This window comes from Nonomuraea fuscirosea (genome assembly GCF_003001935.1).
GTDB lineage: Bacteria > Actinomycetota > Actinomycetes > Streptosporangiales > Streptosporangiaceae > Nonomuraea > Nonomuraea fuscirosea.
The window spans coordinates 286,284-400,226 of the sequence record NZ_PVNG01000003.1; the positions used below are offsets into that span (position 1 = coordinate 286,284).

A 113,943-nucleotide genomic window follows, 5' to 3' on the forward strand; every position below is an offset into this window, starting at 1 on the left:
GATCAGCACCAGCCGGGGCATCCCGGGCCCCTCGTAGTCGTCGATGTCCTTGGCGCCGGCCGACAGCAGCAGCCGCTCCCTGCGCCGCAGCTCGGCCGCCAGCGAGTCGAGGGCCCGCTGCGTCAGGTGCCCGTCCAGGTCGCTCACCATGCCGACCGTGTGCGGCAGGCGTACGCACTCCTTGAAGGCCGCGCCGCCCTTGTAGTCGATCAGCACGAACGTGAGCTGGTCGGGCCGGTTGGCCACCGCCAGCGAGCAGATCAGCGTCTGCAGCAGCTCCGACTTGCCCGCGCCGGTGGTGCCGGCGATCAGCCCGTGCGGGCCGTCGAGCTTGAGGTCCACGGTGAAGGGCCCGTCGGGGCCGACCCCGATCAGCGCCTCGGTGCTGCCGTGCTTGCGCCACTGGGCGGCCAGCTCCTCGCCGGACGGGACGGGCATGCCCATGAGGTCGAGCAGGCGGGCCGCGTCGGGCAGGTTACCGCCGGGGTCGTCGCGGCTCACGTCGCGGATCGGGGCCAGCGCCCTGGCCAGGCGGTCGCACCAGGTGACGGAGACGAGATCGGCGAGCAGCGGGCCGATCACGTCGAGGCCGCCGCCGCGCAGCCGGACGAGGCCGTCGGCGCCGCACGCGGCCACCGTCTGGCACTCCTCGGGCAGCAGGCGCTGGTCGTCGTCGATGGCGAGGGTGTAGACGCCCGAGCGCGGGCCCTGCCGCAGCACCTGCGGCATGCTGGGCAGCCCGCGCAGCACCTGGGCGCCGTCGAGGACCACCAGCACGTCGTACGGGCGCACGTCGTAGGAGGAGAACGTGGGCTTCTCAGGACCGCCGAGGTCGTCCCAGCCGGTGGGGATCTTGCCCAGCTCGGGGATGGCGGTGTTCTGGCGCTCGTCGATGAGCGCGGCCAGCTCGGCCACCCGGCGCGCGGCCGACTCCGGGTCGGCGCCCACGAGCACCACGCACTCCTCGCCCGCGCGCGGCGCGCAGTGCGGCAGCCAGCGCAGCCAGCCCCAGCGGCGTTCGGCGTCGGGGTGCGCGGAGACCACCACGATGGCCAGGTCGCGCGGGCTGTGCAGGGTCGCGGCCTGGGCGATGAGCCAGCTCGCCAGGCTGGTCGCGGCGGAGCGCGGCCCGGTCACGCCGGCCACCCCCAGCCGCCGCATGGGCAGCGCGACGGGCACCGACCGGCAGATCGGCGGGTCGATGGGCCCGCCCTGCTCCTCCGACAGCTGCAGGTCGGCCGGCAGGTCGGCCAGCCCGACCCGCAGCCTGAGCGCGTCGGGGTCGTGGATCCTGCGCTCCCACAGCCGCCGGCGCGGCCCGGTGGCGGTCAGCAGCACCTGGGCGGGGTCGGGCGCGTCGGCCCTGCGGGTGGCCTCGTCGGCCACCCTGGCCCGCTCGACCGCCGCGTCGTACGCCTCGACCTGCTCCTGCCACTCCTTGACGGCCTTCTTGTGCTGCTTCTTGCCGTGACGGCGGTCGCTCCACCACTGGCCGATCATGATCACGGGCGTCATGAGGGCGACGAGCAGGTAGTACCACTGCTTGAGCGCGAACGCCAGGGTCAGCCCGAGCACGGCCGGCAGGCACGCCGCCAGCAGTTGCAGGCGCATGCCCTCGTTCCTCGACGGCTCCTTGGGCCGGACGAACGCGCGCTCGGGCTCGGGCCTGCGCAGCCGGGGCGGGCGGTTGTAGGCGACGCCGCCCTCGTCGCGCGGGGCCAGGTGCGCGTCCTTCGGCTCGATCGAGGTCAGCACGAACACCGAGGAGCCGCAGGTCAGCACGGCCTGGTCGGGCCACTCGACCGGCTCGGTGAGCGGGCGGCCGTCGAGCTCGGGCGTCTCTCCGTAGCCGGCCGCGAACTCGGCCGCCGCGCGTTCGGCCGTCCGCGCGGTGAGCTCGGCGACCTCGTCGGCCCAGCGTCCCTTGAGCTTGAGCCTGGGGGCCTCGCCCGGCGGCAGCCAGGCCCGCTCGACGGTGATCGCGTCGGGCGTCACCCGTACGGTGACCGCCTCGGGGGCCAGCGCCGGGTCACCGGCGGCGATGGCGCACATCGGGTCGGAGCCGATCACGTGCACGCCGAGCCCGAGCCGGTGCACGGCCCCGGCGGCGGGCCCGCCGACGACCCGTACCTCGGCCACCCCGCCGGGCTCCGCGACGAGGGTCGCGCGGGCGAGGTGAGGGTCGAGCGTGACCTTGTCGCCGTCGCGCAGCACGGCGGCGACCGGCGCTCCCGGGTCGAGCGGGCGGCCGTCGCGCCACAGGGCGGGCGGCCCCATGTCGGAGCGCTCGGGCCGGCGCGGCTGGGGCACGTAGGCCCCGCCCTGCGCCATCCCGTACGGCGCCCGGTTCTTGGGCAGGCGGACCACCGTCGCCAGCGGTGCCTGATCGCCCAGCGCCGCGCTGAGCTCCGCCACCGTGGCGCCGTCGTCGCCGTCGATGACGACGTCACGGTCGCCCTGCCCGCCGATGACGGTGAGCATGATCCGCATGGGGCCGTCTCCTCGGTCGACTTCGGGCGCCAAATTAGCGTCCGGAACGTGGTCTGGCGCGCCGGTTGACGGCAATGGCATGGGGAATCGCCGCCGGAGCGGATTTATCGCTCGATGTCGGCACTTGAGGCGAAATTTGTGTGAACGGAGTGACCTATGTGATTGATGGGGTGGCTAACCGGATAAAGCGGTATTCGTCAACTCGATAGAAACAATAGGCATCGATGAATTCGGCTTGACATCATGTCACCTGCGAAACGAGCATGGGTCCGCGAATTCCGCCTACGCCGCCGTGGTGATCCCCACATAATGGCGTGAATTCCGCAATTCACCCCGGGAGCCCCCCACCCATGAGGACCAGTGAAAAGCCTGCCGCCAACGCGGCGGGGTTGTCCGGCCCGGCCTCGCGCAAGCTCCCCGTTCCACCCAGGGAACGCAAGCCGGCGCTGGCCGCGCTGGCCGTCCTGCTCATCCTCGGCGGCGCGCTGGCCACGACCCTGCTCGTCCTGCGCAGCGGCGACCGCGTCTCCGCCATCCGCGTCACGCAGCAGATCGGCGCCGGCCAGAAGTTCACCCCGCAGGCGATCGAGGAAGTGAAGATCGCCGACACGGGCGTCGCCTTCGTCTCGTGGACGCAGCGCGACAAGGTGCTCGACAGCTTCGCGGCCGTCACCCTCCTGCCCGGCACCCTGCTGACCAACCAGATGGGCGTGCGCGCCAGCAGCGAACTCGGACAGGGAAAAGCCACCGTCGGGCTGGCCCTGAAACCCGGGCAAATGCCGGCCGGAGTGCAGGCGGGCGACCGCGTACAGGTGATATTCGTACCGGCTCGGTCGAGTCAGGGAGAAAGCCGCGTGCTCGCCGCGAGCGCACTCGTCTTCAGCGTCGGCGACAGGTCGAGAACGGGAAATTCCGGCCAGATCACCGTGGTCGTGGAAGCGCCCGCCGCGCCCGAGATCGTGGCCGCCGCCTCCGCCGGTGAGGTCGCCGTTGCCGAGCTTCCGGGGGCACGCTGACGTGGCGCTGATCGTACTGGCGGCCGACAAGGGCGCGCCGGGGGTGACCACCGCCGCCGCGGCCCTGGCGGCGGTGTGGCCGCGGCCCGTGCTGCTGGCCGAATGCGACCCCGCCGGCGGCGACCTGGCCTACCGGCTGCCCGCCGCCGACGGAGGCGTGCTCAACCCCGGAAAGGGGCTGCTCACGCTGGGCGCGACCGCCCGCCGCGGGCTTGAGGCGGCGCAGATCCACCAGCACACGCAGAAGATCATCGGCGGCCTCGACGTGCTCGTCGGGCTCACCCACGGCGAGCAGGCGGCCGGGCTCGCCTGGATGTGGGGCGCGCTCGGCCGGGCGCTGGCTGCCGTCCCCGACGCCGACGTGATCGCCGACTGCGGCCGGCTCGGCGCGCATCCGCAGCTCGGCGACCTGATGGCCGAGTCCGAGCAGGTCGTGCTGCTCACCCGGGCCACCCTCGACCACGTGGCCCACCTGCGCGAGCGGCTGCAGGTCAGCAAGGCGCACGGCGTCGTCGTGATCGCCGACCCGCGCAACTACCGGGGCTCGATCGAGGACGTCCGCAGGATCGTCGGCCACAGCGTGCAGTTCGTGCACGGCCTGGCCTACGACCCCAAGGGCGCCGAGCTGCTGCGCGGCCAGTGGGGCGGCCGCCTGGACCGCTCGCTGCTCATCCGTACGGCACGAGACCTGGCGGGCAGGCTGGTGAGCCACCGGTGATCGACCACTCCCTCGTCAAGCGCTTCCGCCAGGAGGTCGGCGACCGGCTGGCCCACCAGCGCCGCCTCGACCAGGCCAACGGCCTGCCCCCGATGAGCGGCGAGGACGAGCGCCAGTTCGCCCGCGCGCTGATCTCCCAGGTGCTGGAGGAGCACGCCCGCGGCGAGATCGGCCTCGGCCGCACCCCGCCCACCGTCGAGGAGGAGGAGGCGCTCGCGGCCGGCATCCACGCGGCGCTGTTCGGCGTGGGACGGCTGCAGCCGCTGCTCGACGACACCCAGGTCGAGAACATCGACATCAACGGCTGCGACAAGGTGTTCGTCAGCTACGCCGACGGCCAGGAGCTGACCCACGACCCGGTCGCCGACTCCGACGACGAGCTGATCGAGCTGATCCAGATCCTGGCGGCCTACTCCGGGCTGTCGAGCAGGCCGTTCGACACCGCCAACCCCCAGCTCGACCTGCGCCTGCCCGACGGCTCCCGGCTGAGCGCGGTCATGGACGTCACGGTCAGGCCGGCCGTGTCGATCCGGCGGGCCCGGCTGGGCAAGGTCTTCATGTCCGATCTGGTGGGCAACGGCACGATCGGCCCCGACGTGGGGCGCTTCCTGTCGGCCGCCGTCGCCGCCCGCAAGAACCTCATGATCGCCGGGTCCACCAACGCCGGCAAGACCACCCTGCTGCGCGCCCTGGCCAACGAGATCCAGCCCGGCGAGCGCCTCATCACCGTCGAACGCGCCCTCGAACTGGGCCTCGACCAGTTCCCCGAGCTCCATCCCAACGTGGTCGCCTTCGAGCAGCGCCTGCCCAACTCCGAGGGTCAGGGCGAGATCTCCATGGCCGAGCTCGTCCGGCGCTCGCTGCGGATGAACCCCAGCCGGGTCATCGTCGGCGAGGTGCTCGGCGACGAGATCGTCACCATGCTCAACGCGATGACCCAGGGCAACGACGGCTCCCTGTCGACCATCCACGCCAACTCCAGCATGGAGGTCTTCAACCGCATCTCCACCTACGCGCTGCAGGCCCGCGAGCGGCTGCCCATCGACGCCACCCACATGCTCATCGCCGGCGCCATCGACTTCGTCGTCTTCATCGAGAAGCGCAACGACTACCACCTCGGCGGCAAGCTGCGCCGCTACGTCTCCAGCATCCGCGAGGTCAACGGCTGCGACGGCCGCGTGCTGTCCAGCGAGGTCTTCGCGCCGGGCCCCGACGGCTGCGCCGTCCCGCACGCCCCGCTCTCCTGCCTGGAAGAGCTCGCCGCCCACGGCTACAACCCCGGGGGCTGGTGAGCCATGTCCACCGCCACGGGCCTTCCTGCTGGAGGTCGATGACGTATGCCGTTCACGTTCGACCCGCTCGCGCTGCTGGCGGGGGCGGCCGCCGGCGGCGGCCTGTTCCTGTTCTGCCTCGCCCTGTACGGCCTGCGCCCCCGCCCGTCCAAACCCAGGCGCCACCTGGTCAAGGTGCTGACCACCCGCGCCGCCGTGGCGGCGGTGGCCGCCACCCTGGTCCTGGTCGTCACCGGCTGGCCGGTCGTCGCGGTGGGCACGGTGCTGCTCGTGTTCGCCTGGCGCGGCCTGGCCGGCGGCGCGGCGGAGGAGCGTATCGCCATGCAGCGCCTGGAGGGCCTGGCCGCCTGGACGGAGTCGCTGCGCGACACCATCGCCGGCGCGGCCGGCCTCGAACAGGCCATCCCGTCGTCCATCAGGGCCGCCGCCCCCACACTGCGGCCCCACCTGCGCGCCATGATCGACCGGCTGCACACCAGGATGGCGCTGCCCGAGGCGCTCGGCCGCTTCGCCGACGAGCTCGACGACCCCTCGGCCGACCTCGTGGTGGCCGCGCTCATCCTCAACTCCAGGCTGCGCGGCCCCGGCCTGCGCGACGTGCTGGGCGCGCTGGCCGTCTCGGCCCGCGAGGAGCTCGACATGCGCCGCCGTGTCGAGGCCGAGCGCCGCGCCACCCGGCGCAGCGTGCAGATCGTGGTGATCACCGCCCTGGCCTTCGCCGGGATCCTCGTCGTGTTCAACCCCTCCTACGTCGCCGAGTACGAGGGCGTGCTGGGCCAGGCGGTCCTGGTCGTCGTGGCCGGGCTGTTCGGCGCGGGGTTCGCCTGGATGCGGCGGCTGGCCAGGTTCGACAAGCCCACGCGGCTGCTCATGGGAGGAGGCGGTGGCGATGGTTGAGGGCGCGCTGGCCGGAGCGGTGGCCGGGCTCGGCCTGTTCGTGCTGCTCCGGGCGCTCTTCCCGGCCCGTCCCGGGCTGGTGGCGCGGCTGCTCGCGCTGGACGCCGTACGCGAGGACTCGGGCGCGCCGCGCATCCAGCTCGTGCTGCCCGACGAGGAGGTCAGCGCGTTCCGCCGCGGCCTCGGCACCCGCCTGGCCCGCCTGTACGGCGCCCGCGGCTGGGAGGTCAGGTCGGCCAAGGCGGACCTGGCCCTGCTCGGCCGCTCGTTCGAGGCGTTCCTGGCGACCAAGGTGCTGCTGGCGGCCGGCGGCCTGCTCGTCTTCCCGCTGCTGCTCGCCTGGCTGCTGCTCATGGAGTGGGGCGCCTCCCCGACCATCCCGTTCTGGGCCGCGATCGTGGCCGCGGCCGTCTTCTTCTTCCTGCCCGACCTGCAGATCAAGCGGGACGCGGCGGCGAGGCGGCGCGACTTCCGCCACGTCGTCGGGGCCTTCCTCGACCTCGTCTCCATGAACCTGGCCGGCGGGCGCGGCGTCCCCGAGGCGCTGATGATGGCCGTCTCGGTCAGCGGCGAGCAGCCCAACTGGGCGATGGGCCGCATCCGTGACGCGCTCGGGGGCGCCAGGATCGTCGGCATCACCCCGTGGCAGGCGCTCGGCCAGCTCGGCGAGGAGATCAACGTCGACGAGCTGCGCGACCTGTCCGCCGCGCTCGGCCTGGTCGCGGACGACGGCGCGAAGGTACGCGCCTCGCTGACCGCCAGGGCCGCCACGCTGCGCCGGCGCGAGCTGGCGGAGATCGAGGGCCGGGCCGGCGAGCGTTCCCAGTCGATGCTCGTCGCCCAGCTCCTGCTGTGCGCCGGCTTCGTGATCTTTCTCAGTTATCCCGCCGCTATGAAGATGTTGGGGGTCTGATGAACCATCCCTGGATCGTGTATTTCACCGCGTTCATGGGCGACCGTCTCCACCGCGCCAGGACCGCGCCCACCCGGGGCGCCTCCGCCGTCGAATGGGTGATCATCACCGCGATCATCGCCGGGGTCGCGCTCGGCCTGGCCACGTTGATCGCCAACCTGGTCAAGGATCAGCAGGCGCAGATCCAGGAGAACTTCGGCGAAGGCGGTGGCGGCGGCGGTGGCGGCGAGCCGTGATCGTCCGGCCTCGGGACGGGCGCGGCGTGCGGGCCCGGCCGGCACGGGACGAGCCCGGTGCGACCGTCCGGCCGGCACGGGACGAGCGCGGCGTGACGGTGATCGAGCTGGCCCTGCTCATGCCGGTCATCCTCGCGACCGCGCTGCTCATCGTGCAGGTCGCGCTCTGGTTCCACGCCCGCGAGGTCGCCGAGGCGGCGGCCCAGGAGGGCGCCAGGGTGGCCAGGTCGGCCCCGTTCGACTCCGGCGCGTGGGAGGGCGCGGCCACCGGGAAGGCCACCGAGATCGTCCGGGCGATCGGTCCCCGGCTGCTGCGCGACGCCACGGCGACGACCTCGGAGAAGGAGCCGGACGAGCGCTTCGTCACGGTGACCGGCAGCGCCGTCCAGGTGATCCCGCTGCTGCCCGACCTCGCGTTCACGATCACCGCCACCGCGGGCGGCCCCGTCGAGTGCTTCCGGCCCGACGACGGCGGACAGGACTGCGGATGAACGAGCGCGGCTCGATGGCGGTGGAGACGGTCATGCTGGCCCCGGTCTTCCTGCTCTTCCTCATGTTCCTGGCCGGCGCCGGCGTGGTGGTGGAGTCGCAGGGCCGGGTCAACGGCGCCGCCCGCGACGCCGCCCGCGCCGCCTCCGTGCAGCGCACCCAGGACGAGGCCGAGGGCGCCGCCGAGACCATCACCACCGACGTGCTCAAGGGCCGCTGCCAGTCCTCGGACGTCTCTCTCGACGAGTCCGAGTGGGAGCAGGGCGGCCAGGTGCACGCCGAGGTGACGTGCGAGCTGGACCTGGGCTTCCTCGGCTTCGGCGGCACCCAGCGGCTGACGGGGACGGCCGTGGTGCCGCTGGAGCAGTTCAGGAGGATCGAGTGAGGTCCGGCGAACGCGGTTCCATGTCGGTGTTCACCGTGCTGTTCTCCGTCGTGGTGTTCCTGCTGGCCGGGCTGCTGGTGGACGGCGGCTCGGCGATCAACGCCCGGCTGCGCGCCGCCGACGTGGCCGAGCAGGCCGCGCGGGCCGGCGCCGACGAGCTCGACGTCGACCACCTCCGGCAGACCGGGCAGACCCGGCTGCTCGGCGAGGACCAGGTGTGCGCCAGGGCCGACGAGATCGTCGCGGCCGTCGGCGGCGACGACGTGAGCCAGGGCGAGTGCTCCGTCGGCCAGGGCCAGGCGCAGGTGACGGTCACCGTCAAGGTCCGGTGGGAGGCGTTCTTCCTCAGTGCCGTCGGCCTGTCCGGCTCCGAGATGACCGGCGAGGCCACGGCCGCGCCGGAAGCGAGATAGACCGAATCCCGCCACTCGATGGATGCGGGACACATGAGCCACGACGCTTGACCGGAGAAGGGAGAGGCGATGCCGACGCGAGAGCCCGCGCGTTCCCACGGACGTCACGTCCCCGTGCGCGTCCCGGTCCGGCGCCGTGCCGGTGACGTGCTCGCCGGCCTCGGGGCGCTGGTCGTGCTGGTGGCGCTCGTGGGCGGCGTCCCGTACGCGCTGCTGACCTTCGTCGGGCCGCCGATCGCGCCCGAACTGCTCGACATCGACGTGCTGAGCAGCAACGTCGGCCCGAGCACGATCATCGCCGTCCTGGTGCTGCTGGTGTGGCTGGCCTGGTTCCAGCTGTTCGTGTGCGTGCTGGTCGAGGTGTACGCGGGCGTCCGCCGGGTCGGCATGCCCGCCCGCGTGCCGCTGTCGGGCGGCACGCAGTTCCTCGCCAACAAGCTCGTGTCGGCCGTGCTGCTGCTGTTCACGGCGGGGGCGATGGTGGTGCCGCTGGCCAAGCTGGCGCCCACGCCCGCGGCTCCGCCGGTGACGGCGGTCGCGTACTCGGCGCCGCTGGTCGAGCAGACGCTGGAGACGCACAAGACCAAGAAGGTGTACGTGGTGCAGCCGCCGCACGGCCGGCACCACGAGAGCCTGTGGGAGATCGCGGAGAAGTGCCTGGGAGACGGCCGCCGCTATCCCGAGATCTACCGGCTCAATCAGGCGAAGGAGCAGCCGGACGGGAGCCGCCTGCGCATGGCGGACCTGATCAGGCCCGGCTGGGTGCTCGACATGCCGGACGACGCGAGAAACGTGCACATCGTCCCCTCCGGACAGCCGCGCGACCAGACCCTGCGCGAGCACCCCGGTAAGGCGCAGGCCGAGTCCAGGCCCGACACGACCGAGCGCGGGACCCAGGACCGGGCCGAGGGCAGGCACCGCCAGCAGGACCAGCGGGAGGACCGCAAGGAGACCGGCCGCCAGGGGAGCACGCAGACCGAGCGCCAGGACGATCACGGCCCGCAGACCGTCATGAGGGAGAGCCAGAACGGCGACCTGACCGACTACCTGGCCGCCGCCTCGCTGGCCGCCGCCGGGCTGCTGCTCGTGCTGGCCAGGCGGCGGCGCGAGCAGCTCTGGCGGCGCGTGTTCGGCCGCAGGATCGTCCGCCCGCGCGACGACGCCGCGCAGGCCGAGGTCGCGCTGCGGCTCGGCGGTGACGCGCCGGGTGCCCGCGTCCTCGACGTCGGGCTGCGCGTGCTCGGCGCCGAGCTGGCCGCCCAGCGCCGCACCCCGCCCACCGTGTACGGGGCCCACCTGTCGGCCCGCACGCTCGACCTGTGGATCCATCCGGCCGACGACGACCCGCCGGCTCCGTGGACGGCGGCCGACGGCGGCCAGGTCTGGCGGCTGCCCGCGCACGAGGGCCGCCTGCTGCCGGAGGGCAGGCCGGGACAGGGCGGCGCGCCGTACCCCGGGCTGGTCTCCATCGGCACCGACGACGGCGGCCGGGTGCTGATCGACCTGGAGGCCGCGCAGGGCCTGATCAACGTGCGCGGCGCGCACACCACCGCGGCGCTGGCCGCACTCGCCGTCGAGCTGGCCACCAACCGCTGGTCCGACCGCATGCGCATCACGCTCGTCGGCTTCGGCGAAGAGCTGACCGCCATCGCGCCCGGCCGGATCAGGGCCGTCGGCAGCCTGGCCGAGGTGCTGCCCGAGCTGGAGGCGAGCGCCGCCCCGCGGATGGAGGTGCTGACCGGCCGCATCACCGGCAGCCCGCGTGGCGCCCACTACCTGCTGTCCGCGGTCGCCCCCACCCATGAGGAGGCCCGCCGCCTGGCGCTGCTGGCCCGCAGGGACACCGCCGGCTACGTGCTGGCGGGCGAGGTCCCGCACGCCACCTGGACCCTGGAGATCGACGAGGACGGCAAGGCCAGGCTGGCCGAGCTGGGCTTCGAGGTGGAGGCCCAGCTCCTGCCCCGCCGCCACTACCGCGCGCTGATCGACCTGTTCCGCACGGCCGACCGCCTCGACGGCGAGGTCATGCCCGAGCCGGAGCCGCTGGAAGGGCTGCACCCGCCCGCCGTCGAGATCAGGATCCTCGGCCCCGTCGAGATCACCGGCCTGCCGCCGCTGGAGGAGGGCCGGATGGCGCTGGCGACCGAGCTGCTGGTGTACCTGGCGACCCACGTCGGCGGCGTGCATCCCGTGGTGCTCGGCGGCGTGCTGTGGCCGCGCGGCGTCCAGGACATGGTCAGGGACGCCACCATCGCCAGGGTCGCCCAGTGGCTGGGCCCGGAACACCTGCTCACCGACGAGGCGGGCCGGCTGCGGCTGGGGCCCGACGTACGGACGGACTGGATGTTGTTCCGCGAGCTCGTCCGCCGCTCCCACGGCGACCCCACGGCCAGGGCCGTGCTGCTGGAGAAGGCGCTCGGCCTCGTCCGCGGCCCGCTGCTGGCCGGTCGCAGGTCCGGCGGATACACCTGGCTGGCGGCCGACGACCTGGAGTACGACGTGAGCGCCGCCGTGGCCGACGCCGCGCACCAGCTCTGCGAGATCCGGATCGCGGGCGGCCAGCCGGACGCCGCGGTCGCGGCCGTGCGCGCGGCGCTGCTGCTGGCGGCCGACGACGAGGGCCTCTGGCGCGACCTGCTGCGGGCCACCCACGCCACCGAGGACGTCGTCCGGCTGCGGGCCGTCGTCGAGGGGCTGACCAGGCGGGCGGCCTCGCATCCCTACGGGGGCGGGATGGCCCCCGAGACCGAGGCGTTGATCGAGGAACTGCTGCCTTCGTGGCGCATCCATGTGGTGAGGGAGTCGTCGGCATGAGACGTACGGCGATCGTGCCGGTCCTGGCACTGACCCTGCTGCTGGTGGCCGGCTGCGGGCCGGCCGAGCGGCCGTACCAGCCGGGGGAGGGCGCCGTGCCCCCAACCGCGCCCGCGTCCGCGTCCGCCACCGGCGCGCCTGAAGGCACGCAGGAACCCGCGGCGAGCGGGACCCCGGGAGCGGGCACGGTCTCGATCGGCGGCGGCAAGCTCAAGGTCACCATCGACTGGCCCGCCAAGCGCGATCCGCTGATCCAGCTCATGGCCGACTACCACCTCGCCACCAGGAAGGCGATCGTCTCCGGAAGCGATCGATACCTACAGGATCTGGATCTCGAACTCACCGGGGCCCGCGAGGCGTACGACTGGGTGACTCAGTACACCGAACAGGACAAGAGCATGAAAGGCACATCCCGCCTCTACAACCTGCGTGTCGCCGTGAAGCTGGACAAGGGCGCACAGGTCAACGCCTGTGTGGACGATCGGGGCGCGCGCGTGATCCACACGCGTACCGGCAAGGCGGTCGTGCCCCAGCCCGACTGGATCCGCCGGCCCCACCTCCATGCCATCCTCGTCCACCGCGGCGACGACGGTGTCTGGCGGATCAGGACATTTCGCTACAGCTATAAGGGGTGCCCCGTATGAAGGTCCTGATCGCGATGGTCGCCGCGGGCACGATGATGCTCAGCGCGCCCCCGGAACAGCCGAGCGGTGAGACCTTCATCGACAAGGACAAGACGAAGGGGATCGTGCTCGTCCACTCCAAGGTCATCGTCTCCGGCAACGGGGCGCGGGGCGGCAAAAGCGACGGTTACGTGCTCAAGCGCCCCTGCTGGTACGAGCCCGGCGCGGACGCGAGCGACATGCTCAAGACGCAGGAGAGCCTGCGGGCGTACTGGTTCCGGTTCACCAAGAACCCGACCGAGGAGAAGTTCCAGGCGTTCCTCAAGCAGTTCCAGGACAAGATCGGCAAGGAGGGGCGCTGGTGGGGGCCGGCGTACGACGCCTCCGACCCCAAGGGTCAGGCCTGTTTCTCCGCCCTCGACCCCTTCGTCTTCGTGCCGCCCGGCACCACGCCGCCGTCCGGCATCACCCTCCAGGAACTGGCCGAGATCGCCAGGGCCGCGCTGACCGTCCCCGAGCCCACCGTCAAGCTCAACCCCGACGCCAAGAGCTACGTGAACCTGCCGACCTGGGTATGGCTCGACGGGATCGGCGAGACCCGCCGGTCGGTGACCGCGGCCATCCCCGGCATCATGAGCGTGACAGTGACGGCCACGCTGGAGGACGTCAAGATTGACCCCGGCACCACGAAGGACCGGGCCGAGGTGCACGAGGAGGGCTGCGGGGCGGCGGGCAAGCCGTACGTCAAGGGCGGCACGTTCGCGTGCGGGGTGCGTTACCTGCGCTCCTCCATCGACCAGCCGCGCGAGCAGTACACGCTGACCGTCACGACGGTGTGGCCGGTGACGGTCGAGGGCAACGTGGTCCCGTTCCAGTTCGCCCCGGTGCAACTGGACACGACCCGGGACGTCCCGGTAGGCGAAATCCAGAGCAACGTCACACCCCCGGCAGGCTAGGTGAGGACGGAGGCGAGCGGGGCCAGCTCCGGCTGCTCCGCCGCCTCGGCCAGCACCTCTTTCAGCACGGCGTCGTGCGTCGGCCCGGCCAGCGCCAGCAGCTCCCGCCCGGCCGGCGTGACCTCCGAGTAGATCCCCCGCCGATCGTCCCGGCACAGGTAACGGCGCAGCAGCCCCCGGTTCTCCAGCCGCGTCACCAGCCGCGTGGTGGCGCTCTGGCTCAGCACCACGGCCCGGGCGAGCTGCTGCATGCGCATGTGCCACCCGTCCTGCCGGGCCAGCACGTCGAGCACGGTGTACTCGCTCACGCTCAGCTCGTGCTCCCGCTGCAGCGCCTTCTCCAGCCGCTCCTCGATCTTCCCGTGCAGCGCCGCGAGAGTGCGCCAGCCCTGGGCGCGCGCTTCGACGGCATCATCGGCAATGGCCATGTCGCAGACTCCGTCCCCTCGTGGTCCCGCCCTCGCCTAGTGAGCGTCCGCAAATAATGCCCACGCCCACTAACGTCGTCTGCCGACCAGTCTATGCCTCCCACCCGGCCCGCCCCCGCGCCCATCGACCTCGGCATGGGCAGGACTCTCGTGCACCCATGACAAGGCCGGCACGACAGAACGTCGCCCCGGCCGTCTTTGGCGGAGAGGTCAGCCGAGCACTTCGTCGATGCTGGTGGCGGTGAGTGCCCTGGCGAGCCAGGTGTCCAAAGTGGTCGTGTCGGTGCAGGCGAGGATGCGTTCGCGGGCTTCGTCGGTGACGGGGATGCCGCGCTGGTTCAGGACCTTGAGGATCGACTTCGCCTCTCCCTCCGCTTCTCCCTGCGCCTGGCCGCGCTCCACCCACTCGCGGACGAACGGGAGGTGCATGAGGTCGTCGGCGGTTACGGCCATTTTCAGCTCCTTGCATAGGTTTATGGCAACTGACCTGGGGAGCAGCAGGAGTACAAGCTCAGAATAGCTTGGCCGCCCGTTCGGCTGCTGAACGATGGCCTCGACGAATGTCCGGAGGACCTTGACCTGCTCCGGAGAGTCGTCGCTGCCGTGCACGATGGCCGACAAGGCCGTGAGTTCAGGTTCGGCGATGGCTTGCGTGATGTCGGTGACGGCGGGCACATCGCCGGGCCCGATGACGAGCGGCGTGAGTACCCAGCCCGGATGTCCCAGGTCGATCGGCTTCGCGCACGTGCGCGCGGTGTTCGCACTCGGGCTGAACACCAGAAGCAGCACCGGGCACTTCTCCCGTGCTCGAAGCGTCGCCAGGTAGACCGGCCAGGACCAGCTCTTGTCCGGGTCGGGCTTTCGCTGGACCTCGAGGACGACCGCCCGCACCGCCTTTCCGCTCTTCCTCAGGGTGACGACCGAGTCGCTTTGGTATTCGGTGGGCACGCATTGGGTGAAGTCGGTGTTGCCCAGCAGTGCCTCGTCGAAGGGCGGAACGCTGACATTGAGTTCGGTCAGTAAGGTTGTGATGAAGGACGGCTGGTGGCGAACGAGTTCGATGAGGTACTCGTGTTCGAGCTTTGGTGACATGCCGAACACATTACCGAACGCTGTCGTGCGATTACTTTGGGTTGGCGATTGCTCCGGATTCGTGGGCAAGGAGCCACTCTTTTACCGGTACGCCGTAGTAATAGCCGCCGTAACCCCCGCTGCTCGGCAGGACCCGGTGACAGGGGACGAACGGGGCGATCAGGTTCTGGGAGCAGGCTGAGCCCGCCGCTCTGGCGGCCGTCCTCGGCAGGCCCGCCAGGACGGCCAGCTCGCCGTACGAGACCGTCGTGCCCGGCTTGACCTCGCGCAACGCCGCGTGGAGCCGCCGGCGGGTCGGGGTGCCGGGCTGGGAGAGCGGGACGGCGTCCAGGGCGGTCAGGTCTCCGGCCAGGTACGCGCGGACGGCCTCCGAGGCGGGCCCGAGGTCGTCCACGACCTCCAGCCCCTCCGCCCGGAGGTCCGGGGTGAGGCGGATGAACAGCTGCGAGGGGTCGGCGGTGAAACCCGCCGCGACCAGCACACCCTCGCGGGACAGCAGCACCAGCGGCCCCACCGGCGTCGGTACGAGCTGGGCGTCGATCATGAGGAGCTCCAGAGGTGCAGGGCGGCGTACGCCCGCCACGGGCGCCACCGTTCGATGTGGTCGTGCGGGATGCCCAGGGCGGCCATGCGCTTGATCAGCACCAGGTCGCCCGTGGGCCACGCGTCGGGGTCGCGCAGCGCGCGGAGCGCGATGTAGCCGGCCGTCCACGGGCCGATGCCGTGGACCTCCAGCAGCCCGGCCACCGTCTCCGCCGGGTCCTGGCCGCCGTCGAGGTCGATCCGGCCCTCGGTCAGGTGGGTGGCCAGCTCCTTGAGCGTGGCGATCCTGCGGTTGGTCAGGCCGAGCCCGGACAGGTCGGTCTCCGCGAGGTGGGCGGGGGCGGGGAAGAGCCCGCCGGGCGCGGCGGCGCGGGCGACGATGCGGCCGAGCAGCGTACGGGCTCCGGCCACCGAGATCTGCTGGCCGACGACAGCGCGCACGGCCAGCTCGAACCCGTCGAACGCCCCCGGCACCCGCAGCCCCGGCCGCGCCGCGACCAGCGGGGCGAGCGAGGTCTGGCCGAGCACCTCCGAGATCGCCTCGGGGTCGGCGTCCAGGTCGAGCAGCCGGCGGCAGCGGGCCACGACGCGGGCGAGCTGCCTGGTGTCCTCGACGGCCACGTCCAGGGCGATGTGGTCCGGTCGGGGGCTGAGGGTGATCGTCCCGCCTGGTACGGCTCTGGTGTACGACGTCGGCTCCGCCACCTCCAGTCCGGGAATCGCCCGGGAGGCGAGGAATCCGAACACCCCGTCCACGTCGTACGGTTCCCGCCGGTTCAGCCGCAGCCGGAGGGTGACGGGCGACCCCGCCGGCAGGGCTTGATCCGGGGTGTCGAGCTGCCTGGTGGCGGCTCCGGGCAGGCCCTCGGAGGTGCGGGTGGGCGAGGGAAGGCGCTCACCCGCCGCGGCGTTGACGCGTGGTGCGGGGATGCTTCTGGTCGAGCGGGGGCCGGCCGTGGCGCGCAGTTCGCTGGGCGTGAAGCCGTACGTCTCCCGCATCGTCGCGTTGAACTGCCGTACGCTGCCGAATCCCGCCGCGAACGCCACCTCCGTCACCGGCAGCGCCGTCTCGGTCAGGAGCTGCTTGGCCAGCAGCAGCCGCTTCGTGCGCGCCACCGCCAGCGGCCCGACGCCCAGCTCGGCCACGAACAGCCGGTGCAGGTGGCGTTCGGTGATGTGCAGCCGCCTGGCCAGCCCGGCGATGCCCTGCTCGTCGGCGTCGCCGTCGTCGATGAGGCGCAGCGCCCGCCCGATGAGGTCGCCGCGCAGGTCCCAGCCGGGGTCGCCGGGCGACAGCTCGGGGCGGCAGCGCTTGCACGGGCGGAACCCGGCCGCCTCGGCGGAGGCCGCGTGCCGGTAGAAGCGCACGTTACGGGAGGCCGGCGTACGGGCGGGGCAGATCGGGCGGCAGTAGATGCGGGTCGTCGTCACCGCGGTGTAGAAACGACCGTCGAACCGGGAGTCCCTGGCGGAGACGGCCCGGTAACAGGAGTCGAAGTCGAGCTCTGTGGGCGGCATGTCTCCGACAGTATGCGCTTCCCGGAGGGACCGACTGGCGGAAATCGGACGTCACCGCCCAGGGCTTCCAGGCCCCCTGAACGACAGCCGGCTCAGGGCCGGTCGGGCCCTGGCCGTGCGTCGCGGGTCACGACTGTGGTCCGTGCGTCGCGGGTCAGGACCCGGGTCGTACGCCGCGGATCACTTCGACGAGACCCCGACCCCCAGGTCGAACTCCCGGTAGACCCGCGCCCAGAACCCGTCCCGCAGCCACACCCGAGCCTCAGGATAGGGCCGCAGCGAATGCCCCAGCTCCTTCTCGGCCTCGATCAGCAGCTCGGTGTCGATGACGGTCGGCAGGATCGGGCCGGGCAGCAGGTCGCGGATGTTGTCGCGGCCGCGGGTGAGGATCCACTTCTGCGCCACGTGCTCGCCCACGTCTTCGACACGGGGACGGCTGGGCCCGAGCTTGGCGACCTGGCCGGGCTTGGCGTGCGGTTTGACGGGCGTGCGGCCGGCGAAGACCTGCGCGGGCGACGGGGCGGCGGCGGGTGGAGTGACGGGGACGGGTTGCGGAGCACGGCTGAAAAAGGGCCTTAGGAAATCAGCGGTGATCACTTCGACGGTGTCGGACTCCCACACGAGGCGTTCCGCCTGGTTCGTGCCGTAAGGAGGTTCGACGCCCCAAAGGTGGATGCGCACACCGTACGCCTGCGCCGCCTCGACCGCCGGGACCATGTCCTCATCACCCGCCAGCAGGATCGTGTCGGTCACCGCGTGGTGCCTGGCCAGCGCCTCCAGGTCGCTCCGGATCTGCGCGTCCACGCCTTTCTGCTGGCCGCGGGCGTTCAGGTTGCCGAGGCGCACCTTGACCCAGGGAAGCTGGGCGATCACCCGCTGGTCGACGGTCGGCACACGGTCACGGGCGGCGTCATACCAATAGATCCGCAGAAGTTCGCCAGATATACGTTCCTCTGCATGTTTCTGTAGACTCTGGATGAGCTCATCGGCGGCCACCCGATATTCCTTGCGTTCCTTCGCACCGAGCAGCACTTCACCCGCCGCCGCGTAGAGATAACCGACATCCACTAGGACGGCGTACTTGGCTGCCACAGGATGCGGCATGAGGTCTGGGATGGCCATGTCGTCCTCCAGGCCGCGGTGTTAGTTGATCGGCTGACTATATACGCCTACTTTCTCTAGATAGTCCCAACTCCCGGGGAACTTGACACCCGATTCGCAGGATCTATCTAGGGTAGAGCGCTCATCCGCCATGCCGACTTCCCTGGCACGACAGGCTTACGCATACCTCTAGCCGGGTTTCGCCACGTATGTCTTCGGGGGGCGGGAGGGGGTTCGGGCGCGGCGGGTCTCGTCGCCAGCACGGCGGTCAGCGCGGCGATCTCCTCGGGCGTGGCGTCGCCGCGGACAATACGCAGATGTGCCGTCACAGCGGGATGTTCCCATGCTTCTTGGGGGGCAGCGTGGCCCGCTTGTTCCGCAGCGCGCGCAGCGCCCTGACCACCTGGGGCCGGGTCTCGGACGGCCGGATCACCGCGTCCACGTAGCCGCGCTCCGCCGCGATGTACGGATTCGCCAGCGTGTCCTCGTACTCGGTGACGAGCCTGGCCCGCTCCGCGTCGGGTTCCTCGGAGGCGGCCAGTTCGCGCCGGTAGAGGATGTTGACCGCGCCCTGCGCGCCCATGACCGCGATCTGCGCGGTGGGCCAGGCCAGGTTGACGTCCGCGCCGAGGTGCTTGGAGCCCATGACGTCGTACGCGCCCCCGTACGCCTTACGGGTGATCACGGTGATCAACGGGACGGTGGCCTCGGCGTACGCGTAAAGGATCTTGGCCCCGCGGCGGATGATTCCGTTCCATTCCTGATCGGTGCCCGGCAGGAAACCCGGAACATCGACAAAAGTCAGGATCGGAATATTAAACGCATCACATGTTCGAATAAATCTGGCAGCCTTCTCGGATGCGTTGATATCCAGACATCCGGCGAAATGCATGGGCTGGTTGGCCACGACCCCCACCGGCTGGCCGTCCACCCGGCCGTACCCGACCACGATGTTCGGCGCGAACAGGGCGTGGACCTCCAGGAACTCCCCGTCGTCCAGCACGTGCTCGATCACCTGGTGCATGTCGTACGGCTGGTTGGCCGAGTCGGGGATCACCTCGTCGAGCTCGGGATCCGGCTCCAGGTCGGCGGCGGCCTCGAAGACCGGCGCCTCGTCCAGGTTGTTCGACGGCAGGTACGACAGCAGCGCCTTGACGTACTCCAGCGCGTCCGACTCGTCGGAAGCCTGGTAGTGGGCCACGCCCGACTTGGTGTTGTGCGCGTGCGCGCCGCCGAGCTCCTCGAACGTGACCTCCTCCCCGGTCACCGTCTTGATCACGTCGGGCCCCGTGATGAACATGTGGGACGTCTGGTCCACCATCACCACGAAGTCGGTCAGTGCGGGGGAGTAGACGTGGCCGCCGGCCGCGGCGCCCATGATGAGCGAGATCTGCGGGATGACGCCCGAGGCGTGCACGTTGCGCTTGAAGATCTCCGCGTACAGGCCGAGCGCGACCACGCCCTCCTGGATGCGGGCGCCGCCGCCCTCGTTGATGCCGATGATCGGGCAGCCGGTCTTGATCGCCAGGTCGAGCACTTTGACGATCTTCTCGCCGTACACCTCGCCGAGCGAGCCGCCGAACACCGTGACGTCCTGGGAGAAGACGCACACCTGCCGGCCGTCGATCGTGCCGTGCCCGGTGATGACGCCGTCGCCGTACGGCCGCCGCCGTTCGAGCCCGAACATCGTCGATCGGTGCCTGGCGAACGCGTCGAACTCCACGAACGAGCCTTCGTCCAGCAGCGCCAGCACCCGTTCCCTGGCCGTCATCTTGCCCCGGGCGTGCTGCTTGTCCACCGCGGCCGCCGAGCCCGCGTGCACGGCCTCGTCGACTCTCCGTTCGAGGTCGGCGATCTTCCCCGCGGTGGTGTGGATATCCGGTTCTTCTGGCATCGCCTCGGCAGCGCTCATGCGCGCAAGGCTAGTCCCTCCTCCTAGAGTGGATCCATGACGGATGCCGTTCGCACCCATGGGCTGTTCAAGCGATACGGGCAGCAGATCGCCGTCGCGGAGGTGGACCTCGTCGTCCCCGCGGGAAGTTTCGCCGGTCTGGTCGGCCCCAACGGCGCGGGGAAGACGACCACGCTCAGCATGATCACCGGCCTGCTCCGGCCCGACGGAGGCACGGCCGAGGTCGACGGCCTGCACGTGTGGCGCGACCAGGTCGAGGTCAAGGCGCGCATCGGCGTACTGCCCGAGGGGCTGCGGCTGTTCGAGCGGCTGTCGGGCCGCGAGTTACTGCTCTACAACGGCAGGCTGCGCGGCATCCCCAAGGCCGAGGTCGAGCAGCGCGCGGGCGAACTGCTGGCCGTGATGGACCTGACCGCCGCCGCCGACAAGCTCGTCATCGACTACTCCACCGGCATGCGCAAGAAGATCGGCCTGGCCGCCGCGCTGCTGCACAACCCGTCCGTGCTCTTCCTCGACGAGCCGTTCGAGGGCGTCGACCCCGTCAGCGCCAACACGCTGACGGAGGTGCTGCGGCGCTTCACCGCCTCCGGCTCCACCGTCATCTTCTCCAGCCACGTCATGGACCTGGTCGAGCGGCTGTGCGACTGGGTGTCGGTGATGAGCGCCGGACAGATCGTGGCGCAGGGCCCGTTAGCGGACGTACGCGGCGGGCGCAGCCTCAACCAGGCGTTCCTTGAGCTGGTCGGCGGCTCGCCCCAGGACGGCGAGACGGGCCTGACCTGGCTCGGCGCCAAGCCGCGGGCATGAGCGGCCGGCGAAGGGAGGCGGTCCGATGAACACGGTGACGCTCTTCGCGCGGCTCAAGCTGCGCCTGCTGGCCGGCAACCTGCGCGGAGACCTCCAGCGCAAGCTCGGCTTCATCTTCACCCTCGTGGCCGCGACCGGCCTGGCCGCGGTCGGCTTCTTCCTCATGAGCCTGCTGCGCTTCGCACCGCCCGACGTCGCCTCCGAACTGGCCGTCCTCGCCTTCTCCGTCTTCCTCTTCGGCTGGATGACCGTGCCGCTGCTGGTGTTCGGCCTGGACGACACGCTCGACCCGGCGAAGCTGGCGCTGTTCCCGCTGCGTACGGGCCGGCTGGCCGTCGGCATGTTCACCGCGTCCGTCACCGGCGTGTGGCCGGCGGCCATGCTGATCGTCACGTTCGGCGCCCTGGTCGGGCTGGCGTCGAGCGCCGGGGGATGGCTGCTCGGGGTGCCGGCCGTGCTCGTGCAGTTCGCGCTCTGCGTGGTGGCTTCGCGGCTGATCACCACGTCGCTGTCCAGCGCGCTGCGCACCCGGCGCGGCCGTGACGTGCTGGCCGTGGCCGCGCTGCTCGTCGTGGTGCTCACCCAGCTGCCCAACCTGGTGCTGAACTCCGGCTTCGGCGATCCGGCGGCCCTGTTGCACCGGATGACGGACGTGCTGCGGTGGACCCCGCCGGGCATGCTGGCCCACGCCATCGCCGACGGCGGCCCGGCGGGGCTGGCCGAGATCGTGTTCGTGGCGCTGCTCGTGGCCGTGCTCGCCTGGCTGTGGATCAAGGCGCTGAACCGGGCGCTGGTCACGCCCGACGTCTCGACCCAGGCCGCCTCCGTGCGCAGGGAGCGGGGCCTGGCCGACCGGTTCCTGCCGGACGGGCCGCTGGCGGCGGTGGTGACCAAGGAGCTGAAGTACATCAGGCGCGAACCCCGTTCCCGCGTGGGCTGGTTCAGCGCCGCCGTGGTCACGCTCGTGCTGGCCTTTTCGATGCGGAACCTGGGCGTCGGAGCCGGCCTGCCCATCCTGCTGACGTCCGCGGGTGCGCTCATGATCGCGTTGCAGTCGGGCAACGCGTTCGGCATCGACGGCCGCTCCCTGTGGATGAACGCCGTCGCCTTCGGCAGCGAGCGCGGCCTGATCATCGACCTGGCCGGGCGTCACCTGGCCAACGCGATGATCGCCGTGCCGCTGCTGACCGTGGTCGGCGTGGCGGCCGGGCTGCTCACCGGCAGTCCCGGCTCGATCCTGCCGGCCGTGCTGGCCGGATGGGGCGCGCTCGGGATCGGGCTCGGGGTCGGCTCCGTGACGAGCGTGGTGCTCCCGTACACCGTGCCCGAGCGGATGAACGCCTTCACCGGCGCCGCGCCCGGTCAGGGCGGCGTGGCCGCCGCCTCCTCGCTGGGCGCCACGGCGGGCATCGCGCTGCTGATCCTGCCGTTCGTGGTGCCGCTGCTGTTCGGGTTGTACTGGGTGTGCGTGGCGGCGCCGTTCTACGGTCTGCTGGTCGAGACGCTGGGCCGCCGCCTGGCCGCCAAGATCGGCTTCCCCCGTACGCCCGAGCTGCTCATGGCCATCTCCAAGCCCACCTGACCAGTGGTCTAGTCCAATACCTGAGACCGGTCTACGGCGTCCCGAACCGACTGGATACCCTTCGAAACATGATTGACCAGGGGCTCGAGCGTCGCAGTGTCGCCGTAACCGAGATGCCGGACGAGCTACGCCACGATGTGCGGCTGCTCGGCAAACTGCTCGGCCAGGTGCTGGCCGAGCAGGGCGGCGACGACCTGCTGGCCGACGTCGAACGACTGCGCAAGGCCGTCATCGCCGCGCGCAGGGGTGAGATCTCGGCCGACGTGATCACCGAAATGGTCGCCGGATGGGAGATCGAGCGGGCCGTGGCCGTGGCCCGCGCGTTCACGTGCTACTTCCACCTGGCCAACCTCGCCGAGGAGCACTACCGCATCCGCACTCTGCGCGAGCGGGACGCCGAGGGCAGGGTGCAGCGCGAGTCGCTCGCGCACGCCGTGCACGAGCTGGGGCACGAGCGCGTCGGCGAGCTGCTGGCGGGCCTGGAGCTGCATCCGGTGCTCACGGCGCATCCCACGGAGGCGCGCAGGCGCGCCGTCGTCACCGCCATCCAGCGGATCAGCGGCCAGCTGACCGAGTACAACACCCCCGGCCGCGGGGCCTCCGAACGCGCCGAGAACAAGCGGCGCATGCTGGAGGAGATCGACCTGCTGTGGCGCACGGCCCAGCTCCGCTCGACCAAGCTGGACCCGCTCGACGAGGTCCGCACGGCGATGGCCGCCTTCGACGAGACGCTGTTCCGCATGGTGCCGCAGGTCTACCGCGCGCTGGACGCCGCACTCGACGAGGGCACCGGCACCCGGCCGCCGCTGGCCAGGCCCTTCATCCGCTACGGGAGCTGGATCGGCGGCGACCGCGACGGCAACCCCAACGTCACCTCCAAGGTCACCCGCGAGACGATCCAGATCCAGTCCGAGCACGTGCTGACCGCCCTGGAGACGGCCTGCACCCGCATCGCCCGCACGCTCACCGCCTCCGCCCAGTTCGCGCCCTGCTCGCCCGAGCTGACCGCGGCGCTGGCGGCGGCCGTCGACGCCCATCCCGACGTGGTCTCCGAGCTGGCCACCCGCTCGCCGCGCGAGCCGCACCGGCAGTGGCTGCTGTTCGTGGCCGCGCGCATCGCCGCCACCCGCCGCCGCGATCTCGACCTGGCCTACCGCTCGCCGGCCGAGCTGCTGGCCGAGCTGCGGCTGGCCCAGGAGTCGCTGTCCGCGTCCGCGCCGCGGCAGGCGTACGGGGAGCTGCAGCACCTCATGTGGCAGGTGGAGACGTTCGGCTTCCACCTGGCCGAGCTGGAGGTGCGCCAGCACTCCCAGGTGCACGCGGCCGCCCTGGAGGAGCTGCGGGCCGGCGGCGAGCTGTCCGAGCGCACCGAGGAGGTCCTGGCCACGATCCGGGTGATCGGCTGGATCCAGGAGCGCTTCGGCGTCACGGCCTGCTCCCGTTACGTGGTCTCCTTCACCCGCTCCGCCGACGACATCGCGGCCGTCTACGAGCTGGCCCGCCGCGCCCTCGGCGAGCGGGCCCCGACGCTCGACGTGGTGCCGCTCTTCGAGTCGGGTCAGGACCTGGCCAATTCGCCGGACGTGCTGACCGGCATGCTCGACATCCCGGAGATCCAGCGGCGCCTGGCCGACACCGACCGGCGCATGGAGATCATGCTCGGCTACTCCGACTCGGCCAAGGAACTCGGCCCGGCGGCGGCCACGCTGCGGCTGTACGAGGCGCAGGAGGCGCTGACCGCCTGGGCCGCCGAGCACGACGTCAAGCTGCGCATGTTCCACGGCAGGGGCGGCGCCCTGGGGCGGGGCGGCGGTCCGGCCAACCGCGCGGTGCTGGCCCAGGCCCCCGGCTCGGTCGCCGGCCGGTTCAAGGTCACCGAGCAGGGCGAGGTCATCTTCGCCCGCTACGGTCACATCGCCATCGCCCGCAGGCATCTGGAGCAGGTGGCCAACGCCGTCCTGCTGGCCTCCTCGCCCACGGTCGGCGCCCGCACCGCGACGGCGGCGGAGCGCTTCCGCGGCCTGGCCGAGCGGGTGGCCGGGGCCTCGGAGGAGGCGTACCGGGCGCTGACCGAGGCGCCGGGCTTCCCCGAGTGGTTCGGTCTGGTCAGCCCGCTGGAGGAGATCGGCACCCTGCGGCTCGGCTCCCGCCCGGCCCGGCGCGGCCTGGGCGCGCCCCGCTCCCTCGACGACCTGCGGGCCATCCCCTGGGTCTTCGCCTGGGCCCAGACCCGGGTCAACCTGCCCGGCTGGTACGGCCTCGGCACCGGCCTGGCCTCGGTCGGCTCGCTGGAGGAGCTGCGGGCGGCGTACGCGGAGTGGCCGCTGTTCAACGTGATGCTGGACAACGCGGAGATGTCGCTGGCCAAGACCGACCGCTCGATCGCCAAGCGCTATCTGGCCCTCGGGGGCAGGGAGGACTTCGCCCGCCAGGTGCTGGAGGAGTACGACCGCACCCGTGACCTGGTGCTCAGGGTCACCGGCCACACGCGGCTGCTGGAGAACCGCAAGGTCCTGTCGCGGGCCGTCCAGCTCCGCGACCCGTACGTGGACGCGCTCTCCCACCTCCAGCTGCGGGCCCTGCGCGCGCTGCGTACCGAGGACCTGTCGGAGCGGGAGCGCGACCGCATGTCCACGCTCCTGCTCCTGTCGGTCAACGGGGTGGCGGCGGGGCTGCAGAACACCGGCTGACCCCGCTGATCGCGGCCCATGGCGCCCGCCGCCATGGGCCGCGATCAGCGCACACCGGCGAAGAAGGCGATGACGTCGGAGGTCAGCGCCTCGGTGGCGGTGTGGGCGGTGTAGTGGCCGTGGGCCGGGGCAGGCAGGGTCGTCCAGGAGACGATGTTCGCGTGGTCGCGCTCGGCGAAGCGGCGGATCGACCGGAAGTCGCCCTCGCCCATGGCCAGCGCGGTCGGCACCGTCGTGGGCTCCTTCGGCTGCTCGGCCCTGGCGTTCTCCCAGTACAGCCGCAGCGCCGAGCCGGCCGTGCCGGTGAACCAGTGGATGGCCGCGTTGAGCAGCACGAAGTCGTCGTCGAGGTCCTCGTCGAACAGCTGGGCCAGCCAGCCCACGAGCCCGGAGGGCGAGTCGGCGATGGCGTGCGCGAGCGTCTGCGGCTGCTGCGACTGCAGCACGTTGAAGGCGCCCTTCTCCTTCCAGAACCAGTCGAGCACGGCCAGCCCGGCCTGGTCCTCCTCGCTCAGGTCCGCGAACTCGGCGGGGTCGCCCGACGGGAACGAGAACAGCTGGGTGACGTGCACGCCGACGACGTGCTCCGCGTCGATCCTGCCCAGCTCGGGGGAGATCATCGAGCCGGCGTCGTTGCCGGCCGCGCCGTAGCGCTCGTAGCCGAGCCGCGCCATCAGCTCGGCCCACGCCCTGGCGATGCGCTGGTTGTTCCAGCCCAGCTCCCGCGTCGGCCCGGAGAAGCCGTAGCCGGGCAGCGACGGGATGACCAGGTGGAAGTGGCGGGACAGCGGCTCGACGGCGTCGAGGTATTCGGCGATCGAGCCGGGCCAGCCGTGGGTGAGGATCAGCGGGAGCGCGTCGGGGTTGTCGGAGCGGACGTGGATGAAGTGGATGTTCTGCCCGTCGATCTCGGTGGTGAACTGCGGGAAGGCGTTGAGCCTGGCCTCCTGCGCCCGCCAGTCGAACCCGTCGCGCCAGTGGCCGACCAGGCGCCTGACCCGCTCGACGGCCACGCCCTGGTCGGCGCCGGGGATCTCGTCGGTGAAGCGGGTGAGCGCGAGGCGGGCCTGGAGGTCGTCCAGCTCGGACTGCGGGATGTCGACGCGGAAGGGAGTGATGGCGCTCATGCGGTGCCTCCGGAAGTTGCGGATCGGAACGCTTTGTTCTGTTTCCAGAGTAGCAGAACGGAATGCTTCATTCCACACTTTTCTCAGACGGAGACGCGCTCGGCGCCCGCGTACACGTTGCAGCGCTCGCCGCGCAGGAAGCCCACCAGCGTGACCCCGAACTCCCTGGCCAGCTCCACCGCCAGCGACGACGGCGCCGACACCGCGCACACCACCGGCAGCCCCGCCGCCAGCGCCTTCTGCATGATCTCGTAGCTGGTCCGGCCGCTCACCATGAGCACGTGCTCGGCCAGCGGCAACCGCCCGTCCAGCGCCGCCCAGCCGGCCAGCTTGTCGACCGCGTTGTGCCGGCCCACGTCCTCGCGCACCGCCACCAGCGTCCCCGAGGGGGAGAACAGCCCCGCCGCGTGCAGCCCGCCCGTCTTGCCGAACACCCCCTGGGCCGCGCGCAACGCCGGCGGCAGCCCGTACAGCAGGCCGGGGGAGAGCGTGAGCAGCCCTCTCGGCACGGGCGCGCACCGCTCGCGCAGCGCGTCGAGGCTCGCCGAGCCGCAGACGCCGCACGCGCTGGAAGTGAGGAAGTGGCGGTCGAGCGCGGGCAGGTCGGGCACGGGCACGTGCAGGCGTACCGTCACCACGTTGTAGCGCGACTCCGGCGGCGGATCCGCGTCGGCGCAGTAGCCGATCGCGGCGATGTCGCCGGCCCGCACCAGGCCCTCGCCGTGCAGGAACCCCGCCGCCAGCTCGAAGTCGTGCCCCGGCGTGCGCATGGTGATCGCCACGGTCCTGCCCGCGCCGCCGGGCCCGGTCAGCCGGATCTCCAGCGGCTCCTCCGTGGCCAGGTCGTCGCGGCGGTCCCGGGCGGACAGGCCGGACAGCTGTCTCACCCGGACCCGGCTGGTCGGCCCCGGCCGCGCCGCCGCCCCGCCCCCGGGGACGTCACGCTCGCTCATCCGTCCATCTTGCCTGGTCGGCGTCGTCATGAGGGGTCACGCCATCCGCGAAGATGGGAGGATGCCCGACTCGCGATACTCCGACCTCGACCGCCCGCCGCTCTCACAGGCGTCGCTCAACCGGGCCCTGGTCCGTCCCGGCTCGCTGTGGACCGGCGTCACCGTGGTCGAGAGCACCGGCTCCACCAACGCCGACCTGGCAGAGGCCGCCAGGAGCGGAGCGCCCGCCGGCACGGTGCTGGTGGCGGAGGCGCAGCGGTCGGGCCGGGGCCGCCTGGGCCGCGCCTGGTCGGCGCCGCCCCGCTCGGGCCTGACCTTCTCCGTGCTGCTCAGACCGCAGGTGCCGGTCGCCGCGCAGGGCTGGCTCTCCCTCCTGTACGGCGTCTCCGCGGCCTCGGCGATCCGCCGCCTGGCCGAGGTGGACGTCGGCCTCAAGTGGCCCAACGACCTGCTGATCGGCGAGCGCAAGCTGGCCGGCATCCTGGCCGAGCGGGCCGACGACGCCGTCGTCATCGGCATGGGGCTCAACGTGACGCTCAAGACGAGTGAGCTCCCGGTCGCGACCGCCACGTCACTGGGCATCGAGCAGGCGGCCTGCCTCGACCGCGACCCGCTGCTGCGGGCGGTGCTGAGGGAGCTGGAGAGCCACTACCGCGAGTGGACGGAGGCCGGCGGCGACGCGGACGCGTCCGGGCTCCGCCCCGCCTACCTGGCCTCCAGCGCCACGATCGGGCGGCTGGTCAGGGTGGAGCTGCCGGGGGACCGGTCGCTGACCGGGCTCGCGACCGGGATCGACGGCTCCGGGCACCTCCAGGTCGAGGCGGACGGCGAGCGCCACACGCTGAGCGCCGGCGACGTGGTCCACGTCCGTCCGGCCGACCTGTAGCCGTCCACGCCGACGACCTGTAGCCGTCCACGCCGACGACCTGTAGTCGTCCGCGCCGAACGCCGGGAGTCGTCCGGTTGTGTCGTCGGCATAGCAGGCGGGCCGGGTTGGTGGCACGATTTGGGCCATGACCATTCCCGACCACCATCTGACGCAGGGTGAGCGGCGCGTCCGATCCTTCCACCCCCACTGGAAGCGACTGATCGTCCCCTTCATCGCGCTGGTCCTCATCGCCCTCGCCTCCGGTGCGGCGCTCTACTTCATCCCCGGCGACTTCGAGTACGCCTTCTACGCCAGGATCGCCGTCGTCGTCGTCGGGCTCATCCTGCTAACGATCTGGTCGTTCGTCCCCTACCTGAGGTGGAAGAACACCGGCTACGTGCTCACCACCCACCGCTTCACGATCAGCACGGGCGTGCTCAACAAGTCGACCGACGAGATTCCGATCACCAAGGTCAACACGGTGAGCTCGGACCAGACCTTCGCCGAGCGGCTGCTGGGCTGCGGCACGCTGACCGTCGAGTCGGCCGGCGACAGGGGCGAGATCGTGCTGCGCGACATCCCGCGCATCCAGGACGTCAGGACCGACCTGTTCCGGCTCGTGGAGGACGCCTCGGACGGCGAGCTCGATGGACGCTGACCTGACCGGCGGCAGGTGCTCGACGGGCACCGACTCCTCGGGCCGTAGGTGCTCGACGGGCACCGACTCGTCCGGCCGCAGGTGCTCGACGGGCACCGACTCGTCCGGCCGCAGGTGAACGAAGCGCGTCCCGGCCGTCCGAGCGCCGAGGAGATCGAGCGGCTGCTGCTCGGCCTGCCGCCGCGCTACACGCGGGCGGAGGTGGCCGCGGCGAGCGGCGTGCCGCAGCCGCTGGCCGAGCGCATCTGGCGCGCCCTCGGCTTCGCGCAGCGGGCGGACGACGCGGTCGCGTTCACCGAGGGCGACGCCGACGCGCTGCGCCGGGTGCGCGGCATGCTCGACGCCGGCCTGCTCGACGAGCCGACGCTCATCCGGATGGCCCGCGCGCTCGGCCAGACCACGGCCAGGCTGGCACAGTGGCAGGCCGAGATCATGATGGGCACGCTGGCGCCCGAGCCGGAGCCGCAGCCCGGGCCGGAGCCGGAGGCTGAGCCGCACCCCGAGCCGAAGCCGGAGGTTGAGCCGCCCGCGGACGCCGACCTGGACCGGGTGCTCGACACCGCGCGGAAACTGATGCCCGACTTCGAGCATGTGCTCGTGCACGTCTGGCGGGCCCAGCTGGCCGCCGCCGGCACCCGGCTGCTGGCCATCGCCGACGTGAGCGACGAGCCGGCCCCGGCCAGGGTGCCGATGGCGGTGGGCTTCGCCGACCTGGTGTCGTTCACCAGGCGCAGCCGCGAGCTGGACGAGAAGGCGCTGGCCGAGCTGGTCGAGGGGTTCGAGTCGCGGGCCTCCGACGTGGTGGCCACGCACGGCGCCAGGCTGGTCAAGACGCTGGGCGACGAGGTGCTGTTCACCGCACCGACTGCGGCGCACGCGGCGGCCGTCGCGCTCGACCTGGCCGTCACCGACGACCTGCGCATCGGCCTGGCCTACGGCCCGGTGGTGCCGCTGATGGGCGACGTCTTCGGCACGACCGTCAACCTGGCGGCCAGGCTCACCGCCATCGCCAGGCCGGGCACCATCCTGGTGGACGCGGCCCTGGCCGAGGCCCTGACCGGCCACGGCGGTTACGAGCTGCGCAAGATCCGGCACCGTCCGGCCAGAGGACTCGGCGTGGTCCAGCCGTATGTCTTGCGGAGATCATCCCTCTGACACAAGATGGCTGGCATGCCGTACGAAGTGCAGGGCGTGGTCGCCCGGGGCAAGGGCCAGGAAGTTTCGCTCGAGACGGTCATCGTGCCGGATCCGGGTCCGGGCGAGGCGGTGGTCGACGTGCAGGCCTGCGGGGTCTGCCACACCGACCTCCACTACCGCGAGGGCGGGATCAGCGACGACTATCCGTTCCTGCTGGGCCATGAGGCGGCGGGCGTGGTCGAGGCGGTCGGCCCCGGCGTCACCGAGGTCGAGCCCGGCGACTTCGTCATCCTCAACTGGCGCGCGGTGTGCGGCCAGTGCCGGGCCTGCCTGCGCGGCCGTCCGTGGTACTGCTTCGCCACCCACAACGCCAAGCAGAAGATGACCCTCAAGGACGGCACCGAGCTGTCGCCCGCGCTCGGCATCGGCGCGTTCCTGGACAAGACGATCGTGGCGGCCGGCCAGTGCACGAAGGTCTCGGCCGAGGCGCCGGCCCAGGTGGCGGGGCTGCTCGGCTGCGGCGTGATGGCGGGTCTCGGCGCGGCGATCAACACCGGCGGGGTGACCCGCGGCGACAGCGTGGCGGTCATCGGCTGCGGCGGCGTCGGCGACGCGGCCATCCTCGGCTCCTCGCTGGCCGGCGCGGCCCGGATCATCGCGGTCGACGTCGACGATCGCAAGCTGGAGTGGGCCAAGGAGTTCGGCGCCACCCACACGGTCAACTCGCGCGAGAACGACCCGGTCGAGGCCATCCGCGACCTGACCGGCGGCAACGGCGCCGACGTGGTCGTCGAGGCGGTGGGCCGGCCGGAGACGTACGAGCAGGCGTTCTACGCCCGTGACCTGGCCGGGACGGTCGTGCTGGTCGGCGTGCCGACCCCGGAGATGCGCATCGACCTGCCGCTGCTCGACGTGTTCGGCCGCGGCGGCGCGCTCAAGTCGTCCTGGTACGGCGACTGCCTGCCCAGCCGCGACTTCCCCATGCTCATCGACCTGTTCCTGCAGAACCGGCTGCCGCTGGACAAGTTCGTCTCCGAGACGATCGCGCTCGACGGGGTCGAGGAGGCGTTCGCCAAGATGCACCGCGGCGAGGTGCTGCGCTCGGTGGTGGTCTTCTGATGATCGACCGGGTCATCACCAAGGGCACGTTCTCGCTCGACGGCGGCACGTGGGAGGTCGACAACAACGTCTGGGTGGTCGGCGACGCGCGTGAGGTGGTCGTCATCGACGCCGCCCACGACGCCGCCCCGATCGCCGAGCGGGTGGGCGGCCGCGCGGTCAGGGCCATCCTGTGCACCCACGCCCACAACGACCACGTCAACGCCGCCGCCGACCTGGCCCGGCTGACCGGGGCGCCGATCCGGCTGCACCCGGACGACCAGGTGCTGTGGGAGCAGGTGTACGGCCCTGAGGTTTCGTACGAGCCGCTGGCCGACGGCGAGAAACTGGTGGCCGGCGGGAACGTGCTGGAGATCCTGCACACGCCGGGCCACTCGCCGGGCGCGGTCTGCGTGTCCGCGCCCGAGCTCGGGGTCCTGTTCAGCGGTGACACGCTGTTCAAGGGCGGGCCGGGGGCGACCGGGCGTTCCTACAGCTCGTTCGAGACCATCATCGACTCGATCAGGAAGCGGCTGCTGACCCTGCCGGCCGAGACGGTCGTGCACACCGGTCACGGCGACTCGACCTCGATCGGCGCCGAGGCTCCTCACCTGGAGGAATGGATCGCCAGAGGGCACTGACAGCCGGGGAAGGCGACTGTGACACAGTCAACATAGGCAAGCCTAACCAAAGTGGGGTACCTTAGGCGTGCCTAACCTAACGGCACCTTCCCCTGCTTGAAAGGCCTGTCCCCGGATGTACGTCTGCGTTTGTCGTGCTGTGACCGAGAATGAGGTGCACGACTGCATCGCCTCCGGGGCGACGAGCGCGAAGCAGATTCGCGACACTACAGGTGCTGGTGGTGACTGTGCCCGTTGTGTACGGAAGATCTGTGCGATCCTGAAACGGTCGGAAGAACTGACGACCGCATAGCCGGATAGCGATGAGGAGCCCGTTTCCATGCAGGGCGACAAGCAGATCATCGAATTGCTCAACGAGCAGCTGACCGCGGAGCTCACCGCGATCAACCAATATTTCCTGCACGCCAAGATGCAGGAGAACTGGGGCTACACCAAGCTGGCCGAGCACACCCGCGACGAGTCCATCGAGGAGATGCGGCACGCGGAACGCCTCACCGACCGCATCCTCTTCCTGGAGGGCCTGCCCAACTACCAGCGGCTGGGCACGCTGCACATCGGCCAGACCGTCGAGGAGCAGTTGCGGGCCGACCTCGAAGTGGAGATGTCGGTGGTCGAGCGGCTGCGGCCGGCGATCCAGCTGATGCGCGAGAAGGGTGACATCACCTCCGCGAACATCTTCGAGGACATCCTGCGGGACGAGGAAGAGCACATCGACTACCTGGAGACGGAGCTGGGGCTGATCCGCAGCCTCGGCGAGCAGCTCTACCTGGCCCGCTACGCCGAGCCTCGCTCCAGCGGCGACTGACACCCGCTCCCGCCCCGGCCGCCGCCGGCCACCGTCTCGTCGGCCCTGGCGGCAGGTCGTTCCGGCTGGCGTGCCTCGGCCTCAGGCCAGGGCGGCGGCCAGGTCGCGGACGCTGAGCTGCGCGCCGTGCCGGCGGAAGCCGAGCGCCGCGGCGACCCGGCGCGACGCGGCCGGCCGGGCGCGCCACTGCGGCAGCAGCCCGTCCGCCAGCGCGTCCGCCACCGCCGCCGAGGCCACCGCGCGGGCCAGCCCGCGCCCCCGGTGCGGGTCCGCCGTCAGGACGCAGAGGTGCGCCGCCGTCTCCACCCACGTCCGGTACGCCGACGCGGCCACGACCCGCGACCCGTCGCGGAGCACGTACACCGGCGACTCGGTCCGCTCCAGCCCGGACTCCGCCGCGTCCGCCTCGGGGACCGACGCCAGCAGCGCTTCGACGTCGCCGTGCCCGGACGGCAGGCGCTCCACCTCCACGCCGGCCGGTCGGAAGTCCGGCTCGTCCAGGTAGGCGAGCTCCGCGGGGCCCAGCACCTCACCCACCGCCAGCCGGGAGAGCCCGGCCCCGTCCCCGTCGCCGAGCAGGGCGAGCAGCCGTTCGCGTACCCCGTCCACCAGATCGGGGCGCGGCACGACGGCCAGGATCGCGCCGTCGAGCTCGACCATCCCGCTCCAGCCCGGCGGGCACAGCGACGACTCGGGCGAGACCACCACGCCGGCGTCGCCGGGCCCGGGGAAGCCGGCCGGTGAGCCGGCGAGGCGGGACCACATCTCACGCGCGCGATCGGCGGCGGGCAGGGACATTTCCCCATGATCGCACCATGCCGCGACGGCGACGCGCCGAGGGGGTGGATTGAGTCATTTCATCGGTGGGCATGATCACCCGATGAATTCCGCCCCCAAAGCAGCGGTGCTTTAATCACGACCTACTGTATTTTAGCTGTGTTTGCCCAGGTCAATGGATAGGTCAACGACGAGTCAAACCGCGCGCTGCGCCCGGGAAACGATCGCCTAAGGTCCTACGATCGCTTTATGACCTGCGTACTTCTCGCCGAGGATGACACCTCGATATCCGAGCCACTCGCGCGTGCGCTGCGCCGCGAGGGCTATCAGGTTGAGGTGAGTCCCGACGGCCCGCAGGCCCTGGAAAGGGCACTGTCGGGCGGCATCGACCTCATCGTTCTCGACCTAGGCCTGCCGGAGATGGACGGGCTGGAGGTCGCGCGCCGGATCCGCGCCGAAGGGCACGGCACTCCGGTGCTCATCCTCACCGCCCGCGTCGACGAGGTGGACACCGTCGTCGGCCTCGACGCCGGCGCCGACGACTACGTGACCAAACCGTTCCGGCTGGCCGAACTGCTCGCCCGGGTACGCGCGCTGCTGCGCCGCGGCACGTCCGAGACCCCGGTCGTTCAGGGAGTGCGCATCGACGCGGACTCCCGGCGCGCCTGGATGGGGGAGAAGGAGTTGCACCTGACCACCAAGGAGTTCGACCTGCTGCGCGTCCTCGTCCGCGACGCGGGCAAGGTCGTCACCCGCGAGCAGATCATGCGCGAGGTGTGGGACACCAACTGGTGGGGTTCCACCAAGACCCTCGACATGCACATCTCCTGGCTACGCCGCAAGCTCGGCGACGACGCGGCCAAGCCGCGCTACATCACGACCGTCCGGGGGGTCGGCTTCCGGTTCGAGCGCGAGTAGATGCGCCGCCGACTGCTCTCCTCCACCCTGGTCGTCGCGGTCATCGCGGTCCTGCTGCTGGGGGTCCCCCTGGGCGTCGTCGTCAGCCGCCTGATCGTCGATGAGGCGGCTCAGGAGCTCGGGGCGGAAGCCAAGCGTCTCGTGGGAGAGGTGGAGTACGCCCGCGTCCAGGAGACGCCGCTCGATCCCCAGCAACTGGAGCAGAAGTACCCGGGCAGATTCATCCAGATCTGGGAACGCGGAACCCCCCTGAGGGTGACCGTCGTCGGCGACCCCCCGCCGTCCGGTCACCTGATGACCGAGGACGCCCAGACCAACACCGGGGTCTACGTACGGATCAGCCGCGACCAGGATCAGGTCGAGCAGGACGTACGGGCCCGGCTGCTGCTCATCGTGGCCCTGGCCGTCGCCGCCCTGGCGGTGGCCGTGAGCCTGGCCGTCGTGCAGTCACGCCGGCTGACCCTTCCCCTCCAGGACCTGGCCAAGATCGCCGACCGGCTGGGCTCCGGGGACGCGCGGCCGAGCAAACACCGCTACGGCATCCCCGAGCTGGACCGCGTGGCCCAGGTGCTCGACCGCAGCGCCACCCGCATCTCCGACCTGCTCACGCGTGAGAGGGAGTTCGCCACCGACGCCTCCCACCAGCTCCGTACCCCCTTGACCGGGCTCACCATGCGGCTGGAGGAGATCGTCGCCGCCTCCGACGAACCCGAGGTCGTACGCGAGGAGGGCGAGGCGGCGATCGTCCAGGCGGAACGGCTGACCGCCGTGATCGACGAGCTGCTGGCCGCGGCCCGCCGCCAGCGCCACGCCCAGGCCGAACCGGTCGCCATCGACGAGGTGCTCGACCAGCAGATCACCGAATGGGCGCCGGTCTTCCGCGACGCGGGCCGCGGGCTCCACCTCGAAGGCGCCCGCGACCTGAAGGCGATGGCCACCACGGGCGGCTTCGGCCAGGTGATCGCCTCGCTGCTGGAGAACTCCCTGCGGCACGGCGGTGGCGACGTCACCGTCACGAGCAGCTGCGGCGACAACTACGTGGTGATCGAGGTGGCGGACCAGGGGCCCGGCATCTCCGACGAGATCGCCCCGAAGATCTTCGAGCGCAACGTGAGCGGTGGCGGAGGCACCGGACTGGGGCTGACGCTGGCCCGCGCGCTGGCCGCCGCCGACGGGGGCCGGCTGGAGCTCGTACGCCGCCGCCCGGCGACGTTCGCCATCTTCCTGCGACCGGCGGAGGACGACAACAGGAACCGGGTGGTCAGCGGCCCGGCGTGAGGGGGGTCAGCGTTCCTGCTTGACGCCGTCCTCGGGCAGCTCGACCGGGATCGGCTCGGTGGCCTCCAGGAACACCCACTTCTTGTACGACCAGTAGCGGAAGAGAGTGCCGAGGCCCACGCCGACGATGTTGGCGATGTTGAAGCTGAGCGTGTCGTGCAGGCCGAGGGTGTAGGTGGTGAAGCCGATCGTCAGCATGCCGAACAGCAGTGCGATGCCGTTCAGCAGGAAGAAGAGGAAGTATTCGCGGCCGAGCCCGCTCTGCTCGCGGTGGCGGAACGTCCAGAAGCGGTTGCCCAGGTAGGCGAAGGTGGTGGAGATCGTCGTCGCCACGACCTTCGAGGTCAGGGGCCCGAGGTCGAGCACGCTGTTGCACAGGTTGAGCAGGCTCAGGTCGATGACGAACGCCACCGCCCCGATGCTGCCGAACTTGGCCAGCTCGTGCACGAGGGACGAGAACCGCTGGTAGAGCCGTCTGGCGAAATCCACGTCTCTGCTCGGTCCCTTCCTCGTCGCGCCTGTTCGCCCCAGCGTACCGGCCGGGATGTCGCGCGAGTGTCAGACCGCCGAACATACCGCGCAAAGAACATCTAGCGAAATATCGGCTTATGAAGGGCATAACGGCGGGAGGAGGATTACGCTGCGGGACAGTTCGAGGGCACGCGAACGCTGGGCGGCCGTGCCTTTGCGGCCGGCTGGACGGCCGTACCTGTGAGACGGCTGGACGGCCGTGCCTTCAAGGCGACCCGGAACGGCCGCCCAGCCCCGGCCCGTCACGGAATGCTCCGGGCGGGTCGGGGAAAGCCCATCCGTCCAGGTAAGCTCACCTGGCGTGAGTTCATACAGCCCCATCGGGCCGGTCGTCGGCGTCATCGGCGCGGGCCAGCTGGCCAGAATGTCACAGCCGCCCGCGATCGCGCTCGGCGTCGAGCTGCGGGTGCTGGCCAACAACTCCGAGGAGAGCGCGGCCAGGGTCGTCGTCGACACGCGCATCGGAGACTACCGTGATCTTGGTGATCTGCGCGAGTTCGCCAAGGGCTGCGATGTGATCACGTTCGACCACGAGCACGTGCCCACCGAGCACATCAGGGCCCTGACCGCCAACGGCTATGTCGTGCATCCGGGCGCGGACGCGCTCGTGCACGCCCAGGACAAGGCCGTCATGCGCGAGCGGCTGACCGCGATCGGCGCGCCCTGCCCCGCCTGGGCGCGGGTCCGGTCCGTCGACGACGTCACCGCCTTCGCCGGCGAGCACGGCTGGCCCGTGGTGCTCAAGGCGGTGCGCGGCGGCTACGACGGCCGCGGCGTGTGGGTGTGCCGGTCCCCGGCCGACGTCGTGGAGGCGTTCGCGTCCGGGATCGAGCTCATGGCCGAGGCGTTCGTGCCGTTCGAACGGGAGCTGGCCGTGCTGGTCGCCCGCTCGCCGCACGGTCAGGGCGTGAGTTATCCGGTCGTCGAGACCGTGCAGCAGGACGGCATCTGCGTCGAGGTCATCGCGCCCGCCCCCGGCCTCGACCAGGAGCAGTCGGCCCAGGCCCAGCGCATCGCCCTGACGATCGCCGAGCAGCTCGGGGTGACCGGGCTGCTGGCGGTCGAGATGTTCCAGACCTCCGGCGGGCTGCTGGTCAACGAGCTGGCCATGCGCCCCCACAACAGCGGCCACTGGACCATCGAGGGCTCGACGACGTCGCAGTTCGAGCAGCACCTGCGGGCCGTGCTGGACCTGCCGCTCGGCACGCCCAAGATGACCGCCCAGCACGTCGTCATGGCCAACCTGCTCGGCGGCGACGACCCTGACGTGTTCAAGCGTTACGAGCACGTGCTTGCCCACGATCCGGGCATCAAGCTGCACTTCTACGGCAAGAAGGTGCGTCCGGGCCGCAAGATCGGCCACGTGACCGCCCTCGGCTCCAACCTGGACGAAGTACGCGCCCGCGCCCGCCACGCAGCCGTCCACCTGATGACGGGGGAGTACGTGTGAGCGAGCGCGGCAGCTCAGTAGCAGGGCACGGTGCCGCGAGGGTCGCGGGGCCGGTGAAGGAGGCAGCGTGATCGGCATCGTCATGGGCAGCGACTCCGACTGGCCGGTGATGAAGGCGGCGGCCGAGGCGGTGGCCGAGTTCGGGGTGCCGTTCGAGGCCGACGTGGTCTCGGCCCACCGCATGCCCGAAGAGATGATCGACTACGGCCGGCAGGCCGCATCCCGGGGCGTCCAGGTCATCATCGCGGGCGCGGGCGGTGCCGCCCACCTGCCCGGCATGCTGGCCTCGGTCACGCCGCTGCCGGTCATCGGGGTGCCGGTGCCGCTGAAATACCTGGACGGCATGGACTCCCTGCTGTCGATCGTCCAGATGCCGGCCGGGGTCCCGGTCGCCACCGTGGCGGTCGGCGGAGCCCGTAACGCCGGCCTGCTCGCCGTACGCATCCTGGCGGCCTCCGACGAGGGGCTGCGGGCGCGGATGGAGGAGTTCCAGGAGCGGCTGAAGGAGCAGGCGTACGCCAAGGGCGAGAAAGTGCGCGCGGAGGCCGCCGGCCTCTGAGCGCTTGAGCGCCGACCTCCGAGGCGTCCAGCGCGCAAGCGCCTCTTTATTCCCGGCCTCCGAGGCGGTTAGGGTGCCGGGATGGACGACCTGATCAAGGACCACGCGGCTCGCGTACGCGCTGTGGACCCGCTCGTCGCCGGCCAGGACGAGCTCCACGGCAAGGGCGAGTGGCTGGAAGTACGCGACGCCGTCGGGCTCGCCTCGACGGACCGGCTCGACCCCGACAGCCTGCAGGCCACCTGGTCCCCGCTGGTCGTCCACCGTCTCCAGGCCCGCGTCGCCGGCCCCGACCCCGAGACCGCGCTCGGAGCCGTGCTCGACCGCTGGCTCGCCCGCCGCCGCCCCGACGGCCCTGAGCAGGCGCTGAGCGTGTCATGGCCCAGCCGCGACACCGCCCCCGTCAAGGCACTGGCCCTGCGCGGCTTCATGCCCGTCGCCGCCGTGGCGGCCCGCCGCATCCTGCCGCACACGCCGGCCGCTCCCGTGCCCGATGTCGCCGTACGCCGGGCGAACCAGGACGACCTGGACGTCGTGACCGGCATGTACCGGCGGCTGATCGACTACGACGCCCAGTTCGGCTGGGTCACGGCGCGGGCGTCCACCACGGAGCGGCTGCGGGAGTCGGTGGCCAAGGAGGTGCTGCCGCTGGAGTGGTGCCGGCTCGCCGAGGTGGCCGGCCGGGTGGCGGGCTGCGTCATCGTCCAGCCGCCCACCAGGACCCGCTGGATCTCCTCATCGGTGAACGCCGCGCCGGTGGCGTACCTGGGCACCATGTACGTCGAACCGGCGGCCCGCGGGCACGGCGTGGGGGTGGCGCTCACCGACGCCGCCCACGATCACGCGGCGGCCGAGGGCGTGACGTCCATGGTGCTGCACCACGCGCTGCCGAATCCGCTCTCGACGCCGTTCTGGGCGCGTCGCGGCTATCGTCCCCTCTTCACCCAGTGGATCCGGCACCTGCCGTAGCCACGGAAGCCGGAGGGGTCAGGGACGGCCGAGGGCGCGATAGTGCCAGCCCGCCGACCGCCACATCTCGGAGTTGAGCGCGTTGCGCCCGTCGACGATGCGCCGGGTCGCGACCACGGCCCCCAGTTCCACCGGATCGAGCTGGACGAACTCCTGCCACTCCGTGAGCAGCAGCACCACATGCGCCCCGCGAACCGCCTCCACGGCCGATTCGCCGTAGTTGAGCTCGGGATGCGCCTTACGAGCGTTGTCGAGGGCGATCGGGTCGTACACGGTGACCTGTCCGCCCTGATGCCCGATCGTCACGGCGACGTCGAGGGCGGGCGAGTCGCGGATGTCGTCGGAGTTCGGCTTGAACGCCGCGCCCAGCACGCCCACCGTGCACCCGTGGAAGGAGCCGCCGGCCAGCTCTCTGGCCAGGTCCACCATGCGGGCCCGGCGCCGCATGTTGATGGCGTCCACCTCGCGCAGGAACGTCAGCGCCTGGTCCGCGCCCAGCTCGCCGGCGCGGGCCATGAAGGCCCTGATGTCCTTGGGCAGGCAGCCGCCGCCGAAGCCGAGGCCGGCGTTGAGGTAGCGGCCGCCGATGCGGTCGTCGTACGACAGCGCCTCCGACAGCAGCTCGACGTCGGCGTGCGCGGCCTCGCAGACCTCGGCCATGGCGTTGATGAAGGAGATCTTGGTGGCCAGGAACGCGTTGGCGGCCGTCTTGACCAGCTCGGCCGTGGCGAAGTCGGTGACCACGATCGGCACCTCGCCCAGCGGCTCGTAGATCTCGCGCAACATCTTCTCGGCCCGCTCGCTGCGTACGCCGAACACGATGCGGTCGGGGTGGAGCGTGTCCTGGACGGCGAAGCCCTCGCGCAGGAACTCGGGGTTCCAGGCCAGCTCGGCCTGCCCGCCCGCCGGGGCGAGCCGGGTCAGCTTGTCGGCCATCCGCTCGGCCGTACCCACGGGAACGGTGGACTTGCCGACCACCAGGCACTCGCGATCGAGGAACGGGGCGAGAGACTCGATGGCGTTGTCCATGTAAGTCACGTCTGCGGCATACTCGCCGCGTTTCTGCGGTGTGCCCACGCAGACGAAGTGCACGTCGCCGAAGGCGGCGACCTCCTCGTAGGAGGTGGTGAAGCGGAGCCGGCCCGATTCGAGGCCACGGCGCAGGACGGATTCGAGGCCCGGTTCGTGGATGGGAAGCTCGCCCGCGTTAAGACGGCGGATCTTGTCGGCGTCGATATCGAGGCCCAGGACGTCGAATCCGAGATCAGCCATGCACGCCGCATGAGTGATGCCCAGGTATCCGGTCCCGATCACCGTGAGGCGATATGGCACGAGGAGGCTCCTTTCGATCGCGCAGGCATGTTACCGGCTACCGGCCCTCGCTATCTGCTACGTGCCACCTGCAATTCTCCGCAAACCGTACCCGCTGGTAACGAAATGCTCGGACGTCCTAGTATCTGTGCCATGAGCTTCCCTCTCTATGCGCCCGCCGAAGAGCACGACATGCTCAGGGAGATCGTGCGCGCCCTGGCCGACGAGAAGATCGCGCCGCACGCCGCCGAGATCGACGAGACCGAGGAGTTCTCCTGGGACGTCTACAAGGCGCTCGTGGCGGCGGACATGCACGCCGTACACGTGCCCGAGCAGTACGGGGGCGCCGGGGCGGACGCGCTGGCCACGGTCATCGTCATCGAGGAGGTGGCCCGCGCCTGCGCGTCGTCCTCCCTCATCCCCGCCGTGAACAAACTCGGCACGGTCCCCCTCCTGCTCTCGGCGTCGGAGGAGCTCAAGTCCCGCTACCTCGCGCCGGTGGCACGCGGGGAGGCGATGTTCTCGTACGCGCTGTCGGAGCCGGAGGCGGGCTCGGACGCCGCCGCCATGAAGACGAGAGCGGTGGCCGACGGCGACCACTACGTCCTCAACGGCGTGAAGATGTGGATCACGAACGCGGGCGTCTCCGAGTACTACACCCTGATGGCGGTGACGGACCCGGAGGCCGGCGCGCGCGGCATCTCCGCGTTCGTGGTGGAGAAGTCCGACGAAGGCGTCTCGTTCGGCCCCAAGGAGAAGAAGCTCGGCATCAAGGGCTCACCCACCCGCCAGGTCATCCTCGACAACGTCCGCATCCCGGCCGACCGCATGATCGGCGCGCCCGGCAGCGGCTTCAAGACGGCCCTCGCCACCCTCGACCACACCCGCATCACGATCGCCGCCCAGGCCCTCGGCATCGCCCAGGGCGCCCTCGACTTCGCGATCGGCTACGTCAAGGAACGCAAGCAGTTCGGCCGCCCGGTAGCCGACTTCCAGGGCCTCCAGTTCATGATCGCCGACATGTCCATGAAGCTCGAAGCCGCCCGCCAGCTCACGTACCACGCGGCGGCGAAGTCGGACCGCGCCATGCACGGAGAGCCCCAGAAGGACCTGACCTTCCTGTCCAGCGCCGCGAAGTGCGCCGCTTCGGACGCCGCCATGGAAATCACCACGGACGCGGTGCAGTTGCTGGGCGGGTACGGCTACACCAAGGACTTCCCGGTGGAACGCATGATGCGCGACGCCAAAATCACCCAGATCTACGAGGGCACCAACCAGATCCAGCGCATGGTCATGGCCAGACAACTCCTCAAGTAGCCGCTGACCAGCGACACCCAGGACCGGCCGGGGGGCCGGGGGCTGAAGGCATGGTCATCGCGAGGGGCGCTTCGCGCACAGGGCTCAGGCCGTGTCCATTGGGGGGCACGGCCCCCAAACCCCCAGCTCAAACCACCGCGTCGACCTTAGCCGGGATGCCATCCTTCTAGTCGCCGGAGACAAGGTCAAGGCGAGCCCGCGCGACCCTGCCCGCTGGTAGGAGGAGGCCATGCCGCATGGAGCAGCTGCACGAGACTTACCTGCAAGGACGTGTAGAAGGGGAGGGCCGGCGCTGATGACGACGTTCAAGAAGTGGAATCGCGCCAAGCACGTTGAGCAGGCCGGAGGCGAAGAAGCTCTCGCCGAGACCCGGCACTTGGTCGACGAATCCATTGACGCTCGGCAGCTTGCCCAACGCCGCGAGAGCGCGGCTCTGACGCAGAACGAGTCGCTGTCCTGACGGGTGCGACGAAGGGGAGTGCCTCGCAGATCGTGTGCGGCAAAGTCTGATCCGTTGATGTGGTGGCCACCGCGCTCGCTGCGTCGTTTGACTACCTGAACAGGTCCTGCACCAACGCCCTAGCGGTCACCTGGATGTCCTAACGCTTCAAGCTCGCCGAGCGATTTCCCTGTGTCCCTTCTGCTGCTGCGGCGGAGGTCGGTGAACGTGCCTGGAGGGTGACGGCGGTGGGCGATCAGCTGGTTCTGCTCGGGCTCGGCTTCGTGCTGACGACTGTGCTGGGTGGGATGCTCGGTTACCTCTTCCAGCGGCGTGCCTGGGCGCACCAGTACAAGACCCAGCAGCATGAACGGGAACGCGAGCAGGCGAGCAAGATCTTCGAGGAGGTCAGCAGTCTGCTCGACAGGCGGCTCTACCGGATGCGGCTGGTGTTCTGGGCGGCCAAGCGGCGGGCGGTGGGTGGCGCGGGCGATGGGCTGGCCGAGGCGCGTGAACGTTATCGGGAAGTGTTGCTGATCTGGAACGACAATTTGAATCGCAGTTCGGCGCTCACGCAGGCGTACTTCGGTTCTGGCGCGCGGCAGCGACTTGAAGAGCTTTATGAGGATTACGCGGCCATCGGGCGGGCGCTGGATCAGTTCATGCGTGACCTCGGTGGTGAAGCGGCGCAAGAGAAGGACGCGGCCGTACGGGAATCAAGCGCGGGGTCCCGGCGTGCTGTGCGGATTCCGCCGATCGGACAGCGGCTTGATCAGCTCAGCCATCAGGTTTATCTCCTGAATCTTCACATGCTGCGGCTCTTGCAGAGCGGGCAGCTGGGTCAGGCGGCCCCTGCCGAGCCGATCTCCTCGCCCCGGCGGCGGCTGCTGCAGTTCGGGGATCAGGGGGCGGCCGTGCGACGGCTGCAGTCGGCTCTCGGCCGGAGCGGCGAATCGCCGATCGCCGTCGATGGGCTTTTCGGACGTGCGACCGAACGTGCGTTGCGTGCTTTCCAGGAAGCCCATGGGCTGGTGGCCGATGGCCGGTATGGATTCGCGACCCGTAAGGCGCTGCCCATCGGAGCGGATCTGCCTCTGCTACGCGAGGGCGCGGAAGGCGACATTGTCGGCCGTCTGCAAACCGTGCTGACGGAGTATGCGCCGAACCGCTGGGAGAGCACGCCGGGGAGTGCGGACGGCATCTTCGGCCCCGCCACGGCCAGGGCGGTCGAGGCTTTTCAGGAATGGCGGGGCCTGCTGATCGACGGCGTCGTGGGGCCCAACACTTGGGTTGCTCGCCTGAGCGATGACGGCCCTACCCTGGAGTCGGCCGTGGGCACATCACGCGTCAGTGGTCAGGCGACCCGTACCGAATGAGGCGCATCGATGGCGGCCTTTCGCTGTGGGGCGGCTATTTCGGTGCGCTTACGCCCTGGTCTCACGCCGGTCGCGTCCTGGGCTCATCGCTTGTCCCCCTCGCCTGTTGGTTCTGGAGTCTGTCGGTCAGACGAAACCCTCGGCGACTAGATGATTGCTTCCAAGGGATTGGCTATGGGGCAGGACGTGCGTGGTCTTGGTCGGACGGCTACGAACTGGGCTCCTGTGCCGGCAGCCCGCGCAGCAGTACGTCAAGGAAGAGGTCGAAGCGGGGTGCGTCCGGGCCGATGTCGTGCCCTATCTGCTGGGCTCCGAGCCACTGCACGACGCCCAACCCGAAGATGTGCCAACTCTGCTTGGCCATGTCGTCGGAGACGCCGGCGAGTTCGAACGCCGAGACGACGCGGTCGCGGAGTCGGCCGAAGGCGTGCGGGTTGTGGCGATGCGGCATCGCCACGTGGGCTGCGTAGCCGGGTACGGCGAGGAACTGATCGTGCATCCTCCAGGCGAGGTCAGACAGCCACTCCCGCCAGGTGTCGGCGGTGGGCTCGGCCGTCGGGAGGATGCGTTCGACGACGACCTCGCTGACGAGGTCGAGGAGCTCGTCACGATTGCCCACCCAGCGGTAAAGGGCCGAGTGGGAGACGCCGAGTCGCTCTGCGATGTCGCGCATGGTCACGGTCCGCAGGTCGCAGCCGAGCGCGGCCTCCACGATCTGCTCACGGCTCAGTCGCGCGGGGCGGCCGAGCCTGGGTGTCTTCGCCTTCACGAACCCAGTCTACGAATCCGCCCGGGCCAACTTAGTGACCAATGGTCATAAATAAGTTAGGCTGCCCTTATCTATCTTCGAGGGGAGCAGAAGTGAGTCGAACCACCGACACCGCGCTCACACAATGGCCGTTGGTAGTCGTTGAGGTATCAGCCCTCGATCCCGCAGTCGGCGCCCGCCGCATAGGCGACGTCCTGACGGCCGCCCTGGAGCGTCGCGAACCCTTCGCGGCCGTGCTCACGATGCCCGAGGGCAGGCCGCGCAAGCTCGCTGGCGCTGGCGAGCGGGTGCGGCTGATCAGGACCCTGCAGCCGGGCCTGCGCGACCGGTGCGCCGGTCTCGCCTTCGTCGTCTCGGCCGAGGCACAACAGGCCCACGCCAAGGTGATCAGAGCCGGTGCGAAGCTGTGGGGTTGCCCGACGACCGCCACACACGACCCGGCCGCCGCGCTCGCGTGGGCCCGTCAGCAGCTGGCCGCGCCAGCGCCTCGTACCGAGGAGGAACGCTGATGTGGGTGGTGGCCGGCTTGACCGCCGCGGTCATGTTCGTCGTACGCAAGCTCCGGCGAGGCGGCGCGCGTCGGCCCGCCGGAGGCGGGACGCCGGTGTTGCTGCTCGCGGCTTGCGGCGTGGCGATCGCGCAGACGATCGTGCTCGCCGCACTGACGGTGTTCGCCCGCGAACTCGACGTCTCCGCGACGGGTGCTACCTGGCTTTTGACCGCCTTCATGCTCGCCTCCGCGGTGGCGACGCCGGTGGCGGGGCGGCTCGGTGACCAGTTCGGCCATCGGTGTCTCCTCGTCACCGGTCTCGCCCTACTGCTGGCCGGCTCGGTGGTGGCCGCGGTGAGCACCCCGCTCGGCTCGTACCCCGGAGTCGTGACAGGCCGGGTGCTGCAGGGGCTCTCCGGCGGTGTCTTCCCCTGCGCCTTCGGGCTGGCCCGCCAGACGGTTCCCGCCGAGCGGCTGGGAGGCGTCGTCGCGGCGCTCAGCGCGATGTTCGGCTTCGGTGGGGCGCTCGGCATGGTCGCCGCCGGTCCGCTCGTCGATGTCGCCGGTCCCGCGGTGCTCTTCTGGTTCGTTGCCGTGCTGGCCCTGCTTGCCCTGGCCGGGATGGTCCGCGTGCCCTCACCGTCCACGTCCGCTTCTCCCGCCGGCCAGGTCGACCTGACGGGAGCAGCCCTGCTCGCGGGCACGCTGGTCGCCCTCCTGCTCGCCATCAGCCAGGGCCGCGCATGGGGTTGGTCATCGCCGGGCATCGTCATGCTGTTCGTCGCCGCGGTCGCGCTCGCCGCCGCATTCGGGCTCGTCGAGCGGCGCGTTGCGGCACCGCTGGTCGACCTGCGGCTCCTGATCGGGCCCCGGCTGCTCACCACGAACATCGCCACCCTGGTCGTGGCCGTGGGGATGTTCGCAGCGGTCACCCTCCTTCCGCTGTTCGTCCAGACGCCCACCGCCCTCGGGTACGGCTTCGGCTACTCCCCGGCCCGGACCGGGTTCCTGATGGTCCCGATGGCCGTCTGCATGCTCGTCGCAGCGCCGCTGGCAGCGCGGATCACCCGCTCCCTGGGCGCGAAGGCCGCTTTCCAGGCGGGCGCGGTCCTCGCGGCCATCGCGCTGGGGGGCCTCGCCCTGTTGCACGAGCACATCGCGGAGCTGCTCGTCTGGTGCGCTCTTCTGGGGCTGGCCTACGGCCTTGCCTTCGCCTCGCTCGGCGGCCTGGTCGTCGGGGCCATCGGCCAGGCGGCGACCGGCGCGGCCACGGGGATCAACACCATCCTGCGCACCATCGGCGGCGCTGTCGGCTCTGTGCTCGCCGCCGTCATCGTGTCAGCGGCGACCGGCCCGGGACGACCGCCGGCGGAATCGGGATACACCACCGCGTTCGTCGTCGCCAGCGCGATCGCACTCTGCGCAGCTGCCGTGACCGCCACCCGTGGCGCTGTCAACCCGCAGCCTGGGCGCCAAGTCAACGTGGAGCTCCGCGACAGCCGTTGACTGAACGGCAGGAACAGCCTCTGCTCATCCGCAACTCTTGACATTTGCCCCTGCGCCGCCCTGCGCACAACCTGGCGGCGCAGTGCACCGCTTCGCGCCAGATGTATCCGATTCCGCCAGAGTATTCGGGGGTTGTTCATTGGAGGCGGAAGCACTGGTGCAGCCTGATCTCGACTGCTTGGCCACCGCACTCTACGTGAGAGATCCGACGATCTGCTGCTGGAATCGGCAGAGCTGGCGCCGTGGTGTCCGGCGGTGGGCATCGCGCCGAACGGACGCGGAAGTGATCACGCTGGCGGTGATACAGGCCCTGCTCGGGTTCACCTCCGAGCGGCGGTTCATCCGCCACGCCAGCACCCACCTGCGGCATCTGTTCCCATACCTGCCCAAGGCGCCGGGCTACAACAAGCGGCTGCGCAAGGCCGCCGGGATGATCCAGCAGGTCATCCGGCTGCTCGCGGCGGACACTACGCTGTGGGGCGACAGCGTGTGGGTGGTGGATTCCACCCCGGTGGAGTGTGGCCGCTCCCGCGAGACGGTCAAACGCTCCGACCTGGCCGGCTGGGCCGAGTACGGCTACTGCGCTAGCCACTCCCGATTCTTCTGGGGGCTGCGGCTGCACTTGGTCTGTACCCTGCACGGGCTGCCGGTCGCCTTCGCGCTGACCGGCGCCAAGGCCGACGAGCGCGAGACCCTGCTGGCGATGTTCGAGGTCGAACCCGGCTTGCTCTCCGGACGGGCGGGGCAGACGCTGATCTGCGACAAGAACTACTACGGCCGCGACTTCGAGCGGCACCTGGATGAGCTGGGTCTGCGCCTGCTGCGACCGGCCCGCAAGGGCGAGAACGAACGGCCGGGCACCCAGCTGTTCAAGCTACTGCGGCAGGTCGTCGAATCGATCAACGAGACCTTCAAGGACCAGCTCGACCTGGAACGCCACCGCGGGCGCACGCCCAGCGGCGTGATTGCCCGCGTCCTACAGCGCGTCCTGGCACTGACCGCCGCAATCTGGCACAACGATCACACCGCCCAGCCCGTCAAGCGTGCCCTGACCGCCTATGACCACTGAACTCTTGGAAGCAATCATCTAGCCGTGCGCCGTGTTCGTCGATGACGTGACGCCAGCCTGATCCGCCAGCGATGCGGCTCCAGCTTTCCACGGTCAGTTCGGCCCCGGTCAGCCGATAACTGAAACCGCCGTACATGCCGGGGACGGCGAACCAGCAGGCCGGGTTCGGTTGCTCGGTGAGCGTCTCCAGTTCGGGAAGGCGCAACTGCTGATCGGTGATGAGATCGGCGGCACGTTCGTGAATCAGCGTGTGAAAGTGGCGTTGAATCGAGCTGAGAGTCGCTGCCGGCAGGTGGTGGTGGACCACCGGCGTCAGCGGTGCCAGGAGATGACGGTGTCCTCGGCGGTCGGCGATGTCGATCGCCCGCTCTCCTTGGGCCGTGCGCAGCGTGCGCCAGGCGCCGTACGCGACCAGCCGGTGAGCGATGTCGGCGTCGGCACCGTGCCAGGCGACCTGGTGCAGCGGCGCGTACCCGCTGCCGCCGCCGACTCTGCCGCTGTTGATCCAGGCAGGGTGCGCTTCGAGGAGATCCAGGACCATGGACCAGTCACCGTCACGCGCCGCGTCGGCCAGTTTGTCGCGTCCCTCGATCACCTTGTCGCTGTAAGTCGACCGCAGCGTGACGCCGTCCCATGTGGAAACCTCGTCTTGCCCCATGTGACAGCATTCTGCTCGGTCTCCGGATGTCCATCGAGTTCTGGGGGCCGGACAGTGGGCTGCGGGGGAACTGGTCGGTCAGGGTTGTCGCAGGCTGCGGCGGACACGCTCCAGGTCGGCTTTCGCGGTCTTGGTCAGCGTCTGCTCTGGGCCCATGACGGCCTCGAAGCGTGCGGCCACTCGTTCGTATCCGGTGAGGGCGTCGCCGGAGCGTCCCGCGGCCTCGTACGCGGCGGCCAGGCCGTGCAGCGTGATCAGCGTGTCGGGGTGGTCGGCGCCGATCACCCGTTCCTGGGCGGCCGCGACCACTTCGTACAGGCGGGCGGCCTCGTCGGCGTGGCCGGCTGCCGCGTGTGCCCAGGCCACCCGGCCGCGGATGACCAGAGTGTCAGGACTGTCGGCGCCGAAGAGCCGCTCGTGATCGGCCGCCAGTTGCTCGAACAGGGCGACCGCCCGGTCCGGCTGCCCGGCGTCGACATTCACGTATGCCTGGGAGAAGCGGGCCTGCAGGAGGGTCGGATGGCCGGGGGCGAGCACGCGGGTCTGGTCGGCGACGACCTGGTCCAGGAGCGCCAGCGCCTCGGCGGGCCGGCCGGCCGTGTTGTGGGTGAACGCCAGCCAGGAGCGGGACAGCAGGGTGTCCGGGTGGTCATCGCCCAGGACCCGCGCACGTTCGGACGCGACGTGCTGGAAGAGCTCACATGCCTGCGGTGCCTGATCCGCCGTGTGCGACCGTGCCAGGATGAAGAGGGCGGTGAGTGTGTCCGGATGGTCGGCTCGCAGGAACTTCTCGCGCCCTGAGACGAGACTTTGAGCGATGGGAAAGGCTCGGATGTCGTCATTGAGGTAGATGAGGTGGTAGGCCGCCACCTCCCGTACGCGGAGCACGATCTCGGCAGCCGGCCGGATGTGCGCGGACTCGTCGCCGCCGAACTGCTCCACGGCTTCCCACAGGGCCGTCGCGTGGTCGGCGACGGCCATGATCGTGGGCCATTTCCGCCAGGTGTCCTTCTCGGTGATCTCCTCGACGGCCGCGCGCATCCGCTCAGCGGCCGTCTCGATCAACCGGGCCAGAGTGCGGTCACGCGTGGCCTGTTCGCGTACGGCGCGCCGGATCAGACGGTGGACGGACACGGTGGTGTCGTCGCGGCTGAAGGTCACCAGCGACCGAGCGGCCAACTCGCCCAGTGCCGTCTGTGCCTCCATGCCGAGGAGGTCCAGGCCGACGCCGGAGGTCGACAGCACCGACAGTTCGCCGAGCAGGTGCGCGGACGCCGGATCGATCTCGCCCACCGACCGCATGATCGCCTGCGCGACTCCTCTGGGGTACGGCTCGCCACGAGGCCGCGCCAGGAGCGTCTCGACCGGGGTGGTGCGCAGCCGTACAAGATAGGACGCACAGGACAGGCGGGGAGGGCCGACCAGCGCGGCGGCGGCGATGGCCAGGGCGAGCGGCAGACGATCCAGCTCCTGGGCGAGCGGCAGGAACGCGTCGTGCTCGCTGCCGCCCACCCGCCTGCTGAGGTAGCCGACCGCCTCCTCCTCGGAGAACTGCTCCACCGTGATCAGCGTGGCGAGCCGTTCGAAGGACTGGTCGTTGGTGGTGATCAGTACGCGTGCCCGGCCGTGGGACGGGAGCAGCGACGCGAGCAGGTCGGGGTCCGTCGCGTTGTCGATCACCACGAGGTACGGTTCGCGCCGCTCCTGGAGCCAGGCTCTGACCTTGCGCGTCACGGTCGCCGCATCGTCGCCGTCGCCGCGGATCCGGAGTTCGGCGGCCAGCCGATCCACGGACCCCTGCAGTTGCCCGACGGTTTCCGCGTGCAGCCATGCCACCGGAATGCCCTGGTCGATGCAGGAGCGGGCGTAGGTCGCGGCCAGGTGTGTCTTGCCGACCCCGCGTCCGCCGGCCAGCGCGCACACCGCTGCCGCATGACGCGCGGAGAACACCTCGTCGATGCGCTCGCTCAGGTCCGGACGCGGCTGGAAGGCCTTCGGCTCGCGGGGAACCTCGCCGATCACCGCAGGGGCTGAGCGCCGGTCGTCATCGGGGACGGGCGCCGGGCCGGTGCCCGGCTTCGACTGCCCGGCCCAGATGGCGAGCGGAGTTCCCGGGAGAAGGACGACCAGCCCCACGACGATGCTCGTGGTGTCCAAGGCGAGCCCGCGCGCCACGCAGATCCACCAGGCCAGCACTCCCGCCGTGGACGGGACCACCGCGGCGATCGCGACTCTGAGCCAATGCGGCATCTCCGCCCTTCCTGCACGCGAACGGTTTCGGGTGGTGAGTCGGAACGCCGTACTCGATGAGTGTGGCATGCGGTCGGTGATCTTTACATGGTGGTTTTCAGCGGCGCATCGGCGCTTCTCTGTTCAGCGGGTTGAGGTGTAGGAGGAGACGATCAGCCATAAGGCGCCGGCCGCGATCAGTAAGGCGATGAGCGCGTTTCTTGTTCGGGTGGGGATCACGTTTTCGAGCTGTCCGCGCAGCAGGCTTCTGGTCACATGGACGGTGCCGGTCCAGGAGAAACGTGGACGTGGATGCCAGGCGGCCGATGCGACCAGTGCGGCGGCGAGGAGCAGGCGCCAGGGCGCTGACTGCGTGAGGAGCAGTTCGAGGACGTCCGTGTCGCGGCCGGCGTACGACGCGATGCCGACGAGGACGAACAGGAGAAGGGCCGCGGCGGACAGCGGGTAGCAGGTGATCAAAAGCCAGGGCGGGGTGACGGCATGCGGGCGGCTGGTCCACGGGTCGGGGCCCGGTGAGAGGAAGGCGACGACGAGCCCGTACGCGAGCAGCGTCGCGATGGTGGCGACGGCTGTGAGGGTGGCTCGGCGGGAGCCGTTCATGACCAGGCCGGCCACGATGATCGGCAGCAGGAGAACGCCCCAGAACAGGAGTTCGGTCGGCAGGTCGTCCGGCGCGTACAAACCGAGCCCGTAGGGGCTGGCCAGCGAGTACGGATCCTCGGACTCTTCCGCCGGGTAGAGGTCTTCCACTAAGAGCAGGGGAGCGCAGAACCAGGCGAAGGTCTGCCTGCCGATTCCGAAAGCGGTCAGGATCACCGGCCCGGACGCCGTCAAAACGGCGCTGAAACGCAGCAGCGCCGCTTTCGGGGGTGACGTCTGGGCTTCGGGCTTCTGCTCCTGGGTCATGCCACCTTCTCCTGGAGAAGATCCATCGGAGAAGTGTAGTGATGATGATCTTTGGTGGCTGCCCCCGGCGGCGAAGCGCCGACGGGGGCCATTGTCGGGATCAGAAGTTCAGAAGTTCAGAAGTACGGTGTCCAGCCCGGGTCGAGTGCCTTCCGGCTTTCGAACCTGTTGCCGCCCTTGCCGTTCCAGAGGTGCATCGTGTCGTTGGAGACGGCGGCGATGTCGGTGTGGCCGTCCCGGTTGACGTCGCCGAGTGACATCAGCGTGTTCGCGTACGGAAGCCAGCCGGGCCCCGTCTTCAGCCGGGTGGCGAATTCGTTGCCGCCTTCGCCGTTCCAGATGCAGAGGTCACCGGTGGCCTTTTCCACAGCGGCCAGATCTTCGATGCCGTCGCCGTTGAAGTCGCCGCCGATGGGCCGGGTGTAATTCTTCCAGCCGGGGCCGATCGTGGCCCTCGCGCCGAAAGTGTTGCCGCCCTTGCCGTTCCAGGCATAGAGCGTGTTGCCGGAGACGGCGGCGATGTCGGTGTGGCCGTCGCCGTTGATGTCGCCCACGGACGTCAGCGTGTCCCCGTAGGGGAGCCAGCCGGACCCGGCCCGCACCGGATCGGTGAACGTGTTGCCGCCCTGGCCGTTCCAGACGTACAGCAGGCCTGTGGTTTTGTCGGTGGCGAGCAGGTCGGTGCGCCCGTCGCCGTCGAAGTCGCCGGCGACCGGCCGGTTGTAGGCGGTCCAGTCGCCTCCTACGTGGGTTCTGCCCCAGAAGTCGTTGGCGCCTTTGCCGGTCCAGACGTTCAGCGATCCGGTTTTCGTGGAGAAGATGTCACCCACGCCGTCGGCGTTGAAGTCCGGTGTGTTCGCCGCCGTCATCGCGGCATAGTGGGTCGCGAGTTCCTTGCCCGTGAGCGCGCGGTTGTAGAGGGCGAACTTTCCGACGGCGCCCTTGAACCAGGACTCCTTGCTGCGGGTCCCGACGCGGACGGGTGCCGGTCCCGGTCTGGGTTTGACGATGACCTCGTCCGGTTTGCCAGGGCGGTAGACCAGCTGGGAACTGCTTTTGAGTACGCCGTCGCGGTAGATCCGCACCATGCCGTATTCGCCTTCCGAGGTGTCGAAGGTGAAGGCGACGTGGATCCATTCGTTCACCCGCACGCTCTCCTGGAAACCCGCGCCGGCGCCGTAACCGCCGTCCAGGTTCCAGGCGTATCCGGAAATGCGGTTGGGCCGGTTGTCGTCGGTGACCTTGGAGTACATCCGGCCGGCCCATTCCTGATCGCCGCCCTTCTTCGACTTCGTGCCCTTACCCAGGAAGTAGACATAGCCGGTCTGCTCCTCGTTCGGGAACTGGAGGGTGTGCGGCCTGATCCAGGCTTCCACGGTGAACTTGCCGGTCGTGGAGATGTGGAACTTACCGGAGTCCGGCACCTCGAAGTAGCCGGAAGAGCCGTTGAAGGCCGCGGCGCCGTCCCGGTTGGGCAACTGGACCGAACTGGAGACATTGTGGAAGGTGCCCTTGTAGGCGTTGCCGCTCCAGTCGGTCTCCGTACCGTGGGACGGGTGCGACAGCCGCCAGTAGGCGACGGGTTTGTGTGACAGGACCAGCTTGTCGTAGGCGCTCAGACCTCCGGGCTGGGCGGCCACGGCCTGCCGGGCGTCCGCGACCGCCGGCGCGGGTCCGTGGACGGCCGCGCTCACCGTCACCAGTGCGGTGCTCATCCCCACCGCGAGGGTACGCAGGTGCGCCATGCCGAGCCGTCTCCCCATGACGTGAGTGCCTCGCCTTCTTCGTCCTGTGCCAGGACGGCTCAAGGTAGGAGACCTCGGTATATCGGCGGTATGTGGCTTCAGGGCTGATGGTGCGCGCCCCAGTCCCAGAGTGCTTGCAGAACAGGGCCGAGGCGGCGTCCGTGCGGGGTGAGCGTGTAGTGGACCCGGGGCGGCCAACCGGGGCAACGGCGGCGATCGAGTACGCCGGCGCGCGTCAGGTGCGCCAGCCGTTCGGACAGGACCTTGTCCGACAGCGCAGGCAGGGCATGGCGGAGTTCGGTGAACGTGTGGTCGCCGCGCAGGAATTCGCGGATCACCAGGGTCGTCCAGCGGCCGTGCAGGGCGGCCAGGGTGATCTCCACCGGGCAGGAGGGGGTGGGTTCGGTGACCTTCGCGCGAGGGTCGTCGGGCACTCCCGGCCGGGGAGGGTGACCAACTGTTTGGTGAGTCACGAGGGCGCCTCCTAGCGTTGCCGCGTCTGAGTGATTTCTACCTGCTGGAAAGGTGTGCGGTGATGATGCGGCAACTTGCCGAACGTCCCGAGGACGTGCCCGCGGTGTTCGCCGAGCGGTTCAACAGCGGTGACGCGGAGGCGGTGGCGGAGGTTTATGAGAGCGGTGCGGTGTTCGTCCCGGAACCGGGCACTGGGCTGACGGGACAGGACGCCCGTGCCGCCAACGAGCGATTCCTGGGTCTCGGGCTGCCGATCGACGTCCGGCCGCGACACGTCTACGCCACGGGCGACATCGCCCTGCTGATCGTCGACTGGACGATCGATGGCACGGATGGTGACGGCCACCCCGTGCACATCGAGGGCACCGCCACGGATGTCGCCCGGCGCGGGGAAGATGGGCGCTGGCGCTACGCCGTTGACAACCCGTTCGGCGTGAAACCGCAAGTCGGCGGCCGGCCGGAGTAGTCGTTCGGCCGGGCCGGTGCCGCGCCTAGGCTTCCCGCAGGAGCCGGGTCAGGCGGTCCCAGGCCGGGGAGGAGGCTTCGGGCTGGGACTGCTGGGCGAGCCGGGCGACGGCCGGGTTCTGCACGGGGCGGGTCTCGGAGCGGCTGTGGTGGCGGGCGAACCACTCGCGGGTACGGTCCGCGAGCCCCGGGAGCCGGGGGTCGTCCGGGGACCAGTGGTAGGCGGCGTCGTGGTCGAGGTAGAGCGCGCGGAACTCGGGATCGGCGATGAGCTCGTGCTTCTCGGCGAGCCACACCGCGGCGTCCTCGGGGGAGGCCGTCTGCATGAGGATCCAGCCGTCGCGTTCGAGCTGGATCTGGCGCTCGCTGACGCCGAGGTCGCGCAGGGCGTCGAGGTGGTCGGCGACCTCGGGGGAGACGTAGAGCCGGTCGCCGCCCTGGAGCTGGGCGAGCTGGTCGCGCAGGCGCTCCAGTTGGGCGATGCGGTCCTGGAGGGTCAGGTCGATCTCGGTGACGGCCGCGGCGAGCTCGTCCGGGTCGGCGTCGAGGAGGTTCTTGATGCGGGCCAGCGGTACACCCGCGTGGGCCAGGGTTCTGATCTTGACGAGGTCGATGGCCTCCTTGGCGGTGTAGCGCCGGTAGCCGGAGGAGTCGCGGCCGGGCTCGGTGAGCAGGCCGCGCTCGTGATAGTGACGGATGGCCTTGGTGGTCACCCCGGCGTAGTTCGCCAACTGGCCGATCGTGAACATGCCGGGCATCCTTCCATTCATCAGGCGGTTTTCTGAACGGGTCGGGTGCGGTGGGTCAGGTGCGGCGGGTGAGGCGGCCGCCGGCGTTGCGGAAGCGGGCCCGGCCGTCGCTGACGTCGTGGTACGAGACGAGCAGCAGCCTCAGGTAGCCGTCGAACACCTCCATCGGGTACCCCTCCGGTGCGAACAGGCCGGGACGGATCGGGACGTAGCGCTGCGGCGGTGCGGAGGTCGTGCCGCCGGCGAACGCGGTGAAGATCCGCTCCTGCGACTCGTCCGCCGGTTCGTAGGTCGTCCGCTCCTCCAACCGGCCGTCCACGATGCTGACGTCGATGCGGAGCTGGTCGGAGCGGTACGTGCCCACGTACGGAGTCAGGTCGACGTCCTCGCGCACGCCGGTGATCAGCGTGGGCAGCGCGACGCCGAGGTGGTCGGTCAGCAGCCAGCGCAGCAGCCGGTCCTGCACCATGAGCGCTCCCGGGGTGTTGCCGAAGGCGGTGAAGACGAGGTCGTGCTCGGGCACGACGCACAGGAGGGACACCCCGCCGGGTGACGCGCCGGACATGGCCAGCACCGTCGTGTCGCCGAAGGGATAGAGCACCCAGCCCATTCCTATCGGCGGCACGTTCGGGCTGTCCATGTCGTACGAGACCCGCTGCATCAGCGCGGCCGACTCGGCGGACAGGACGCGCGCACCCGATGGGGAGACGCCGCCCGCGAGGTGGGTGCGGCCGAAGGCGAGCAGGTCGGCGACGGTGCCGATCGGGGTGCCGCCGGCCGGCCCCCAGGTCTCGGGCAGCGTGAACATGGTCGTCGGCCGCAGCAGCATGGTCTCGGGGTCGGGGAAGTGGCCGACGGCCGTGCTGCGCAGGATGGCCTGCTCGGCCGACGTGCTGGAGTCCGTCATGCCGACGGGCGCGTAGACGTCACGTGCGAGCAGTTCGGCGAAGGGCAGGCCGGTCACCACCTCCAGCAGGCGGCCGGCGAGGATCATGCCGCCGTTGGAGTAGCTGAGCTGCTCGCCCGGCTCGAACAGGATGCCGCACCCGCCGGCCAGGCCGTCCACGTACGTCTTCAGCGCGTCGCGGCCCTTGGCGTCGGGGAAGTACAGGTCCGCGTCGATGCCGTTGGTGTGCGAGAGCAGGTGCCGGACCAGGATCTTGTCCGCCGCGCCCGGCACGGTCAGGGCGAACTCGGGCAGATAGGCGACCACCGGCGTGTCGAGGTTCAGCCGCCCGCGCTCGACCTGCTGCAGGACCAGTGTGGTGGTGAGGACCTTGGTGACCGAGCCGAAGAGGAAGCCGGTGTGCTCCAGCATGGGCGCGCCGGTGGTGAGGTTGGCGGTGCCGTGGGCGACGATGATCTGTTCGCCGGCGTGGTGGACGCCGGACACGAAGCCGGGCACCTCGCCGGACTCGCAGGCGGTGGCGATCTGCTCGCGGAAGTGGGTCTCGACGGTGTGGAGCGCGTTGGTGTTCATGTGGAGCATCGTCGAGGCTTGCCCCAGGGGCAAGGTCAAGGGTCCGATCGGGAACGGATCCGCCGTCGTCCCCGGTGCCGTCGCCGGGTCCCCGATACGGTGGGATTCGTGTCATGGACCCTCGAAACGCCCGACGGCAGGTCGCTGAGGGTCAACGCCTGGAACTGGCGGCCGACCCTGGAGCTGCTGGAACAGGCCCGCGTACTGGACGAGGAGACGCTGGAACTGCTCGGCTACAACATCCTGGTGGAGCTGAGCGGGGCGGACGCCCGGCGGATCGCCGTCTTCCTCGACGGTTACCTGCCGGCCGTGCCCGGTGAGGGACGGGTGCTGCTCGACGGGACGGTCACCACGGAACCCGACACCTTCGAATTCCACCGCGACGACCTCGGCCGCAACTACTCGGCCACGGCCCAATGGCTGACCCGGTTCAGGGATTTCTGCCGGGACGCGCCGGACGGCTTCTCCTGCTCCTGACCAGCCCTCGCGCCCTTTCACGCTGGCGAAGCGGGTGGTCCGGATCAGAGCCGGGGCGCACCCGCGACGACGTCCAGCACGTTGCGCGGGTTGGTGCCTGAGGGTGCCGAGCAGGCGCATGCCGTCGTTCACCCGGCGCCAGCGGTAGGTCCGCGTCACCCCTCGGGGTGCTTCTCATCGCGCAGGTGGGCGATCGTGACGCCGTCCATGGCGACGCAGCTGTTGACGGCGTACCGGACGAAACCTTCTTCGCGGACGCGGACGCGGACACGGACGCTCTTGGAGGCAGGGGCCGCTACGCGGTGAAACGCGCGGCGTGTTCGGCGGCCCACTGGGCGAACGTGCGGGCCGGCCGGCCGGTCACCCGTTCGACGGTGTCCACGACGGTCTTGGACTCCTCGCTGGCGGCGGCGTGCCAGCCGATCACGTACTCGGCGTCCGCCCGCGACACGCCGCCGGCCACCAGCCGGTTCACCGCCCGCTCGGGCGTGATGGGCACGAACGCCAGGTCGCGGCCGATCGCCCGCCCCAGGATCGCGACCCGTTCGCTCGTGCTCAACGCCTCGGGGCCGGTGAGGTTGTAGGCGCGGCCCGCGTGGCCGTCGTCGAGCAGCGCGACGGCCGCCACCGCGCCGATGTCGGCCTCGTGGACGAGCGCGCCGGGATGGTCGTACGGCTCGCGGACGACCCCCTCGGCGCGGATCGAGTCGGCCCAGGTCAGGGCGTTCGACATGAACTCCTGTGGTTCGAGGCGGGTCCATCGCACGCCCGACTCGGCCACGGCCTGCTCGGCGGGGCCCACGTAACCGCCCCACACCACGGTGATCCGGTCCACGCCCGCGTCGACCGCCCGCCGGACCAGCTCGGGCGCGGCCTCGGCGAGGCCCGCCGTCACCGTGACGTGCAACCGGCTGACGCCGTCGAGGGCGGCGCCCAGCTCCGCCGGCGCGGTGTGCGTGCCGGCGACGACCTCCACCCCGTCGGGGAAGCTCGCCCTGGCCGGATCGCGGGTCAGCGCCCGTACATGCTCTCCCCGGCGGACCAGCTCCGCCACGACGTGCCTGCCGGTGTTCCCCGTGGCACCCGTCACCAGTGTCGTCATCGTCCTGCTCCTTTCGTCACCAGCGACGTTAGGAACTCAACTGAACTTGAGGTCAAGCGCGGCGGGTTCCCAGGGCGCGGGACAATCGGGGCATGACCGGAGAGACCGCTGTCGGTGCGCTGCACCATGTCGAGATCTGGGTGCCCGACCTGCCCCGGGCCGTCGCCGCCTGGGGGTGGCTGCTGGAGGAGCTCGGCTATGAGCCGTACCAGGAGTGGGCGGCCGGTCGCAGCTGGCGGCTCGGGGCGACGTACCTGGTGTTCGAGCAGTCGCCCGCGCTCAGCGCCGGGCGGCACGACCGCCTCCGCCCCGGGCTGAACCATCTCGCCTTCCACGCCGGCGACCGCGCCCGGGTGGACGCGCTGGCGGAGCGCGCGACGGCGTACGGCTGGACGTTGCTGTTCCCCGACCGCCACCCGCACGCCGGCGGGACGGAACACTATGCCGCCTACCTGGAGAACACGGACGGCTTCGAGATGGAGCTGGTCGCGGGAGCGGTCACGACGTGAAGTGAGCGTGGGCGGCCGTCAGCAGGGCCGGGCAGGGCGGCGGAAAAGCACGCGCTTGTTCGATGGCCGAGGACCATAATGAGGCAGTTATGCGGCCCGATCACCTTTCCCCGGACGAACTGCTCAACGAGGTCGAACCCCTGTCCCACGGACAGCGGTGCCACCGCCTGGCCGAGCGCGGCAAGGAGCTGGCGGGCCGGCCGGACGCGCTCCAGGCCCTGATCACGGCCCTGGCGGAGCGCGGCCCGTACGAACGGCTGCTCGCGGCGCAGCTGGCCGTCATGACCGGGCACCTTCCGCACCTCACCCGCGCCACCGCCGACCCGGATGCTGACATATCCCGGTACGCGATCGGCCACGCCGTCAGGCTGGGCATCCCCGACGACGCCGTCATGGAGATCGTCCGCGACGCCCCCGCCGTCCATCGCGCGGCCGCCTACCGGGCCGTCCGGCGCGACCGCAGGAGCGACCTGGCCGAGCGGCTGGTCGACGAGGTACGCGGGCGCTGGGGCGACCGCGAGGCCGCGGGCCTGCTGGTGGTCTGCTCCGCCGAGGCGGTCGCGGCCAGGCTCGGCGACCTGGCGCACGCGGTGCCCAACTGGGGCGCCCTGGCCAGGCGGCATCCGCACGCGGTGCTCGACCACGCCGAGTCGGTGCTGGCCGAGCTGCCCCGCCCCCTGCGCGAGGCGTGGTGGACGGCGACGGCCGCGGGCATCGAGGTGGCCGCCACGCACGCACCCGAGCGGGTGATCGACCTGCTGGAGCGCTACCCGGCCAACCGGAGCTGGCACTGCGCGGGCCGGCTGCTGGACGCCGACCCCGTCCGTACGCTGGCCCTCTACCTAGGCGCCGGGCAGCGCCACCAGCTCACCCGGCTGCTGCGGCGCAGGGCGGTACGCCGGCGGCTGGCCTCGCTTCCCGACGACCGGCTGGCCGGGGTGGGGCGGGCGGTGCGCGACGTCGAGGAGTCGCTGATCGACCTGCTGCGTTCGGTGCCGCCCGCGCGCAGGGACGCGCTGTTCACCGAGGTGATGGCGGACGTCGACCAGTCGCAGGCGACCTACTCGCCGTACCTGCTGAGCGTCCTGCCGCTGCGCCGCCGGGTCGCGGAGGCGCGACGCATGCTGGCGCTGCGCTCCGTCGCCGAGGACCCGCGGCAGACCCGGTGGATCACCGCCTTCCTCCCGTACGACGAGGCCGAGCCCGTGCTGCGGGCCGTCACCCGCCGCTCCGACGCGCTCGACCGCGCCGACGGCTACCGGAGCCTGATCGCCTGCGCGGGGCGCGCCCGCGACCCCGAAGTCGTCAGCCGGATGCTGGCCGCGCTCGGACGGCTGCGCAACGAGCAGGACCCGGTACGCCAGGCCGCCGTCCAGGCGCTGACCGGCATCCCGCCGCGGCTGTGGACGGCCGGGCACGTGCCCGTGCTGGACCGGTTCGTGGAGGACGCGGTCAACGCCCGCGACTGCTCCTACCAGACCCGGCGCGACCTCTCCCGCCTGGCGGCCGCGATCTTCGAGGAGGGCGCGCGGCAGGACGAGCCCGCCCTGCTGGAGTACGGGCTGCGGGTCCTCGAACGGCTGGCCGGCTCCGTGGGCACGGTCTCGGTGCACCGGCTGTCGCGGGTGCTCAGGCGGGGCCAGGAGGCCGAGCTGGTACGCCGGCTCGCCCCCTACCTGGAGGCGGAGGCCCGCCACGACCGGCACCAGCTGGCCTTCCTGCTCGCCGAGGCCCTCGACCGGCGCGGCCACGACCTGCCCGAGCTGCAGCGGGCGCTGGAACGCGCGCTGACGGCCACCGGCGAGTCCGACGCGATCAGGGCCGTCGACTTCTGGCTGGCGCCGCCGCGCACCAGGGGTGAGCGGGTCGAGGCGCTGCTGGCGGCCGATCCCTCCGTGGTGATGCTCGGCTCCGTGTTCAACGAGCTGGCGGCGCGGCGTACGGACCTGCTGGAGTACTTCCTGGGCCGGCGGGCCCGCAAGGGGCGCTTCGCCCAGAGCGGGGTGCGGCGGGTCCGGTACGTTTCGCGCCAGCTCGTCCGGCGGTGGACGGGGCGGCAGCGGGAGGCGTACGCGGAACTGCTGGAACGCGTCGTGTGGAACACGTCGCTGCCCCTGCACGAACGGGCGCAGGCGGTGCGGATGCTGGGCGAGGTCCCGGCGATCGAGGCCGGCCGGCTGCGGCACCTGGAGTCGGAGGTGCTGCTGCGGCGGGCGATGCTGACGACGCTGCCCTGGACGGCGCGCCCGCAGGAGGTGCTGGCCGAGCTGCTGTCGTACGCGGGCTCGGACGACGCCCATGTGGCCGTGTCGGCGGCGGCGCGGGCGGCGCGGTTCGTCCGGCCGGCCGAGCTGCCGGCGGCGCTGGAGCCGGTCCTGGCCGAGGGCAAGATCACCGCCCGCAAGGAGGCGGTACGGCTGCTGGCCGGGCACCACGCGCCCGGGGCGATGGCGCGGTTGCGGGGCCTGTGGGAGGCCGAGGGGCAGCACAAGGACGTGCGGGTGGCGATCGTCTCGGCGGTCCTCGGCCTGCTCGACGAACCGGGCGCATGGGACCTCCTCACGGAGGCGGTCGCCATGGCGCGGGGCGATGGGGCCGGGGATGCGGTGGCCGACCTGGTGGCTCCCGTGCTCGGTGCGCAGCCGCTGGACGTGCCGAGCCGGTGGCGGGCCGCGTTCGGGGAGCTGATCATCGCCGCCACGCTCGCGGAGGAGCGGACGGTCCGGCTGACCGCCGTCGCGGCGCTGCCGCGCTGGATCGCCCACGCGCCGGGGGCCATGGAGCGGCTGGCCGAGGTCGCCCGCGATCTCGACGACGCCGCGAGCTGGCGGGCCGCCGTACGCGGGCTGGTCACGGGCGCGTGCTCGGGGTACGAGCCCGAGGTGCTGCGGCGGACGGTACGCGCGCTCGCCGCCGCCGCGGCCGAACCCGACGCGGGGGCCGCCCGCGACCGTCCGGCCGCCCAGCGGCTGGCGGACGTCGTCGAGGTCCTGCGCCGATGGCACCGGGCGGAGGGTGAGCCGATCGTGCCCGACCTGCCCGACGACCTCCCGCCGGACCTGGCGGCCGAGCTCCTGGCCGGCACCCTCGACTGGGACGCTCCGCGACCGGCGCTGGAGCGGCTGGTGGCGACGGTTCCCGGGGTGCTGTCCGCCGTCGAGACCGGCGAATTCCTGGCCGAGTCGGCCGAGGACGTGCCGATGGAGCGGGTGCTGCCGCAGGCGGAGTGGCTGGCCGGGCAGGGGGAGAAGGGCGCGCTGCTGGCCACGGCGCTGGCCGCGTCGTGCGGGCCCCGTTCGGGCTGGGCGGCGCCGTGGCGGGAGCTGGTGCGACGGGTACGCGCGTCCAGCCACCCCGAAGCCGCCCACCAGGCCCTCCGCGTCACGACGGCCGACGAGTGATCGCCCTGCTGTCCTTCACGCCCCGCTCGTCAGGGTGACCGCCCGCAGAGGGGCCGGTCAGACGTCGGTGTGGGCGTAGTCGCACTCGTCGAACTGCGGCGTCCGCACGACCGTGGAGTCCGTCTCCGTGCCGCCGCCCACCTGCTCGGCCTGGGCGGCCGGCGCGGAGGTCAGGACGAGGGTGGCCAGGATGACCGCGGTGGACGCGGCCACGCGGCGGACAGGGCCGCGCTGGTGAGCCTTCATGGGTCCTCCATGAGGAACGCTCGACTGGCCCCATCGTGGGCGCTGCGGCGACGGATGTCCAGGCCGAACCTCGTTCCCGTCGCCGGACGCGGCCTGGGCGGCGCGGAGCGGGTCGGCGAGGGGTTGACGATGGCTGTTAGGGTCGGTCCTCATCACTGACCGAGTCAAGAATTCGTCATGGGAGGGTCATGAGGACCTTTAAAAAAATCGCGATCATCACCTCCGTGCTCGCCGGAGCGGCGGCGACCGCCGGGACGGCGGCGCCGGCCGCCGTCGCGCAGGCCGCGCCCGCCTGGGCCGCCTACCACGGGCTCAGCGCCGGTCAGAGCGTGAGCCGGGTGACGCAGCTCAAGAACCAGGGCTACCGGCCGATCACGGTAAACGTTTCGGACGGGGAGCGGTACGCCGCCGTCTGGCTCAAGGGCGGGGCGCCCAACGACTGGGGCATCTGGCAGGGCATGTCGGCCAGTGGGTTCAAGAAGCGCTTCGCCGCCGCGGTCAAGGAGGGTGCGCAGCCGACCAGCGTCTCCGCCACCGGGCCCGCCGACTCGCCGGTGTTCGCCGCCATCTTCGAGCGGAAGAAGGGCGCGTTCGTCTCCAAGTTCGGGCTGACGCCCGCCCAGTTCGGCGCCGAGAACAAGCGGGCCGCCGCCAACGGCCTGGCGCTCAGCTCGGTGGACGCCTACGGCACCCCCGGCGACATCCGCTACGTCGGAGTCTGGAGCGCCGACTCGGGCGGCGCCTGGTACTACACGTACGGCAAGAGCAGGCAGCAGCACCAGGCCGAGTACAACGCCAAGCGGCAGAAGGGCTTTCGGCCGGTCAAGGTGGCCGTGGCGCCCGACGGCACCTACAGCGCGGTGTGGCGCAAGGACGGGCTGAGGTCCTGGGCCCACTTCGTGGACATGAACGCCGCCGGCTACCAGAAGCGGGTCGACGACCTCAAGGCCAAGGGCCTTCACCCCGTGCAGGTCAACGCCGAGAACGGCAAGTACACCGCCGTCTGGCAATGACGCGCTCCCCAGCCTGGGCGCTGGGGATTCAGCCTGTGCCGCGTGTGCGGCACTTCTGATGGCTTCCTGTTTCTCTGGGTCCTGCCCTCCGCTAGGCGGCGGGTCTCACGGTTTTTCCGCAGGCGTTCAGCCTCTCCGCCCGTCCGGCGGCGAGGCTGTTGATCGCCGCGTTGACGTCTCTGTCGTGGACCGCCCCGCATGGGCAGGTCCACGACCGGATGTTCAACGGCATCTCGTCTTGCAAGGCTCCGCACGTCGAGCACAGCTTGCTCGACGGGAACCAGCGGTCGATCCTGGCGAAGGTGCGGCCGTACCGCTTCGCCTTGTACTCCAGCATGTTCACGAACCGGGACCAGCCCGCATCGTGCACCGACTTGGCCAGCTTCGTGCGCGCCATACCCTTCACGGCAAGGTCCTCCACATACACCGCTTGGTTGTCGCGGATGATCTGGGTGGAGAGCTTGTGCGCGAAGTCCCGGCGCGTGTCGGCCACCTGGGCGTGAGCCTTGGCGACCTTGGCCTTGGCCTTGGCCCGGTTCACAGAGCCCTTCTCTTTTCTGCTCAGCGCTTGCTGCGCCTTGCGAAGCTTCTTCGCCGCGCGCCGCAGGATGCGCGGGTTGGCGATCTTGCGGCCGTCCGACAAGACCGCGAAACGCGTGAGACCCAGGTCGATGCCCACCTCGGGCGCCACTTCGGGCAGCGACCTGTCGGCCGTCTCCACCACGAATGAGGCGAAGTACCGCCCGGCCGCGTCCTTGATCACCGTCACTGATGACGGCTCGGCGGGCAGGTCCCGGGACCAGCGAACCGGCACGTCGCCGATCTTCGGCAGGCGCAGCTTTCCGCCAGGGGTGATCGCGAACCGGGCATTCTTGGTGAACCGGACCGCTTGCCGGTTGTCCTTGCGCGACCGGAACCGGGGCGGCGCGATCTTCGGGCCCTTCCGCTTCCGGGTGATCGAGGCGAAGAAGTGGCGATAGGCGAGGTTCAGGTCGGCGAGCGCCTGCTGCAGCACCACGGCGGACACCTCGCCCAGCCATGCCCGTTCCGGCGTCTTCTTCGCCTGCGTGATCACCTGCTTGGACAGGTCCCCGTCCGAGATGTACGGCTGCCCGTTCTCGCGGGCCTCCCGCCGCATGCGCAGCCCGTCGTTGAACACCGTCCGCGCACACCCGAACGCCCTGGCCAGCGCTTGACGCTGACCAGCGGTCGGGTAGAGGCGAACGTTGTATCGGAGCTGCACCATCCGATCTTACCGCCGATGACACTACAGTGGTGTCATGATCCGGATTACCCTCAGACTCCCCGACGACGTACACGCCCAGCTGCTCACCCAGGCCGAAACCGATCGCCGATCCCTCAACTCCGAGATCGTGCACCTGATCGAGGTGGCACTCAACGCCGAAAGCGGAGACGACGAATCGCCTTGACGGCGATTCGTCTACCCCTGCTCCGCTGCGCGGGAGAGTCGGCTCCACCCCCGCACTGAAGGGCGGAGCACTGCCGACGCCTTGGTAGCGGGCCGGAGGACGCGCGGCCGCCGGGGTCAGTTCTGCAGGATCCGGACGTCGCCCGACGAGCTGCGCGCCACGATCTTGCCGTCGCTCTTGCCGTCGTGCTTCACCTCGGAACGTTCGCTGCCCTCCTTGCTGTCCGCCGTGACCGCGTAGGCCCCCGAGGGCACTCTCGCCGTCACCCTCCCGTCCGTGGACTCCAGGTCGAGCGTGGCGGGCCGGACGGTGAACGCCACGTCGATGGCTCCGTCGAAGGTACGGGCCCGTACATAGGTGGACTTGAGGCCCTCGGCCGTGAGCGGGCCCTCGCTGCGCAGCCGCAGCCGCCCGGAGGCGCCCGTCACCTGGATGCGGTCCCTGCTGACCACGTCCACGTCCTGGGTGAGGTCCTTCAGGATGACGCCGTCCGCGGCGTCCACCGACAGCTTCACGCCGGGCGGGACCTTGACGTGATAGCGGGCGCCGCAGTCGCCGAAGACCATGTTGCAGTCCGCGCTCAGGCGCAGGTCGCCGTCGCGCAGGGACCAGGCGGGGTCGGCCGTGGCCGCCTTGCCGCGCAGCCAGCGCTCCACCTGGACGGTGCCGCTCGTGCCCGGGAGCACGCGTACCCCGCCGAGGGAAGCGTCGATCTTCAGGTCGGTTCCGGTGAACGGGAACGACTGGGTGGCGTGGACCTCGTCCGCTTCGAGTTCCACGCCGCAAGCGCCGGTCGCCGCGACGAGTAACGCCGCGCACGCCGCAAATGCCGCGATCTGCCTCATGGTCACGATCGTGGCCGAGCGCCGCTCGCGCCCCATCGGCCATCCGGCCGAACCGGCCCCGGCTCCCTCGTCCGTTCGGCCGGTCGAAAGAAGGCCCCGGCTCCCTCGTCCGTGTTCGGCCGGTCCGAATAGGGCCCGGCCGGTGGCCGCCGGCCGGGCCCGGCCTCTCAGCCGCCTACAGGGCGGCCAGGATGGTTCGCACCTGGCCGAGAGGGTCGGCGCCGACCGGGCGGAGGACCACCGTGTCGGCCCCGGCCGCCCCCAGGCTCTTGACCCACTCCGCGGCCTCCTCCGGCGCCCCGGAGGCCATCGCCACGTCCTCGGGCGCCACCCCCAGGAACCCCGCCTGCCCGTCGAGCAGGGACCGCGCGGCCTCGTCCAGCTCGGCGGTCCCGCGCAGGTAGGCGAACACGACCAGTTCGTGCTCCTCGGTCGCGCCGATCCGGTCGAGGACCCCGGGCAGCTGGTCGGGGCCGACGCCCTCGGGCAGGATCGTGCCCTGGGCCACCCGGCCGGACAGCGCCAGCGAGCGCGGCCCCTTGACCCCGGCCAGCACGGGCGGCGGCACGGCGGGCGGGTGCACCAGCGTGACACCGTCCAGATGGACCGACTTCCCGTCGAGGGTGACGCGCTCGCCGCGCAGGAGCGCGCGTACGGACGTGATCGTCTCCTCCAGGAGGGCCAGCGGCGACGGGACGGCGGCGCCCACCTGCTCCATCCAGGCGCCCACGCCGTGCCCGATGCCGGCGGCCAGCCGGCCGGGGTGCAGGCGGGCCAGGTTGGCCAGCTCCATCGCCAGCAGCATGGGGTTGCGCAGCGGCGCGGGGGTGATGCCGATGCCCACCCGCAGCCGGGAGGTGACGGCGAGCGCCGTCGCGGCGGACGAGACGCCGCCGGTCCAGCCCAGGTCCTCGACCACCCAGAGATCGTTCACGGACGTCTCGTCGAGCGTCTTGGCGAACGGAACGAGCTGCTCGGGCGGCAGGTCGCGGTCGAACATGACTCCGAGTCTCACGGTGCCCTCCAGTGGTAGCGGTAGAGACGGCCGGTCTCCGAGTATCCGGCACACAGGAAGGCGTCGGCAGCCGGGACGTTGCCGGGCCTCGCCCGGGTGGCGGTCCCGAGCCGGGACGTTGACGGGGCCTCGCCCAGGTGGTGGTCCCGAGCTGGGAGCGCGCGGGCTCGGGGGACGACGTGACGGCTCCGGGCCGCGGCGGCCGGCGTCAGGCCGCGGTGCCGAGCGCCGTTCGGGCCTCGTCGAGCGATCCGCTGGTCGCGAAATGCCGGTCGAGGTTCGTGATCGTCAGGAGATGCCGGATCATGCCCGGCCCGACCACCAGCACCATTCGTCCCCGCATGTGCTGCACCTGGTTGAGCGTCTCCACGAGCACGCCCAGCCCGACCGAGTCGCAGAACGGCACCTCGGTCAGATCCACGATCAGATTGACCGGAGCGGCGAGCGCCTGTTCCAGCTCGGCCCGGAGCCGGGGCGCACCCGCGACGTCCAGGTCGCCCACGACACGGACCACCGTGCAGGGGCCCTCCCGCCAACACCTGACCACCATGGGCCTCACCTGCCCCGAGCCCAGAAAGATATGCCTATTTCTTACATATGTTCTGCATTGCCGTTTTGGTGGTTGGTGTAACACCGGGTTTCGCGGTTGGGGTGGCATTCGCCTTCGGTTGCTTGACCTTGAGCTGGTCGCTGCCCAGGATCACTTCAATGCCGGCGGTGTCGGTCTTGCGCAGCTCGGCCCCCGGGATGGCGGCCGCCACGACCTTCGCCGCGGCCTCCTGGCCCTCGCCGTGGCGGACGACGGTCTTCTTGTAGTCCTTCTTGGTGGTGTTGCCCGGATCGCCGGGGACCTTGAACCCGTACGCGACCAGCGCCGTCTTGGCCCGAGCCGCCAGGCCCGTGATGAGCGTGCCGTTCTTGACCTTGAGCGTGATCTCGCCGGGCGGGACCGCGGACGGCTTGACCGACGGCGTCGCGGCGGCGCTCGGCGTGGGCTCGGCCGGGTCCCGGTCGGCGTCGATCGCGGCGAACATGTCGCGGGCCGCCTGCTTGTCCCACAGCACCGCCGACTCGCCGGTGGGCGTCTTGAAGTCGACGTCGGACAGCGGCACCTCGGCGAACTTCACGTCGTCGAGCGAGACGTCGCGCATCTGCGTGGCCAGCCCGAGCAGCCCGTCGTCCGGGTCGACCCGGACCGTGCTGAGCGTCGAGTTGACGAACGAGGCCAGCTTGGCCGGGTTGGCCAGCGTGTCGGCGCTGAGCGCCCGGTTGAGCAGGGCCGAGATGACCTGCTGCTGCCGGTCGATGCGGTCGAGGTCGGAGCGGGCGGTGGCGCGGGTGCGCGCGTAGCCGAGCGCCCGCACCCCGTCGAGCTGGTGGGTGCCGGCCGGCAGGTTGAGCGCGATCTTGGTGTCGTCGATCGGCACGGGCGTGCAGACGGTGACCCCGCCGAGCGAGTCGACCACGTCGATGAAGCCCAGGATGTTGACCTCGATGTAGCGGTTGATCTGCAGCCCGGTGACCGCCTCGACGGTCTGCTTGGCCAGCTTGGGCCCGCCGAACTGGTACGCCGAGTTGATCTTGTGATCACCCTTGCCGGGAACCGTGGTCCAGGTGTCGCGCGGCAGGCTGACCACGGTCACCTTCTTGTGGTCCTCCGACAGGTGGATGACCATCATGGTGTCGGTGCGCTGGCCGGACTCGCGGCCCAGCTTGAGCCGGTTCTGCTGCTGGCGGGTGAGGTCGTCGCGCTTGTCGACGCCGACCATCAGGATGTTCTCGGCGCCCGAGGACGAGGGCGCGGTCACCCCGGCGTCCACCGTGCCGATCTGGCGCGGTGTCGCCCACACCACACCCGTGGTGACCAGCACGCCCGTGGACAGCAGCCCGGCCAGCACGACGTTGCGGCGGCGGGCCTTCGCGCTCCTGCGCGGCCTCCGGGTGCGGACGGGTGTCAGCTTGACGCCTCCGTAGGCGTCGCCGCCCACGAGCACACCGCCGTCCTCCTCGCCCGGGTCGCGCATGCCGTCCCCCTTTTGTCACCCCGGTGGATCGGGGCCTTCGATTGCCCTCCTCCCCTGGTCGTACAGTAGCGTGAGCCCCGCCATGAAGCAGTTCCCCGACTCGCCGCACGCGCCCGCGGAGACGCGCGGCTGGCCCCCCATCTCCGTCATCATGCCGGTCCTCAACGAGGAGCGGCACCTCCGCGAGGCCGTCGGCCAGGTCCTCGCCCAGCAATACCCAGGCGAGATCGAGCTCGTCCTCGCCGTGGGTCCGTCCCAGGACCGCACCCAGGAGGTCGCCGACGCCATCGCGGCGGCCGACCGCCGGGTGACGGTGGTGCCCAACCCGACGGGCCGCACCCCCAACGCCCTCAACGCGGCCATCGCCGCCTCGCGTAACGACATCGTCGCCAGGGTCGACGGGCACGCCATGCTGCCCTCCGACTACCTGCGCGTCGCCGTCGAGACGCTGGCGGAGACCGGCGCCGACAACGTCGGCGGCGTCATGGCGGCGGAGGGGATCACCCCCTTCGAGCAGGCCGTCGCCTGCGCCATGACGTCCAAGATCGGCGTGGGCGCCGCCGCCTTCCACGTGGGCGGCACGGCGGGCCCCGCCGACACCGTCTACCTCGGCGTCTTCCGCCGCTCGGCCCTGGCCAGGGTCGGCGGCTACGACGAGCACTTCCAGCGGGCCCAGGACTGGGAGATGAACCACCGCATCCGCCAGACCGGCGGCCTGGTGTGGTTCCAGCCGCGCATGCGGGTCTCCTACCGGCCACGGCCCAACGTGAAGGCGCTGGCCAAGCAGTACTTCCACTACGGCCGCTGGCGCCGCGTGGTCTCGCGCACGCACGAGGGCACGATCAACCTGCGCTACCTGGCGCCGCCGGTCGCGGTGCTGGCGATGCTGCTCGGGCTGCTCGTCTCGCCGTTCTTCCCGCTCGCGCTGATCGTCCCCGGCGGCTACGCGCTGGCCATCGCGGCCGGCTCGGCGGTGACCGGCAGCGGGCTGCCCACGGCGGCGAAGCTGCGGCTGCCGCTCGTGTACGCGACCATGCACTGCTCCTGGGGCTGGGGCTTCCTGACCAGCCCGAGAAAGCTGGCCCGCCCGCCGGGACAGACAGTGAGGAGAGAGGAGCCCGCGCCGCGCTTCGGCGAGTAGCGAGCCCGCACCGGGCCCTCGGCGAGTGCGCTCAGGAGCCGGCGAAGACCCGCTCGACGGCGGCGTTGAAGCGGGCCAGCGCGTCCGGGTACTCCGGGCCGAAGAGCTGGCTCCTGAGCTTGACCCTGGCTCCGGCCAGGGTGTCATCCCCGTCCAAGAACTCGGCGAGGTTCGACAGGTCCTCGCCGAGCAACACCCCCGCCTCGGCGCTGGGGTAACGCTCGTGGAAGGCGGCCTCGGGCAGCCCGGCCACGTTCGTCACCGCGTACGGCTTCTCGCTGGCCAGGAAGTCGGCCACGACGCTGGAGATGTCGCTGATCAGCAGGTCGCACTCGTTGAAGCAGTCGTACAGGTGCGGCTCGGGACCGTCGACGATCAGGTGCCTGATCCGCTGCGCCTCCTCCCCGGCCCCGTGCGAGGGATGCCTGGCCTTCGACTTGGCCAGCTCGGCCGCCTCGATCATGGCCACGATCTTCCGGTGCGCCCGGGTGGCGCTCTTGTCGCGGTGGCCGGTCAGCGGGTGGGGCTTGTAGATCACCCGCAGCGGCGGCCGGTGGTCGAGCAGCGCCCGCACGAGACGCGGGCCCATGGTGATCAGCGAGGTGTGGAACAGGTCGTCGTTCCAGCCCTCCCAGGTGGGCGCGTACAGGACGGTCCGGTACGGCAGCCCGGGCCCCTCCGTCGAGATGCCCTCCAGCTGCGGCCGGCCGACCTCGTGGATGTTCTCGTCCCTGACGCCCACCTTGGCCCGGCGGTAACGGTCGCGGCCCGCGGGCCCGGCCACCCACACCTCGTCGTACACCCGGGAGAACGGGTTGAACGAGGCCTCCTTGTCGCTGTCGCCGTGGTTGAGGAACGCGCTGCGCAGGGTCGGGATGCGCAGCATGTGCACGTTCCTGCCGACGTTGGCGACGTACAGGCAGAGGCGGGCCCCGGCCAGCGCGCGGAAACTCATCAGGTCGGCCGACGACGGGATGCACACCATCGGCAGGCTGGTGCCTTCGAGGTGCGCGGCCATGCCGCGCTCGCGCAGCACGACGATGGCGCGCCGGTCGATGCGCTCCAGCGTGGGCAGCCACATCCTGGCCTGGTAGGCGGCGGCGGTGGCGCCGGAGAAGTACAGGATGATCTCGGGGGCGTACCGCTCGACCTGCTCGCCGACCACCCGCAGCACGTTGGCGCGGTCGGTGAGGGGCAGGGCGCGGCGCACGTACGGGATGAGCGCGAGCGCCGCCGCGAGCCCGGCCACGAGCGCCACCCCGGCCCCCAGAGTGGCGAGCACGGCCCCGTGGACCGCGCCCAGCACCGGAAGGGCGTCCAGATAGAGGAACGGCACGCTGCGCGCGTCACGCAGCCGCCTGGGCGGCATCTTGGGGATGCGCAGCGCGGAGACGTCGAGGTTGCGGGTGGTCACCGGCATGTGGCTGAGCGTCTGACGCAACCGCATCGCGAGGCCCGTGTGCAGCGCCCGTACGGCGTGCAGGGCGAGCACGCCGGCCGCGAGCGCCACGAACCACGGCGACTCGGCCCCGGCCGTCCGCGCCACCAGCAGCAGGGCCAGCGTCTCGCGCACCAGGAAGCGCAGCGTGATCCCGAGGTGCACCTTGCCGAGCAGGTCGGGCAGCGGGCGGGCGGCGCGCGGGGCGACGAGCTCGACGGCGTAGGAGGCCACGGCGACCGCTCCGAACAGCAGCGGCGCCGGCCACAGTGCCGAGACCAGCAGCGCGGGGTAGCAGCCGAGCAGTGCCGCGATCACGATGAGTCTCCTCATGTGATCGCACGGTAACAATGCTCAGGTCAAGCGCCGTCCACGAGCACGTCTATGACTTGCCCTGATAGGTCGGAGATGAGGATGTCCAGCGAGGTCTGCGAGACGAGGAGGGGAGACGCGCCGGTATTGACGCAGTTGACCCCGATGCCGTCGGCGGCCCACTCGCGGGCCAGCGCCCTGGTCAGCGCGGCCACCGCGGCGGCCCCCGAGGCGTGCAGGGCGCCGGAGCCCGGCGGCACCTGCAGCAGCAGGCTCCCGCGCCGGCCGGCCTGGCGCGACCGTCCCGCCGCCGCCCGCAGGTGGGGGTGGGCGGCGCGGGCCACGTTGAGCGCGCCGAGCTGGCCGGCCCCGACCACGTCCGCGACGCCGTCGCCGGTGGCCGCGAGCAGGTCGCCGGAGGAGCCCGCGCCGGCCGCCAGCACCACGTGATCGGCCCGGCCCACGTCGTCGAGCGCCTTGGCCACCGTGTCGAAGTCCTCGGGCCGCACGCCGTCCGCCCTGGTCAGCACGCGTACGTCGGCGCCACGGGCGGGCCCGGCCGGCGCGGACTCGCCCACCACGACCACGACCTGCCCCGCCAGCGCGTCGGGGGCGCCGGCCGGCACGGCGGCGGGCAGCCCGAAGAGCAGCTCCGCGATGCGCAGGTCGGCCGGATGCGTCACCTTGATGTTGTGCTCGCTGCCCGGCACCAGGTGGATCGGCACCTCGGGCAGGTAACGCAGCACCACGCCGCAGTCGTCGGTGGCGGGCAGGTCGCCGAAGCCGGGATCGGCCATCGCCCGCTCGTAGGCTTCGCGGATCACCGAGAGCCGGAAGCACTGCGGGGTCTGGCTGCGCCGCAGCCGCGCCCGGTCCAGCACCTCGCCGATCACCTCGCCGCCCGGCCCAGGGACCGCGGTGAAGACGGTGTCCGAGCTCGGGATCGCCACGTTGACGGCCTCGTGGGTCTCCAGCGCCCTGACACACTCCGTGATGATCCGGGGCTCCAGGAGCGGGCGTACGGCGTCGTGCAGCAGCACGTTGCACTCCCGCTCGCCCAGCGCGGCCAGCGCCCGCCACGTGCTCTCCGTGCGGCTCGCGCCGCCGTCCACGACCTTGCCGACCTTGCGGTATCCGCCCGCGGCGACGATCTCCCGCACCCGGCCCGCGTATCCGGGCGTCATCAGCACCACGACCTCGTCGATCTCCGGCGCGCCCTCGAATACGGCCAGCGAATGCTCGATGATCGTCCGGCCCGCGACCTCGATGAGCTGCTTGGGCGTGCTGAGCCCCACCCGCTGCCCCACGCCGCCCGCGAGGAGCACTCCAACCGACCGCAGCGGTGAATCCATACCCGGCAGCGTAGTGCCGCCGGTCCGTGATATTGCGGTGACCTGTCGCTACGCTGTGTCTACGCACCCCCAGTGACCGCACTCCACCCCGGCCGGGAGGAGACCTGCGCTTTGCCCGACTCACCGATCCGCGGGGGCACGACCACGTCGGCCGTGCTGCTCGCCACGACGCCCGCGTGCAGGCTCTCCAGCGGTGACGGCACCCTGCTCGACCGCCTCCACGACCAGCTCTCCGTGCTGCCCGTCCGCGACGTCCTGGTGGTCAGCGCGGGCGGCGGCCTCGGGGCCGACCTGCGCGGCGTCGCCAAGATCGCGCGGACCACCACCGGCACGGTGGCCGTGCTCCCCGCCGACCTGGTGGCCCACACCGAGGCGCTGGCGCTGCTGCTCGAACACCCCGCCCACGACACCGCCGCGCTCATCGCCCACGACGCGGCCACCTCGCCGCTGCGGCCTCCCGTACGCGTCGAGGGCGGCAAGGTCGTCGCGGCGGGCAGCTCGTTCCACCTCGTGCCGGAGGCCAACGCCACGTTCAGGGGCGTGCTGCAGACCGGCGAGTCCGACCTGCCCGCGCTCGCCGACATCGCCGAGGAGCTGGCCGAGCTGTCCGAGGCGGGCAAGCTCGGCCCCGTCACCGCGGTCGAGGCCGTCGACCTGCTGCTGGTCGGCCTGGTCAGGTCCGGCGTGAGCGTGCGCGCCGCGGCGATCGGGCCGCTGCACGCCGACCGGGTGAGCGGCCAGAACGCCGCCGACGCCGCCGTCGTCAGGCTGTCGGAGGTGGACGAGGAGCAGGTCAGGCTCGACACCTCCGTCAAGGACGACGACGGCTTCCTGGCCACGTTCCTCGTCTCGTCCTGGACCCGCCACCTGATCAGACCGGCCGTGCTGCTCAAGCTCGCGCCCAACACCGTCACCGGCTTCTCGGCCGGGCTGGCCCTGCTCGCCGCCGTCTGGTTCTCCGCCGGCACGCAAGGAGGACGGCTGGCCGGCGCGGTGCTGCTCTACCTGTCGTTCGCGCTCGACTGCCTCGACGGGCAGCTCGCCCGCTACACCCGCACGTTCTCCCCGCTCGGCGCGTGGGCCGACGGCATGTCCGACCGGTTCAAGGAATACGTCGTCTACGTCGGCCTGGCCTTCGGCTTCGCCGGGCCCGGCATCTGGCCGCTGGCCGTGGGCGCCATGATCCTCCAGGTCGTCAGGCACGCCATCGACGCCACGTACGCGGGAGCCGTCGCCGACGCGGCCAAGGTCGGCGCCATGTGGGGCCGGCCCGCGCGCTCCCTGATGGAGTCGCACGACGCCCGGCGCGACCACGCGGGCGTGCTGAGGATCGCCCAGAGACTCGAACGCGGCACGGTCGCGCGCTGGCTGAAGAAGATCGTCGTCCTGCCCATCGGGGAGCGCATGGCGCTGATCGCCGTCACCGCGGCCGGCTGGAACGCCCGCGTCACGTTCCTGTCCCTGCTCTGCTGGGGCGGCGTCGCGGCCCTCTATCAGCTCGCCGGACGGATCGCGAGGTCGGCACGATGACGTCGGTGCACATGACTCCCGTACCCAACAGCACCGTCGTCGCCTACCGCGACGACGGGCCGCTCTCGCGCGCCATGGGCCTGCTCGTGGCCGGGCAGCTCCCGCCGCTGCCCCCGGTGCTCGCCGGCACGTTCGTCACGGGCGTGCTGCTGCTGATCGGCGTGGCCGGCGCCGACGGGCTGGCGGTCTTCGCGCCCGCCGTCACGCTGCTGCTGGCCGGGCCGGGCAGCACCCACCCGCACGACGGCCGGTTCGACTGGCTCGTGCCGCCGATCCTGCGCCTCATCGAGTACGCCTTCATCGCCGCGGTCGGCTTCGCCCACCGGCTGAACCCCGTACTGATCTTCCTCGTGCTCGGCGCGCTGGCCTTCCACCATTACGATCTGGTCTACCGGCTGCGCCAGCGCGTCTACCCGCCGCCGTGGCTGGCCACCTTCGGGCTCGGCTGGGACGGGCGGATGATGGTGGTCGCGCTGACCGCCCTGTCAGGGTGGCTGACCGGCGGCTATGTCGTGCTCGCGGTCTATCTGTGGGCCCTGTTCAGCTGGGAGAGCCTGACCTGCTGGCTCGCCGCCCCGCTGTCCGGGGCCGAAACGGCCGATACGGGAACGCAAGACTAACGCCGGATTACCCGCACGGGGTCCAAAGACGAATACTCTTTGGGCCTATGGTGGGACGCGCCCTGCGGACGCCCCCGCGTACTCGAAGAGACCTGCTCGACTGAGGAGTGCACGTTGCTGGGAATGGTTCTGGCCGCTGGAGCCGGACGACGTCTGCGGCCGTACACCGACACGCTGCCCAAGGCGCTCGTGCCGGTCGACGGCGAAACCACGATCATGGACATCTCGCTGCGCAATCTCGCCGAGGTGGGCCTGCGGGAGGTCGTGGTCGTCGTCGGTTACGCGGCCCAGGCCGTACACGAGCGCAAGGAGGCCCTGGAGGAGCGGCACGGCGTCAAGCTCACCCTCGTGCACAACGACAAGGCCGAGGAGTGGAACAACGCCTACTCCCTGTGGTGCGCCCGCGACTACTTCGCCCAGGGCGTGCTCCTGGTCAACGGCGACACCGTGCACCCCGTCTCGATCGAGAAGACGCTGCTGTCGGCCCCCGAGACCAGCGACGTGCTGCTCGCCGTCGACGACGTCAAGAAGCTGGCCGACGAGGAGATGAAGGTGACGCTCTCGCCCGAGGGCTCGCTGCGCCGCATCACCAAGCTGATGGACCCGGCCGAGGCCTACGGCGAGTACATCGGGGCCACCCTCATCAGGCCCGGCGCCGCCGACCGGCTGGCCGACGCGCTGAAGACCACGTTCGAGCGCGACCCCCAGCTCTACTACGAGGACGGCTACCAGGAGATGGTCGACCGCGGCGAGATCATCAACGCCGCGCCCATCGGCGAGGTCGACTGGGTCGAGGTGGACAACCACGACGACCTGGCCAAGGCCCGCACCATAGCCGTCCGCTACTGAGGGAGCGCGCATGCCGCTTCTCGCGAGGATGTTGCCGGCGCCCCTGACCATGGACGTCAGGCGGGGCGCGGTGGCTGAGCTCGGCGCGCTGCTGGCCGACAGCCGCGTGGCCACCTCCGGCCGGGTGGCCGTGGCCGTCGGCCGCGGCCAGGGCGACCACATCGAGAGCCTGATCGCGCCCACGCTGGGCGAGGCCGAGGTGTTCCGGGTGGCCGACGGGTCGGTCGACGCGGCCGTCTCGCTCGGCGCCGACCTGCGCAAGGGCGCCTACGAGGTGGTGGTGGGCGTCGGCGGTGGCAAGACGATCGACGCCACCAAATACGCCGCGTCGCTGGCCGGCATCCCGATGGTCGCCGTGGCCACCAACCTGTCCCACGACGGCATCTGCTCGCCCACCGCCTCCCTGATCTACGAGGGCGGCAAGGGCACGTTCGGCGTGCCGATGCCGCTGGCCATCCTGGTCGACCTCGACTTCGTGCACAACGCGCCCCAGGCGCTGGTGCGCGCGGGTGTGGGCGACGTGGTCAGCAACCTGTCGGCCATCGAGGACTGGCAGCTGGGCAACGTCGAGCGCGGCGAGCCCATCGACGGGCTGGCCTGCTCGATGTCCCGCACCGCCGCCGAGGCGCTCATCGGGCGCACGGACTCCATCGAGTCCGACGCGTTCCTGACCGTTCTGGCCGAATCGCTGATTCTGTCGGGCATGTCGATGGTCGTGGCCGGCTCGTCCCGGCCCGCGAGTGGCGGAGACCATGAGATCCTTCATGCCGTGGATCAGCTCTTTCCCGGCACCTCCAACCACGGCGAGCTCGCCGGGATCGGTGCCGCCTTCTGCTTCTTCCTCAGGGAGGACGACGCCCGCGTCAAGCAGGTCGTCGAATGCCTGCGCCGGCACGAGCTGCCCGTCGTCCCCGGCGACATCGGGCTGAGCGCCGAGCAGTTCGCCGAGGTCGTGGCGCTGGCCCCGGCCACCCGTCCCGGCCGTTACACGATCCTGGAGCACCTGCGCATGCAGGACTCCGAGATCCGCGATCGGGTGGGGGACTATGTCCGGGCCTTCGGTAGCTGAGCTCCGCCAGGTGGCCCAGCCTCCGGGCCACCTGGAGCGCAGGAACGGCGAGCACTGGGCGGGCGTCCTCTACATGCGCCGCCTGTCCATCTACGTCACGTGGCTGATGACCAAGACCCCGGTCACGCCCAACCAGCTCACCTGGATCATGACGGTCGCGGGCGTCGCGGCCGGGTTCGTGCTGGCGCTGCCGGGGCTGTGGGCGGCCGTGCTCGCCGCCCTGCTGATCCAGGTCTACCTGCTGCTCGACTGCTCGGACGGCGAGCTGGCCCGCTGGACGGGCAAGACCTCGCTGTCCGGCGTCTACCTCGACCGCGTCGGCGCCTACTTCGCCGAGGCGGCCGTGCTGGCGGGGCTGGGCTGGCGCGCCTCGGAGGTGCTGCCCGACTGGTACACCGTGTTCGGCTTCGCCGCCGCGCTCGGCGCCATCCTGATCAAGGCGGAGAGCGACCTGGTGGAGGTGGCCAGGGCCAAGGGCGGGCTGAGCGCCGCGACCGAGGCGGCGGCGGTGCAGTTCAGGTCGGGGCTGCTGGGGCTGGGCCGGCGGGTGCTGGCGGCGACGCGGTTCCACCGGATCATGCAGCCCATCGAGCTGTCCCTGCTCGCGCTGGCGACCGCGGTGATCGACGTGTTCGCCGGAAACCTGACCGCCACCCGCGTGCTCGTGGTGGCCTGCCTGCTGGCCGCGGCGGTGCAGACGGTGCTGCATCTGATCAGCATCATGGCATCGAGAAGACTTGCTTGATCTCTGTCGGAACCGGAGGCGCCGCTCGTCCGTCGTATTGATCGGACGTCCGCCGTTCGGTGGGGGTTCACTGCCGGTTCCGATACGCTTAGCTTCACCATCCAGACCATGCAAACCCAGCAGACTCGGTGATCATGAAAGAATGCTCCGCTCGTGCTCTCAACGCGTCAGGACGATGATTCGTTGAAGATCTCGTGCGTCATCCTCACCATGGGCAACCGGGTCGCGGAGCTGAACCGGGCGGTCGAGTCCGCGCTCAACCAGGTCGACGGCGACGTCGAAGTGGTGATCGTGGGCAACGGCGCCGACGTGCCCGCGGTGTCGGCGACGCCACCCGAGGGGTCGGCCGCGGTCGTGAAAACGATCCGGCTCGACCAGAACACGGGCATTCCCGCCGGCCGTAATCGCGGTGTGGAGGAGTGCTCGGGAGACGTCGTGCTCTTTCTCGACGACGACGGCTGGTATGCCAGCCAGAAGGTCGTCGCGCACGTGCGCGACCGTTTCGCCACCGAGCCCGACCTGGCGGTGATCTCCTTCCGGATCATGGATCCCGACGGTGGCATCGGCCAGCGCCGCCACGTCCCGCGGCTGCGTTCGGGCGACCCGCAGCGCTCCTCGCCGGTGACCACCTTCCTGGGCGGCGCGTCGGCGATCAGACGTTCGGCCTTCCTCCAGGTGGGCGGTCTTCCCGAGCGGTTCTTCTACGCTCACGAGGAGACCGACCTGGCCTGGCGGCTGCTGGGCGAGGGCTACCGGATCGAGTACGACGCCGAGACGGTGATGTACCACCCCCAGGTGCCCCCGACCCGCCACGCCGAGTTCCACCGGCTCAACGCGCGCAACCGGGTCTGGCTGGCCCGGCGCAACCTGCCGTGGCCGCTGGCGCTGCTCTACCTGACCAACTGGGTCGTGCTCACCGTGATCCGCGAGCGCGGCGCCTCCGCGGCGCTCAAGGCGTGGTTCTCCGGCTTCTTCGAGGGTCTGCGCACCCCCGCCGGCGAACGCCGCCCGATGGCGTGGCGGACCGCGTGGCGGATGGTCAAGCTCGGCCGCCCGCCGATCGTCTGAGCCGGCCGGGGCGCGTCGCCGCGGCACAGCCCCGTGGCGCATGACCGGGCCACGGGGGTCAGGCCGTCGTGGCGGCTCCGAAGGTCATCGCCGCGTGCGCGACCGTGGTGCTGAAGAGGGCCCGCTTGGGCAGCCCCAGCTCGCTCAGCTCCTTGGCGATGGGGTGGTTGCCCAGGCGGATCAGCGCCCCGCCGGGGCGGATCTTCGCGTCGCGGGCGCGTACGGACCAGGGGACCCGCCGGGTGCGGCCGTCGCGGTGGGTGTAGGCGTCGAGCGGCGCCATCGCGCCGCCGACCGGCACCGGCACACCCGGCTTGACCAGCAGGTCGAGCACGAGCCGGCCGTCCTTGCGCAGAATGCACCTCTTGTACGGCGAAGCCAGCCGCAACTCGATGTCGGCCAGTTCCTTGGGGAACCCCCACAACGTCCGCCCGGCCTCCAGCGTGAACCGCTGGTCCACCGGCAGCCAGTGCACGAAGATCCCGGCCTGGCGCAGATCGCCGAGCCCCGTGGAGCCCGGCTGACCGGGCGGGCGGACCAGGAAGGCCATGCCGAACTCGTGGTAGGCGTCGAGATCACCGTCGCGGTAGTCCACGAACACGAGCACGCAGACGGCCTTTCCCGGCAGGACCTCGGCCACGTCTAGGCCGGAGTACGCGATCACCGCCCTGGCGGCGTCGGCACGCACCGGGTAGAAGGCGCTGCACACCTCGGCGTCCCTCACCCGCACAGGCATGCCAACCGTCCGGCCTTGGATCAGATGCGATGCCATGCACCCAGTACATCAACCGGCGGCCCGCACCGCCATTCCCGGCCCGGTGTCGTCCAGGTGCGATGTACGTGGTCTTCGGGGATCCACTGGGAACGATCACACGGCGAGGGCGTGGGCCGTGATCCCGGCCCAGGACTCGGCGCGGCGGACGAAGGCGGCGGCGTGGTCCGGCCAGTGGTGGCGCAGCCGCGCCCGCGCGTGCCCCGAGGCGCCCAGCTCGGCCCGGCGCGCCGGGTCCTCCTTCAGATCCAGTACGGCGTTCAGCACCGCGTCCACGTCCAGCGGCACCACCAGCCCGCAGCCGGCCTCCTCGACCAGCGCGGCGCCCTGCGGGGTGGTGATCACGGGCAGGCCCCGGCCCATGTAGTCCATGATCGTGGTCGGCGGGGCCTGCACCGAGCCGTCGGCCAGGGACAGGCCGGCCAGCGCGCCCTCGGCCATGCGCAGGGCGTGGCGGTGGGGCACGTACCCGAACCAGTCGAGCAGCCCGACCCGCTGCGCGTCCCGCAGCAGTGGCCGCGCCTCGGGGGTCGCGCCGCCGATCAGGTCCAGCCTGATGCCGTGCGGGATCAGCCGCTCGGCCAGCCCGATCAGCTCCGTCACGCCGCGTTCCGCGGACAGGCGGCCGAGGTGGACGACCCGGGAGCCGCCCGGCGGCGGGGGGCTCGCGGCCACCAGGGTCGCCTCGGGCACGTCGGCGGGCGTGATCACCCGGTGCCGCCGCCCGGCGCGGGCCAGTTGCCTGGGCGTGACCGGCTCGCGTAGGTCCCAGACGACCGGAGGACGGTGGTGGGGCAGCGCGCGCAGCAGCCGGTGGTCGTGCACGAGCAGCAGGTCCGCGCCCCGCACGCCGCGTCTGAGCGCGTGGCGGGCCCGGCCGCGGGAGGCCAGGCGCGGCACGTCCACCGCGGTCAGCCCCATGGCGGGGGTCACGTTGAAATAGCTGAAAGGAGCGACGTAGGTCACCTCGTGGCCCGCGTCGAGCAGCGCCCTGATCTGCCGGTGCATGATCCGGGCGTCCTCGGGATGATGGACGGTGGTGGCGACACATGCGCGCATGCGTCGATGCTCCGCGCTTCCCAGGTCAACGGCGTGAATGCGGAAGGAACGGGCGCTTAACTTCGGGAGGGACGGCGATAGAGCCAGACGAGCCGGGGCTCCAGCACCCACTTGAAGACCGTACGGGTCTCCGGCAGGCACAGGATGATGGCCAGCGCGAAGCAGCTCGTGCTGATCGCCAGCACGCCCAGCGGCCCGTGCAGCCACGGGAACTCCAGCCAGCCCATCTCCTTGGCGATCAGCACCGGGATGCCGTGCAGCAGGTAGCAGTAGAGCGTGCGGGTGCCGAGGTCGGTGTACCAGGTCTCGCGCCTGGGCACCAGCGCCAGCACGGCGAAGCACATGGCCAGGGCGCAGATCAGCAGCCCGACGCGCAGCCCGAGGCCCATGTACCAGGACAGGTTGAGGTCCTGGTAGCTGTTCTTGTAGTAGAACGGGCCGAGCTTGGCCATCGGCGCGATGTAGATCGCCACCGCCGCCGCGCAGAGCACGGTGACGATCGAGACGATCTTGATCCAGCGGCGGTTGAGCAGCTCGAAGTGCTCGGGCTGCAGGACCAGGCCGATGACGAAGAACGGCAGCAGGCCGAAGAAGCGGTCCATGCTGAAGTCACCGGAGATCTGGGAGAACCCGGCGAACAGGTAGATCGCGATGGCCACCGGCACCGGGTACTTCATCCGCTTCCACACCGGGGTGGACAGCCGCCAGAACAGCAGCGCCAGCAGATACCAGTTGAGCCAGGCCGGGTCGATGATGGTCAGGCTCCACTTCTGCCCGAGGGAGAAGCGCAGGGCCGCGTAGCCGACCTCGACGATCACGTAGGGGACGAGGAACGTGTCGACCAGTTTGTTGGTCTTCGCGTTGGAGTTCCAGAAGTTGCGCGACAGATAACCGCTGATCACCACGAACAGCGGCATGTGGAAGACGTAGATGAAGATGTAGAGGGCTCTGGCCGAGTCGGCGGCCAGGGTCGGCACCAGCGAGTGGCCGATCGGCACCAGCGCGATCAGGATGAACTTGACGTTGTCCAGGAAGGGATCGCGCCTGCGCGGCTTCGGCTGCTCGGGCTGCGGACGCGGCTCCGGCCGCTCGGCGCCGGACGCCACGGCCTGAACCTGCCCCGCGGCCTGGACCTGCGCCGGAGTCTGGACCTGCGCCGGGGAATGGACCGGTGCGGGGCGTGGGGCGGGGGCCACCGCCGCCTGTGGCATGGTGCGCTCACCCGGGGCGACTCCGTGCGGGTCGGTGGCCTCGCTCCAGAAGGTCTCCTCCGGAAGCGGCCACCTGGCCCCCGTGTCGGCGGGGCCCTCCTCTTCGGGGCTCCGCGGGGGCGTGACCGGTCGGGAGGATCTACTCTCAGACACTAGGGGAGTCGCTCAGCTTCGCTCGGGTCCGGGGAACACGACGGCAACACGACCAGGAAACCCCTTGCGGCTCCGTGTCGCGCTGCGTCGCCGACCCGAAACACACTATCCCGCACTCGCCGGTCCTGTCTCACGCAGCGGCCCAGATCGGCCCGTTACACAGCGAACTTTGAGCCTCAGGTGCAGACGTTCTTCTGCTCGGAGGCGGTGATGGTGCTGTTGTTGACGCTGTCGGGCAGCTTGGTCACCTTGACCGACTCGAAGTCCTCGCCGACCACCAGCTGGATCACCGGAGTGCCCTTCTTCGCCCCGGCTCCCGCCGTGGTGCCGGGGTTGGCGGCGAGGTACGACTGCGCGTTCGTCGCCGCCACCTTGCCCGACGCGGCCTGCGGCTTGGGCAGCACCGCGGCGCCCAGCGCGACGGCGTGGTCGGCCGCCGTCTCGATCGTCTTGGCGTAGTGGATCTCGCTCTTCTTCAGGCTCACGCCGCCCGGGGCCTCGAAGTTGCCCAGCCCGACGACGTTGAAGCCCTGTTTGGCCAGCTCGTCGGCGACCTCGCGGGCCTTGCCGAAGGTCTTGGTGCCGTTGAGCACCTGGATCTTCACCTGCTCGGGCTTGATCGCGACCTTGGGCTTGGCGCTCGCGGTGGCACTGGGGCCGGGCACGGGCTCGGTGTCGGTCTTGATCGAGGTGAACAGCTCGGTCGCGTCCGGTTCCTTCCAGACCACCCGGTTCGGGTCGTCGGGGGCTGGCCCCCAGGGCACGGTGGTGAACTTGACGCCGCCGGCGGTCATCTCCTTGGCGCTCATCGCGATCTGGATGAGCTGCTCGGTGTCGTTGGCCAGCTCGGGATCCATGGTGACCGAGCCGGCCGCCGCCGCGATGAAGTCCCTCAGCCGGCCCACGTCGGTGAGCAGGTCGCTGCTGGTCGCCTTGGCCACGACCTTGCTCAGGAAGATCTGCTGCCGCTTGATGCGCTGGATGTCGCTGCCGTCGCCGTATTTGCGCAGGCGTACGTAGCCCAGTGCCTTCTCGCCGTCGAGCAGGCTCTTGCCGGCCGGCAGCACCAGCTTGGAGGCCCTGTCGTTGACGCCCGACTTCAGGCAGATCTCGATGCCGCCGAGCGCGTCCACGATGTTCTTGAAGCCGCTGAAGTCGACCTCGACGAAGTGGTTGACCCGGATGCCGGTCAGCGTCTCGACGGTGGAGATCGTGCAGGCGATGCCGCCCGAGTTGTACGCCGAGTTGATCATGTCCCGGCGCGGGGCCATCTCCTGCTTGGTGGCCTCGTTCTTGCACTTGGGGATCTGCACCAGGGAGTCGCGCGGGAAGCTGATCAGCCGCGCCTTGTCCCGGCCGGGGGAGATGTGCATGAGGATGATCGTGTCGGTGCGCTTGCCGCCGGCGTCTGCCTCGCGGGCCAGCTGCTGGCCGTAGCGCGCGTTGCCCTTGCCCGCCCGGGTGTCGGAGCCGACGAGCAGCACGTTGAGCGCGCCCGTGTCGGGAGGGCGGGGGTTGATGATGTCTTCCTTGACGCTCTTCTCGTTGATGTTGCCGAAGGCGTCGCGGTAGAGGGTGTACGCCGTCAGCGTGCCCGCGACCATCACCGAGGTCAGGCCGATGCTGACCCAGGCCAGCACGCGCATCTTCTTCTGGCCGCTGCCCGGGCCGCCCGAGCGGTGCCCGTGCGAGGGCCGCTCCTGCGGTGGCGGGGGCGGCGGCGCGGCGGCGGCCGCCCGGCGGGCCATCCGGCTGCCCGGCTGCGTCGGGGCACCTCGGCGGTCGTGCACGGGATCGACTACCGGCGGCACGCCTCTGTAGTCACTCATACGCCCCCTAGCCTCACTCCTTGCGCCGCCGGCTTGGTCGCTCCGCGCCACGAGACTAGGTCACGTACGGCGTGCCACGTGCCCGATCGTGCGGAACGGCCCGTGACCCGGGTGTGATGTTTCCGCGGCACAGCATACTCAGAGCCGGACATTGGGTGGAATATCATCGCCAAACTCTTTCCTGCCACCGATCTGTCCTCGATCGTCAGGCCCGGCGGTCAGGCCCGATGCACCGGCCGGATGCTCAGGCCCCGGTGCTCAGGCCCCGGTGCTCCGGCCTGAGGAGCCGGGCCGGCGCTCCGGTCTGATGCTCAGAGCGGCCGCCAGGCAGGCCAGGGGCACGGCCGGCAGCACGTACCGGTAGTCGAACTCGGCGGCCGCGGCCGGGGTGACCAGCAGCACCACGGCCACCGACCAGGGCACCAGCCAGGCCGGCGCTCCCGCCGGCCGGGTGCCGGGACGCCTGCCCCCGCGCCGGCGGGCGATCGCCGCCACCGGCGGCACCAGCAGGACTCCCAGCAGCACCGGGCCGGGCAGCCGGGCCAGATCCTGGTAGGCGCGCAGCCATCCGGCGTAGGGCTCGACGATCCGCGTACCGATCGCACCCTGCTCGTAGAGCTTGGCATATTCGGCGCCGACCTGCGCGGGATAGCGCCCAGGCGGTCCGGGGGGCGTCACCGGGAACTGGTAGTAGGCGTAGATCTCGGGGTCGGGATAGACCGGGCGACCCCAGGTGAACGTGCGGCCCAGCTCGGTCAGCACCGAGGCGGCGTAGTCGAGCGGCTGGCTGGTGATCGCCAGCGTCGCGAACCTGGCCGCCAGGTCGTCGTTCTCCTTCGTGAACGTGATGCCGGGACGCAGGACGAGCGGGGAGTCCTTGGCCCAGATGTACTCCTGCGACGGGGGCCGCCGCTCCGGCGGGCGCGGGTCGCACAGGACCGCCAGGTCGGGCGGCGGGTCCATCTTGGCGCAGTCGGCGAAGGACATCGTGCGCGCGTACATGAAGACGCCGTTCGCGCCGATCAGGCCGGTCCGCTGGTAGGTGGCGTGGAACCAGGCGCCGTACGCGAGGATCGGCACGAGCGCGGCGGCCAGCAGCACGACGGCCGGTTTGAACCGCCGGCGCAGCACGAACCAGGCGGCCACCACCACGATGAGCGGCTGCCCGACGGTCCTGGTCAGCGTGGCGGCGGCCAGCAGCAGCCCGATCGCCGCCACCGTCGCCGGCCGGCGGGTGGCGCACAGCGCCACGGCGGCCACGACCAGGAACATGAACAGCGTGTCGGAGACGAGCAGGTGCTCCAGCTCGATCTGGTACGCGTCCAGCAGCACCGGCACCGTGGCCAGCGTCGCCGCCCAGCGCGGGGCCCTTCGCGCCGCCCGGTAGATCAGCACGCCGGTGGCCAGGCCGAGCAGGTGCTGCACCACCGTGACGGCGGCGAAGGCGTGCAGCGGCTCCAGCAGCTTGAGGAACATCGAGTAGCCGGCCGGGCGCACCAGGTCGGGGCGCGGTCTGAAGACCGTGACGACGTAGGTGTAGGTGTCGGGGAACCACAGGGCGGGCCGGTAGCCCAGCATGGCCAGCGCGCGCAGGGCGGTGCCGAGGGCGAGCACCGCCAGGAACCAGCCGTGCCGTCTCGCCCAGGGTCTGGGGTCGCGCGGCAGCCGGTGGCCGCGGCCGGTCTTCGCGGGCTCGGCGTCACGAGCCTCCGACATCACCCGCACGTTCCTCCCGCTCCTCCGGCGCGTCGCACAGCCACGTGGTCCGTACGCTACCTGTGATCGGAGTGGTCCCGAGCCGCATGAGGCGCTCACCCGGCGGACGCGGGCGGTTCCACCTGCGTGTTCCCGGGGCGGGGGCAAGATCGACGGGTGCCGTGCGCACGCGGTGTGCCGGGTTGGATACGCTCGCTCAGCCATGGAAGTCGATCGACCCGGCCGGGTGCTCGCCGCGCTGTCCGTACTGCCCGCTCTGGCCGTGGCGGGATGGCTGCTCGCGGGCCTGCCGCTGCTGCTGCTCGGCCGGTTCACGCCGCCGCTCGCCACGCTGCTCGGCGTGCCCGCGGCGGCGCTGCTCTGCTGGGCGGGCACCCGGGGCCTCGGCCGCCGCGCAGAAGCGCCGAGCCCGGGTGGCTCGAAGGACGGGCATGCGGACGCGCCGGTTCCCGCCGGGCCGGCCGGATCGGCGGCCACCTGGTGGCAGGCAGGCGGGGTCGCGGCGGTGGCCGTGGCGTCCGGGGCGTTCAACGCGATCATGCACAGCGAGCAGCTCGCGGTCAGGCGCGACCCGGCCACCTACGCCCAGTACGCCGCCTGGATCGCCGGCCACGGCTCCCTGCCCATTCCCACCCAGGTGGAGGCGTTCGGCGGCCCCGACCCGCAGCTGATCTTCGAGAGCGTCGGTTTCTACGCCGAGAACGGCGCGGTGGTGCCGCAGTTCATGCCGGGCCCGCCGCTGCTGTTCGCGATCGGCAACTGGCTCGGGGCGCCGTTCCTGATCCCGGCCGTGCTGGGCGCGCTGGCCGTGCTGACGCTGGCGGGGGTGGTGGCGCGGCTGTCGGGCGCGCGGTGGGCGGTGCCGGCGGCGCTCGCGTTCGCCGTGAGCCTGCCGATCCTCTACACCTCGCGCACCACGTTCAGCGAGATCCCGTCGCTGATCCTGCTCTTCGGCGGGCTGGCGCTGACCTACGACGCGCTCGCCCGCCCGGCCTGGTGGCGGGGGCTGCCGGCCGGGCTGGTGTTCGGGCTGGCCGTGCTGGTCAGGGTGGACGGGCTGCGCGACGTGCTGCCGGTGCTGGCGTTCGCGGGGCTGCTGATCGCGATGCGGCGGCGCGGTCGGCCGCAGGGTGCGGTGGGGGTGCCGCTGCTGGCGGGGCTGCTGGCCGGGGCCGGGATCGGGATGCTGGCGGCGTACGTACTGGCTCGTCCTTATCTTTCCTATCTGTCCGGTTCGGTGCGGCCGCTGCTGCTCATCTGCGCGGGCGTGCTCGTGCTGATCGTGGCCGGCACGGCCGCCGCGCCGGTGCTGGCCAGGATCCGGCTGCCGAAGTGGGCGCCCCCGGCGGGGGCCGGGCTGGTGCTGCTGCTGATGGCGCTCCTGTACGCCCGCCCCTGGTTCCAGAGCGTGACCCGGGTGCCGGCCAACCCGGACGACGTGCGCACGTTCGAGATGATCAGGCAGATCCAGCGCGCGAACGGCATGCCGCTCGACGGCACCCGCCTCTACTTCGAGAACTCCCTGCACTGGGCCGCCTGGTACGTCGGCGTCCCCGTCGTGCTGCTGGCCACGCTCGGCGCCGCCCTCCTGGTCCGCAAGCTGCTGCGCGACGGCGAGCCGTTCGCGTGGCTGCTGCCGCTCGCGGTCGTGGGCTGGACCACGGTCACGACGCTGCTGCGCCCCGAGATCACCCCCGACCATCCGTGGGCGGCCCGCCGCCTGGTCCCGATCGTCATCCCCGGGCTGATCCTGCTGGCCACGTACGGGCTGGCCCGGCTGCACGTCCTGGCGGACCGGCACGGCCCGCTGGTGCGCAAGTGGGGAGCGGCGCTGACCGTCGTGCTCGTGCTCGTGCCGCCGGCCGTGACCTCGATCGGCACCGCGTTCACGCCGGTCGAGCGGGGCGAGGCGGCGGCGGTCGAGGCGATGTGCGCGCGGATCCCGCGCGACGCCTCCGTGCTGATCGTGGAGCGGGTCACCGCCGACCGGTTCACCCAGGTCGTGCGCGGCATGTGCGGCCTCCCGGCGGCGCAGGTGTCCAGGCCCGACCAGGGCCAGACCGCGCCGCCCGATCAGGTGCGGCGGCTGGCCGAGCGGGTGCGGGCGGCGGGGCGCGTGCCGGTCGTGCTCGGAGCCGAACAGGGCCAGGTCTCCCCTTACGGGACCCCGGCGCAGATCCTCGGCCTGGTCACCCGCCAGGACGAACGCTCACTCGTCGAGGCCCCGAACGCCACCTGGTCCCTGCGGATGAACGTGTGGATGGCCGTCGCCTGATCGCATGGTCCAGACTGGAAGATGTCCCGATCGGGAGCTCCCGGTAGGCCGATGTGGACTCGCCTTTCGGCTGGGCAGAGTAACCTCGACCCCCGTGAGCACGCTTGAGACCCCCAAGAGTGGAACTGCCGTGGAAGAAGCGCCGTACGTCACGATCGTCCTGCCCTGCTACAACGAGCAGGATCACGTCATCGACGAGGTGGAGCGCATCACCAAGGCGATGGACTCGAGCGGCTACACCTACGAGCTGGTCGCCGTCGACGACTGCTCGACCGACGACACGCTGGCCAAGCTGAAGCAGGCCGCGCCCGACTATCCTCACCTGCGCATCCGCGCCTTCCACCGCAACGGCGGCGCCGGCACCGTGCGGCGCATCGGCTCGCAGGAGGCCAAGGGCGAGATCGTCGTCTGGACCGACGCCGACATGTCCTACGCCAACGAGCGCATCCCCGAGCTGGTGCAGATCCTGGAGAAGGACGCGACCGTCGACATGGTCGTCGGGGCGCGCACCAGCGAGGAGGGCTCGCACAAGCTGCTGCGCGTGCCCGCCAAGTTCGTGATCCGCAAGGTGGCGGAGATGCTGGCCGGGCAGAAGATCCCCGACCTCAACTCCGGGCTGCGCGCCTTCCGCAAGGCGGTGGCCAAGCCCTACCTGCGGCTGCTGCCGCCCGGATTCTCCTGCGTCACCACGATCACGCTGTCGTTCCTGTCGAACCAGCACGACGTCTACTACCTGCCGACCGAGTACGCCAAGCGGGCCGGCAAGTCGAAGTTCAGCTTCGTCTCCGACGCCTACCGCTACATCCTCCAGGTGTTGCGGATGATCATGTACTTCAACCCGCTCAAGGTGCTCATGCCGCCGGCGTTGTGGCTGGTGGGCATCGGGTTCGTGAAGGGCGTCTGGGACATGATCGAGCACCCCTTCTACTTCCCGGCCAACACCGTGATGATCTTCCTGTCCGGGATGCTCATCGGGTCCGTGGCGCTGCTGGCCGACCTGATCGTGCGCTCGCGGGGAGAGTGACCTTGCGGATCGCGATCGTCGGCCCGACGTATCCGTACAAGGGGGGTGGGGCGCAGCACACGACCGAGCTGGCGCACCGCCTCGCCGCGCTGGGCCACGACGTGGTGATCGAGTCGTGGCGGGCGCAGTACCCGTCCTTCCTCTATCCGGGGCAGCAGACGATCTCCGCGCCCGAGGGCACGCCCTATCCGAAGACCGCGCGCCGGCTCGACTGGCGGCGGCCCGACGGCTGGGTGGCGGCCGGGCGGCGGCTGCGCTCGGCCGACCTGGTCGTGCTGGCGGTGCTGAGCCCGGTGCAGGTCCCGGCGTACCTGGGCATCCTGCTCGGGATCGGGCGGAAGACCCGTACGGTCGCGCTCTGCCACAACGTGCTGCCGCACGAGCGCAAGCCGTACGACCGGCCGCTGATGACGGCCCTGCTCAAGCGGGTCGACGCCGTGCTGACCCACTCCGAGCAGCAGGCGGCGCTGGCCAGAGGGCTCACAGGGCGGCCCGTGGAGGTGGCCGCGCTGCCGCCGCACCTGCCCTCCACGACCGGGGAGCGGTCGGCCGAGGTGCACCGGCGGCTGCTCTTCTTCGGCATCGTGCGGCCGTACAAGGGGCTCGACCTGCTGCTCCGCGCGCTGCCCGAGGGGGTCGGGCTGACCGTCGCGGGCGAGTTCTGGGGCGGGCTCGACGAGACGAAGGCGCTGATCGCCGAGCTGGGCCTGGGCGAGCGGGTGGAGCTGCGGCCCGGATACGTGGCGGCCGGCGACGTGCCGGAGCTGTTCGGCGCGGCCGACGCGCTCGTGCTGCCCTACCGCAACGCCACGGCCAGCCAGAACGTCTGGCTCGCGCACGAGCACGGCGTGCCGGTGATCGCCACCCGGGTGGGGGCGCTGGCCGACCACGTCACCGACGGCGTGGACGGGCTGCTGGTCGAGCCGGGCGACGCCGGAGCGCTGCGCGAGGCCATCGAGCGGTTCTACGCCTCCGGCGAACCCGAGAGGTTGCGGTCGGGGGTCAAGGCCGTCGATCCAGAGCCGTTCTGGTCGGCGTACGCGGGGGCGCTGCTCGGCGCCTGACGGCCCAGCAGGAACGCGATGCCCGCGGCCGCCACGTCGGCCAGCGTGAACGCCAGCCGCGACACGATCGCCACCGCCAGCGCCGCCGGCGTGCCGATGACCGGGCCGAGCACGAGCACCAGCGCGCCCTCCCTGACCCCGACGCCGGCCGGGACCACGACCGTGAGGATGCCGGTCGCCCAGGCGAACGCGTACGCGCCGGTCGCGATCAGATAGAGGTCGGAGCTGCCCGCGACCAGCCAGATGTGCACGCCGTACACGAGCCAGCCGAGCGCCGTCCACGCCACCGCGACGACCACCGTGCGGCCCGGCAGCACGCTCTCCAGCGGCTCCTTCCGCGCGAGGCGCAACGCCAGGTTGAGGCCCCAGGTGAGCACCTTCGGATGCAGGCAGACGATGATCGCCGGCACCAGCAGCACCAGGTACCAGGCCTCGCGCACCGCCTCCAGCGTGCCCAGCGTGGCCGCGGCGATCGAGATCGCCACCCCCAGGTTGATCACGAGGCCGAGCGAGATCGTGGCGAACGTGCGCCGCGGCGGGCTGCCGTGGTCGCGGCCGAGGTCCATCATCGCCGCGTACGCCCACACCGCCCCCGGGATGTACTTCCCGAGCTGCCCCACGAACATGATCCGCCCGGCGATCCGCACCGGCACCCGCGTGCCCAGCCCCGCGAGGATCTCCCGCCAGGCCAGCAGCATGAGGAACTGGCCGAGCAGCACCGCCGCGAACGCGCCGAGCACCGCCCACGGCGACATCGCGGCCAGGGCCGTGGTCGTCTCGTCCCAGTTGGCGGCCAGCCCGTAGCCGAGGAAACCCAGCGCGACCAGGGCCAGCAGGATGCGCAGCAGGCGGCGGAGCATTGGCTCAGGTTACGCGTGGTTCACCAGGTATAGCCAGACGGCCACGGCGACGATCAGCACGACGGCGGCCACGGCCAGCGAGATCTTGACCGCGCTGTACGGCCGGTCGCCCTGCACCTCCCCGTTCGCCCCGTTGATCAGCACCTGGTACGTCCGGCCGGCGAACAGGTAGTTGCCCGCCCACACCGGCAGCAGCACCAGCTTGAACGTGACGCCGGAGTAGTTCGTCCGCACCGACGACACCCGCTGCACGTCCCCGCCGATGTCGCGGCGGCAGTCGCCGTGGATGACCTCGGCCATGAGCTGCTTGGCCTGCTCGAAGCCCGCCTGCGGCTCGTGGTCGTAGCGCAGGCTGTGGTGCCCCGCGAGGTAGGCCGGGTCGTACGGGAGCGCGTGCGCCAGCGGCCAGGGCTGGAGCGCGGTCAGCCGCTCGGCCGGGACCCGGCCCGTCGCCGGGGTCAGCACGTCGTCGAACCCGCGCGCCACCCGGCCGGAGGCCGGGTACCAGCGGGTCCGCCGCTCCCGGCGGGTGCGCCGGTTGCCGTTCGCGTCGGTGTGGCTGGTGGTGACGTAATAGTGCTCGCCGCGCCGGCCGGTGTAGTCGGAGACCGTCTGGGCGTCGAACGTCCAGTGCGGCAGGTACGTGCTCTTCATCGTCTCCGCCTCGCTGACCTTCTTGAGGCGGTTGGGGGCGAACCAGCGGCTCTTCACCCACGTGCGCAGCGCCTCCCGCGCGCCGCCCCGGTCCAGGGCGAACGGCAGCACCGCCTCGGGGACGATCTGGTCGTCCCGCGCCGCGTCGGCCACCAGGTGGGTGCCGCAGAACTGGCAGGCCCGCGACAGCGCGTCGCTGTCCGTACGGGCGCCGCAGCCCGGGCAGCTGAGCTGATGCCTGGCCAGGGCCCTGACGCGCGGCTTGGCCGTGAAGGCGTCGTAGGAGAACTCGCGGACCTGCCGGGCGGGCGCGGCGATGCGCTCCTCCGCACCGCAGTACGGGCAGCGCAGGACGGCGGTGCCAGGAGCGAACGCCACGCTCGCGCCGCAGCCCTGGCAGGGACGGGCGGGGGTCTGGGCGGGTGAGGTCATCCCGGGTCATGCTCCTGGTCGGAACGGGTCAGGCGGGCGGGAGCGGGGACAGGAGTCGGTCGGGCGGGAGGTCTGGCCGGGAGGCCGGGTCGGACGGGCGGGGAGGCGAGGTCAGGCGGGCGGGAGCGGGGGTGGGGTGTCGCGCAGGTGGGTGGCGAGTTCGGGCACGTCCCGGGCGGGGAGCCACTGGGACATGCCGGTCTTCCACACCAGGCTCTCCGGCGTGAGCCCGTTGCCGGGCAGCTCCGCCGCGCCGAACGGCCCCCGCTGCTCACCGTTCACCCCGATGAACCAGCGCTCGTTGCCGGGCAGCGGCGGCGGCCCTTCGGAAGCCGGGGACGGCCGGGGGCTCTGAGCCAGGGACTCGGCCATCTGCCGGCCCGCGGCGATGCCCATGCCCAGCCCCATGCCCTCGGCGGCTCCGCCCGCGTGCTCCAGCGCGTTCGCCGCCTGGAACCTGGCGTAGTCGCCCAGATCGCCCACGATCCCCATCTGCGACCGCTTGTCCAGCGCCCGCTCCACCTCTTCGGGCAGCGAGACGTTCTCGATGGTGAAGGTCGGGATCGCCAGCCCCACCGAGGCCAGGTCGGCGGTCAGCGTCACGGCCAGCCGCCGGCCCATCTCGTGCTGGCCGGCGGCCAGGTCGAGCAGGGGCACGCCGGCACCGGCGAGGGCGTGCGGGAGCCGGCCCATGACCAGCTGGCGCAGGTAACCCTCCACCTCCTCGGTACGGAACCGCGGGTCGGTCCCCGCCAGCTCCCGCAGCAGCGCCGGGGCGTCGGTCACCCTGGCCGCGTACGAGCCGAACGCCCGCAGCCGCACCGGCCCGAACTCGGGGTCGCGCACGATGACCGGGTTCTGCGTCCCCCACTTGAAGTCGGCGAACTGGCGGGTGCTGACGAAGTACACCTCGGCCTTGAACGGCGAGTGGAAGCCGTGCTTCCAGCCCTTGAGCGTGGACAGGACCGGCAGGTTCCGCGTCTCCAGCGTGTACGTCCCGGGCGGGAACGCGTCCGCGATCCGGCCCTCGTTGACGAAGACGGCGGTCTGCGATTCGCGCACGACCAGCCGGGCGCCCATCTTGATCTCGTTGTCGTGGCGCGGGAAACGCCAGACGAGGGTGTCGCGGCTGTCGTCGAGCCACTCGACGATGTCGATGAATTCGCCGCGGATCTTGTCGAACAGCGCCACTACGCCCCCGTTCGTGCTGGTTTCGCCAGGTCGGCCACCGTACCAAAGGCGTTTGACGTCGGAGTGGGCGCGGAGGTCGGTACGGTGGGGAACCGTGGTGAAGCAACGGGTCGCGCAGCTCGAATACTCAGAGTTCCAGTCCGCCATGCTCGACGAGGAGAAGCGCAGGCGGAAGGCGGCGAAGATCATCGCGGTGCTCGAGCACTTCCACGGGCCGCTCGGCGGGCTGACCGTGGGCGACGTGGGCTGCTCCGCCGGGTTCATCGCCGACGAGCTGGCGGGCGCGGGGGCCGGTCACACGCTGGGCATCGACATCGACGTGCCGGGGCTGCGGAAGGCGGCCGACCGGTTCGGCGAGCGGGTGGCGTTCGTCTGCGGCGACGGTACGGCGCTGCCGTTCCCCGACGGCTCGATCGACGTGCTGGTGTTCAATCACATCTACGAGCACGTGGTCGACCCCGACGCCGTGGTGGCCGAGATGCGCCGGGTGCTGTCCGACGACGGCGTGCTCTACCTGGGGCTGGGCAACCGGCTCGGGATCATGGAGCCGCACTACAAGCTGCCGTTCCTGTCCTACCTGCCGCCCGCGCTGGCCGACCGCTACGTGCGCGCGTCCGGGCGGGCCGACCACTACTACGAGCGGTTCAGGACGCGGCGCGGGCTGCGGAAGATGTTGCGCGCCTTCCACGTGTGGGACTACACGTTCCCGGTGCTCGCCACGCCCACCCGATTCGCCGGAGGAGAGCTGTTCCCCGGGATGCCGGGGAAGGTGGTCAAGGCGGTGCTGTCGCGGGCGCCGCGCGGGGTGCTCAGGCTGCTGCTGCCGGTGGTGCCGACGTACCTGTGGGTGGCGACCAAGACGCCGCGCCGGCCGGTGGGCGCGGCGCTGCCGCAGCCGCCCGAGCTGGTCCGCCCGCTGTGAGCACCGAAGAAGACGTCACGGTGGAGCCTGTGCCGCGCCGCCGGCCCATGGCTCGCCGGCTGGTCAGATACGGCTTTCTGGCCGTCGCGCTCGGCTTCGGCGCCTGGGCGGTGGGCCGGCAGTGGGACGACGTGGTGGCCGGGTTCTCCCGGCTGACCCCGGCGGCGCTGGCGGGCTCGCTGGTGGCCGTGGTCGCCGCGCTGCTCGGGGCCATGCTGACCTGGCGCACGCTGCTGGCCGACCTGGGCTCGCCGCTGCCCGCGCGGCCCGCGGCCAAGGTGTTCTTCGTGGGCCAGCTCGGCAAATACATCCCGGGCACCATCTGGCCCGTGCTGGCCCAGATGGAGATGGGCCGCGACCTCGGCGTGCCCCGCGCGCGCAGCGCGGCGGCGTTCTTCCTGATGATGCCGATCCAGCTGGCCACCGGCCTGCTGGTCACGCTCGTCACGCTCGGCTGGGACCGCTACGGCTGGCTGCTGCTGTTCATCCCGCTGCTGCTGGTCCTGCTCGAACCCAAGGTGATCAACGCCGTCATCGGGTACGCCCTGCGCCGGCTCAAGCGCGAGCCCCTCGAACGGCCGCTGACCAGGCGCGGCATGCTGACGGCGCTCGGCTGGGCGCTGACCGGCTGGATCGCCTACGGCGTGCACCTCTATTTCGTCGCGCCCCAGGGCGGCCTCGTCTTCGCCGTGGGGGCCTTCGCCCTGTCGTGGTGCCTGGGCATCCTGACCTTCGTGATCCCGGCGGGCGCGGGGGTCAGGGAGCTGGCCATGGTGACGATCCTGGCGCCCCATCTCGATCAGGGCGCCGCCATCGCGGTGGCGCTTTCGTCCAGGATCGTCATCATCGTGGGGGATCTGATCTGTGCCGGCCTGGCGGGAATCGCAGCGCGTCGCGACTCGGTGTGATTTGGCCCACGATTTAGGGGAGGCTGGTCATAAGGTGAACATCAGAGGGGGACGACCAGTCCCACGTTGATCTTGAGGGGAGAAGATCTTCGTATGCCTCGAGTGCTCGTCGACGCGGTAGCGGTCCCCGCGGACCGCGGCGCGTTGATCAGATACGTTGACGGGCTCGTGGCCGCGCTCGACCGGGCCGGCGCCGACATCGCCGTGGCCTGCCAGCGGGCCGAAGCGGAACGCTACAGACGCCTCGCACCTTCGGCCCAGGTGATCCCCGGGCCGGTCTCGATCACCAACAGGGCCGCCAGGCTGGCCTGGGAGCAGAGCGGGCTGCCCCTTCTCGCCCGCCAGGCCGGCGCCGACGTGATCCACGCCCCCTACTACTCCATCCCGCTCAGCGCGGGCCTGCCGACCGTCGTGACGGTGCACGACGCGATGTGGTTCACCGAGCCCGACCAGCTCAGCCCGCACGCCTCGTTCTTCCGCTCGGCCACCCGCACCGCCGTCCGCCACGCCAGGCGGGTGATCGTGCCGTCCAAGGCGACGAGGGACGAGCTCATCCGGGTGCTGTCCGCCGACCCCACCCGCATCGACGTCGCCTACCACGGCGTCGACCTGGCCCAGTTCCACCCGCCGACCGGCGAGGAGATCCGCAGGTCCGCCATGAGGTGCGGGCTGCACGACCAGCCGTACGTGGCCTTTCTCGGCGCGCTCGACCCCCGCAAGAACGTGCCCAACCTGATCAGGGGCTTCGCCACCGCCGTCAAGCGGCTGGACGAGCCACCGGCGCTGGTGCTCGGCGGAGGCGTGCACGAGGACGACGTGGACGCCGCCTGCCGGGAGGTGGAGGCCACCGTCAGGGTGATCAGGCCGGGCTACCTGCGCGCGCCCGACCTGCCCGGGTTCCTCGGCGGGGCGCTCGTGGTCGCCTTCCCCTCGCGCGGCGAGGGGTTCGGGCTGCCGGTGCTGGAGGCCATGGCCTGCGGCGCGCCGGTCCTGACGACCCACCGCAGCTCGCTGCCCGAGGTGGGCGGGGACGCGGTCGCCTACACCGAGCCGGACGCCGACAGCATCGCCACGGCGCTCGGCGAGTTGCTGGCCTCTCCCCAGCGCAGACACCAGCTGCGGGAGGCGGGCCTGGCCCGGGCCCGCGAATTCACCTGGGAGGCCTGCGCCGAGGCGCATCTCAGCTCGTACCAACGCGCGATCGAATAGTTCGGTAACCTCACGGAGTGATGGAGAGCTCTTTGCCAGACCTCGAGGCGATCCTCCTGGTCGGGGGGCAGGGCACCCGCCTGCGTCCGCTGACACTGGGCACGCCCAAGCCGCTGCTGCCGACCGCCGGGGTGCCGTTCCTGGCCCACCAGCTGGCCCGTGCGCGATCTTTCGGCGTACGCCGGATCGTGTTCGCGACCTCGTACAAGGCGGCGATGTTCGAGCCCGCCTTCGGCGACGGGTCGGCGTTCGGGCTCTCGCTGGAGTACATGACGGAAGAGACGCCGCTGGGCACCGGCGGAGCCATCCGCAACGCCGGCGAGGCGCTCGACGCGGGCCCCGACGACCCCGTCCTCATCCTCAACGGCGACATCCTCTCCGGTCACGACATCGGCGCGCAGGTGCGCCTGCACCGTGACAGGCAGGCCGCTGTAACGCTCCATCTGACGGAGGTCGACGATCCCTCCCGGTTCGGCTGCGTGCCGACCGACGAGGCGGGGCGGGTGACGGCGTTCCTGGAGAAGACGCCCAACCCGGTGACCAACCGGATCAACGCCGGCTGCTACGTCTTCACCCGCTCGGTGATCGACTCGATCCCGCGCGACGAGGTCGTGTCGGTCGAGCGGGAGACGTTCCCCGGGCTGATCGAGTCGGGGCAGCTCGTCATGGGCTACGCCGACCGCACCTACTGGCTCGACGTCGGCACGCCGAGCGCCTACGTGCAGGGCTCGCGTGACCTGGTGCTGGGCCGGCTGGCCTCACCCGCGCTGCCCGGCCCGACGGGCGAATACCTGGCGCTCGAAGGCGCCAGGGTCTCGCCCGAGGCCAAGATCCAGGACGGCACGGCGGTCGGCGCCCGCGTGGTCGTCGAGGCCGGGGCGACGGTGGCCGGGTCGGTGCTCAGCGACGACTGCGTCGTGGAGGCCGGGGCCCGGGTGAGCGACTCCGTCGTGGGGCAGCGGGCGCGCATCTGCGCGGGCACGGTGGTGCGCGACGCGGTGATCGGTGACGACGCGGTCGTGGGGCCGGGCAACGAGTTGCAGCACGGCGTACGCGTATGGCCGGGCGTCGAGCTGCCCGAACGCGCCCTGCGCTACTCCAGCGACGTCTGACCCGCCCTCCCGGCCCGAGCAGGTGAGGGGCAGGGGCAGACTGGTGGGGTGAAGGAGCGCAGGTGGGTGCCCGCGGGGCCGCTGGACGTGGGGCTGGCGTTGATGCCCCACCGGCGCGGCGGCGGCGATCCCACCTGGCGCCGCGAGGGCGACGGCTCCGTGTGGCGCACGTCCAGGACCCCCGACGGCCCCTGCACGCTCAGGGTGAGCGTCAAGGCCGGCGGCGTGCACGGGCAGGCGTGGGGGCCCGGCGCGGCCTGGGCCCTGGAGAGCCTGCCGGCGCTGCTCGGAGCCGATGACGACGTCGCCGGGTTCAGCGTCGAGCACGACGTGCTGGCCGAGGCCGTCAGGAGGCATCCGGGGCTGCGGATCGGGCGGACCGGCCGGGTCATGGAGGCGCTCGTGCCAGCGGTGCTGGAGCAGAAGGTGGTCGGCCGGGAGGCGTGGCGGGCCTGGCAGTGGCTGCTCCGCCGCTATGGCGAGCCGGCCCCAGGGCCCGCGCCCGAGGGGATGCGGGTGGTGCCGGAGAGCGACGTGTGGCGGCGGATCCCGAGCTGGCACTGGCACCAGGCGGGCGCCGAGGCCGTGCGCGCCAGGACCATCGCCAACGCCGCCTGGCACGCCGCCAAGCTGGAGGCCGCCGGCACCACCGAGGAGCTCGACCGGCTGCTGCGCGCGCTGCCCGGGATCGGGGTGTGGACCTCCGCCGAGGTGCGCCAGCGCGCCTTCGGCGACGCCGACGCCGTCAGCGTCGGTGACTTCCATCTGGCCAAGCTGGTCGGTTACGCCTTCACCGGGGAGAAGACGGACGACCCCGGGATGATGCGGCTGCTGGAGCCCTATGCCGGCCATCGTCACCGCGCCACGGTCCTGGTCTGGCTCAGCGGCGTCCGCCCACCGGCCAGGGGGCCCCGGATGCCGGTCCGCGACTACCGCGCGTTCTGAGCCCGGCACCGGGCCTCGCATAGTGACCCGGCCGGGCGGCCGCCGGTCGTTCCGCGCCCGCCACCGGGGCCGCCGGTCGTTCTGAGCGCGACCCTGAGTGCGTACGGCGAACCCAGGCCGTCGTACTGTGCCTCTATGAGTTCTGACTCCGCGCTCCGCCGCGCCCTCGCCCGAGCCAGGGACGGCAAGACCCTCGACGTCACCGAGGCGACCGTCCTCCTGCACGCCCGGGACGAGCACCTCGACACGCTCCTCGACCACGCCTCCCGCGTACGCGACGCCGGGCTGCGTGCCGCCGGGCGCGAAGGGATCATCACCTACAGCAGGAAGGTGTTCATCCCGTTGACCCGGCTCTGCCGGGACCGTTGTGGTTACTGCACTTTTGCCACCGCTCCGCACAAGCTTCCCGCGCCGTTCCTGAGCCCGGACGAGGTGCTGGAGATCGCCCGCCAGGGGGCGGCGATGGGGTGCAAGGAGGCGCTGTTCACACTGGGGGACCGGCCGGAGGACCGCTGGCACCAGGCGAGGGAGTGGCTCGACGCGCACGGCTATGACGACACGCTGTCCTATGTGCGCGCGATGGCGATCAGGGTGCTGGAGGAGACCGGGCTGCTGCCGCACCTCAACCCGGGGGTGCTGAGCTGGCGCGACCTGCAGCGGCTCAAGCCGGTCGCGCCGTCGATGGGGATGATGCTGGAGACGACGTCGCGGCGGCTGTTCGAGGAGAAGGGGCAGGCCCACTACGGCTCGCCGGACAAGGACCCCGCCGTACGGCTGCGCGTGCTGGAGGACGCCGGACGCACGAACGTGCCGTTCACCACCGGGATCCTGATCGGCATCGGCGAGACCGTCCAGGACCGGGCCGAGGCGATCTTCGCGATCCGGCGGGTGGCCAGGGAGTACGGCGGCATCCAGGAAGTCATCGTGCAGAACTTCCGCGCCAAGCCCGACACCGCCATGCGCGGCCTGCCGGACGCCGACCTCCAGGAGCTGGCCGCCACGATCGCCGTCGCCCGGCTGATCCTCGGGCCGCGCGTACGGCTGCAGGCGCCGCCCAACCTGGTGGACGCCGAGTACGAGCTCATGATCAGGGCCGGGATCGACGACTGGGGCGGCGTGTCCCCGCTCACCCCCGACCACGTCAACCCGGAGCGGCCGTGGCCGCAGATCGACGACCTCGCGGCCCGTACGGGCGAGGCCGGCTTCCAGCTCCGCGAGCGTTTGACGATATATCCGGAATACGTGCAGGCGGGGGAGCCGTGGCTCGACCCCCGCCTGTTCGCCCACGTCGCCGCGCTCGCCGATCCCGCCACCGGTCTGGCGCGCGAGGACGCCGTGCTCGAAGGCCGTCCCTGGCAGGAGCCCGACGGCGGATTCGCCGCGTCCGGCCGGGTCGACCTGCACGTCGAGGTCGACACCACCGGCCGCACCGCCGACCGCCGGGACGACTTCGACCACGTCTACGGCGACTGGGACGCCCTCCGCGACCGCCTCCCCGCGTCGACCGCCGCGTTCTCGGGTGAGGTGCGGCAGGCGCTGGCGAGGGCCGCGGCCGATCCGGCCGGGCTGACGGACGCGGAGGCCGTGGCGCTGCTGAGCGCCGACGGCGCGGAGCTGGAGGAGCTGGCCGCGATCGCCGACGCCCTGCGCGCGGAGGCGGCCGGCGACGCGGTCACCTACGTCGTCAACAGGAACATCAACTTCACCAACGTCTGCTACACCGGTTGCCGCTTCTGCGCCTTCGCCCAGCGCAGGACCGACGCCGACGCCTACACCCTCAGCCTCGACCAGGTCGCCGACCGGGCGGAGGAGGCGTGGGCGGCCGGCGCCACCGAGGTGTGCATGCAGGGCGGCATCCACCCCGACCTGCCCGGCACCGCGTACTTCGAGATCGCCAAGGCGGTCAAGGCCAGGACGCCCGGCATGCACGTGCACGCGTTCTCCCCGATGGAGGTGATCAACGGCGCGAGCCGGACGAACCTGTCGATCCGCGACTGGCTGGAGGCCGCCAAGGAGGCCGGCGTGGACTCCCTGCCGGGGACGGCGGCCGAGATCCTCGACGACGACGTGCGCTGGGTGCTGACCAAGGGCAAGCTGCCCGCCAAGGAGTGGGTCGAGGTGATCACCACCGCGCACAAGGTCGGCCTGCCCACCACCGCCACCATGATGTACGGGCACGTCGACAACCACCTGCACTGGGTCAGGCACATCAAGCTCATCCGGCGGCTGCAGGAGGAGACCGGCGGGTTCTCGGAGTTCGTGCTGCTGCCGTTCGTGCACACCAGCGCACCCATCTATCTGGCGGGCGTGGCGAGGCCGGGCCCGACCGCCCGGGAGAACCGGGCCGTGCACGCGCTGGCCAGGATCCTGCTGCACGGCGCGATCGGGAACATCCAGTGCTCCTGGGTCAAGCTCCAGGACGACCTGTGCCGCCAGGTGCTCCAGGGCGGCGTCAACGACCTCGGCGGCACCCTGATGGAGGAGACGATCAGCCGGATGGCGGGGTCGGAGAACGGCTCGTACAAGACGATCAGCGAGCTGCGCGAGATGGTCGGGGTCACCGGCAGGCCGGCCAGGCAGCGCACCACCGAGTACGGCGTCCCGAGCGAGGAGCGGCTGGCGGCCTCGGCGGCCAGCGACGGAGTCTGCCAGAGCGTCAGAAGGGTGCTCCCGCTGGCCTAGTTGTAACATGTTCTAACAAGCACTTGCGTCCGCCCAGTGAGTCGCTGGGAGAATCGTCACTCCCCTGGGAGAGAGGTTCACCGTGCGGTTGGGTCGACACCGCGCCGCGCTGCTCCCCGAGCAGCGGCGGAGGAAGGCGCTCCGACGCGGCATCCTGGCCGGGCTGTCCGCCGTGGCCATCGTCGCGGCCGGCCTGGTCGTGATCTTCGGCAGCGGTGGCGTGCTGTGCACCACACGAGAGCCTGTTCTGGTCGACGTGGCGGCGGCGGTGGACGTGGCTCCCGCCGTCATGGAGGCGGCGAGCCGGTTCAACGGGACGAAGACGGCCGTGGGTGGCCGGTGCGTGCTGGTCCAGGTGACCGAGCACCCTCCGGCCACCGTCCTGCGCACGCTGATCGGCGACCGGGCCGGCGTGCTGAGCGAGCGGCCCGACGGGTGGATCGCCGACTCCTCCGCCTGGATCAGGCTGGCCCGCCAGCAGGGCGCGAGCGCGCTGCCGGCGGGGGAGAGTGTGGTGGCCACCTCGCCGCTGGTGTTCGCCACCCGGGCGTCGCTGGCCCAGCGCTTCTCCGTGGGGCGGACCGAGATGAACTGGCGGATGGTCTTCCCCTCGACCGTGCGCGGGCGGCTGACGCCCAACGCGGACGAACCCGACGTCGTCCGGGTGCCGGACCCGTCGCTGGCCGGGGCCGGCATCGCGACCGTGGCCGCCGCGCGGGACGTGGTCGGGAAGGGGCCCGAGGCGGACAAGGCGCTGACGGCGTTCGTCCGGTGGGCGCAGGCGGGCTCGGCGCCCGACTACCGCAGCATGCTGGCCGCCGTGGACGACCGTACGTTCTGGCAGCGTCCCGTCGTGATCGTGCCCGAGCAGTCGGTATGGAACCACAACCTGCGGCCCTCCTCCGACCCCGTCGTGGCCCTGCACCCGCGCGAGGGCACGATCAACCTCGACTACCCCTACGTCGTCACCGCCACCGATCCCTCCGTCGCCGAGGCGTCGAGCGTCTTCGCGGGCTGGCTGAAGGGCGCGCAGGCGCAGGAGATCGTGCGCAGGGCGGGGTTCAGGTCGGGCGACGGCGCCCAGGGGCCGATCTCGCCCGGCCCCCAGATCCCCGCAGAGGCGCCCAGGACCAGGGCCTCGGTGTCGCCGCAGGACATCGACGACGCGCTGCGCGCCTGGAGCAGGCTGGCCCCGCCGACGAACATCCTCGTGCTGGCCGACACCTCCAAGCACATGGCCGAGCCGCTGAACGGCACCACCCGGGTCAGCGTGGCGCTGGCGGCGGCCAAGATCGGCCTGCAGCTCTTCCCGGCCTCCACGCACATGGGCCTGTGGGAGTTCGCCGACAAGGTCGGACGCATCAAGGGTTACCAGGAACGCGTCGGCCTCGGCCCGATCAGCGAGCCCGACAGCGGGCAGGTCATCCGCAAGAGCCGCCTGGACGAGCTGACCAGCACGATCACCGCCCATCCCAAGCTCGCCAGCTCCCTGTACGACGCCATCCACAGCGGCTTCCGCGAGGTCAGCGAGGAGTACCGGGAGGAGATGAACAACGCGCTCCTGGTGATCACGGCCGGCCGGGACGACGGCAAGGGCGCGGACCTACGGCAGTTGCTCGACCAGCTACGCCGTGAGTGGAACCCGGACAAGCCCGTACAGATCATCGTCATCGCGTTCGGCAAGGGCGTGGACCGGGCGGCGCTGTCGCAGATCACGGCCGCCACGAACGGCTCCCTGCACGAGGCCCAGGAGCCCGGCGAGATCATCGACGTGTTCCTCGCCGCCCTGGCCCGCCGCCTCTGTCACCCGACCTGCAAACCCACCACCTGACCGACGCTTTTCCAGGGAGAACGGGAACCGGCCGCCCATGGAGCTCTGGGCGGCCGGTCTCAAGGGGTGCGGCTACACGCGCTGCCAGAGCGCCGGCACGTTCGGCGGCTCCCATCCGGCGAGGGCGGTGTGCGACTGGAGGCACCGGTACGTGGCGCCGTTGTAGGTCACGGTGTTACCGGTGCTGTACGCGGTCCCCGCCCGCCAGGTGCCGGAGGGCGTCGTCGGGGGCACGGTCGGCGTCGGGGTGGGCGTCGGCGTGACGGTCGGCGGAGGCGTCGGGGTGGGGTTGCCGCCACCGCCGCCGAAGTTCAGGTCGATACAGGAGTAGAAGGCGTTGGTGGTGTCGGAGATGTTCCAGATGGCGAGGACCTTCTGCCGGCCCGAGTAGCCGGAGAAGTTGACCGGGTGCGAGACCGTCGCCGGCGGCTGCTGGCCGTTGCCGGCGAAGCTGGCCACCCTGGTGTTGCCGATGTAGTACTCGAAGTTCGAGGTCGCGTGCCTGGCGGTGAACGTCCAGGTGAACGTCACGGTGCTGCCCACCGACGCGGCGGGCCACGGCTTGCTCTCGTCGCTGAGCTGGGCGAACTGGCCGAGGTTGGCGTGGCAGTTGCGCAGGCCCTTGGGGCCTTCGACGCTCTGCGGCTCGTAGACGATGTTGCCGCAGCCGGAGACCTTGCCCTGGTGGCAGTTGGCCTGACGGCTCGGCGGTGTGAGCACGTAGCCGTGGGCGAACGCGGGTGTGGTGTTGAACACCGTGGTGGCGACCGCGATCACCACCACGGCGACGAGCGTGAGAGTCCTTCGCATGAAGTGGCTCCTTTACATGGGGGGGGCCCCAATGTAAAGGAAACTTTCCTAACGGTAAATGGCGGACTTGACCGCTGTCCGGACCGCCGTCAACGCGTGAGGATGAAGTCGGCGGGATCGCGCGGCGCCCGGTCACGCGGCGGCGCGGCTGCGTGCCCGACGGCCACGCAGCCCATCGGGTCCCACGACTCGGGCAGGTCGAGCACCTCGCGCACCACGGGCCGGCAGAACATCGTGGACGACACCCATGCCGAGCCCAGCCCCTCGACGGCGAGCTGCACCAGGAAGTTCTCCACCCCGGCGCCGGTGGCCACGATGAACATCTCCCGCTCGGAGGTGTTGCGCCGCTCGTCGCGGTACGTGTGCGACCCCTCCATCACCAGGCAGGGCACGACCAGATAGGGGGCGTTGCGCAGCACGTCACCCCGCTTGACCCGCTTGGCGATCGACTGCTCGGTGAACCCGTCGCCGCGCAGGTCGGCGATCCACGCCTCGCGCATCGCGTCGAGCAGCTTCGTCCGCGTCTGCGGCGACTCCAGCAGCACGAACCGCCACGGCGTCGTGTGGTGCGGCGCCGGCGCCGCGATGCCGGCCGCGACCGCCCGGCGCACCGCCTCGGGATCGACGGGACGGTCGGAGAACTCCCTGATCGTCCGGCGGGCGAACACCACGTCGCGCGACCCGAACCGGAACAGGTCGTCGTCGGCCGGCCGCACCAGCGGCCTGACCCCGGGGCCGTCGTCCTCGGTCACCAGGTGGGACAGCCCGCGCACGATCGCCACCGGGACCCCGGCGAGCTTGCCCTTGACCAGTTCGGCCGCGCTCGCGATCTCGTCGGCCAGCGCCGTCACCGTGGCGTTGAGCTGGTTGCCGTAGGTGTCGGAGGCGCCGCGATAGTCGTCCAGCGGACGGAGGCCGGCCACCCCGATGGCCACGTCGGTGAGCCCGTTGCGCCACGGCCGCCCGAACGTGTCGGACACGATCACGCCCACCTTGGCGTGCCCGGCGAGCCCCGCCCTGATGCGCCTGGCCGAGGCGTCGGAGTCTTCCGGCAGGAGCAGCACCGTGCCGGGCTCGGTGTTGGAGGCGTCGACGCCGGCGGCGGCCATGACGAAGCCGTGGCGGGTCTGGGAGATCACGGTGTCGCCGCGCCTGGCCACCACCCGCTCGGTCTCGTCCTCGATGGCCCGGGTGCGGTCCGGCGCGTGACGCACCCGGCCCTCGGCCTTGCTCACGATCTTGGAGGTGACCACCACGATGTCGCCGTCACGCAGCCCGGCGCCGGCCAGCAGCGCCGCCACGTCGTCGCCCGGCCGCACCTCGCCGATCCCGGTCACCGCGACCACCTCGACCCGCTCGGGCGCCGCCGAGTCGTGGGCCGTCATCGGGCGAGCTCCTGGGCCAGGTCGAGGGCGGTGCGGGCGATGGCGGCGGTGGCCTCGGCGTCGTGCATGAGGAGCGGTCCGGCGACCACGCGCACGCCGTCGAGCGCGACCCCGGCGTCCTCCTCGGCCACCAGCCAGCCGTCGATCAGCTCGGAGCCGTACAGATCGAGCACCGCCTGCGCGGTCGTCTCCACCCCGATGGCGGTCAGGCAGGCGTCGGCCATGCCCCTGACCGGCGCGCCGCCGATGATCGGCGAGACGCCGACCACGGTCTTGGGCAGCAGCGCCTCGCGGATGCCGGGAACCTGGAGGATCGTGCCGATGCTCACCACCGGGTTGGACGGCGGCAGGATGACCACGTCGGCCTGCTCGACGGCCTCAAGCACCCCGGGGGCCGGCTTCGCGGTGTCGGCCCCCACCAGCGCGAACGACTGCGCGGGGACGGAGGCGCGCAGCCGTACCCACCACTCCTGGAAGTGGATGGCGCGCTTGCCGCGCTCGTCCTCGATCACGACGTGGGTCTCGCAGCGGTCGTCGCTCATCGGCAGCAGCCGCACGCCCGGCTGCCAGCGCGCGCAGAGCGCCTGCGTGATCTGCGAGAGCGGGTAGCCCGCCTCCAGCATCTGCGAGCGCACGATGTGGGTGGCGAAGTCGCGGTCGCCGAGCCCGAACCACTGCGGCTCGACGCCGTACGCGGCCAGCTCCTCCTTGACGACGTGGGACTCCTTGGCCCGGCCCCAGCCCTGCTCCTCGTCGATGCCGTTGCCCAGGGTGTACATCACGGTGTCGAGGTCGGGGCAGACCCGCAGGCCGAACAGGGTGATGTCGTCACCCGTGTTGCCGATGACGGTGATCGTGGAGTCGGGTGCGGCGGCGCGCAGGCCGCGCAGGAAGCGGGCGCCGCCGATGCCGCCGGCGAGTGACACGATGTGCATGCGGCCCAGTCTTTCACCGGGCTCTGACAAGCCGGTCGGGGGACCGGTTTTCGCCTTTTGTCGGCGGTGTACGTCCTGGTACTGCATGAATTGAGATGGAAGAGGTTCCTGGGACTCCCGGCAGGGGGGTCGGTGATGTGGCAAACTCCCTTCGGGCTAATGGGTCCGATGGGGGTAGTTGTGAGCAAACTTGACGTCGCCCGGCTGAAGGAGCCGGCCGCCTGGATCATGCTCGTCACCGGATTGATGCAGGTCGTGCTGGCGATCGGCCACATCCTGATCGGGTCGACCGCGTCGTCGTTCATGGACCGCGCGGCGGGGAACTTCTCGAGCGTGACCAGCCCGGTCGTGACGGCACTGCTGCTCGGCGCCGTGCTGCTGGTGACGAAGGTGGGCGAGCCGTCGGCCAAGGCCAAGCCGATCACGTACGGCGCCGCAGTCGGACTGCTGCTGGCCTCGGTGTTCGGCATGCTCGCGCTGCTGCTCGGCCTCTTCTCCGGCCTCGGCGCCCGCTCGACCATCGAGTACGTGCTCCTCGGCGTGCCCACGCTCGCCCTGACCGCCATCGCGCTGGTCTACCTGCTCCCGCAGGTGATGCCCGAGCGGCAGGCGGCCCAGGTGTACCACGGCCAGTTCGGCGCCCAGCCCGGCTTCTTCGGCGGCCAGCCCCAGCAGTTCGGCCAGGGCGAGCAGCCCCAGCCCGGTTACGGCCAGCCCGGCTACCCCCAGCAGCCCCCCTCGGGCCAGCAGCCCTTCGGCCAGGACCAGGCCGCCGGCGGCTTCGCCCAGCAGCCCGGCCAGCCGGGGTTCGGCCAGGAGCAGGGCCCCGGAGGCCCCGGCCAGCAGGGCCCTGGTGGTCCCGGCCAGGGCCCCGGCGGCCAGCCCGGTTTCGGCGGTCCGCAGGATCAGCAGCAGTACGGCCAGCAGCCGATGTCCGGTCAGCAGCCCGGCCAGCCCGGTTTCGGGCAGGACCAGGTCGCCGGTCTCGGCGGTCCCCAGGACCAGCAGCAGTACGGTCAGCAGCCCATGTCGGGCCAGCAGCCCGGCCAGCCTGGGTTCGGCCAGGAGCAGGCCCCTGGCGGTCCCGCCCAGCAGGGCCCCGGAGGCCCCGGCCAGCAGGGCCCCGGTGGTCCCGGTCAGGGCCCCGGCGGTCAGCCCGGTTTCGGCGGCCCGCAGGACCAGCAGCAGTACGGCCAGCAGCCCATGTCGGGCCAGCAGCCCGGCTACGGCCAGCAGCCGCCCTCCACGCCCGGCTACGCGCAGCAGCCCCCCTCAACCCCCGGTTACGCGCCACAGCCGCTCTCAGCCCCCGCGTACGACCAGCAGCCGCCGTCCGCCCCCGGGTACGACCAGGCGGCCGCCGGATACGGCCAGCAGGCCCCCTCGACGCCCGGCTACGGCCAGCAGCCGCCCAGCTTCGGCGGGCAGCCCGAGCCCCAGGCGACCAACCCGCAGCAGCCGTACCCCCAGATCAGGGGCGCGCTGCCGGCCGCGCCCGGGGACCAGCAGCAGCCCGAGCCGTCCTTCCCGCCGCAGGGGTTCGGCCAGGGCTACAGCTCCGTGGACACGGCCCCGGCGGCCCAGGACTACAGCACGCCGCCGGCCGGCGAGTACACCCCGGCCCCGTACGTCCCGGCCGACAGCCAGCCGAACATCTACGGTCAGCCGAGCCCGAACCCGTACGCGCCTCCCCCGAACGACCAGGCCGCCTCCTTCGCGCCGCCGGCCGAGCAGCAGCAGGCGAACCCGTTCGCGCCCCCGGAAGACGCCGCGTACACGCCGAGCGAGACCGCCCCCAACGCCCCGTTCCCGCCGGCCGAGCCGCAGCAGCAGTCGTACTTCGGGCAGAGCGCGTTCGACCAGCAGCAGCAACAGCAGGGCGGCCAGCCGTTCACCGGCTACTCCGGCGCCGAGTTCGCCACCCCGCCCGCCTACCAGGAGCCCGACGCGCCGGTCGACCCGCGCTCGCAGCAGCTCATGGACGCCTACCACCAGGCGGAGACGTACCAGTCCAACGCCGGCCAGCCGAACGCGGGCACCCAGCCGGAGCTGCGCGTGCCCGACTACGGCGGTGGGCAGGGCGGCGACCCGTTCGGCCACCCGCGGCAGGAGCTCGAGCGGCAGGCCCAGGAGCAGTACGGCGGCTACGAGCCGCAGCAGGGCCAGTACCGGCCCACCCACCAGGCTCCGCAGGCCGCCGCCCAGCCGGGATGGCCGGACCAGGCCGAGTCCACGATGCGGCTCGACCCGACGTCGTTCGGCAACGCCTTCGGCGGCGAGCAGCGCCGTCCCGGGGACGACCCGATCGACCCGACGGCCATATACACCCCCAATGAGCCCCGCAGGTAACGGACCGGCAATGGACTGCTAGAGAGAAGGTGGGCCATGGGCGGGCGTGTTTCCCGCCCTGGTACGGTTCCGACCGCAGACAGCGTTGAACGAGCCAGGCCGACGCCATGCGTGCAAGGCGCCGGCCCGGTGCGAACATCACATGCCGAGCACACCGGGGCGAGATCTGGTCTTTCCCCGGATAGCTGCATGCCGCTTGACGTCACGCACGGCACACGCGTGTAATTACAACCATGTTGTTACGCCTTCCTGTGGGTGGGTAATAAGGAAGGCGTCCATGGGGGGCTCCATTGCGGGCGGGCGGCAGGGAGGTGTGCAGTGACCGATCCGGTCATCGCACAGGATCAGCTTGACGCTGAAGAACTCGGCTGGCAGGAGCGCGCGTTGTGCGCGCAGACTGATCCGGAGGCGTTCTTCCCGGAGAAAGGCGGCTCCACCCGAGAGGCCAAGAAGGTCTGCCGATCGTGCGAGGTCCGTGCCGAGTGCCTGGAATACGCACTCGAGCACGATGAGCGGTTCGGCATCTGGGGTGGGCTGTCCGAGCGGGAGCGCAGACGGATCAAGCGTCAGGCCGTTTAGGTCGAATGAGAGATCCGGTGCGGGCCGCCGCTGCGGCGTGGGTCGCGGACGGCAGTCCGACCTGCGGTTTCTTATCGTTATATAGGGGGGAAGGGGTCACGCGGTCCGCCGTGTGACCCTTTTCGCATCTCCTGGCGGCGTCGCACCTGTATGGTGGGGCCGCCTGATCATCCCCCCAGGAGTCACCCACCCATGGCACGTCCCTACGTCACCGTGATCGTCGTCGCCCATGACGGCGCGCGCTGGCTCGGGGAGACGATGCGGGCCCTGATCAACCAGAGCCGCCGACCGGACCGCGTGGCGGGCGTCGACAACGGCAGCAGGGACGGTTCGGCCGACCTGCTGGCCCAGACGCTAGGGCGCGGCAGCGTGATCTCCCTGCCCCGCTCCACCGGTTTCGGCGAGTCGGTCGCCGCGGTGCTGGACAAGCTCCCGTCCGCCGGGCGGGACGAATGGATCTGGCTGCTGCACGACGACTGCGCCCCCGACAGGCGGGCGCTGGAGCTGCTGCTGAGCGCGGCCGAGCAGGATCCCAAGGCGGCCGTGCTCGGCCCGAAGTTACGCGACTGGCTCGACCGCAGGCTGCTGCTGGAGATCGGCGTCACCGTGGGCCGTACGGGACGCAGGGACACGGGGCTGGAGCCGCGCGAGTTCGACCAGGGGCAGCACGACGGCACCCGCGAGGTGCTGTCGGTGTCCACGGCGGGGATGCTGATCAGGCGCGACGTGTGGGAGCAGGCCGGCGGCCTGGACCCGTTCTTCCCGATCTTCCGTGACGACCTCGACCTGTGCTGGCGGGTGCGCAACGCCGGGCACAGGGTGCTGATCGTGACGTCGGCGGTGGCCTGGCACGCCGAGGCGGCGGCCCGCCGGCGGCGGCGGATCACGGTCAGCGGTGACCATCCGCGCCGTCTCGACCGGCGTAACGCGATCTTCGTGGTCATGGCGAACCTGCCGTTCCGCGCGATGCTGTGGGCGCTGCTGCGGAACGTGATCAGCTCGATCGTGCGCACGCTGCTGTTCATCGTGAGCAAACAGCCGGCGAACGCGCTGGACGAGGTCGTGGCGATCTGCTCGATCCTGGTGCATCCGTTCCGGCTGCTGCGGGCGCGCCGGGCCCGCCGTCACGGCCGCAAGAGGGGATATATACGCATAAAGCGGCTTATGACCCCTCGGGGTGCGGCCTACCGGCGCCTCACCGACATGGTGCAGAGCTTCCTGGCCGGCGAGGCGCCCGTCGACTCCACCGGGCGGCACCACCACTCCACGGCTGCTCCCGGCTCCCCCGGCGAGGAGCCGGACGTGGTCCCGCCGCCCGGCGCCGGCGCCTTCCAGCGCTTCATCGGCCGCCCCGGCGTCATCCTCATGTTCGCGCTGACCGTCGTCTCGCTGATCGCCGAACGCTCGCTCCTCGGCGGCGACCGGCTCGGCGGCGGCGCCCTGGTGCCGGTGACCGGCGGCGCGGGCGACCTGTGGGCCTTCTACACCGAGGGGTACCACGACGTCGGGCTCGGCTCCGCCGCCTGGGCGCCGCCGTACGTGGCCGTGCTGGCCGCCCTGTCCACGCTCGCGCTCGGCAAGACCTGGGTGGCCGTGTCGGTGCTGCTGCTGGGCTCGGTGCCGCTGGCGGGGGCCACGGCGTACCTGGCCACGCGGCACATCGTCCCGGCCGTGCCGGCCCGGGCCTGGGCGGCGGGGACGTACGCGCTGCTGCCCGTCGGCACCGGGGCCATCGCGGCGGGGCGGGTGGGGACGGCGGTGGTGTTCGTCCTCGTCCCCGTGTACGCCTGGCTCTGCGCCCGGCTGCTGTCCGGCGAGCCCCGGCCGTCCAGGAGGGCCGCGTGGGGGCTCGGCCTGCTGCTGGCCGTCGGGACGGCGTTCGTGCCGCTCGTCTACCCGCTCTTCGCGGTCCTCGGCGTGCTCGCGGCCGGCGGCGCCCGCCGCCGGCCGCGATCCGCCGGCCGAAGTGACGTCCGGGACAGTGTGCGCGGCGCGGGCAGGGGTGGCGTGCGGGATGGCGTGCGCGGCGGGGCGGACAAGGGTGGCGTGCGCGGCGGGGTCGCCGGGTCGATGGGCATCGCGCTCGCGGTGCCGCCGCTGCTCCTTCTGCCCTGGCTGGTGGACCTGCTGGGCGACCCGGGCCGGCTGCTCCTTGAGGCCGGCCTGCACGATCCGGCCCTGGTGGACCCGTCGTTGCCCGCCGAGTCCCTGCTGGCGATCAGCCCGGGAGGGCCGGGACTGCCGCCGTTCTGGGTGACCGCGGGGCTGGTGGCGGCGGCGCTGGCCGCGCTGCTCATGCGCCGCCAGCGCACGATCGTCGCCGTCGGCTGGGGCGTCGCGCTCTACGGCGTGCTGGCGGGCGTCCTGGTCAGCCGGATCACCGTCGACGGCGCGCGGGCCTGGCCCGGGGTGCCGCTGGCGATCGCGGGCGCGGGGCTGGTGGTGCTGGTCGGGCTGACCGCCCACCGGCTGACCGAGCTGCGCGCGGGCGGCGGGCTGCGGCGGCTGGGGGCGACGGCGGTGGTGGCGGTGGCGTTCAGCACGCCGCTGCTGGCCGCCGGCTACTGGATGGTGGAAGGGGTACGCGGGCCGCTGCGCGGTGACGCGCCCGACGTGATGCCGGCCCTCGCCGCCGCCCGTACCACGCAGGGGGAACGGACCCTGGTGATCAAGGGTTCCGGGTTCACGGTCCTGCACGGGCGCATCCCGCTGATCGGCGAGGCGGAGCTGCCGGCCGATCAGAGGACCCGCGCCCGGGTGGGCGCGGCGGCGGAAGGGCTGGTCGGCGGCCGCGGCGGCGACGCGGCCACGCTGGCCCAGCAGGGCATCGGGATGGTGGCGCTGGCGCCGCCGGTCTCCTTCGAGCTGGCCAGGACGCTCGACTCGCAGCCGTCGCTGCAGCGCCTGAGCCTGTCGGAGTCGGGCGGCCTGTGGCGGCTGGCCGAGCCGGTCACCCGCGTGCCCGCCCAGCCGGTGAGCGTCCTGCACGTGCCGCTGCTGTGGGCGCAGGGGGCGTTCCTGCTGGTGGTGGTGCTGCTCGCGTCCCCAGGACGGCAGCGGCAGGAGGCGGCGGAGCCCGCGGGCATGGCGCTGGCGGGCGCGTGACGTCCCGGGACGCCGGCGGGCGCGCAAGGGCCCGGAGAGCCGGAGGCGGCGCGATGAGAGCCTTCGTCGAGCACCGGTCAGGGCTGCTGGTGCTGGTCGTCGTGTCCCTGGCCGCCCTGTACGGCGTCGCGTACGTCACCACGCCCGCCCCGCTCCCACCCCCGCCCTCGGCCCCGAGGAAGGTGCCCGTGGAGTCGGTCACCGCGGTCTGCCCGGGGGCGAAGGGCCAGCGGGTCGGCGTCTACCTGCCCGGAACGGTCAACGGCGAGACCATGGCGGACGCGAAGCCGTTCGTGACCAAGGGACCCGCCGGTCTGGAGGCCGGCTACCTCACCCGCGTCACCAAGGGCGCGGGCCGCGGCCTGGCGGGCGTCCGCTGCACGGAGCCGTCCGCCGCCACCTGGCTGGTCGGCCCCGGCCCCGCGAACGCCGACGTCCGCCTGCACCTCACGAACGCCGACAAGACGCCCGCGCTGGCGGACGTGCAGGTCTACGCGGCGGAGGGCCCGATCTCGGGTGACGCGGGCACCGGGCTGGAGATCGCTCCGGGGGAGCACAGGGAGATCGACCTCAGGACGCTGGCACCGTCCGCCGACATCATGGCCCTGAGCGTCACCACCGTCTTCGGCCGCGTGGCCGTCGCCGCGAGGGCCACGCTGGAGACGGGCGGCGTGGACTGGCTCCCGCCGGCCGCGCCGCCGGCCACGCGCGTGGTCGTGCCCGGCATCCCCGGCGGCGGCGGCCCGCGCCGCCTGCTCGTCGCCGCGCCCGGTGAGGGCGACGCGACGGTGCGGATCAGGGCGGTGAGCGAGGACGCCGAGTTCGCGATGCGCGGCAAGGAGTCGCTGGACGTGCCGGCCGGCGGCGTGGTCGCCCTCGACGTCACCACCGGCATCGCCGGCTCCGCCTCCGCCCTCGTGCTGACCTCGTCCGCGCCGGTCGTGGCCGGGCTGGTGATCACCGGCACCGGCGGCCGCTCGGACGTCGCCTTCACGGCCGGGACGCCGTCCCTGGACCTGGGCAGCGCCGTGGCCCGCAACGCCGCCGGCTCGGAACTCCTGCTCACCGCCGTCGGCGGGCCCGGCGCGGTGCGGGTGCAGGTGGTGGCGGGCGAGGGGGCGGAGCAGGAGCCGTTCGACGTGGAGGTGGCGGCGGGGCGGACGCGGGCGGTGCGGCTCAAGGCCAAGGGGGACTTCGCGGTCGTGGTCACGCCGGTGTCGGGGGAGGTCTACGGCGGGCGGGTGGTGCGCGAACGCCTGAGGACGGGCCTGCTGCTGACGGCGCAGCCGCTGGCTCCCGCGCGGATGTGGACCAAGCTCCCGCCCCTGACCGACACACCCCGCGTGGTGCTCCCCTGAACACCCGGGCTCCGGCAGGTCAGGTGGCGCTCCCTGAACTCCGGCCGGTCACGCGGCGCTCTTGAGCATCAGCCGTTCAGCGGCGGTGAGCGCCGGACGTTCAGCGGCGGTCGTCGTAGCCCGGGTCGACCGTCTCGGGGGACAGGCCCAGCAGCGTGGCGACCTGCTCCACCACCGTGTCGTGCACCATCGCCCCCAGCGTGTCGCGGTCGCGCGCCCTGGCCTCCAGCGGCCGCCGGTAGATCACCACGGACGCGGGCGACTGCCCGGCGGCGGCGTCGGCCCGGCCGAACGGGATCGGATCGGAGTTGAGGCGGGGCCCGTCGCCCAGCTCGCTCAGCGGCGGCACCTCCTCCACCGCGAACTCCACCGCCGACAGCTGTTTCTCCCAGCGCGGCCGGAGCCGGTCGACCGCGTCGAGCACCAGGTCGTCGAAGCGTTCGCTGCGCGACTTCGCGATGGGGACATGGGAGGGAGCGAGCGGGCCGCGCAGGCCGCGACCATGGCGATCGCGCCGTCTGGGCCCGCGCTTCTGTGTCACGCCAGCCAGTGTACGGGGCGCGTCCCCCGCGCACCCGGAGCGCGTACGGGTTCCGCTCGCGGCGGGCCCGGGCACTTTTGGTGAAGGAAGAGGAGGCCGGAGGGGTTGGCCATGAGGGCAGGTGGGGAAGCCGGGGAGGGAAGTGCGGGGGAAGGGGCGATTTCTGCGGGGCATGTGGGTGGAAAACCTGCGACAGGTGTCCGAATTGTGGCGACACGCTCGTTAAGAGCGCTCAGGTAGTGGCGCCTCGCACTCTTACCAGATACGGTCCCTCCGTGAGCCCCGTCCGCCGCTGTTCCCGCACCGCCTGCAGCCAGCCTGCCGTCTTCACGCTCACGTACGTGTACGCCGACTCGACCGCTGTTCTGGGCCCCCTGGCGACGTACGCGGAGCCACATTGTTATGACCTGTGCGCCGAACATGCCGAGCGGCTGACCGCTCCCCGCGGCTGGGAGGTGGTTCGGCTGCCGACGGACGGCGCCTCGCCCAGCTCCGACGATCTCGAGGCGCTGGCCAACGCGGTCAGGGAGGCCGCGCGGCCGACGCCGTCCGGCGGTGGTGAGCCGGTCGGTCAGGGCGTCGAGGTCGGCCGTCGCGGGCATCTGCGCGTTCTGAGATCGGCCCAGCAGCACCGCGACCGGTAGGCTCCCTGTGTAAGGCGGAACCGACCTAGGGCGGAGCTGGAGAGTGGGCGACCTCGCCAAGATCTTCAAAGCGTACGACGTTCGCGGAGTGGTGCCCGACGAGCTGGACGAGCCGGCCGCCGAGGCCGTGGGCGCGGCGTTCGTCGAGGTGACCGGCGCCGGATCGGTCGTCGTCGCGCACGACATGCGCGAGTCGTCACCCCCGCTGGCCGAGGCGTTCATCCGCGGGGCCCGTTCGCGCGGCGCCGACGTCGTGCACGCCGGGCTGGGCTCGACCGACCTGCTCTACTACGCCAGCGGCAGCCTCGGGCTGCCCGGCGTGATGTTCACCGCCAGCCACAACCCGGCCCGCTACAACGGCATGAAGATGTGCCGGTCGGGCGCGGTGCCGATCGGCGGCGACACGGGGCTGACCGAGATCCGCGACCGGGCGGCCGAGCTGCTCGGGGCCACGTTCGCGCCGGGCGGCTCGGTGATCGGCAAAGACCTGCTGACCGGCTACGCCGACCATCTG

Annotated in this window: 103 protein-coding genes and 1 pseudogene (2 of these 104 running past the window's edge); 62 read left to right on the forward strand and 42 right to left on the reverse strand. The window is 71.4% G+C overall.

Translation table 11 applies throughout. The features are described 5' to 3' along the window. Positions 1-2,490, reverse strand: the 5' portion of a protein-coding gene (locus B0I32_RS08375; protein ID WP_106236507.1) for an FtsK/SpoIIIE domain-containing protein. 2,340 nt of this gene lie to the left of the window's left edge; 2,490 of the gene's 4,830 nt are visible here — the first part of the coding sequence; its start codon is at positions 2,488-2,490; its stop codon lies beyond the left edge, outside the window. 350 nt (positions 2,491-2,840) lie between these two features. Between B0I32_RS08375 and B0I32_RS08380 the strand changes: the two genes are divergently transcribed. The 12 genes from B0I32_RS08380 (at position 2,841) to B0I32_RS08435 (ending at position 13,242) form a co-directional block, all read left to right on the forward strand. Then, positions 2,841-3,506: a hypothetical protein gene (locus B0I32_RS08380; protein ID WP_106236508.1), complete on the forward strand. Its 666-nt coding sequence runs from the start codon at positions 2,841-2,843 to the stop codon at positions 3,504-3,506. A 1-nt stretch (position 3,507) separates the two neighbouring features. After that, positions 3,508-4,224 carry a CpaE/TadZ family protein gene (locus B0I32_RS08385; protein WP_106236510.1) on the forward strand — a complete coding sequence of 239 codons (717 nt, stop codon included), beginning with the start codon at positions 3,508-3,510 and terminating at the stop codon, positions 4,222-4,224. After that, entirely contained in the window at positions 4,221-5,516 is a 1,296-nt protein-coding gene (locus B0I32_RS08390) for a TadA family conjugal transfer-associated ATPase (protein WP_245955676.1), read from the forward strand. The genes B0I32_RS08385 and B0I32_RS08390 overlap by 4 nt, the downstream gene beginning before the upstream one ends. A 45-nt stretch (positions 5,517-5,561) precedes the next feature. Further along, complete coding sequence (locus tag B0I32_RS08395; RefSeq protein WP_106236511.1) at positions 5,562-6,413, forward strand: type II secretion system F family protein; 852 nt, start codon at positions 5,562-5,564, stop codon at positions 6,411-6,413. Beyond that, positions 6,406-7,326, forward strand: coding sequence for a type II secretion system F family protein (locus B0I32_RS08400; protein WP_106237035.1), 921 nt, complete (start codon positions 6,406-6,408; stop codon positions 7,324-7,326). Before B0I32_RS08395 ends, B0I32_RS08400 begins: the two co-directional genes overlap by 8 nt. Further along, positions 7,326-7,562, forward strand: coding sequence for a hypothetical protein (locus tag B0I32_RS08405; protein WP_106236513.1), 237 nt, complete (start codon positions 7,326-7,328; stop codon positions 7,560-7,562). The genes B0I32_RS08400 and B0I32_RS08405 overlap by 1 nt, the downstream gene beginning before the upstream one ends. Then, on the forward strand, positions 7,559-8,053 hold the full coding sequence (locus tag B0I32_RS08410) for a TadE/TadG family type IV pilus assembly protein (RefSeq protein ID WP_245955677.1): 495 nt from the start codon (positions 7,559-7,561) through the stop codon (positions 8,051-8,053). The genes B0I32_RS08405 and B0I32_RS08410 overlap by 4 nt, the downstream gene beginning before the upstream one ends. Next, positions 8,050-8,436, forward strand: coding sequence for a TadE/TadG family type IV pilus assembly protein (locus tag B0I32_RS08415; protein WP_106236515.1), 387 nt, complete (start codon positions 8,050-8,052; stop codon positions 8,434-8,436). Before B0I32_RS08410 ends, B0I32_RS08415 begins: the two co-directional genes overlap by 4 nt. Continuing rightward, positions 8,433-8,849, forward strand: coding sequence for a TadE/TadG family type IV pilus assembly protein (locus B0I32_RS08420; protein ID WP_245955678.1), 417 nt, complete (start codon positions 8,433-8,435; stop codon positions 8,847-8,849). Before B0I32_RS08415 ends, B0I32_RS08420 begins: the two co-directional genes overlap by 4 nt. Before the next feature lie 69 nt (positions 8,850-8,918). Continuing rightward, positions 8,919-11,663, forward strand: coding sequence for an AfsR/SARP family transcriptional regulator (locus B0I32_RS08425; RefSeq protein WP_245955679.1), 2,745 nt, complete (start codon positions 8,919-8,921; stop codon positions 11,661-11,663). After that, entirely contained in the window at positions 11,660-12,307 is a 648-nt protein-coding gene (locus B0I32_RS08430; RefSeq protein WP_106236516.1) for a hypothetical protein, read from the forward strand. Before B0I32_RS08425 ends, B0I32_RS08430 begins: the two co-directional genes overlap by 4 nt. After that, positions 12,304-13,242: a hypothetical protein gene (locus B0I32_RS08435; RefSeq protein ID WP_245955680.1), complete on the forward strand. Its 939-nt coding sequence runs from the start codon at positions 12,304-12,306 to the stop codon at positions 13,240-13,242. Before B0I32_RS08430 ends, B0I32_RS08435 begins: the two co-directional genes overlap by 4 nt. Here the strand turns inward: B0I32_RS08435 and B0I32_RS08440 are convergent. From B0I32_RS08440 to B0I32_RS08470, 7 genes are all read right to left on the reverse strand, one after another. Continuing rightward, positions 13,239-13,670 carry a MarR family winged helix-turn-helix transcriptional regulator gene (locus B0I32_RS08440; protein WP_106236519.1) on the reverse strand — a complete coding sequence of 144 codons (432 nt, stop codon included), beginning with the start codon at positions 13,668-13,670 and terminating at the stop codon, positions 13,239-13,241. The two genes, B0I32_RS08435 and B0I32_RS08440, sit on opposite strands and share 4 nt — an antisense overlap. Positions 13,671-13,880: 210 nt before the next feature. Continuing rightward, on the reverse strand, positions 13,881-14,762 hold the full coding sequence (locus B0I32_RS08445; protein ID WP_146178087.1) for a hypothetical protein: 882 nt from the start codon (positions 14,760-14,762) through the stop codon (positions 13,881-13,883). 31 nt (positions 14,763-14,793) lie between these two features. Further along, positions 14,794-15,306, reverse strand: a complete 513-nt coding sequence (locus tag B0I32_RS08450; protein WP_106236522.1) for a methylated-DNA--[protein]-cysteine S-methyltransferase — start codon at positions 15,304-15,306, stop codon at positions 14,794-14,796. After that, the gene (locus B0I32_RS08455; RefSeq protein WP_106236524.1) at positions 15,303-16,823 is read right to left on the reverse strand and encodes an AlkA N-terminal domain-containing protein; all 1,521 of its coding nucleotides are present in this window, start codon (positions 16,821-16,823) and stop codon (positions 15,303-15,305) included. The genes B0I32_RS08450 and B0I32_RS08455 overlap by 4 nt, the downstream gene beginning before the upstream one ends. Positions 16,824-17,003: 180 nt before the next feature. Next, complete coding sequence (locus tag B0I32_RS08460) at positions 17,004-17,945, reverse strand: NYN domain-containing protein (protein ID WP_106236526.1); 942 nt, start codon at positions 17,943-17,945, stop codon at positions 17,004-17,006. Positions 17,946-18,052: 107 nt separating this feature from the next. Continuing rightward, a complete protein-coding gene (locus tag B0I32_RS08465) occupies positions 18,053-18,253 on the reverse strand; it encodes an acyl-CoA carboxylase subunit epsilon (protein ID WP_106236528.1) in 201 nt (66 codons plus the stop codon). Beyond that, positions 18,250-19,836, reverse strand: coding sequence for an acyl-CoA carboxylase subunit beta (locus tag B0I32_RS08470; protein ID WP_106236529.1), 1,587 nt, complete (start codon positions 19,834-19,836; stop codon positions 18,250-18,252). The genes B0I32_RS08465 and B0I32_RS08470 overlap by 4 nt, the downstream gene beginning before the upstream one ends. 36 nt (positions 19,837-19,872) lie before the next feature. Between B0I32_RS08470 and B0I32_RS08475 the strand changes: the two genes are divergently transcribed. The 3 genes from B0I32_RS08475 to B0I32_RS08485 all read left to right on the forward strand — a co-directional run bounded on the left by B0I32_RS08475 (position 19,873) and on the right by B0I32_RS08485 (position 24,915). Further along, positions 19,873-20,643 carry an ABC transporter ATP-binding protein gene (locus B0I32_RS08475; protein ID WP_106236531.1) on the forward strand — a complete coding sequence of 257 codons (771 nt, stop codon included), beginning with the start codon at positions 19,873-19,875 and terminating at the stop codon, positions 20,641-20,643. Between the two features lie 25 nt (positions 20,644-20,668). Further along, entirely contained in the window at positions 20,669-22,225 is a 1,557-nt protein-coding gene (locus tag B0I32_RS08480; RefSeq protein WP_106236532.1) for a hypothetical protein, read from the forward strand. A gap of 68 nt (positions 22,226-22,293) precedes the next feature. Continuing rightward, complete coding sequence (locus B0I32_RS08485; protein ID WP_106236534.1) at positions 22,294-24,915, forward strand: phosphoenolpyruvate carboxylase; 2,622 nt, start codon at positions 22,294-22,296, stop codon at positions 24,913-24,915. Positions 24,916-24,959: 44 nt separating this feature from the next. Here the strand turns inward: B0I32_RS08485 and B0I32_RS08490 are convergent, their stop codons facing one another. Both B0I32_RS08490 and fdhD read right to left on the reverse strand, forming a co-directional pair. Further along, the gene (locus tag B0I32_RS08490; RefSeq protein WP_106236535.1) at positions 24,960-26,042 is read right to left on the reverse strand and encodes an epoxide hydrolase family protein; all 1,083 of its coding nucleotides are present in this window, start codon (positions 26,040-26,042) and stop codon (positions 24,960-24,962) included. Between the two features lie 83 nt (positions 26,043-26,125). Further along, positions 26,126-26,995 carry a formate dehydrogenase accessory sulfurtransferase FdhD gene (gene fdhD, locus B0I32_RS08495; RefSeq protein WP_106236537.1) on the reverse strand — a complete coding sequence of 290 codons (870 nt, stop codon included), beginning with the start codon at positions 26,993-26,995 and terminating at the stop codon, positions 26,126-26,128. A 61-nt stretch (positions 26,996-27,056) separates the two neighbouring features. On the opposite strand from fdhD, the gene B0I32_RS08500 reads away from it, so the two are divergent. The 7 genes from B0I32_RS08500 to bfr all read left to right on the forward strand — a co-directional run bounded on the left by B0I32_RS08500 (position 27,057) and on the right by bfr (position 32,202). After that, positions 27,057-27,881 (forward strand): biotin--[acetyl-CoA-carboxylase] ligase, encoded by an 825-nt coding sequence (locus tag B0I32_RS08500; protein ID WP_106236538.1) that lies wholly within the window; start codon positions 27,057-27,059, stop codon positions 27,879-27,881. Between the two features lie 127 nt (positions 27,882-28,008). Continuing rightward, a complete protein-coding gene (locus B0I32_RS08505) occupies positions 28,009-28,521 on the forward strand; it encodes a PH domain-containing protein (protein ID WP_106236540.1) in 513 nt (170 codons plus the stop codon). Positions 28,522-28,569: 48 nt separating this feature from the next. Next, positions 28,570-29,676 carry an adenylate/guanylate cyclase domain-containing protein gene (locus B0I32_RS08510; RefSeq protein WP_425438088.1) on the forward strand — a complete coding sequence of 369 codons (1,107 nt, stop codon included), beginning with the start codon at positions 28,570-28,572 and terminating at the stop codon, positions 29,674-29,676. Between the two features lie 15 nt (positions 29,677-29,691). Beyond that, positions 29,692-30,777, forward strand: a complete 1,086-nt coding sequence (locus tag B0I32_RS08515; protein WP_106236541.1) for an S-(hydroxymethyl)mycothiol dehydrogenase — start codon at positions 29,692-29,694, stop codon at positions 30,775-30,777. Next, the gene (locus tag B0I32_RS08520; protein ID WP_106236543.1) at positions 30,777-31,397 is read left to right on the forward strand and encodes an MBL fold metallo-hydrolase; all 621 of its coding nucleotides are present in this window, start codon (positions 30,777-30,779) and stop codon (positions 31,395-31,397) included. Before B0I32_RS08515 ends, B0I32_RS08520 begins: the two co-directional genes overlap by 1 nt. Positions 31,398-31,512: 115 nt before the next feature. Beyond that, positions 31,513-31,689: a (2Fe-2S)-binding protein gene (locus B0I32_RS08525; RefSeq protein WP_103960892.1), complete on the forward strand. Its 177-nt coding sequence runs from the start codon at positions 31,513-31,515 to the stop codon at positions 31,687-31,689. A 27-nt stretch (positions 31,690-31,716) separates the two neighbouring features. Then, positions 31,717-32,202, forward strand: coding sequence for a bacterioferritin (gene bfr / locus B0I32_RS08530; protein WP_106236544.1), 486 nt, complete (start codon positions 31,717-31,719; stop codon positions 32,200-32,202). 81 nt (positions 32,203-32,283) lie between these two features. Here the strand turns inward: bfr and B0I32_RS08535 are convergent, their stop codons facing one another. Then, positions 32,284-33,000 carry a GNAT family N-acetyltransferase gene (locus B0I32_RS08535; protein ID WP_106236546.1) on the reverse strand — a complete coding sequence of 239 codons (717 nt, stop codon included), beginning with the start codon at positions 32,998-33,000 and terminating at the stop codon, positions 32,284-32,286. Between the two features lie 228 nt (positions 33,001-33,228). Between B0I32_RS08535 and B0I32_RS08540 the strand changes: the two genes are divergently transcribed. Together B0I32_RS08540 and B0I32_RS08545 are read left to right on the forward strand one after the other, a co-directional pair. After that, entirely contained in the window at positions 33,229-33,897 is a 669-nt protein-coding gene (locus tag B0I32_RS08540) for a response regulator transcription factor (RefSeq protein WP_043620820.1), read from the forward strand. Beyond that, positions 33,898-35,175 carry an ATP-binding protein gene (locus B0I32_RS08545; RefSeq protein ID WP_106236548.1) on the forward strand — a complete coding sequence of 426 codons (1,278 nt, stop codon included), beginning with the start codon at positions 33,898-33,900 and terminating at the stop codon, positions 35,173-35,175. Positions 35,176-35,181: 6 nt separating this feature from the next. On the opposite strand, the gene B0I32_RS08550 is transcribed toward B0I32_RS08545, so the two are convergent. After that, on the reverse strand, positions 35,182-35,664 hold the full coding sequence (locus tag B0I32_RS08550) for a GtrA family protein (RefSeq protein WP_106236549.1): 483 nt from the start codon (positions 35,662-35,664) through the stop codon (positions 35,182-35,184). Between the two features lie 343 nt (positions 35,665-36,007). Here B0I32_RS08550 and B0I32_RS08555 point away from each other — a divergent pair, with 343 nt between their 5' ends. The 3 genes from B0I32_RS08555 to B0I32_RS08565 all read left to right on the forward strand — a co-directional run bounded on the left by B0I32_RS08555 (position 36,008) and on the right by B0I32_RS08565 (position 38,684). Next, positions 36,008-37,156: a 5-(carboxyamino)imidazole ribonucleotide synthase gene (locus B0I32_RS08555; protein ID WP_106236551.1), complete on the forward strand. Its 1,149-nt coding sequence runs from the start codon at positions 36,008-36,010 to the stop codon at positions 37,154-37,156. A gap of 82 nt (positions 37,157-37,238) precedes the next feature. After that, positions 37,239-37,715, forward strand: coding sequence for a 5-(carboxyamino)imidazole ribonucleotide mutase (gene purE, locus B0I32_RS08560; protein WP_106237043.1), 477 nt, complete (start codon positions 37,239-37,241; stop codon positions 37,713-37,715). Positions 37,716-37,796: 81 nt separating this feature from the next. Beyond that, positions 37,797-38,684 carry a GNAT family N-acetyltransferase gene (locus B0I32_RS08565; protein WP_106236553.1) on the forward strand — a complete coding sequence of 296 codons (888 nt, stop codon included), beginning with the start codon at positions 37,797-37,799 and terminating at the stop codon, positions 38,682-38,684. A gap of 18 nt (positions 38,685-38,702) precedes the next feature. On the opposite strand, the gene B0I32_RS08570 is transcribed toward B0I32_RS08565, so the two are convergent. Continuing rightward, the gene (locus tag B0I32_RS08570) at positions 38,703-40,016 is read right to left on the reverse strand and encodes a UDP-glucose dehydrogenase family protein (protein WP_106236555.1); all 1,314 of its coding nucleotides are present in this window, start codon (positions 40,014-40,016) and stop codon (positions 38,703-38,705) included. 132 nt (positions 40,017-40,148) lie between these two features. Between B0I32_RS08570 and B0I32_RS08575 the strand changes: the two genes are divergently transcribed. The 3 genes from B0I32_RS08575 to B0I32_RS08580 all read left to right on the forward strand — a co-directional run bounded on the left by B0I32_RS08575 (position 40,149) and on the right by B0I32_RS08580 (position 43,127). Continuing rightward, positions 40,149-41,312, forward strand: a complete 1,164-nt coding sequence (locus B0I32_RS08575; RefSeq protein WP_106236556.1) for an acyl-CoA dehydrogenase family protein — start codon at positions 40,149-40,151, stop codon at positions 41,310-41,312. 295 nt (positions 41,313-41,607) lie between these two features. Then, the gene (locus B0I32_RS57530; RefSeq protein ID WP_181307168.1) at positions 41,608-41,772 is read left to right on the forward strand and encodes a hypothetical protein; all 165 of its coding nucleotides are present in this window, start codon (positions 41,608-41,610) and stop codon (positions 41,770-41,772) included. Between the two features lie 227 nt (positions 41,773-41,999). Beyond that, complete coding sequence (locus tag B0I32_RS08580) at positions 42,000-43,127, forward strand: peptidoglycan-binding domain-containing protein (protein ID WP_146178088.1); 1,128 nt, start codon at positions 42,000-42,002, stop codon at positions 43,125-43,127. A gap of 208 nt (positions 43,128-43,335) precedes the next feature. Here the strand turns inward: B0I32_RS08580 and B0I32_RS08585 are convergent, their stop codons facing one another. Continuing rightward, positions 43,336-43,896 (reverse strand): TetR/AcrR family transcriptional regulator, encoded by a 561-nt coding sequence (locus B0I32_RS08585; protein ID WP_219911697.1) that lies wholly within the window; start codon positions 43,894-43,896, stop codon positions 43,336-43,338. A 131-nt stretch (positions 43,897-44,027) separates the two neighbouring features. On the opposite strand from B0I32_RS08585, the gene B0I32_RS08590 reads away from it, so the two are divergent. The 3 genes and pseudogenes from B0I32_RS08590 (at position 44,028) to B0I32_RS08600 (ending at position 46,961) form a co-directional block, all read left to right on the forward strand. Beyond that, entirely contained in the window at positions 44,028-44,405 is a 378-nt protein-coding gene (locus B0I32_RS08590) for a hypothetical protein (protein ID WP_106236560.1), read from the forward strand. Continuing rightward, a complete protein-coding gene (locus B0I32_RS08595; protein ID WP_106236561.1) occupies positions 44,405-45,892 on the forward strand; it encodes an MFS transporter in 1,488 nt (495 codons plus the stop codon). Before B0I32_RS08590 ends, B0I32_RS08595 begins: the two co-directional genes overlap by 1 nt. Before the next feature lie 157 nt (positions 45,893-46,049). Continuing rightward, positions 46,050-46,961: pseudogene (locus tag B0I32_RS08600) on the forward strand (IS982 family transposase). On the opposite strand, the gene B0I32_RS08605 reads toward B0I32_RS08600, so the two are convergent. From B0I32_RS08605 to B0I32_RS08625, 5 genes are all read right to left on the reverse strand, one after another. Further along, on the reverse strand, positions 46,930-47,619 hold the full coding sequence (locus tag B0I32_RS08605; RefSeq protein ID WP_106236563.1) for an ankyrin repeat domain-containing protein: 690 nt from the start codon (positions 47,617-47,619) through the stop codon (positions 46,930-46,932). The pseudogene B0I32_RS08600 and the gene B0I32_RS08605 overlap by 32 nt on opposite strands. A gap of 78 nt (positions 47,620-47,697) precedes the next feature. Further along, a complete protein-coding gene (locus B0I32_RS08610; RefSeq protein WP_106236565.1) occupies positions 47,698-49,869 on the reverse strand; it encodes a tetratricopeptide repeat protein in 2,172 nt (723 codons plus the stop codon). 123 nt (positions 49,870-49,992) lie between these two features. After that, positions 49,993-50,775, reverse strand: coding sequence for a hypothetical protein (locus B0I32_RS08615; protein ID WP_106236566.1), 783 nt, complete (start codon positions 50,773-50,775; stop codon positions 49,993-49,995). 116 nt (positions 50,776-50,891) lie between these two features. Beyond that, a complete protein-coding gene (locus tag B0I32_RS08620; protein WP_106236568.1) occupies positions 50,892-52,538 on the reverse strand; it encodes an FG-GAP-like repeat-containing protein in 1,647 nt (548 codons plus the stop codon). Positions 52,539-52,618: 80 nt separating this feature from the next. After that, positions 52,619-52,954: a winged helix-turn-helix transcriptional regulator gene (locus tag B0I32_RS08625; protein WP_245955682.1), complete on the reverse strand. Its 336-nt coding sequence runs from the start codon at positions 52,952-52,954 to the stop codon at positions 52,619-52,621. Positions 52,955-53,010: 56 nt separating this feature from the next. Between B0I32_RS08625 and B0I32_RS08630 the strand changes: the two genes are divergently transcribed. Continuing rightward, positions 53,011-53,460, forward strand: a complete 450-nt coding sequence (locus tag B0I32_RS08630; protein ID WP_245955683.1) for a YybH family protein — start codon at positions 53,011-53,013, stop codon at positions 53,458-53,460. A gap of 25 nt (positions 53,461-53,485) precedes the next feature. Here the strand turns inward: B0I32_RS08630 and B0I32_RS08635 are convergent, their stop codons facing one another. Then, positions 53,486-54,208, reverse strand: coding sequence for a MerR family transcriptional regulator (locus B0I32_RS08635; protein ID WP_106237046.1), 723 nt, complete (start codon positions 54,206-54,208; stop codon positions 53,486-53,488). 55 nt (positions 54,209-54,263) lie between these two features. Beyond that, the gene (locus tag B0I32_RS08640; protein ID WP_219911698.1) at positions 54,264-55,688 is read right to left on the reverse strand and encodes a serine hydrolase domain-containing protein; all 1,425 of its coding nucleotides are present in this window, start codon (positions 55,686-55,688) and stop codon (positions 54,264-54,266) included. 108 nt (positions 55,689-55,796) lie between these two features. Between B0I32_RS08640 and B0I32_RS08645 the strand changes: the two genes are divergently transcribed. Then, complete coding sequence (locus B0I32_RS08645) at positions 55,797-56,165, forward strand: hypothetical protein (RefSeq protein ID WP_146178089.1); 369 nt, start codon at positions 55,797-55,799, stop codon at positions 56,163-56,165. 295 nt (positions 56,166-56,460) lie between these two features. Here B0I32_RS08645 and B0I32_RS08650 read toward each other — a convergent pair whose 3' ends face one another. Further along, positions 56,461-57,267 (reverse strand): NmrA family NAD(P)-binding protein, encoded by an 807-nt coding sequence (locus B0I32_RS08650; RefSeq protein ID WP_106236576.1) that lies wholly within the window; start codon positions 57,265-57,267, stop codon positions 56,461-56,463. A 92-nt stretch (positions 57,268-57,359) separates the two neighbouring features. Here B0I32_RS08650 and B0I32_RS08655 point away from each other — a divergent pair, with 92 nt between their 5' ends. Both B0I32_RS08655 and B0I32_RS08660 read left to right on the forward strand, forming a co-directional pair. After that, positions 57,360-57,776, forward strand: coding sequence for a VOC family protein (locus B0I32_RS08655; RefSeq protein ID WP_106236578.1), 417 nt, complete (start codon positions 57,360-57,362; stop codon positions 57,774-57,776). Between the two features lie 89 nt (positions 57,777-57,865). Then, the gene (locus tag B0I32_RS08660) at positions 57,866-61,177 is read left to right on the forward strand and encodes a hypothetical protein (RefSeq protein WP_106236579.1); all 3,312 of its coding nucleotides are present in this window, start codon (positions 57,866-57,868) and stop codon (positions 61,175-61,177) included. A gap of 57 nt (positions 61,178-61,234) precedes the next feature. Here the strand turns inward: B0I32_RS08660 and B0I32_RS56380 are convergent, their stop codons facing one another. Next, positions 61,235-61,423 carry a hypothetical protein gene (locus B0I32_RS56380; protein WP_146178090.1) on the reverse strand — a complete coding sequence of 63 codons (189 nt, stop codon included), beginning with the start codon at positions 61,421-61,423 and terminating at the stop codon, positions 61,235-61,237. Positions 61,424-61,611: 188 nt separating this feature from the next. Between B0I32_RS56380 and B0I32_RS08665 the strand changes: the two genes are divergently transcribed. Further along, positions 61,612-62,436 carry a hypothetical protein gene (locus B0I32_RS08665; RefSeq protein ID WP_146178091.1) on the forward strand — a complete coding sequence of 275 codons (825 nt, stop codon included), beginning with the start codon at positions 61,612-61,614 and terminating at the stop codon, positions 62,434-62,436. Positions 62,437-62,527: 91 nt separating this feature from the next. On the opposite strand, the gene B0I32_RS08670 is transcribed toward B0I32_RS08665, so the two are convergent. Next, positions 62,528-63,679, reverse strand: coding sequence for an RNA-guided endonuclease InsQ/TnpB family protein (locus B0I32_RS08670; RefSeq protein ID WP_106237048.1), 1,152 nt, complete (start codon positions 63,677-63,679; stop codon positions 62,528-62,530). Between the two features lie 37 nt (positions 63,680-63,716). Between B0I32_RS08670 and B0I32_RS08675 the strand changes: the two genes are divergently transcribed. Then, positions 63,717-63,866, forward strand: coding sequence for an Arc family DNA-binding protein (locus B0I32_RS08675; RefSeq protein WP_106236581.1), 150 nt, complete (start codon positions 63,717-63,719; stop codon positions 63,864-63,866). Positions 63,867-63,982: 116 nt separating this feature from the next. Here B0I32_RS08675 and B0I32_RS08680 read toward each other — a convergent pair whose 3' ends face one another. The 4 genes from B0I32_RS08680 to B0I32_RS08695 form a co-directional block, all read right to left on the reverse strand. Beyond that, positions 63,983-64,711 carry a DUF4097 family beta strand repeat-containing protein gene (locus tag B0I32_RS08680; protein WP_146178092.1) on the reverse strand — a complete coding sequence of 243 codons (729 nt, stop codon included), beginning with the start codon at positions 64,709-64,711 and terminating at the stop codon, positions 63,983-63,985. Between the two features lie 175 nt (positions 64,712-64,886). Further along, a complete protein-coding gene (locus B0I32_RS08685; protein WP_245955684.1) occupies positions 64,887-65,726 on the reverse strand; it encodes an LLM class flavin-dependent oxidoreductase in 840 nt (279 codons plus the stop codon). 208 nt (positions 65,727-65,934) lie between these two features. After that, a complete protein-coding gene (locus B0I32_RS08690) occupies positions 65,935-66,276 on the reverse strand; it encodes an STAS domain-containing protein (RefSeq protein WP_106236587.1) in 342 nt (113 codons plus the stop codon). A 34-nt stretch (positions 66,277-66,310) separates the two neighbouring features. Further along, entirely contained in the window at positions 66,311-67,750 is a 1,440-nt protein-coding gene (locus B0I32_RS08695) for an LCP family protein (protein ID WP_106236589.1), read from the reverse strand. Positions 67,751-67,832: 82 nt separating this feature from the next. Here B0I32_RS08695 and B0I32_RS08700 point away from each other — a divergent pair, with 82 nt between their 5' ends. Beyond that, a complete protein-coding gene (locus tag B0I32_RS08700) occupies positions 67,833-68,891 on the forward strand; it encodes a glycosyltransferase family 2 protein (protein WP_106236590.1) in 1,059 nt (352 codons plus the stop codon). Positions 68,892-68,922: 31 nt separating this feature from the next. Here B0I32_RS08700 and B0I32_RS08705 read toward each other — a convergent pair whose 3' ends face one another. Beyond that, positions 68,923-70,662, reverse strand: coding sequence for a CDP-glycerol glycerophosphotransferase family protein (locus B0I32_RS08705; protein WP_245955685.1), 1,740 nt, complete (start codon positions 70,660-70,662; stop codon positions 68,923-68,925). Between the two features lie 26 nt (positions 70,663-70,688). Beyond that, on the reverse strand, positions 70,689-71,993 hold the full coding sequence (locus B0I32_RS08710; protein WP_106236594.1) for a bifunctional cytidylyltransferase/SDR family oxidoreductase: 1,305 nt from the start codon (positions 71,991-71,993) through the stop codon (positions 70,689-70,691). 111 nt (positions 71,994-72,104) lie between these two features. On the opposite strand from B0I32_RS08710, the gene B0I32_RS60850 reads away from it, so the two are divergent. The 6 genes from B0I32_RS60850 to B0I32_RS08740 all read left to right on the forward strand — a co-directional run bounded on the left by B0I32_RS60850 (position 72,105) and on the right by B0I32_RS08740 (position 77,874). After that, positions 72,105-73,523, forward strand: coding sequence for a CDP-alcohol phosphatidyltransferase family protein (locus B0I32_RS60850; protein ID WP_106236596.1), 1,419 nt, complete (start codon positions 72,105-72,107; stop codon positions 73,521-73,523). Beyond that, entirely contained in the window at positions 73,520-74,143 is a 624-nt protein-coding gene (locus B0I32_RS60855; protein WP_106236598.1) for a DUF5941 domain-containing protein, read from the forward strand. The genes B0I32_RS60850 and B0I32_RS60855 overlap by 4 nt, the downstream gene beginning before the upstream one ends. A 114-nt stretch (positions 74,144-74,257) precedes the next feature. Continuing rightward, positions 74,258-74,992 (forward strand): phosphocholine cytidylyltransferase family protein, encoded by a 735-nt coding sequence (locus B0I32_RS08725; protein WP_106236600.1) that lies wholly within the window; start codon positions 74,258-74,260, stop codon positions 74,990-74,992. A 28-nt stretch (positions 74,993-75,020) separates the two neighbouring features. Next, a complete protein-coding gene (locus B0I32_RS08730; RefSeq protein WP_181307228.1) occupies positions 75,021-76,061 on the forward strand; it encodes an iron-containing alcohol dehydrogenase family protein in 1,041 nt (346 codons plus the stop codon). Beyond that, positions 76,039-76,806: a CDP-alcohol phosphatidyltransferase family protein gene (locus B0I32_RS08735; protein ID WP_106237049.1), complete on the forward strand. Its 768-nt coding sequence runs from the start codon at positions 76,039-76,041 to the stop codon at positions 76,804-76,806. The genes B0I32_RS08730 and B0I32_RS08735 overlap by 23 nt, the downstream gene beginning before the upstream one ends. Before the next feature lie 183 nt (positions 76,807-76,989). Then, the gene (locus B0I32_RS08740; RefSeq protein WP_106236604.1) at positions 76,990-77,874 is read left to right on the forward strand and encodes a glycosyltransferase family 2 protein; all 885 of its coding nucleotides are present in this window, start codon (positions 76,990-76,992) and stop codon (positions 77,872-77,874) included. 58 nt (positions 77,875-77,932) lie between these two features. On the opposite strand, the gene B0I32_RS08745 is transcribed toward B0I32_RS08740, so the two are convergent. From B0I32_RS08745 to B0I32_RS08765, 5 genes are all read right to left on the reverse strand, one after another. Beyond that, entirely contained in the window at positions 77,933-78,610 is a 678-nt protein-coding gene (locus tag B0I32_RS08745; RefSeq protein ID WP_245955686.1) for an acetoacetate decarboxylase family protein, read from the reverse strand. Between the two features lie 132 nt (positions 78,611-78,742). Then, positions 78,743-79,705: a glycosyltransferase gene (locus B0I32_RS08750; RefSeq protein WP_106236608.1), complete on the reverse strand. Its 963-nt coding sequence runs from the start codon at positions 79,703-79,705 to the stop codon at positions 78,743-78,745. 56 nt (positions 79,706-79,761) lie between these two features. Then, positions 79,762-80,916, reverse strand: coding sequence for an acyltransferase family protein (locus B0I32_RS08755; RefSeq protein WP_106236610.1), 1,155 nt, complete (start codon positions 80,914-80,916; stop codon positions 79,762-79,764). 329 nt (positions 80,917-81,245) lie between these two features. Continuing rightward, positions 81,246-82,898 carry an LCP family protein gene (locus B0I32_RS08760; RefSeq protein ID WP_106236612.1) on the reverse strand — a complete coding sequence of 551 codons (1,653 nt, stop codon included), beginning with the start codon at positions 82,896-82,898 and terminating at the stop codon, positions 81,246-81,248. 258 nt (positions 82,899-83,156) lie between these two features. Continuing rightward, entirely contained in the window at positions 83,157-84,614 is a 1,458-nt protein-coding gene (locus B0I32_RS08765; protein ID WP_245955687.1) for a hypothetical protein, read from the reverse strand. A gap of 202 nt (positions 84,615-84,816) precedes the next feature. On the opposite strand from B0I32_RS08765, the gene B0I32_RS08770 reads away from it, so the two are divergent. From B0I32_RS08770 to B0I32_RS08780, 3 genes are all read left to right on the forward strand, one after another. Then, on the forward strand, positions 84,817-86,889 hold the full coding sequence (locus B0I32_RS08770; RefSeq protein WP_106236614.1) for a glycosyltransferase family 39 protein: 2,073 nt from the start codon (positions 84,817-84,819) through the stop codon (positions 86,887-86,889). Between the two features lie 94 nt (positions 86,890-86,983). Next, a complete protein-coding gene (locus B0I32_RS08775) occupies positions 86,984-87,913 on the forward strand; it encodes a glycosyltransferase family 2 protein (RefSeq protein WP_219911699.1) in 930 nt (309 codons plus the stop codon). A 2-nt stretch (positions 87,914-87,915) separates the two neighbouring features. Next, on the forward strand, positions 87,916-88,977 hold the full coding sequence (locus B0I32_RS08780; protein WP_106236617.1) for a glycosyltransferase family 4 protein: 1,062 nt from the start codon (positions 87,916-87,918) through the stop codon (positions 88,975-88,977). Here the strand turns inward: B0I32_RS08780 and B0I32_RS08785 are convergent. The 3 genes from B0I32_RS08785 to B0I32_RS08795 form a co-directional block, all read right to left on the reverse strand. Continuing rightward, a complete protein-coding gene (locus tag B0I32_RS08785; RefSeq protein WP_106236619.1) occupies positions 88,878-89,837 on the reverse strand; it encodes a lysylphosphatidylglycerol synthase transmembrane domain-containing protein in 960 nt (319 codons plus the stop codon). The genes B0I32_RS08780 and B0I32_RS08785 overlap by 100 nt on opposite strands. A gap of 9 nt (positions 89,838-89,846) precedes the next feature. After that, the gene (locus tag B0I32_RS08790) at positions 89,847-90,923 is read right to left on the reverse strand and encodes a TFIIB-type zinc ribbon-containing protein (protein ID WP_106236621.1); all 1,077 of its coding nucleotides are present in this window, start codon (positions 90,921-90,923) and stop codon (positions 89,847-89,849) included. Positions 90,924-91,034: 111 nt separating this feature from the next. Next, the gene (locus tag B0I32_RS08795) at positions 91,035-92,114 is read right to left on the reverse strand and encodes an SPFH domain-containing protein (RefSeq protein WP_106236623.1); all 1,080 of its coding nucleotides are present in this window, start codon (positions 92,112-92,114) and stop codon (positions 91,035-91,037) included. Between the two features lie 94 nt (positions 92,115-92,208). Between B0I32_RS08795 and B0I32_RS08800 the strand changes: the two genes are divergently transcribed. The 7 genes from B0I32_RS08800 to B0I32_RS08830 all read left to right on the forward strand — a co-directional run bounded on the left by B0I32_RS08800 (position 92,209) and on the right by B0I32_RS08830 (position 101,723). Further along, a complete protein-coding gene (locus tag B0I32_RS08800) occupies positions 92,209-93,036 on the forward strand; it encodes a class I SAM-dependent methyltransferase (protein ID WP_106236625.1) in 828 nt (275 codons plus the stop codon). After that, positions 93,033-93,944, forward strand: a complete 912-nt coding sequence (locus tag B0I32_RS08805) for a lysylphosphatidylglycerol synthase domain-containing protein (RefSeq protein ID WP_245955688.1) — start codon at positions 93,033-93,035, stop codon at positions 93,942-93,944. The genes B0I32_RS08800 and B0I32_RS08805 overlap by 4 nt, the downstream gene beginning before the upstream one ends. Before the next feature lie 93 nt (positions 93,945-94,037). Then, complete coding sequence (locus B0I32_RS08810; protein WP_106236629.1) at positions 94,038-95,153, forward strand: glycosyltransferase family 4 protein; 1,116 nt, start codon at positions 94,038-94,040, stop codon at positions 95,151-95,153. Positions 95,154-95,185: 32 nt separating this feature from the next. After that, the gene (gene manB / locus B0I32_RS08815; RefSeq protein WP_245955689.1) at positions 95,186-96,265 is read left to right on the forward strand and encodes a mannose-1-phosphate guanylyltransferase; all 1,080 of its coding nucleotides are present in this window, start codon (positions 95,186-95,188) and stop codon (positions 96,263-96,265) included. 48 nt (positions 96,266-96,313) lie between these two features. Continuing rightward, positions 96,314-97,210, forward strand: a complete 897-nt coding sequence (locus B0I32_RS08820) for a DNA-3-methyladenine glycosylase family protein (RefSeq protein WP_181307170.1) — start codon at positions 96,314-96,316, stop codon at positions 97,208-97,210. A gap of 135 nt (positions 97,211-97,345) precedes the next feature. Continuing rightward, positions 97,346-99,892 carry a bifunctional FO biosynthesis protein CofGH gene (locus B0I32_RS08825; RefSeq protein ID WP_106236631.1) on the forward strand — a complete coding sequence of 849 codons (2,547 nt, stop codon included), beginning with the start codon at positions 97,346-97,348 and terminating at the stop codon, positions 99,890-99,892. Positions 99,893-99,974: 82 nt separating this feature from the next. Beyond that, the gene (locus tag B0I32_RS08830) at positions 99,975-101,723 is read left to right on the forward strand and encodes a substrate-binding domain-containing protein (RefSeq protein ID WP_245955690.1); all 1,749 of its coding nucleotides are present in this window, start codon (positions 99,975-99,977) and stop codon (positions 101,721-101,723) included. A 72-nt stretch (positions 101,724-101,795) separates the two neighbouring features. On the opposite strand, the gene B0I32_RS08835 is transcribed toward B0I32_RS08830, so the two are convergent. The 3 genes from B0I32_RS08835 to cofD form a co-directional block, all read right to left on the reverse strand. Next, entirely contained in the window at positions 101,796-102,533 is a 738-nt protein-coding gene (locus B0I32_RS08835; RefSeq protein WP_106236633.1) for a lytic polysaccharide monooxygenase, read from the reverse strand. Between the two features lie 89 nt (positions 102,534-102,622). Then, a complete protein-coding gene (locus tag B0I32_RS08840; RefSeq protein WP_106236635.1) occupies positions 102,623-103,918 on the reverse strand; it encodes a coenzyme F420-0:L-glutamate ligase in 1,296 nt (431 codons plus the stop codon). Continuing rightward, a complete protein-coding gene (gene cofD, locus B0I32_RS08845) occupies positions 103,915-104,853 on the reverse strand; it encodes a 2-phospho-L-lactate transferase (protein WP_106236637.1) in 939 nt (312 codons plus the stop codon). Before cofD ends, B0I32_RS08840 begins: the two co-directional genes overlap by 4 nt. A gap of 180 nt (positions 104,854-105,033) precedes the next feature. Here cofD and B0I32_RS57535 point away from each other — a divergent pair, with 180 nt between their 5' ends. From B0I32_RS57535 to B0I32_RS57540, 4 genes are all read left to right on the forward strand, one after another. Beyond that, positions 105,034-107,202, forward strand: coding sequence for a hypothetical protein (locus B0I32_RS57535; RefSeq protein ID WP_106236639.1), 2,169 nt, complete (start codon positions 105,034-105,036; stop codon positions 107,200-107,202). A gap of 318 nt (positions 107,203-107,520) precedes the next feature. Further along, positions 107,521-107,781, forward strand: a complete 261-nt coding sequence (locus B0I32_RS08855) for a WhiB family transcriptional regulator (RefSeq protein WP_020546325.1) — start codon at positions 107,521-107,523, stop codon at positions 107,779-107,781. Positions 107,782-107,973: 192 nt separating this feature from the next. Beyond that, positions 107,974-110,886: a glycosyltransferase gene (locus tag B0I32_RS08860; RefSeq protein WP_106236641.1), complete on the forward strand. Its 2,913-nt coding sequence runs from the start codon at positions 107,974-107,976 to the stop codon at positions 110,884-110,886. Positions 110,887-110,939: 53 nt separating this feature from the next. Next, complete coding sequence (locus tag B0I32_RS57540; protein ID WP_106236643.1) at positions 110,940-112,244, forward strand: DUF5719 family protein; 1,305 nt, start codon at positions 110,940-110,942, stop codon at positions 112,242-112,244. A 100-nt stretch (positions 112,245-112,344) separates the two neighbouring features. On the opposite strand, the gene B0I32_RS08870 is transcribed toward B0I32_RS57540, so the two are convergent. Further along, on the reverse strand, positions 112,345-112,785 hold the full coding sequence (locus tag B0I32_RS08870) for a metallopeptidase family protein (RefSeq protein ID WP_245955691.1): 441 nt from the start codon (positions 112,783-112,785) through the stop codon (positions 112,345-112,347). Between the two features lie 275 nt (positions 112,786-113,060). Here B0I32_RS08870 and B0I32_RS08875 point away from each other — a divergent pair, with 275 nt between their 5' ends. Both B0I32_RS08875 and B0I32_RS08880 read left to right on the forward strand, forming a co-directional pair. Further along, positions 113,061-113,429 carry a DUF3499 domain-containing protein gene (locus B0I32_RS08875; protein WP_106236645.1) on the forward strand — a complete coding sequence of 123 codons (369 nt, stop codon included), beginning with the start codon at positions 113,061-113,063 and terminating at the stop codon, positions 113,427-113,429. A 43-nt stretch (positions 113,430-113,472) separates the two neighbouring features. Continuing rightward, on the forward strand, positions 113,473-113,943 hold the beginning of the coding sequence (locus tag B0I32_RS08880) for a phosphomannomutase/phosphoglucomutase (RefSeq protein ID WP_106236647.1). Its footprint extends 879 nt past the window's final position; 471 of the gene's 1,350 nt are visible here — the first part of the coding sequence; its start codon is at positions 113,473-113,475; its stop codon lies off the right edge, out of view.

Bases quoted from the DNA above. Each gene is read 5' to 3' on its own strand.
- B0I32_RS08380 (WP_106236508.1), top strand. From the start codon at position 2,841: ATGAGGACCAGTGAAAAGCCTGCCGCCAACGCGGCGGGGTTGTCCGGC.
- B0I32_RS08395 (WP_106236511.1), top strand. From the start codon at position 5,562: ATGCCGTTCACGTTCGACCCGCTCGCGCTGCTGGCGGGGGCGGCCGCC.
- B0I32_RS08400 (WP_106237035.1), top strand. From the start codon at position 6,406: ATGGTTGAGGGCGCGCTGGCCGGAGCGGTGGCCGGGCTCGGCCTGTTC.
- B0I32_RS08405 (WP_106236513.1), top strand. From the start codon at position 7,326: ATGAACCATCCCTGGATCGTGTATTTCACCGCGTTCATGGGCGACCGT.
- B0I32_RS08415 (WP_106236515.1), top strand. From the start codon at position 8,050: ATGAACGAGCGCGGCTCGATGGCGGTGGAGACGGTCATGCTGGCCCCG.
- B0I32_RS08425 (WP_245955679.1), top strand. From the start codon at position 8,919: ATGCCGACGCGAGAGCCCGCGCGTTCCCACGGACGTCACGTCCCCGTG.
- B0I32_RS08430 (WP_106236516.1), top strand. From the start codon at position 11,660: ATGAGACGTACGGCGATCGTGCCGGTCCTGGCACTGACCCTGCTGCTG.
- B0I32_RS08435 (WP_245955680.1), top strand. From the start codon at position 12,304: ATGAAGGTCCTGATCGCGATGGTCGCCGCGGGCACGATGATGCTCAGC.
- B0I32_RS08440 (WP_106236519.1), bottom strand. From the start codon at position 13,670: ATGGCCATTGCCGATGATGCCGTCGAAGCGCGCGCCCAGGGCTGGCGC.
- B0I32_RS08445 (WP_146178087.1), bottom strand. From the start codon at position 14,762: ATGTCACCAAAGCTCGAACACGAGTACCTCATCGAACTCGTTCGCCAC.
- B0I32_RS08450 (WP_106236522.1), bottom strand. From the start codon at position 15,306: ATGATCGACGCCCAGCTCGTACCGACGCCGGTGGGGCCGCTGGTGCTG.
- B0I32_RS08455 (WP_106236524.1), bottom strand. From the start codon at position 16,823: ATGCCGCCCACAGAGCTCGACTTCGACTCCTGTTACCGGGCCGTCTCC.
- B0I32_RS08460 (WP_106236526.1), bottom strand. From the start codon at position 17,945: ATGGCCATCCCAGACCTCATGCCGCATCCTGTGGCAGCCAAGTACGCC.
- B0I32_RS08470 (WP_106236529.1), bottom strand. From the start codon at position 19,836: ATGAGCGCTGCCGAGGCGATGCCAGAAGAACCGGATATCCACACCACC.
- B0I32_RS08475 (WP_106236531.1), top strand. From the start codon at position 19,873: ATGACGGATGCCGTTCGCACCCATGGGCTGTTCAAGCGATACGGGCAG.
- B0I32_RS08480 (WP_106236532.1), top strand. From the start codon at position 20,669: ATGAACACGGTGACGCTCTTCGCGCGGCTCAAGCTGCGCCTGCTGGCC.
- B0I32_RS08485 (WP_106236534.1), top strand. From the start codon at position 22,294: ATGATTGACCAGGGGCTCGAGCGTCGCAGTGTCGCCGTAACCGAGATG.
- B0I32_RS08490 (WP_106236535.1), bottom strand. From the start codon at position 26,042: ATGAGCGCCATCACTCCCTTCCGCGTCGACATCCCGCAGTCCGAGCTG.
- fdhD (WP_106236537.1), bottom strand. From the start codon at position 26,995: ATGAGCGAGCGTGACGTCCCCGGGGGCGGGGCGGCGGCGCGGCCGGGG.
- B0I32_RS08500 (WP_106236538.1), top strand. From the start codon at position 27,057: ATGCCCGACTCGCGATACTCCGACCTCGACCGCCCGCCGCTCTCACAG.
- B0I32_RS08505 (WP_106236540.1), top strand. From the start codon at position 28,009: ATGACCATTCCCGACCACCATCTGACGCAGGGTGAGCGGCGCGTCCGA.
- B0I32_RS08515 (WP_106236541.1), top strand. From the start codon at position 29,692: ATGCCGTACGAAGTGCAGGGCGTGGTCGCCCGGGGCAAGGGCCAGGAA.
- B0I32_RS08520 (WP_106236543.1), top strand. From the start codon at position 30,777: ATGATCGACCGGGTCATCACCAAGGGCACGTTCTCGCTCGACGGCGGC.
- B0I32_RS08525 (WP_103960892.1), top strand. From the start codon at position 31,513: ATGTACGTCTGCGTTTGTCGTGCTGTGACCGAGAATGAGGTGCACGAC.
- bfr (WP_106236544.1), top strand. From the start codon at position 31,717: ATGCAGGGCGACAAGCAGATCATCGAATTGCTCAACGAGCAGCTGACC.
- B0I32_RS08535 (WP_106236546.1), bottom strand. From the start codon at position 33,000: ATGTCCCTGCCCGCCGCCGATCGCGCGCGTGAGATGTGGTCCCGCCTC.
- B0I32_RS08540 (WP_043620820.1), top strand. From the start codon at position 33,229: ATGACCTGCGTACTTCTCGCCGAGGATGACACCTCGATATCCGAGCCA.
- B0I32_RS08545 (WP_106236548.1), top strand. From the start codon at position 33,898: ATGCGCCGCCGACTGCTCTCCTCCACCCTGGTCGTCGCGGTCATCGCG.
- purE (WP_106237043.1), top strand. From the start codon at position 37,239: ATGGGCAGCGACTCCGACTGGCCGGTGATGAAGGCGGCGGCCGAGGCG.
- B0I32_RS08565 (WP_106236553.1), top strand. From the start codon at position 37,797: ATGGACGACCTGATCAAGGACCACGCGGCTCGCGTACGCGCTGTGGAC.
- B0I32_RS08575 (WP_106236556.1), top strand. From the start codon at position 40,149: ATGAGCTTCCCTCTCTATGCGCCCGCCGAAGAGCACGACATGCTCAGG.
- B0I32_RS57530 (WP_181307168.1), top strand. From the start codon at position 41,608: ATGACGACGTTCAAGAAGTGGAATCGCGCCAAGCACGTTGAGCAGGCC.
- B0I32_RS08595 (WP_106236561.1), top strand. From the start codon at position 44,405: ATGTGGGTGGTGGCCGGCTTGACCGCCGCGGTCATGTTCGTCGTACGC.
- B0I32_RS08605 (WP_106236563.1), bottom strand. From the start codon at position 47,619: ATGGGGCAAGACGAGGTTTCCACATGGGACGGCGTCACGCTGCGGTCG.
- B0I32_RS08610 (WP_106236565.1), bottom strand. From the start codon at position 49,869: ATGCCGCATTGGCTCAGAGTCGCGATCGCCGCGGTGGTCCCGTCCACG.
- B0I32_RS08615 (WP_106236566.1), bottom strand. From the start codon at position 50,775: ATGACCCAGGAGCAGAAGCCCGAAGCCCAGACGTCACCCCCGAAAGCG.
- B0I32_RS08620 (WP_106236568.1), bottom strand. From the start codon at position 52,538: ATGGGGAGACGGCTCGGCATGGCGCACCTGCGTACCCTCGCGGTGGGG.
- B0I32_RS08635 (WP_106237046.1), bottom strand. From the start codon at position 54,208: ATGTTCACGATCGGCCAGTTGGCGAACTACGCCGGGGTGACCACCAAG.
- B0I32_RS08640 (WP_219911698.1), bottom strand. From the start codon at position 55,688: ATGAACACCAACGCGCTCCACACCGTCGAGACCCACTTCCGCGAGCAG.
- B0I32_RS08650 (WP_106236576.1), bottom strand. From the start codon at position 57,267: ATGACGACACTGGTGACGGGTGCCACGGGGAACACCGGCAGGCACGTC.
- B0I32_RS08655 (WP_106236578.1), top strand. From the start codon at position 57,360: ATGACCGGAGAGACCGCTGTCGGTGCGCTGCACCATGTCGAGATCTGG.
- B0I32_RS08660 (WP_106236579.1), top strand. From the start codon at position 57,866: ATGCGGCCCGATCACCTTTCCCCGGACGAACTGCTCAACGAGGTCGAA.
- B0I32_RS56380 (WP_146178090.1), bottom strand. From the start codon at position 61,423: ATGAAGGCTCACCAGCGCGGCCCTGTCCGCCGCGTGGCCGCGTCCACC.
- B0I32_RS08665 (WP_146178091.1), top strand. From the start codon at position 61,612: ATGAGGACCTTTAAAAAAATCGCGATCATCACCTCCGTGCTCGCCGGA.
- B0I32_RS08675 (WP_106236581.1), top strand. From the start codon at position 63,717: ATGATCCGGATTACCCTCAGACTCCCCGACGACGTACACGCCCAGCTG.
- B0I32_RS08680 (WP_146178092.1), bottom strand. From the start codon at position 64,711: ATGAGGCAGATCGCGGCATTTGCGGCGTGCGCGGCGTTACTCGTCGCG.
- B0I32_RS08690 (WP_106236587.1), bottom strand. From the start codon at position 66,276: ATGGTGGTCAGGTGTTGGCGGGAGGGCCCCTGCACGGTGGTCCGTGTC.
- B0I32_RS08695 (WP_106236589.1), bottom strand. From the start codon at position 67,750: ATGCGCGACCCGGGCGAGGAGGACGGCGGTGTGCTCGTGGGCGGCGAC.
- B0I32_RS08700 (WP_106236590.1), top strand. From the start codon at position 67,833: ATGAAGCAGTTCCCCGACTCGCCGCACGCGCCCGCGGAGACGCGCGGC.
- B0I32_RS08705 (WP_245955685.1), bottom strand. From the start codon at position 70,662: ATGAGGAGACTCATCGTGATCGCGGCACTGCTCGGCTGCTACCCCGCG.
- B0I32_RS08710 (WP_106236594.1), bottom strand. From the start codon at position 71,993: ATGGATTCACCGCTGCGGTCGGTTGGAGTGCTCCTCGCGGGCGGCGTG.
- B0I32_RS60855 (WP_106236598.1), top strand. From the start codon at position 73,520: ATGACGTCGGTGCACATGACTCCCGTACCCAACAGCACCGTCGTCGCC.
- B0I32_RS08730 (WP_181307228.1), top strand. From the start codon at position 75,021: ATGTTGCCGGCGCCCCTGACCATGGACGTCAGGCGGGGCGCGGTGGCT.
- B0I32_RS08735 (WP_106237049.1), top strand. From the start codon at position 76,039: ATGTCCGGGCCTTCGGTAGCTGAGCTCCGCCAGGTGGCCCAGCCTCCG.
- B0I32_RS08745 (WP_245955686.1), bottom strand. From the start codon at position 78,610: ATGCCTGTGCGGGTGAGGGACGCCGAGGTGTGCAGCGCCTTCTACCCG.
- B0I32_RS08750 (WP_106236608.1), bottom strand. From the start codon at position 79,705: ATGCGCGCATGTGTCGCCACCACCGTCCATCATCCCGAGGACGCCCGG.
- B0I32_RS08755 (WP_106236610.1), bottom strand. From the start codon at position 80,916: ATGCCACAGGCGGCGGTGGCCCCCGCCCCACGCCCCGCACCGGTCCAT.
- B0I32_RS08760 (WP_106236612.1), bottom strand. From the start codon at position 82,898: ATGAGTGACTACAGAGGCGTGCCGCCGGTAGTCGATCCCGTGCACGAC.
- B0I32_RS08765 (WP_245955687.1), bottom strand. From the start codon at position 84,614: ATGTCGGAGGCTCGTGACGCCGAGCCCGCGAAGACCGGCCGCGGCCAC.
- B0I32_RS08770 (WP_106236614.1), top strand. From the start codon at position 84,817: ATGGAAGTCGATCGACCCGGCCGGGTGCTCGCCGCGCTGTCCGTACTG.
- B0I32_RS08785 (WP_106236619.1), bottom strand. From the start codon at position 89,837: ATGCTCCGCCGCCTGCTGCGCATCCTGCTGGCCCTGGTCGCGCTGGGT.
- B0I32_RS08790 (WP_106236621.1), bottom strand. From the start codon at position 90,923: ATGACCTCACCCGCCCAGACCCCCGCCCGTCCCTGCCAGGGCTGCGGC.
- B0I32_RS08810 (WP_106236629.1), top strand. From the start codon at position 94,038: ATGCCTCGAGTGCTCGTCGACGCGGTAGCGGTCCCCGCGGACCGCGGC.
- B0I32_RS08825 (WP_106236631.1), top strand. From the start codon at position 97,346: ATGAGTTCTGACTCCGCGCTCCGCCGCGCCCTCGCCCGAGCCAGGGAC.
- B0I32_RS08835 (WP_106236633.1), bottom strand. From the start codon at position 102,533: ATGCGAAGGACTCTCACGCTCGTCGCCGTGGTGGTGATCGCGGTCGCC.
- B0I32_RS08840 (WP_106236635.1), bottom strand. From the start codon at position 103,918: ATGACGGCCCACGACTCGGCGGCGCCCGAGCGGGTCGAGGTGGTCGCG.
- cofD (WP_106236637.1), bottom strand. From the start codon at position 104,853: ATGCACATCGTGTCACTCGCCGGCGGCATCGGCGGCGCCCGCTTCCTG.
- B0I32_RS08860 (WP_106236641.1), top strand. From the start codon at position 107,974: ATGGCACGTCCCTACGTCACCGTGATCGTCGTCGCCCATGACGGCGCG.
- B0I32_RS57540 (WP_106236643.1), top strand. From the start codon at position 110,940: ATGAGAGCCTTCGTCGAGCACCGGTCAGGGCTGCTGGTGCTGGTCGTC.